Annotated in this window: 101 protein-coding genes and 2 pseudogenes (2 of these 103 only partly in view); 56 read left to right on the top strand and 47 right to left on the bottom strand. The window is 72.3% G+C overall.

The annotated features are described in order from the left end of the window. Positions 1 to 436 carry the 5' end (the start) of a DJ-1/PfpI family protein gene (locus ABZ386_RS11220; RefSeq protein ID WP_351333806.1) on the bottom strand. The gene continues 524 nt to the left of window position 1, outside the view, so only the first 436 of its 960 coding nucleotides appear in the window; the start codon lies at positions 434 to 436; the stop codon falls past the left edge of the window. 114 nt (positions 437 to 550) lie between these two features. Here ABZ386_RS11220 and ABZ386_RS11215 point away from each other — a divergent pair, with 114 nt between their 5' ends. The 4 genes from ABZ386_RS11215 (at position 551) to ABZ386_RS11200 (ending at position 4,876) form a co-directional block, all read left to right on the top strand. After that, a complete protein-coding gene (locus ABZ386_RS11215) occupies positions 551 to 1,420 on the top strand; it encodes a hypothetical protein (RefSeq protein WP_358964627.1) in 870 nt (289 codons plus the stop codon). Positions 1,421 to 1,567: 147 nt separating this feature from the next. Continuing rightward, complete coding sequence (locus ABZ386_RS11210; RefSeq protein WP_252100478.1) at positions 1,568 to 1,699, top strand: LPFR motif small protein; 132 nt, start codon at positions 1,568 to 1,570, stop codon at positions 1,697 to 1,699. A 99-nt stretch (positions 1,700 to 1,798) separates the two neighbouring features. After that, positions 1,799 to 4,189: a Tex family protein gene (locus tag ABZ386_RS11205; protein WP_356501733.1), complete on the top strand. Its 2,391-nt coding sequence runs from the start codon at positions 1,799 to 1,801 to the stop codon at positions 4,187 to 4,189. 129 nt (positions 4,190 to 4,318) lie between these two features. Next, complete coding sequence (locus tag ABZ386_RS11200; RefSeq protein WP_351333815.1) at positions 4,319 to 4,876, top strand: putative glycolipid-binding domain-containing protein; 558 nt, start codon at positions 4,319 to 4,321, stop codon at positions 4,874 to 4,876. Here the strand turns inward: ABZ386_RS11200 and ABZ386_RS11195 are convergent. Together ABZ386_RS11195 and ABZ386_RS11190 are read right to left on the bottom strand one after the other, a co-directional pair. Next, a complete protein-coding gene (locus ABZ386_RS11195) occupies positions 4,873 to 6,513 on the bottom strand; it encodes an ABC-F family ATP-binding cassette domain-containing protein (RefSeq protein ID WP_358964626.1) in 1,641 nt (546 codons plus the stop codon). The two genes, ABZ386_RS11200 and ABZ386_RS11195, sit on opposite strands and share 4 nt — an antisense overlap. 13 nt (positions 6,514 to 6,526) lie before the next feature. Next, positions 6,527 to 7,561, bottom strand: a complete 1,035-nt coding sequence (locus tag ABZ386_RS11190; protein WP_356616694.1) for an oxidoreductase — start codon at positions 7,559 to 7,561, stop codon at positions 6,527 to 6,529. Positions 7,562 to 7,628: 67 nt separating this feature from the next. Here ABZ386_RS11190 and ABZ386_RS11185 point away from each other — a divergent pair, with 67 nt between their 5' ends. After that, positions 7,629 to 8,579, top strand: a complete 951-nt coding sequence (locus ABZ386_RS11185; protein WP_358964625.1) for an FAD-dependent oxidoreductase — start codon at positions 7,629 to 7,631, stop codon at positions 8,577 to 8,579. 239 nt (positions 8,580 to 8,818) lie between these two features. Here ABZ386_RS11185 and ABZ386_RS11180 read toward each other — a convergent pair whose 3' ends face one another. The 3 genes from ABZ386_RS11180 to ABZ386_RS11170 all read right to left on the bottom strand — a co-directional run bounded on the left by ABZ386_RS11180 (position 8,819) and on the right by ABZ386_RS11170 (position 13,855). After that, a complete protein-coding gene (locus ABZ386_RS11180; RefSeq protein WP_355727555.1) occupies positions 8,819 to 10,543 on the bottom strand; it encodes a BCCT family transporter in 1,725 nt (574 codons plus the stop codon). 82 nt (positions 10,544 to 10,625) lie between these two features. Further along, positions 10,626 to 11,903, bottom strand: coding sequence for a M14 family metallocarboxypeptidase (locus ABZ386_RS11175; RefSeq protein ID WP_356616692.1), 1,278 nt, complete (start codon positions 11,901 to 11,903; stop codon positions 10,626 to 10,628). Next, entirely contained in the window at positions 11,900 to 13,855 is a 1,956-nt protein-coding gene (locus tag ABZ386_RS11170) for a Xaa-Pro dipeptidyl-peptidase (protein WP_358964624.1), read from the bottom strand. The genes ABZ386_RS11175 and ABZ386_RS11170 overlap by 4 nt, the downstream gene beginning before the upstream one ends. A 200-nt stretch (positions 13,856 to 14,055) precedes the next feature. On the opposite strand from ABZ386_RS11170, the gene ABZ386_RS11165 reads away from it, so the two are divergent. Beyond that, positions 14,056 to 15,615, top strand: a complete 1,560-nt coding sequence (locus tag ABZ386_RS11165) for a M1 family metallopeptidase (protein WP_351333837.1) — start codon at positions 14,056 to 14,058, stop codon at positions 15,613 to 15,615. Positions 15,616 to 15,790: 175 nt separating this feature from the next. Next, entirely contained in the window at positions 15,791 to 16,678 is an 888-nt protein-coding gene (locus ABZ386_RS11160; RefSeq protein WP_358964623.1) for an arginase family protein, read from the top strand. 36 nt (positions 16,679 to 16,714) lie between these two features. Here ABZ386_RS11160 and ABZ386_RS11155 read toward each other — a convergent pair whose 3' ends face one another. Continuing rightward, positions 16,715 to 18,181, bottom strand: a complete 1,467-nt coding sequence (locus ABZ386_RS11155) for an amino acid permease (protein WP_358964622.1) — start codon at positions 18,179 to 18,181, stop codon at positions 16,715 to 16,717. Between the two features lie 269 nt (positions 18,182 to 18,450). On the opposite strand from ABZ386_RS11155, the gene ABZ386_RS11150 reads away from it, so the two are divergent. Next, complete coding sequence (locus ABZ386_RS11150; RefSeq protein ID WP_358964621.1) at positions 18,451 to 19,167, top strand: MerR family transcriptional regulator; 717 nt, start codon at positions 18,451 to 18,453, stop codon at positions 19,165 to 19,167. On the opposite strand, the gene ABZ386_RS11145 is transcribed toward ABZ386_RS11150, so the two are convergent. The 4 genes from ABZ386_RS11145 to ABZ386_RS11130 form a co-directional block, all read right to left on the bottom strand. After that, positions 19,153 to 21,339 carry a 3-hydroxyacyl-CoA dehydrogenase NAD-binding domain-containing protein gene (locus ABZ386_RS11145; protein ID WP_358964620.1) on the bottom strand — a complete coding sequence of 729 codons (2,187 nt, stop codon included), beginning with the start codon at positions 21,337 to 21,339 and terminating at the stop codon, positions 19,153 to 19,155. The two genes, ABZ386_RS11150 and ABZ386_RS11145, sit on opposite strands and share 15 nt — an antisense overlap. 34 nt (positions 21,340 to 21,373) lie before the next feature. Then, positions 21,374 to 22,588 (bottom strand): acetyl-CoA C-acetyltransferase, encoded by a 1,215-nt coding sequence (locus ABZ386_RS11140; protein ID WP_351333849.1) that lies wholly within the window; start codon positions 22,586 to 22,588, stop codon positions 21,374 to 21,376. Further along, positions 22,585 to 23,763 (bottom strand): CaiB/BaiF CoA-transferase family protein, encoded by a 1,179-nt coding sequence (locus tag ABZ386_RS11135; RefSeq protein WP_358964619.1) that lies wholly within the window; start codon positions 23,761 to 23,763, stop codon positions 22,585 to 22,587. Before ABZ386_RS11135 ends, ABZ386_RS11140 begins: the two co-directional genes overlap by 4 nt. A 110-nt stretch (positions 23,764 to 23,873) precedes the next feature. After that, entirely contained in the window at positions 23,874 to 24,254 is a 381-nt protein-coding gene (locus tag ABZ386_RS11130; RefSeq protein WP_355721822.1) for an MmcQ/YjbR family DNA-binding protein, read from the bottom strand. A gap of 91 nt (positions 24,255 to 24,345) precedes the next feature. On the opposite strand from ABZ386_RS11130, the gene ABZ386_RS11125 reads away from it, so the two are divergent. After that, positions 24,346 to 25,524, top strand: coding sequence for a saccharopine dehydrogenase NADP-binding domain-containing protein (locus ABZ386_RS11125; RefSeq protein WP_358964618.1), 1,179 nt, complete (start codon positions 24,346 to 24,348; stop codon positions 25,522 to 25,524). A 15-nt stretch (positions 25,525 to 25,539) separates the two neighbouring features. Here ABZ386_RS11125 and ABZ386_RS11120 read toward each other — a convergent pair whose 3' ends face one another. Further along, the gene (locus ABZ386_RS11120; protein WP_198678349.1) at positions 25,540 to 25,686 is read right to left on the bottom strand and encodes a hypothetical protein; all 147 of its coding nucleotides are present in this window, start codon (positions 25,684 to 25,686) and stop codon (positions 25,540 to 25,542) included. A gap of 178 nt (positions 25,687 to 25,864) precedes the next feature. Here ABZ386_RS11120 and ABZ386_RS11115 point away from each other — a divergent pair, with 178 nt between their 5' ends. After that, positions 25,865 to 26,059: a hypothetical protein gene (locus ABZ386_RS11115; protein ID WP_351333861.1), complete on the top strand. Its 195-nt coding sequence runs from the start codon at positions 25,865 to 25,867 to the stop codon at positions 26,057 to 26,059. Here ABZ386_RS11115 and ABZ386_RS11110 read toward each other — a convergent pair. From ABZ386_RS11110 to ABZ386_RS11100, 3 genes are all read right to left on the bottom strand, one after another. After that, positions 26,047 to 26,739: an endonuclease V gene (locus tag ABZ386_RS11110; RefSeq protein ID WP_351333864.1), complete on the bottom strand. Its 693-nt coding sequence runs from the start codon at positions 26,737 to 26,739 to the stop codon at positions 26,047 to 26,049. The two genes, ABZ386_RS11115 and ABZ386_RS11110, sit on opposite strands and share 13 nt — an antisense overlap. 75 nt (positions 26,740 to 26,814) lie before the next feature. Next, positions 26,815 to 27,138 (bottom strand): plasmid stabilization protein, encoded by a 324-nt coding sequence (locus tag ABZ386_RS11105; protein ID WP_114256531.1) that lies wholly within the window; start codon positions 27,136 to 27,138, stop codon positions 26,815 to 26,817. A 70-nt stretch (positions 27,139 to 27,208) separates the two neighbouring features. Next, on the bottom strand, positions 27,209 to 28,321 hold the full coding sequence (locus ABZ386_RS11100; protein WP_356501716.1) for an oxidoreductase: 1,113 nt from the start codon (positions 28,319 to 28,321) through the stop codon (positions 27,209 to 27,211). 236 nt (positions 28,322 to 28,557) lie between these two features. On the opposite strand from ABZ386_RS11100, the gene ABZ386_RS11095 reads away from it, so the two are divergent. Next, entirely contained in the window at positions 28,558 to 28,974 is a 417-nt protein-coding gene (locus ABZ386_RS11095) for an SsgA family sporulation/cell division regulator (RefSeq protein WP_114256529.1), read from the top strand. A gap of 28 nt (positions 28,975 to 29,002) precedes the next feature. Here ABZ386_RS11095 and ABZ386_RS11090 read toward each other — a convergent pair whose 3' ends face one another. Beyond that, positions 29,003 to 29,665 carry a GPP34 family phosphoprotein gene (locus ABZ386_RS11090; protein ID WP_356501714.1) on the bottom strand — a complete coding sequence of 221 codons (663 nt, stop codon included), beginning with the start codon at positions 29,663 to 29,665 and terminating at the stop codon, positions 29,003 to 29,005. 298 nt (positions 29,666 to 29,963) lie between these two features. Here ABZ386_RS11090 and ABZ386_RS11085 point away from each other — a divergent pair, with 298 nt between their 5' ends. Then, on the top strand, positions 29,964 to 31,589 hold the full coding sequence (locus ABZ386_RS11085; RefSeq protein WP_356616679.1) for an ABC-F family ATP-binding cassette domain-containing protein: 1,626 nt from the start codon (positions 29,964 to 29,966) through the stop codon (positions 31,587 to 31,589). Between the two features lie 10 nt (positions 31,590 to 31,599). Next, complete coding sequence (locus tag ABZ386_RS11080) at positions 31,600 to 33,876, top strand: excinuclease ABC subunit UvrA (RefSeq protein WP_356501712.1); 2,277 nt, start codon at positions 31,600 to 31,602, stop codon at positions 33,874 to 33,876. Here ABZ386_RS11080 and ABZ386_RS11075 read toward each other — a convergent pair. Then, on the bottom strand, positions 33,860 to 35,056 hold the full coding sequence (locus ABZ386_RS11075) for an ABC transporter substrate-binding protein (RefSeq protein WP_356501711.1): 1,197 nt from the start codon (positions 35,054 to 35,056) through the stop codon (positions 33,860 to 33,862). The genes ABZ386_RS11080 and ABZ386_RS11075 overlap by 17 nt on opposite strands. Positions 35,057 to 35,088: 32 nt before the next feature. Then, positions 35,089 to 35,466: a hypothetical protein gene (locus ABZ386_RS11070; protein ID WP_355723931.1), complete on the bottom strand. Its 378-nt coding sequence runs from the start codon at positions 35,464 to 35,466 to the stop codon at positions 35,089 to 35,091. A gap of 331 nt (positions 35,467 to 35,797) precedes the next feature. Here ABZ386_RS11070 and ddaH point away from each other — a divergent pair, with 331 nt between their 5' ends. Together ddaH and ABZ386_RS11060 are read left to right on the top strand one after the other, a co-directional pair. Then, complete coding sequence (ddaH, locus tag ABZ386_RS11065) at positions 35,798 to 36,574, top strand: dimethylargininase (RefSeq protein ID WP_355723928.1); 777 nt, start codon at positions 35,798 to 35,800, stop codon at positions 36,572 to 36,574. Positions 36,575 to 36,764: 190 nt separating this feature from the next. After that, positions 36,765 to 37,742 (top strand): acyl-ACP desaturase, encoded by a 978-nt coding sequence (locus ABZ386_RS11060; protein ID WP_351333885.1) that lies wholly within the window; start codon positions 36,765 to 36,767, stop codon positions 37,740 to 37,742. Between the two features lie 120 nt (positions 37,743 to 37,862). Here the strand turns inward: ABZ386_RS11060 and ABZ386_RS11055 are convergent, their stop codons facing one another. Then, on the bottom strand, positions 37,863 to 38,108 hold the full coding sequence (locus ABZ386_RS11055) for a WhiB family transcriptional regulator (RefSeq protein ID WP_351333888.1): 246 nt from the start codon (positions 38,106 to 38,108) through the stop codon (positions 37,863 to 37,865). A gap of 227 nt (positions 38,109 to 38,335) precedes the next feature. On the opposite strand from ABZ386_RS11055, the gene ABZ386_RS11050 reads away from it, so the two are divergent. After that, positions 38,336 to 39,121: a VOC family protein gene (locus tag ABZ386_RS11050; RefSeq protein ID WP_358964617.1), complete on the top strand. Its 786-nt coding sequence runs from the start codon at positions 38,336 to 38,338 to the stop codon at positions 39,119 to 39,121. A gap of 33 nt (positions 39,122 to 39,154) precedes the next feature. On the opposite strand, the gene ABZ386_RS11045 is transcribed toward ABZ386_RS11050, so the two are convergent. After that, on the bottom strand, positions 39,155 to 40,192 hold the full coding sequence (locus ABZ386_RS11045; RefSeq protein WP_351333894.1) for a LacI family DNA-binding transcriptional regulator: 1,038 nt from the start codon (positions 40,190 to 40,192) through the stop codon (positions 39,155 to 39,157). A 105-nt stretch (positions 40,193 to 40,297) separates the two neighbouring features. Beyond that, entirely contained in the window at positions 40,298 to 41,296 is a 999-nt protein-coding gene (locus tag ABZ386_RS11040) for a multicopper oxidase domain-containing protein (protein ID WP_351333896.1), read from the bottom strand. Between the two features lie 189 nt (positions 41,297 to 41,485). On the opposite strand from ABZ386_RS11040, the gene ABZ386_RS11035 reads away from it, so the two are divergent. Together ABZ386_RS11035 and ABZ386_RS11030 are read left to right on the top strand one after the other, a co-directional pair. After that, positions 41,486 to 43,975 (top strand): ThuA domain-containing protein, encoded by a 2,490-nt coding sequence (locus tag ABZ386_RS11035; protein WP_358964616.1) that lies wholly within the window; start codon positions 41,486 to 41,488, stop codon positions 43,973 to 43,975. Between the two features lie 53 nt (positions 43,976 to 44,028). Beyond that, positions 44,029 to 46,173, top strand: a complete 2,145-nt coding sequence (locus ABZ386_RS11030) for a family 16 glycoside hydrolase (RefSeq protein ID WP_358964721.1) — start codon at positions 44,029 to 44,031, stop codon at positions 46,171 to 46,173. Here the strand turns inward: ABZ386_RS11030 and ligD are convergent. Beyond that, the gene (gene ligD / locus ABZ386_RS11025) at positions 46,160 to 47,188 is read right to left on the bottom strand and encodes a non-homologous end-joining DNA ligase (protein ID WP_351333901.1); all 1,029 of its coding nucleotides are present in this window, start codon (positions 47,186 to 47,188) and stop codon (positions 46,160 to 46,162) included. The genes ABZ386_RS11030 and ligD overlap by 14 nt on opposite strands. A gap of 74 nt (positions 47,189 to 47,262) precedes the next feature. Here ligD and ABZ386_RS11020 point away from each other — a divergent pair, with 74 nt between their 5' ends. Further along, a complete protein-coding gene (locus tag ABZ386_RS11020; RefSeq protein ID WP_358964615.1) occupies positions 47,263 to 48,327 on the top strand; it encodes an ATP-dependent DNA ligase in 1,065 nt (354 codons plus the stop codon). 7 nt (positions 48,328 to 48,334) lie between these two features. Here the strand turns inward: ABZ386_RS11020 and ABZ386_RS11015 are convergent, their stop codons facing one another. Beyond that, positions 48,335 to 49,525 (bottom strand): zinc-dependent alcohol dehydrogenase, encoded by a 1,191-nt coding sequence (locus tag ABZ386_RS11015; RefSeq protein ID WP_351333907.1) that lies wholly within the window; start codon positions 49,523 to 49,525, stop codon positions 48,335 to 48,337. A gap of 203 nt (positions 49,526 to 49,728) precedes the next feature. Here ABZ386_RS11015 and ABZ386_RS11010 point away from each other — a divergent pair, with 203 nt between their 5' ends. Next, a complete protein-coding gene (locus ABZ386_RS11010) occupies positions 49,729 to 50,709 on the top strand; it encodes a DUF3048 domain-containing protein (RefSeq protein ID WP_355718695.1) in 981 nt (326 codons plus the stop codon). 41 nt (positions 50,710 to 50,750) lie between these two features. Here ABZ386_RS11010 and ABZ386_RS11005 read toward each other — a convergent pair whose 3' ends face one another. Then, positions 50,751 to 51,215, bottom strand: coding sequence for a MarR family transcriptional regulator (locus ABZ386_RS11005; RefSeq protein WP_351333913.1), 465 nt, complete (start codon positions 51,213 to 51,215; stop codon positions 50,751 to 50,753). A 219-nt stretch (positions 51,216 to 51,434) separates the two neighbouring features. Between ABZ386_RS11005 and ABZ386_RS11000 the strand changes: the two genes are divergently transcribed. The 8 genes from ABZ386_RS11000 (at position 51,435) to ABZ386_RS10965 (ending at position 58,771) form a co-directional block, all read left to right on the top strand. Then, a complete protein-coding gene (locus tag ABZ386_RS11000; protein ID WP_351333916.1) occupies positions 51,435 to 52,190 on the top strand; it encodes a CoA transferase subunit A in 756 nt (251 codons plus the stop codon). After that, positions 52,190 to 52,834: a CoA transferase subunit B gene (locus ABZ386_RS10995; protein ID WP_114256510.1), complete on the top strand. Its 645-nt coding sequence runs from the start codon at positions 52,190 to 52,192 to the stop codon at positions 52,832 to 52,834. Before ABZ386_RS11000 ends, ABZ386_RS10995 begins: the two co-directional genes overlap by 1 nt. Continuing rightward, entirely contained in the window at positions 52,831 to 54,033 is a 1,203-nt protein-coding gene (locus ABZ386_RS10990; protein ID WP_358964614.1) for a thiolase family protein, read from the top strand. Before ABZ386_RS10995 ends, ABZ386_RS10990 begins: the two co-directional genes overlap by 4 nt. Positions 54,034 to 54,119: 86 nt before the next feature. Continuing rightward, a complete protein-coding gene (gene pcaH / locus ABZ386_RS10985) occupies positions 54,120 to 54,893 on the top strand; it encodes a protocatechuate 3,4-dioxygenase subunit beta (RefSeq protein WP_356523143.1) in 774 nt (257 codons plus the stop codon). Between the two features lie 6 nt (positions 54,894 to 54,899). After that, on the top strand, positions 54,900 to 55,505 hold the full coding sequence (gene pcaG, locus ABZ386_RS10980) for a protocatechuate 3,4-dioxygenase subunit alpha (RefSeq protein WP_351333927.1): 606 nt from the start codon (positions 54,900 to 54,902) through the stop codon (positions 55,503 to 55,505). Then, positions 55,502 to 56,797, top strand: coding sequence for a 3-carboxy-cis,cis-muconate cycloisomerase (gene pcaB / locus ABZ386_RS10975; RefSeq protein WP_358964613.1), 1,296 nt, complete (start codon positions 55,502 to 55,504; stop codon positions 56,795 to 56,797). Before pcaG ends, pcaB begins: the two co-directional genes overlap by 4 nt. Next, complete coding sequence (pcaD, locus tag ABZ386_RS10970) at positions 56,794 to 57,915, top strand: 3-oxoadipate enol-lactonase (protein ID WP_358964611.1); 1,122 nt, start codon at positions 56,794 to 56,796, stop codon at positions 57,913 to 57,915. Before pcaB ends, pcaD begins: the two co-directional genes overlap by 4 nt. A 64-nt stretch (positions 57,916 to 57,979) precedes the next feature. Then, positions 57,980 to 58,771 carry an SDR family NAD(P)-dependent oxidoreductase gene (locus ABZ386_RS10965; protein WP_358964609.1) on the top strand — a complete coding sequence of 264 codons (792 nt, stop codon included), beginning with the start codon at positions 57,980 to 57,982 and terminating at the stop codon, positions 58,769 to 58,771. A 1-nt stretch (position 58,772) separates the two neighbouring features. On the opposite strand, the gene ABZ386_RS10960 is transcribed toward ABZ386_RS10965, so the two are convergent. Beyond that, entirely contained in the window at positions 58,773 to 61,454 is a 2,682-nt protein-coding gene (locus tag ABZ386_RS10960) for an AAA family ATPase (protein WP_351333937.1), read from the bottom strand. Positions 61,455 to 61,994: 540 nt separating this feature from the next. On the opposite strand from ABZ386_RS10960, the pseudogene ABZ386_RS10955 reads away from it, so the two are divergent. Together ABZ386_RS10955 and ABZ386_RS10950 are read left to right on the top strand one after the other, a co-directional pair. Further along, positions 61,995 to 62,114, top strand: a pseudogene (locus tag ABZ386_RS10955) (DUF2510 domain-containing protein); the annotation flags it as partial. A 630-nt stretch (positions 62,115 to 62,744) separates the two neighbouring features. Further along, positions 62,745 to 63,593: pseudogene (locus ABZ386_RS10950) on the top strand (hypothetical protein); the annotation flags it as partial. A 167-nt stretch (positions 63,594 to 63,760) separates the two neighbouring features. On the opposite strand, the gene ABZ386_RS10945 reads toward ABZ386_RS10950, so the two are convergent. Beyond that, positions 63,761 to 64,369 carry a TetR/AcrR family transcriptional regulator gene (locus ABZ386_RS10945; RefSeq protein ID WP_356501694.1) on the bottom strand — a complete coding sequence of 203 codons (609 nt, stop codon included), beginning with the start codon at positions 64,367 to 64,369 and terminating at the stop codon, positions 63,761 to 63,763. 167 nt (positions 64,370 to 64,536) lie between these two features. On the opposite strand from ABZ386_RS10945, the gene ABZ386_RS10940 reads away from it, so the two are divergent. Both ABZ386_RS10940 and ABZ386_RS10935 read left to right on the top strand, forming a co-directional pair. Next, positions 64,537 to 65,340, top strand: coding sequence for a phosphatase PAP2 family protein (locus tag ABZ386_RS10940; RefSeq protein WP_356673173.1), 804 nt, complete (start codon positions 64,537 to 64,539; stop codon positions 65,338 to 65,340). Next, complete coding sequence (locus ABZ386_RS10935; RefSeq protein ID WP_358964607.1) at positions 65,337 to 66,284, top strand: hypothetical protein; 948 nt, start codon at positions 65,337 to 65,339, stop codon at positions 66,282 to 66,284. Before ABZ386_RS10940 ends, ABZ386_RS10935 begins: the two co-directional genes overlap by 4 nt. On the opposite strand, the gene ABZ386_RS10930 is transcribed toward ABZ386_RS10935, so the two are convergent. Next, on the bottom strand, positions 66,274 to 68,325 hold the full coding sequence (locus ABZ386_RS10930) for a phosphocholine-specific phospholipase C (protein ID WP_356616651.1): 2,052 nt from the start codon (positions 68,323 to 68,325) through the stop codon (positions 66,274 to 66,276). The two genes, ABZ386_RS10935 and ABZ386_RS10930, sit on opposite strands and share 11 nt — an antisense overlap. A 163-nt stretch (positions 68,326 to 68,488) precedes the next feature. Between ABZ386_RS10930 and ABZ386_RS10925 the strand changes: the two genes are divergently transcribed. After that, a complete protein-coding gene (locus ABZ386_RS10925; protein WP_351333950.1) occupies positions 68,489 to 69,778 on the top strand; it encodes an MFS transporter in 1,290 nt (429 codons plus the stop codon). Here ABZ386_RS10925 and ABZ386_RS10920 read toward each other — a convergent pair. Further along, on the bottom strand, positions 69,757 to 70,326 hold the full coding sequence (locus ABZ386_RS10920) for a hypothetical protein (RefSeq protein WP_358964605.1): 570 nt from the start codon (positions 70,324 to 70,326) through the stop codon (positions 69,757 to 69,759). The two genes, ABZ386_RS10925 and ABZ386_RS10920, sit on opposite strands and share 22 nt — an antisense overlap. A gap of 4 nt (positions 70,327 to 70,330) precedes the next feature. Beyond that, positions 70,331 to 70,846, bottom strand: a complete 516-nt coding sequence (locus tag ABZ386_RS10915) for a hypothetical protein (protein ID WP_356501686.1) — start codon at positions 70,844 to 70,846, stop codon at positions 70,331 to 70,333. A 125-nt stretch (positions 70,847 to 70,971) separates the two neighbouring features. On the opposite strand from ABZ386_RS10915, the gene ABZ386_RS10910 reads away from it, so the two are divergent. Beyond that, positions 70,972 to 71,676, top strand: a complete 705-nt coding sequence (locus ABZ386_RS10910; RefSeq protein ID WP_351333957.1) for a GNAT family N-acetyltransferase — start codon at positions 70,972 to 70,974, stop codon at positions 71,674 to 71,676. A 98-nt stretch (positions 71,677 to 71,774) separates the two neighbouring features. Here the strand turns inward: ABZ386_RS10910 and ABZ386_RS10905 are convergent, their stop codons facing one another. Further along, positions 71,775 to 71,927, bottom strand: a complete 153-nt coding sequence (locus ABZ386_RS10905) for a hypothetical protein (protein ID WP_351333960.1) — start codon at positions 71,925 to 71,927, stop codon at positions 71,775 to 71,777. Between the two features lie 164 nt (positions 71,928 to 72,091). On the opposite strand from ABZ386_RS10905, the gene ABZ386_RS10900 reads away from it, so the two are divergent. The 7 genes from ABZ386_RS10900 to ABZ386_RS10870 all read left to right on the top strand — a co-directional run bounded on the left by ABZ386_RS10900 (position 72,092) and on the right by ABZ386_RS10870 (position 77,714). Further along, positions 72,092 to 73,162 carry an aromatic ring-hydroxylating dioxygenase subunit alpha gene (locus ABZ386_RS10900; protein ID WP_351333962.1) on the top strand — a complete coding sequence of 357 codons (1,071 nt, stop codon included), beginning with the start codon at positions 72,092 to 72,094 and terminating at the stop codon, positions 73,160 to 73,162. Then, positions 73,159 to 73,338 carry a hypothetical protein gene (locus tag ABZ386_RS10895; protein ID WP_351333964.1) on the top strand — a complete coding sequence of 60 codons (180 nt, stop codon included), beginning with the start codon at positions 73,159 to 73,161 and terminating at the stop codon, positions 73,336 to 73,338. The genes ABZ386_RS10900 and ABZ386_RS10895 overlap by 4 nt, the downstream gene beginning before the upstream one ends. Then, positions 73,335 to 74,270: a PDR/VanB family oxidoreductase gene (locus ABZ386_RS10890; protein WP_358964603.1), complete on the top strand. Its 936-nt coding sequence runs from the start codon at positions 73,335 to 73,337 to the stop codon at positions 74,268 to 74,270. Before ABZ386_RS10895 ends, ABZ386_RS10890 begins: the two co-directional genes overlap by 4 nt. Before the next feature lie 138 nt (positions 74,271 to 74,408). After that, entirely contained in the window at positions 74,409 to 75,377 is a 969-nt protein-coding gene (locus ABZ386_RS10885; protein WP_351333970.1) for an ABC transporter substrate-binding protein, read from the top strand. Then, the gene (locus ABZ386_RS10880) at positions 75,374 to 76,147 is read left to right on the top strand and encodes an ABC transporter permease subunit (RefSeq protein WP_351333973.1); all 774 of its coding nucleotides are present in this window, start codon (positions 75,374 to 75,376) and stop codon (positions 76,145 to 76,147) included. The genes ABZ386_RS10885 and ABZ386_RS10880 overlap by 4 nt, the downstream gene beginning before the upstream one ends. After that, entirely contained in the window at positions 76,144 to 76,923 is a 780-nt protein-coding gene (locus ABZ386_RS10875) for an ABC transporter permease subunit (RefSeq protein WP_355721152.1), read from the top strand. The genes ABZ386_RS10880 and ABZ386_RS10875 overlap by 4 nt, the downstream gene beginning before the upstream one ends. A gap of 20 nt (positions 76,924 to 76,943) precedes the next feature. After that, positions 76,944 to 77,714, top strand: a complete 771-nt coding sequence (locus ABZ386_RS10870) for an ABC transporter ATP-binding protein (protein WP_351333979.1) — start codon at positions 76,944 to 76,946, stop codon at positions 77,712 to 77,714. Positions 77,715 to 77,733: 19 nt separating this feature from the next. Here the strand turns inward: ABZ386_RS10870 and ABZ386_RS10865 are convergent, their stop codons facing one another. From ABZ386_RS10865 to ABZ386_RS10835, 7 genes are all read right to left on the bottom strand, one after another. Continuing rightward, positions 77,734 to 78,405: a GntR family transcriptional regulator gene (locus ABZ386_RS10865; protein ID WP_355721158.1), complete on the bottom strand. Its 672-nt coding sequence runs from the start codon at positions 78,403 to 78,405 to the stop codon at positions 77,734 to 77,736. Positions 78,406 to 78,443: 38 nt separating this feature from the next. Beyond that, positions 78,444 to 79,445: a proline racemase family protein gene (locus tag ABZ386_RS10860; protein WP_358964600.1), complete on the bottom strand. Its 1,002-nt coding sequence runs from the start codon at positions 79,443 to 79,445 to the stop codon at positions 78,444 to 78,446. A 5-nt stretch (positions 79,446 to 79,450) separates the two neighbouring features. Beyond that, positions 79,451 to 80,341, bottom strand: coding sequence for a dihydrodipicolinate synthase family protein (locus ABZ386_RS10855; RefSeq protein ID WP_358964599.1), 891 nt, complete (start codon positions 80,339 to 80,341; stop codon positions 79,451 to 79,453). Beyond that, complete coding sequence (locus tag ABZ386_RS10850; RefSeq protein WP_356501679.1) at positions 80,338 to 81,702, bottom strand: NAD(P)/FAD-dependent oxidoreductase; 1,365 nt, start codon at positions 81,700 to 81,702, stop codon at positions 80,338 to 80,340. The genes ABZ386_RS10855 and ABZ386_RS10850 overlap by 4 nt, the downstream gene beginning before the upstream one ends. Beyond that, positions 81,692 to 82,006: a (2Fe-2S)-binding protein gene (locus ABZ386_RS10845; protein WP_351333994.1), complete on the bottom strand. Its 315-nt coding sequence runs from the start codon at positions 82,004 to 82,006 to the stop codon at positions 81,692 to 81,694. Before ABZ386_RS10845 ends, ABZ386_RS10850 begins: the two co-directional genes overlap by 11 nt. Beyond that, positions 82,003 to 83,157, bottom strand: coding sequence for an FAD-binding oxidoreductase (locus ABZ386_RS10840; RefSeq protein WP_358964598.1), 1,155 nt, complete (start codon positions 83,155 to 83,157; stop codon positions 82,003 to 82,005). Before ABZ386_RS10840 ends, ABZ386_RS10845 begins: the two co-directional genes overlap by 4 nt. A gap of 71 nt (positions 83,158 to 83,228) precedes the next feature. After that, on the bottom strand, positions 83,229 to 83,888 hold the full coding sequence (locus ABZ386_RS10835; protein ID WP_358964597.1) for a hypothetical protein: 660 nt from the start codon (positions 83,886 to 83,888) through the stop codon (positions 83,229 to 83,231). 238 nt (positions 83,889 to 84,126) lie between these two features. Between ABZ386_RS10835 and ABZ386_RS10830 the strand changes: the two genes are divergently transcribed. The 3 genes from ABZ386_RS10830 (at position 84,127) to ABZ386_RS10820 (ending at position 85,752) form a co-directional block, all read left to right on the top strand. Continuing rightward, the gene (locus ABZ386_RS10830; protein ID WP_114256478.1) at positions 84,127 to 84,786 is read left to right on the top strand and encodes a helix-turn-helix transcriptional regulator; all 660 of its coding nucleotides are present in this window, start codon (positions 84,127 to 84,129) and stop codon (positions 84,784 to 84,786) included. Between the two features lie 32 nt (positions 84,787 to 84,818). Beyond that, entirely contained in the window at positions 84,819 to 85,349 is a 531-nt protein-coding gene (locus ABZ386_RS10825) for a toxin-antitoxin system, toxin component (protein WP_351334228.1), read from the top strand. A gap of 178 nt (positions 85,350 to 85,527) precedes the next feature. Further along, positions 85,528 to 85,752 (top strand): hypothetical protein, encoded by a 225-nt coding sequence (locus ABZ386_RS10820; RefSeq protein WP_114256476.1) that lies wholly within the window; start codon positions 85,528 to 85,530, stop codon positions 85,750 to 85,752. Positions 85,753 to 85,783: 31 nt separating this feature from the next. Here ABZ386_RS10820 and ABZ386_RS10815 read toward each other — a convergent pair whose 3' ends face one another. Further along, complete coding sequence (locus tag ABZ386_RS10815; RefSeq protein ID WP_356501673.1) at positions 85,784 to 86,443, bottom strand: 4'-phosphopantetheinyl transferase superfamily protein; 660 nt, start codon at positions 86,441 to 86,443, stop codon at positions 85,784 to 85,786. Beyond that, positions 86,440 to 87,300, bottom strand: coding sequence for a metallophosphoesterase (locus tag ABZ386_RS10810; RefSeq protein WP_356501671.1), 861 nt, complete (start codon positions 87,298 to 87,300; stop codon positions 86,440 to 86,442). The genes ABZ386_RS10815 and ABZ386_RS10810 overlap by 4 nt, the downstream gene beginning before the upstream one ends. A gap of 255 nt (positions 87,301 to 87,555) precedes the next feature. Between ABZ386_RS10810 and ABZ386_RS10805 the strand changes: the two genes are divergently transcribed. After that, positions 87,556 to 88,686: an ATP-grasp domain-containing protein gene (locus tag ABZ386_RS10805; RefSeq protein WP_358964595.1), complete on the top strand. Its 1,131-nt coding sequence runs from the start codon at positions 87,556 to 87,558 to the stop codon at positions 88,684 to 88,686. 61 nt (positions 88,687 to 88,747) lie between these two features. On the opposite strand, the gene ABZ386_RS10800 is transcribed toward ABZ386_RS10805, so the two are convergent. From ABZ386_RS10800 to ABZ386_RS10785, 4 genes are read right to left on the bottom strand one after another with little or no spacing between them, the layout of a single operon-like run. Then, positions 88,748 to 89,998, bottom strand: coding sequence for an alpha-L-fucosidase (locus ABZ386_RS10800; RefSeq protein WP_358964593.1), 1,251 nt, complete (start codon positions 89,996 to 89,998; stop codon positions 88,748 to 88,750). A 6-nt stretch (positions 89,999 to 90,004) separates the two neighbouring features. Then, positions 90,005 to 93,046, bottom strand: coding sequence for a glycoside hydrolase family 38 C-terminal domain-containing protein (locus tag ABZ386_RS10795; protein WP_358964591.1), 3,042 nt, complete (start codon positions 93,044 to 93,046; stop codon positions 90,005 to 90,007). Between the two features lie 31 nt (positions 93,047 to 93,077). Then, positions 93,078 to 94,415, bottom strand: a complete 1,338-nt coding sequence (locus tag ABZ386_RS10790) for a 6-phospho-beta-glucosidase (protein ID WP_351334021.1) — start codon at positions 94,413 to 94,415, stop codon at positions 93,078 to 93,080. Continuing rightward, positions 94,412 to 95,176, bottom strand: a complete 765-nt coding sequence (locus tag ABZ386_RS10785; RefSeq protein ID WP_351334023.1) for a DeoR/GlpR family DNA-binding transcription regulator — start codon at positions 95,174 to 95,176, stop codon at positions 94,412 to 94,414. The genes ABZ386_RS10790 and ABZ386_RS10785 overlap by 4 nt, the downstream gene beginning before the upstream one ends. A 149-nt stretch (positions 95,177 to 95,325) precedes the next feature. On the opposite strand from ABZ386_RS10785, the gene ABZ386_RS10780 reads away from it, so the two are divergent. The 10 genes from ABZ386_RS10780 (at position 95,326) to ABZ386_RS10735 (ending at position 108,811) form a co-directional block, all read left to right on the top strand. Further along, positions 95,326 to 96,378 (top strand): carbohydrate kinase family protein, encoded by a 1,053-nt coding sequence (locus ABZ386_RS10780; protein ID WP_351334025.1) that lies wholly within the window; start codon positions 95,326 to 95,328, stop codon positions 96,376 to 96,378. 46 nt (positions 96,379 to 96,424) lie between these two features. Further along, entirely contained in the window at positions 96,425 to 97,702 is a 1,278-nt protein-coding gene (locus tag ABZ386_RS10775) for an extracellular solute-binding protein (protein WP_351334028.1), read from the top strand. 123 nt (positions 97,703 to 97,825) lie between these two features. After that, positions 97,826 to 98,710, top strand: a complete 885-nt coding sequence (locus ABZ386_RS10770; RefSeq protein WP_351334230.1) for a sugar ABC transporter permease — start codon at positions 97,826 to 97,828, stop codon at positions 98,708 to 98,710. Then, positions 98,707 to 99,555 (top strand): carbohydrate ABC transporter permease, encoded by an 849-nt coding sequence (locus tag ABZ386_RS10765; RefSeq protein ID WP_351334031.1) that lies wholly within the window; start codon positions 98,707 to 98,709, stop codon positions 99,553 to 99,555. Before ABZ386_RS10770 ends, ABZ386_RS10765 begins: the two co-directional genes overlap by 4 nt. Positions 99,556 to 99,718: 163 nt before the next feature. Continuing rightward, complete coding sequence (locus ABZ386_RS10760; protein ID WP_351334033.1) at positions 99,719 to 100,624, top strand: ectonucleotide pyrophosphatase/phosphodiesterase; 906 nt, start codon at positions 99,719 to 99,721, stop codon at positions 100,622 to 100,624. After that, on the top strand, positions 100,621 to 103,554 hold the full coding sequence (locus tag ABZ386_RS10755; RefSeq protein WP_358964589.1) for a glycoside hydrolase family 2 TIM barrel-domain containing protein: 2,934 nt from the start codon (positions 100,621 to 100,623) through the stop codon (positions 103,552 to 103,554). The genes ABZ386_RS10760 and ABZ386_RS10755 overlap by 4 nt, the downstream gene beginning before the upstream one ends. Before the next feature lie 34 nt (positions 103,555 to 103,588). Beyond that, on the top strand, positions 103,589 to 105,415 hold the full coding sequence (locus tag ABZ386_RS10750; RefSeq protein WP_358964588.1) for a LamG-like jellyroll fold domain-containing protein: 1,827 nt from the start codon (positions 103,589 to 103,591) through the stop codon (positions 105,413 to 105,415). Between the two features lie 17 nt (positions 105,416 to 105,432). Then, a complete protein-coding gene (locus ABZ386_RS10745; protein ID WP_355723666.1) occupies positions 105,433 to 107,106 on the top strand; it encodes a PHP domain-containing protein in 1,674 nt (557 codons plus the stop codon). Between the two features lie 4 nt (positions 107,107 to 107,110). After that, positions 107,111 to 107,959: a hypothetical protein gene (locus ABZ386_RS10740; protein ID WP_358964586.1), complete on the top strand. Its 849-nt coding sequence runs from the start codon at positions 107,111 to 107,113 to the stop codon at positions 107,957 to 107,959. Positions 107,960 to 107,983: 24 nt separating this feature from the next. Next, on the top strand, positions 107,984 to 108,811 hold the full coding sequence (locus tag ABZ386_RS10735) for a PaaX family transcriptional regulator C-terminal domain-containing protein (protein ID WP_351334044.1): 828 nt from the start codon (positions 107,984 to 107,986) through the stop codon (positions 108,809 to 108,811). On the opposite strand, the gene ABZ386_RS10730 is transcribed toward ABZ386_RS10735, so the two are convergent. The 4 genes from ABZ386_RS10730 to ABZ386_RS10715 are packed head-to-tail and all read right to left on the bottom strand — an operon-like array spanning position 108,802 to position 112,583. Then, a complete protein-coding gene (locus ABZ386_RS10730; protein ID WP_351334047.1) occupies positions 108,802 to 109,257 on the bottom strand; it encodes a MaoC family dehydratase in 456 nt (151 codons plus the stop codon). The two genes, ABZ386_RS10735 and ABZ386_RS10730, sit on opposite strands and share 10 nt — an antisense overlap. An 8-nt stretch (positions 109,258 to 109,265) precedes the next feature. After that, complete coding sequence (locus tag ABZ386_RS10725) at positions 109,266 to 110,768, bottom strand: long-chain fatty acid--CoA ligase (RefSeq protein WP_358964584.1); 1,503 nt, start codon at positions 110,766 to 110,768, stop codon at positions 109,266 to 109,268. 10 nt (positions 110,769 to 110,778) lie between these two features. Beyond that, positions 110,779 to 111,654: an amidohydrolase family protein gene (locus tag ABZ386_RS10720; RefSeq protein ID WP_351334232.1), complete on the bottom strand. Its 876-nt coding sequence runs from the start codon at positions 111,652 to 111,654 to the stop codon at positions 110,779 to 110,781. Positions 111,655 to 111,665: 11 nt separating this feature from the next. Beyond that, entirely contained in the window at positions 111,666 to 112,583 is a 918-nt protein-coding gene (locus ABZ386_RS10715) for an SDR family oxidoreductase (RefSeq protein ID WP_351334053.1), read from the bottom strand. Positions 112,584 to 112,789: 206 nt separating this feature from the next. Here ABZ386_RS10715 and ABZ386_RS10710 point away from each other — a divergent pair, with 206 nt between their 5' ends. Further along, positions 112,790 to 112,907: the beginning of a MarR family transcriptional regulator gene (locus tag ABZ386_RS10710; RefSeq protein WP_356670404.1), read on the top strand. It continues 308 nt past the right edge of the window; only the first 118 of its 426 coding nucleotides appear in the window; the start codon lies at positions 112,790 to 112,792; the stop codon falls past the right edge of the window.

Genomic DNA, 112,907 nt, shown 5'->3' with positions numbered 1-112,907 from the left:
CGGGGTCGGGGTCGATCTCGACGGCCGGGTGGTCGCGGGCGAGCCGGTCGCAGTAGGCCCAGTGGGTGGTGGCGCGGCGGCCGTCCAGGAGGCCCGCCGCGGCGAGCACGGCCGCGCCGGTGCACACGGAGACCAGGCGCGCGGCGCGCGGCCCGTGCTCGCGCACCCAGTCGACCAGGCGCGGGTCGGGCCGCAGACTGCCCGTCCCGCCGGGGACGAGCAGGATGTCGGGGTCGTGCGCCGTGGCGAGGGACTCGTCGGGGACGAGGGTCAGGCCGCTGGTGGTCCGCACGGGCCTGCCGTCCAGGGCGGCCGTGCGGATCCGGTACGTCCCCGGGGAGTGCAGCTCGGCGCCCGCGAAGACCTCCACGGGCCCGGTGACGTCGAGACTCTGCACGCCGTCGAAGAGCACGGCGAGAACGGTGTGCTGGGCCATGCCGTCGATTCTTCGGGAGGCCGGACGACGGCCGCAATGACGAGTTCCCCACCTTTCCTGCCATGGCCGGCACGACCATAGAGGGCATACCAAGCGGTTGGTAACGTGCCCGTCATGACGACTGCCGCCCTCGAGCCGCGCGCCGGCCGACGCTGCCACAACGTGCTCAACTCCCTGCACTCCACGCACTACTTCTCGCCCGACCTGGGACGCGAACTGGGTGCTGCCGGGGTCACCGACCCCCGGGCCGTGAATTTCGCCGTGCGCGCCGCCGCCCTCGGGCCGGTCGGAGCCGGGGTGGTCGCGGCGGCCTTCTACAACTACAAGTACGAGCTGGTCGCCCGGCACGTGCCGGCGGTCTGGGAGAGCGCCACGCCCGGCCGGGTGCTGGCGGCACGCGCGCGTGCGGTCGACGCGACGCTGCGCCGGCTGCTGGGCGAGGAGGCCGTGGCGTCGGCGGAGATGGCCGAGGCCGCGCGGCTCGCGCTGCGCGCCGCCGAGGCCTGTTCCCGTGAGGCGCGGCCGCTGTACGCCGCCCACGCCGACCTGCCCGTCCCCGAGGAGCCGCACCTCGCGTACTGGCACGCGGCGACCCTGCTGCGCGAGCACCGGGGCGACGGGCACCTGACCGCTCTGGTGTCCGCGGGGCTGGACGGGCTGGAAGCGCTGGTGACCCACACGGCGACGGGCAAGGGCATGACACCGAAGTGGGTGTTCGGCACCCGGGGCTGGACCCAGGAGGAGTGGGACGCGGCGAGGGACCGCCTGCGTGAGCGCGGGCTGCTGGACGCGGCCGGCGAGCTCACCGAGCGCGGCGCCGCCCTGCGCCAGGAGATCGAGCAGGAGACGGACCGCCTGGACCGGGCCCCCTACGAACACCTGGGTGCGGAGGGCGTGGCCCGGCTGACCGAGCTGGGCGGGGCGTTCGCGCGCGCGGCGCTCGGGGCGGGGGCGTTCCCGGCGGATCTCATCGGCAAGGGCTGAGGGCGCTTCCAGGGCCGCCCCGAGGACCACTCCGCTTCCGTTCGGGCATTGCCGGGCACATGTGTTCGGCCGTGACGCATGGTGAGGCGTCGGTGAGGTACCCGGTCTCTCCCGGCCGGTGCGGTCGGGAGAGGAAAGGGGAATTACGTGTTCCGTGCTATCGCAGACGTGCTGCGCCAGATCGGCGGGGCCATCGCCACCGTCGTGACGCTGCCTTTCCGGGCCCTGGCCCGGCTCTTCGGCGGGGCCTCGTCCTCCACCCGCAGCCGCAGGGCCTGACCCGGCCGCCGACCTGCCGCGTGCCGCCCTGATCCCCGAGTGTCGGTGTCACCTGCCACAATTGCCGCGCAACCTCAGTGGAGAAGGCGGTACGGGATCGTGACGACACCCGGGTCCAACGGGTCCATCAGCGTAGGGTCCATCGAAGGCAGGATCGCCGAGGAGCTCGGCGTACGGGAGCGGCAGGTCAGGGCTGCCGTGGAACTGCTCGACGGCGGTTCTACGGTGCCCTTCATCGCCCGCTACCGCAAGGAAGCGACCGAGATGCTCGACGACGCGCAGCTGCGCACGGTCGAGGAGCGGCTGCGCTACCTGCGGGAGCTGGAGGAGCGGCGCGCCGCGATCCTGGAGTCGGTGCGCGAGCAGGGCAAGCTCACCGACGAGCTTCAGGCGCGGATCCGGGGCGCCGAGACGAAGGCGCGTCTGGAGGACATCTACCTCCCGTACAAGCCCAAGCGGCGCACGAAGGCGCAGATCGCGCGCGAGGCGGGTCTGGAGCCGCTGGCGGAGGGGCTGCTCGCCGATCCGGGTGTCGAGCCCCTCGCCGCGGCCGCAGCGTTCGTCGACGCGGACAAGGGCGTGGCCGATCCGCAGGCCGCCCTCGACGGCGCCCGGGCGATTCTCACCGAGCGGTTCGCGGAGGACGCCGACCTGATCGGCGAGCTGCGTGAGCGCATGTGGGTGCGCGGGCGGCTGGCCGCCAAGGTGCGGGAGGGCAAGGAGGAGGCGGGCGCCAAGTTCGCCGACTACTTCGACTTCGCCGAGCCGTTCACGGAGCTGCCCTCGCACCGCGTCCTCGCGATGCTGCGCGGCGAGAAGGAGGAGGTCCTCGACCTCGTCCTGGAGCCCGAGGAGCCGACGGACGGCCCGTCGTCGTACGAGGGGATCGTCGCCAACCGGTTCGGGATCGCCGACCGGGGCCGCCCCGCCGACAAGTGGCTGACCGACACGGTCCGCTGGGCGTGGCGCACCCGCATCCTCGTCCACCTGGGCATCGACCTCAGGCTGCGGCTGCGCACGGCCGCCGAGGACGAGGCGGTGCGGGTCTTCGCGGCGAACCTGCGCGACCTGCTGCTCGCCGCCCCGGCGGGCACGCGCGCGACGCTCGGCCTGGACCCCGGTTTCCGTACGGGCGTGAAGGTCGCCGTGGTGGACGCGACCGGCAAGGTCGTCGCCACGGACGTCATCCACCCGCACGTCCCGGCCAACCGGTGGGACGAGGCCATCGCCAAGCTGGCCCGGCTGGCGAAGGAGCACGCGGTCGAGCTGATCGCCATCGGCAACGGCACGGCCTCGCGCGAGACCGACAAGCTCGCCGGGGAACTGATCGCCAAGCACCCGGAGTTGAACCTCACGAAGGTGATGGTGTCCGAGGCCGGCGCGTCGGTGTACTCGGCGTCCGCGTTCGCCTCGCAGGAGCTGCCCGACATGGACGTGTCGCTGCGCGGCGCCGTGTCGATCGCCCGCCGCCTCCAGGACCCGCTGGCCGAGCTGGTGAAGATCGACCCGAAGTCGATCGGCGTCGGCCAGTACCAGCACGACCTGTCCGAGGTGAAGCTGTCGCGCTCGCTGGACGCCGTGGTGGAGGACTGTGTGAACGGCGTGGGCGTGGACGTCAACACGGCGTCGGCGCCGCTGCTCGCCCGGGTCTCCGGCATCACCTCCGGGCTCGCCGAGAACATCGTGGCGCACCGGGACGCGAACGGGCCGTTCAAGTCCCGCAGCGAGCTGAAGAAGGTGGCGCGCCTCGGCCCGAAGGCTTACGAGCAGTGCGCGGGCTTCCTGCGGATCCGCGGCGGTGACGACCCGCTGGACGCGTCCAGTGTGCACCCGGAGGCGTACCCGGTGGTCCGGCGCATGGTGAAGACCGCCGGGCAGGAGGTCGCCGGCCTCATCGGCAACACGGCGGTGCTGCGTTCGCTGAAGCCGCAGGAGTTCGTGGACGAGACCTTCGGTCTGCCGACCGTCACCGACATCCTCAAGGAGCTGGAGAAGCCCGGTCGCGACCCGCGTCCGGCCTTCAAGACGGCCGCCTTCAAGGAGGGCGTCGAGAAGATCTCCGACCTGTCGTCCGGGATGGTCCTGGAGGGGGTCGTGACGAACGTGGCCGCGTTCGGGGCGTTCGTGGACGTCGGTGTCCACCAGGACGGACTGGTGCACGTGTCCGCGATGTCGAAGACGTTCGTCAAGGACCCGCGGGACGTGGTCAAGCCCGGCGACATCGTCAAGGTGAAGGTCCTCGACGTCGACATCCCGCGCAAGCGGATCTCGCTGACGCTGCGGCTGGACGACGAGGCGGCCCCGCAGGGCGGCGACGGCTCCGGCGAGCGCCGGCAGCGGGGTGGGAGGCCGCCGCAGCAGCGGCAGGGTGGCCGTGCCGGCGGCGCCGGTCGCGGCGGTTCGCGGCAGGCGCCTCCGCCCGCCAACGGTGCGATGGCGGACGCGTTGCGCCGCGCGGGCCTGGTCGATCCCAAGAACGGCAAGCGTTGACGGTTCGGCTGGAGGGAGCTGCGAGTCCGTCGTGGCTGGTCGCGCCCACGCGGCGGTAGCCGCACATCGACCAAGCCCCGCGTCCCTGAAAGGGGAGCTTCGCTCCCCTTCAGAACTAAAGTGGGCGATATGTCTACGTCACGTGTCCTCACCTGGGAAGTGTCCGCCAGCCGGGGATTCGAGACCGCCTGGGCCCAGGTGGGCGACGGTGTGCTGCGGGCGCGCGGGCGGGCCGTCGGGACCGATCCGGAGCCCTACTGGGTCACGTACGACCTCGACACGGGCGACGGGTTGGTCACCCGTCGGCTGCGCGTGACGGTCGAGTCCGGCGCCGGCAGCCGCACGCTGGATCTGCGGCACGACGGCGGAGGCGCATGGACCGTGGACGGCGAGCGGCTGCCGGCCGTCGACGGAGCCCTCGACTGCGATCTCGGGCTGTCTCCGCTGACCAACAGCATGCCGGTGCTGCGGCACGGGCTGCATCGCGGGCCGGGCGAGGTGGAATTGCTGATGGCCTGGGTGTCCGTGCCGGACCTGACGGTGCGGCCGTCGTGGCAGACGTACACGCATCTCCGGCCCGGGCGGGTCCGGTACGCCTCCGGTGACTTCCACAGCGACCTGGAGTTCGACGGGGAGGGGTTCGTCGTCGACTACCCCTCCCTCGCCAGGCGTCTGGCGGCTGTCTAGCGCTCGGTCACCTTGCCGTCCGCCACCTCCAGGCGACGCGTCACGTGCACGGCGTCCAGCATGCGGCGGTCGTGGGTGACCAGCAGGAGGGTGCCCTCGTAGGCGTCGAGGGCCGACTCCAGCTGTTCGATGGCGGGCAGGTCGAGGTGGTTGGTGGGCTCGTCGAGGACCAGGAGGTTGACGCCCCGGCCCTGGAGCAGCGCCAGGGCCGCTCTGGTGCGCTCGCCCGGGGAGAGGGTCGCCGCGGGGCGCAGGACGTGGTCCGTCTTGAGGCCGAACTTGGCCAGGAGGGTGCGCACCTCGACCGGCTCGGTGTCGGGGACGGCCGCGCGGAACGCGTCGAGCAGGGACTCCTCGCCGTGGAACAGCTTGCGGGCCTGGTCGACCTCGCCGAGCAGGACGCCCGAGCCGAGCGCGGCGTGCCCGGCGTCGAGCGGGACGCGGCCGAGCAGGGCGGCGAGCAGCGTGGACTTGCCCGCGCCGTTCGCGCCGGTCACCGCCACCCGGTCCGCCCAGTCGATCTGGAGGGAGACCGGGCCGAGGACGAAGCCGCCGCGGCGCACCTCGGCATCGCGCAGGGTCGCGACGACGGCGCCCGAGCGCGGGGCCGACGCGATCTCCATGCGCAGTTCCCACTCCTTGCGGGGCTCCTCGACGACGTCGAGGCGCTCGATCATGCGCTGGGTCTGGCGGGCCTTCGCGGCCTGCTTCTCGCTGGCCTCGCTGCGGAACTTGCGGCCGATCTTGTCATTGTCGCCGCCCGCCTTGCGGCGCGCGTTCTTCACGCCCTTGTCCATCCAGGAGCGCTGCATCTGCGCGCGGTCCTGGAGGGCCGCCTTCTTGTCGGCGTACTCCTCGTACTCGTCGCGGGCGTGCCGGCGGGCGACGTCCCGCTCCTCCAGGTACGCCTCGTAGCCGCCGCCGTAGAGGGTGATCTGCTGCTGGGCGAGGTCGAGTTCGAGGACCTTGGTGACGGTGCGGGTGAGGAACTCGCGGTCGTGGCTGACGACGACCGTGCCGGCGCGCAGGCCGCTCACGAAGCGTTCGAGGCGCTCCAGGCCGTCCAGGTCGAGGTCGTTGGTCGGCTCGTCCAGGAGGAAGACGTCGTAGCGGGACAGCAGCAGGGAGGCGAGGCCGGCGCGGGCGGCCTGGCCGCCGGACAGGGACGTCATCGGCTGGTCCAGGCCCACCGCGAGGCCGAGGGAGTCGGCGACCTCCTCGGCCCGTTCGTCGAGGTCGGCGCCGCCGAGGCCGAGCCAGCGCTCCAGGCTCGTGGCGTAGGCGTCGTCGGCGCCGGGGGTTCCGTCGACCAGGGCCTGGGTCGCCTCGTCCATGAGCCGCTGGGCCTCGGCGACGCCCGTGCGGCGGGCGAGGAACGCCCGTACGGTCTCTCCCGGCCGGCGCTCCGGCTCCTGCGGGAGGTGGCCGACGGTGGCGGCCGGCGGGGACAGGCGCAGTTCGCCCTGCTCGGGCGCGGTGAGTCCGGCGAGCATTCGCAGCAGGGTGGACTTGCCCGCGCCGTTGGCTCCGACCAGGCCGATCACGTCGCCGGGCGCGACGACGAGGTCGAGCCCGGTGAACAGGGAGCGGTCGCCGTGGCCGGCGGCGAGGTTCTTGGCGACGAGGGTGGCAGTCATCAGAGCGCCGATCCTAGTGGGCCGCTCCCTGGGCGACGGCGGTCACCAGGACACTTCCGGAGGTGCGGGCCACGAGGAAGGACTGCCCCTTGACGGCCTTGGTGTCCAGGGCGATGCGGTGGCGGCCGGGTTCCAGGACGCCGTCGAAGAGTTCGTGGGCGTGGGTGCGGGAGAGCCGGTCGAGGCGGTAGGCGGTGAGGGTGACCCGGCAGGCGGAGGTGACCTCGACGTCGGCTCCGCCGTCGGTGGCGGTCAGGGCGGTGAGGCGGCGTTGTCCGGCCGGGCTGCGGTCCAGGGCGTGTTCGATCTGGGCGACGAGGAGCGGCACGATCGGGGCGAGGCCGTCGACGTAGGCGACCGGGACCCGGGCGCGTTCGAAGGCGCGGCGGACGGCGGCACGTTCCTGCTCGGCGATCCCCCGGCCGAAGGCGACGGCGCCGTAGCCGCGCAGTTCGTCGGCGGGCACTCCGTCGGCGTCGTGGGCGATGTCGGCGCCGACGCCGATGGTGCGTAACGCCGCGGCGAGCTTGGCCAGGACGGCGACGCGGGCGCCGATCAGCAGGACGCGGGGGCGGGTGTCGGGGGCGGAGCCGTTGAGCAGGGCGCTGAGGGCCGCCCGGTACTCGGCGCCGCGGAAGCGGAAGGGGCCGATGCCGTGGTAGCCGTTGCGCTCCAGGTCGGCGTGGTCGTCGGTCTGCCAGGCGAAGTCCCGCCAGACGAAGTCCTCGCCGTCCCGCAGGATGACCGCGGTGACGGCCCCGCAGGCCAGGTCCTCGCACTCGGGGCAGCCGTAGACGACGTACCGGCCGCCGGGCAGCGGCGCCGGGCTCTCCAGGAGCAGGCTGCGGACCTGCGCGGTGAAGATGGCGGGCGGTACGTCGGCGGCGAGCGGGGAGACCGCGTCGAGGTCGGAGAGCCGGAACAGCAGCGGGCGCCCGTCGACGATGAAGTCGACGAAGTCCCGGTGGACCTGGTAGCCACCGTCGGTGAGGACTCCGCCGGCCCGCATCGCGGGTGCCAGGCCGAAGGTCGTGTACGCGGCACACATGCTGTGAGTATCCCCACACTGCGCGTGATGTGAGCACGGCATGACACATTCCGCTACGGTCCGGGCCATGGCACGTGAGCTGAGTGACGAGATCGTGGTGGTCGGTGGCGGGGTCGTGGGGCTGACGACCGGCGTCGTTCTCGCCGAGAGCGGGCGCCGGGTGCGGGTCTGGACGCGGGACGCCGTCGAGGCGACCACCTCCGCCGTTGCCGGTGCGCTGTGGTGGCCGTACCGGATCGAGCCGGTCGCGCTGGCGCGTACCTGGGCGCTGCGGTCGCTGGAGGTGTACGAGGAGCTGGCGGCGGGGAGCGAGCCGGCCGGCGTACGCATGGTCGAAGGGGTAATGGGTGACACCCGGCTCGACGAGGTCGACGGGTGGCTGGCGGGGCGGGTGCCGGGGCTGCGGGCGGCCACGGCCGGCGAGGGCCCGGGGACGGGCATCCGCGCGCGGCTGCCGCTCATCGACATGCCGGCTCATCTGCCGTGGCTGCGGGAGCGGTTCGTCGCGGCGGGCGGGGTCGTCGAGACGCGTACGGTGACCTCCCTGACGGAGGCCGACGCGCCCGTGGTGGTCAACTGCACGGGGCTCGCCGCGCGGGAGCTGGTGCCGGATCCGTCCGTACGGCCCGTGCGCGGGCAGTTGGTCGTGGTGGAGAACCCCGGGATCGACACCTGGCTGGTCGCCGCGGACGAGGCCGGGGAACACACGTACATGTTCCCGCAGCCGGGCGGGCTCGTCCTCGGCGGTACGACCGAGGAGGACGCGTGGTCCCTGGAGCCCGACCCCGCGACGGCCGAGGCGATCGTCCGGCGCTGCGCGGCGCTGCGGCCGGAGGTGGCCGGGGCGCGGGTGCTGGAGCACCGGGTCGGGCTGCGGCCGACCCGGCCGGCGGTCCGCCTGGAACGCGAAGCCCTGCCGGACGGACGGCTGCTGGTCCACAACTACGGCCATGGCGGCGGGGGCGTGACGGTGGCGTGGGGCTGCGCGGAGGAGGCGGCCCGGCTGGTCACCGGCTGAGCACAGACGAAGCGGACCGGCTGGTCACCGGCTGAGCACAGACGAAGCGGACCGGCTGGTCACCGGCTGAGTGCGGGAGGCGTGGCCCGGCCGGTCATCGGCTGTGGTTCCCGTCGGCCGAGGGCGACCGGGGCCGGGCCGCCAGGACCGGGCGACCCGGCTGAAGGCGCCCGGGTCGCTCGATCGTCTCCGGTCGCCTCCAGTCCTCTCCGTCCTCTCCGTCCTCTCCGTCCTCTCCGTCAGTGTTTGCCGATCGGGTCGCCTTCCACGTCCGGGCCGCGGCCCGGGCCCACGCGGAACTGGAACTCGCCGTCGTACTTCTTGTGGCCCTCGATGACGGCCAGTTCGACGGCCTCGGAGCCCATCTGCTCGCGCACGATGACCGGGTCGCGGCGCAGGTCGCGCATGAGGGCGACGCACATGAAGGTCATCACGACGACGAACGGCGCCGCCGCGAGGATCGTGAGGTTCTGCAGGCCCGTCAGGGCGTCGCCCTGCCCGCTGCCCACCATGAGCATGATCGCGGCGACCGCGCCGGTGACCACGCCCCAGAACACCACGACCAGCCGGCCCGGTTCGAGCGCGCCCTTCTGCGACAGCGTGCCCATCACGATCGAGGCCGCGTCCGCGCCCGAGACGAAGAAGATGCCGACCAGGACCATCACGAGCAGGCTGGTCACGGTGGCGATCGGGAACTGCTGGAGCACGCCGAAGAGCTGGCCCTCCGGGGTCGCCTCCTTGCCGAGCCGCCCCTGCTCCTGCATCTTCATCGCCGAGCCGCCGAAGATCGCGAACCAGATCAGGCTGACCGTGCTGGGCACGAGGATGACACCGCCGACGAACTGCCGGATGGTGCGGCCCCGGCTGATCCGGGCGATGAACATGCCGACGAAGGGCGTCCAGGAGATCCACCACGCCCAGTAGAAGACGGTCCAGCTGCCCAGCCAGTCCGCGACACCCTTGCCGCCGCTGGCCTCGGTGCGCCCGGCCAGCTGGGGCAGGTCGCCGAGGTAGGCGAAGACGGACGTGGGCAGCAGGTCGAGCACGATGATGGTCGGGCCCGCGACGAACACGAACAGGGCGAGCACCAGCGCCAGCACCATGTTGGTGTTGGACAGCCACTGGATGCCCTTCTCCACGCCCGACACCGCGGACGCGACGAAGGCCAGGGTCAGCACCGCGATGATCGCGACGAGCAGCCCGGTGCTCACCTTGTCCATCCAGTTCAGCTCCTGCACACCGGAGCCGATCTGCAGCGCGCCGAGCCCCAGAGAGGCGGCGGACCCGAAGACGGTCGCGACGATCGCGAGGATGTCGATGACCCGGCCGGCGGCGCCGTTCGCGTTCTTCTTGCCGATGAGCGGGGTGAACACGGCGCTGATGGTCTGCCGGCGCCGCCTGCGGAAGGTGCTGTAGGCGATGGCGAGGCCCACCACGGCGTAGATCGCCCAGGGGTGGAGCGTCCAGTGGAACAGGGTGGTGGCCATGGCCGTCTCCATGCGATCGCCGGAGTCGGCCGGGTTCGTACCCGGCGGGGGCGCGCCGTAGTGCGACAGCGGCTCGCTCACGCCGTAGAACATCAGGCCGATGCCCATGCCGGCGCTGAACATCATGGCGACCCAGGAGACCGTGCGGAACTCCGGCTCCTCGCCCTCCGCGCCCAGGTGGATACGGCCGTAGCGGCTGATCGCGAGCCACAGAGCGAAGACGACGAAGCCGGAGGCGGCGAGCATGAACGCCCAGCCGCCGTTGTGCATCAGACCGCTGAGCATGCTGGTGGAGACGTCTTCGAGCGAGTCGGTCGCCGCGGCGCCCCAGACCACGAAGGCGAGGGTGAGCACCGCTGTGACGCCGAAGACGATGCGGTCGGTCTGCGGCCGGGTCTGGCCCGGCAGGCCCGCTTCCGACCCCGGCAGCGCGGCTCCCTCGGGGGAGTCCTTGTCGCTTGGTCGTTCTTGCGTCACAGGCGGCACCTTTCATCGGGGACTGCGAGAAGGATCGATTCCTCGTAACGCTGCTACCACGTGTGGCGGATTTTCACCCCCCTCAGCACGTGGTTTCGTGTGCACCTCCTGTGAGGTGGTACTCGGCCCGGTCGTCGAGCAGCAGGGGGACGAGCGCCCGCAGGGACTGGCGCACGGGGACGAGCACGCCCTCGGCGTCCTTGCGTACGCGCACGCCGTGCAGGGCGAGTTCGTCGCCCACCTCGGCGTACTGGGCGGCCGTGAGCCGGTAGCCGCAGGGTGGGTTCGTGATGGTTTCCGCCGGTTCGGGCGGGTCGTTGTCGGCGCCGCCGACGTAGACCGGGCCGGTGGCGGCGTACCCGGTGAGCCGGGCCCGGTCCGTGGCCGCCTCGATCTTGCCGCGGCGCTCATCGGCGTAGCCGAACAAACCCTTCAGAGCGGCCAGTTGGGAACTCACCCGGCGCCGGTTGTTCAGTGCCTCGTCCGCCTTCTCGGCGTCGGTGAGCGGGTCGACGCGGCTCTCGATGAGCAGGCCGACGGAGTGTTTCACACCGGACATATTGCGCAAAATGCGCTCTTGTCCGTCTCCGGCGACCTGTTTGACCGGCTCGCCGGTGACCGGGTCGGTCCAGATGCCGTAGGTGCCGGTCGAGTGGCCGGCCCGGTGCGCGGCCGGCCGGACGTACGCCTCGGACAGCGTCCGCGCCTCCTCGTGGACCGCGTCGTGCGTGTTGAGGTTGCGCGGCCAGAGGTCGAACAGGGCCTTGTCGTAGTACGGGGGTGTGGCGCCGTACTCGTGCAGGTCGTAGACGATGTCGGGCCGGTGGTCGCGAAGGACGGCGGCGAGGGCGCGGCCCTCCGCGGTCCGCAGGGCGAGGTGGTCGCGGTTGATGTCGACGCCGTCGCTGTTGCCGCGCGTGTTCGCCGCCCGGCCGTCGGGGTTGGCGGTGGGCACGACGAGGACCGTGGTGCGGTCCAGGAAACGCCGGGTGCGGCTGTCGCGGGCGTGGGCGAGGTCGCGGATCGTGGTCAGGCATGCCTCGCGGCCGGAGGGCTCGTCGCCGTGCTGGGTGCAGACGAGCAGCACCGTGCCGGTGTTCGGCCGGGTGCCGATCCGGACGAGCTGGAGCTGCCGGCCCTGCTTCGTCGTGCCGATACGGGTCAGGGAGACGCGGCTGCTCGACCGGTCGACGGCCTTGAGGAAGTCCTGTTCCTCGGGCTGGGTGGTCCAGCGGGCGCCGTCGCTCTCCTCGAAGCCGGTGCGGGGCGGCGGGCCGGTGGTCGTGGCCCGCGCCGGGACGGCGACCAGGGATCCGGCGAGCGCGGCGGCGGCCAGGATCAGAGCGCGGACGCGGATCACCGGCTTCCCTCCGGGACGCGGTGAGTCGTGCGCGGTTCCCGTACGCCGTCCAGGATGCCGGCGTCGGGCGTGGCGTACGCGGCGCCCGCGGTGGCGCGCGCGAAGGCGGTGGCGCCGCCGACGAACGGCACCCGCGCCGAGGTGCGGGAGAGGTCGAGCGTGAGCTTCGGGCGGTCGGCGGGAGGGTCGATGAGGTCCTTGTCGGTGCCCGCGACGATCAGTGCCAGGCGGTGGCCCTTGGGCACGACGTGGTCGGTGGCCGCCAGGTCGAGGGTGATCGTGTACCGCTTGCCCGGGGTGAGCGGGGCGCCCTTGAGGTCCGAGGCGTGGTTGCCGAGGTCGGCCCAGCCGCGGCTGACGACCGTGTAGTCGACGTCGGCGGTCTTCGCCTTCGTCTCCTTGAAGCAGGAGCTGTCGCCGGGGGTGCTCGGGCCCCAGCAGGTGCGGTCGGGGAGGGTGGTGATGCCTTCGTCGGCGTCGGCGTAGTCGCGGATGGTGGTGGGGCCGACGTCCACGAGGACGGCGGAGAGGTGGGCCGTCGGGGTGGAGGGCGTGGCGGTGACGGTGACCTCGGAGGAGCCGGACAGGCGCAGGTCGCGGGTGAGCGGCCCGGTGACGAACCCGGCCTTCTCCGCTGTCGACGTGTCGATCTGCGCGGCCCAGTCGGTCTCGCTGCGCGCCGGGTCGTCGGTGAAGGTCTCGGTGCCGTGGCCGCGGTGCAGGCCGAGGGTGCCGACGCCGGCCTGGGTGCCCCGGTCGGGGCGCAGGGTGGCGGCGCGGGTGCCGCTGGGCGGCCAGGTCCGGGAGGTGTCCCACTGGTCGGGCCGGCGTTCGATGTCGGCCATGGGCTCGCGGTCGATGCCGTTGTCGTAGCCCATGAGTTCGTGGTCGAACCAGCGGTGCAGGGTGTCGACCCATTCCGCGCGCCGGAAGTCGAAGGGGTCGACGTGGCCGGTCTGGGAGAGCCAGATCTTGCGTTCGACGCCGTTCTTCGCGAGGGCGTCCCACCACTGGCCGACGTGCTTCATGCGGACGTTGAGGTCCTGCATGCCGTGGATCAGGAAGACGCTGGCCCGGACCTTGCGCGCGGCCTTCACGTAGTCGCGCTCGGTCCACAGCGGGGTCCAGTCGCCGGTGCGCGGGGCGCCGTCGACGAGCTTGTGCTGGACGGGACCGCACTGGGCGCGGGCGTCGGGGCTGTTGACGTAGTTCGAGAGCCAGTCGGGGCCGGAGTCGTAGAGCGGGGCGCCCTGCTGGAAGTAGTAGTCGTACCAGGAGGAGATGGCGCTGATGGGGACGATGGTCTCCAGGCCCTTGACGCCGGTGGCGGCGACGCCGTTGGCGATGGTGCCGTCCCAGCTCTTGCCGATCATGCCGGTGCGGCCGTTGGTCCAGCCGGCCTGGGCGCGGGTGGTGCCGGTGCGGGTGGTGTAGGCCTTGGCGCGGCCGTTCAGCCAGTCGACGACGGCCTTCGCGGACTGGATGTCGGAGCGGCCGCCGACGTCGACGCAGCCGTCCGAGCGATTGGTTCCGGCCAGGTCGACGCCGACGAAGGCGTAGCCGCGCGGCACGAAGTAGTTGTCGTAGAACAGCGGCATCTGGACGACGTCGCCGTTCGCGTCGTACGTCTTCTTCTGGCTCTCGTTGCCGCGCCCGCAGCAGGAGTAGTACGGGCTGGCGTCCATGATGACGGGGATCTTCCGGCCCTGGCGGGCGGGTTCGCGGGGGCGGACGATGTCGACGGCGACCCGGTCGGCCTTTCCGTCGCCGTCACCGTCGAGTCCGGTGTCCACCCAGACGGCCTCGCGGATGGCCTTCTCGTACGAGTAGACGGGTTCGCTCCCGCGTGGTGCGGCCTGTGCGGCCACCGGGGTGAGCAGGGTGGCCATCAGGGCGGCCGTGGCCGCCGTCGCGAGCGGTCTCCAGGTCGTGAAGCGCGTGCGTTTCGGCATGCGCCGGACGCTACATCGGTGAACTCCTGTTCAGAAGAGGGCAACTGACGGACCGGCGTGTCCTGAATCGGCTGAGGGGCCGGGAGTCTCATGTCGGCCGAATGGCGATCGTGTGACAGCAGGGGCCATGGACATGACCAGAGACACAGGGAGTGAATAGGCTCCGGACAGACTTCGGCACCTACGACTTGGAGCCTTGCGTGCACCGCAGAATCATCGCGCCGGGAGCCCTGGCAGCGGCCGTCCTCCTGCTGGCGATCCCGGCATCGGCCGCTCCCCACTCCCCTGGCGCGCCGGGTATCGGCGACCCCTACTACCCGGCCTACGGCAACGGCGGATACGACGTCTCCCACTACGACCTGAGGCTGAAGTATCAGCCGGCGACGGACGAGCTGGAGGGCACGGCGACCCTGGTGGCCCGCACCACGCAGGACCTGTCCAGCTTCAACCTGGACTTCCTGCTGGACGTCAGCGAGGTGCGCGTGAACGGGGCCGAGGCGTCGTTCACGACCTCGGGCGAGCACGAGCTGGAGGTGACGCCGAAGACGCCGCTGGCCAAGGGCACGCCGATCACGGTCGTCGTGCGCTACCGCGGGGTGCCGTCCTCGAAGCAGGCCTACGGCTTCACCAGCTGGCACCGCACCCCGGACGGCGGCGTCGCGGCGAACGAGCCGGAGGCCGCGGCGTGGTGGTTCCCCAGCAACGACCACCCGCTCGACAAGGCCACCTACGACGTGTCCGTGCTGGTCCCGGACGGCACCCAGGCGATCTCCAACGGCACGCTCCAGTCGACGAGTTCACGGCTCGGCTGGACCCGGTGGAACTGGCGCTCCAACAAGCCGCAGACCACCTACCTGGCCACGCTGGCGGTGGGTAAGTTCGACATCACGACCGGCAGGACCGAGAGCGGCATCCCGGTCGTCAACGCCTACAGCAAGGACCTGGGCGACCACGCCGGCGCGGCCCGCGCGAGCATCGAGCGCAGCGGGGAGATCGTGGACTGGCTGAGCGAGTACTTCGGGCCGTACCCCTACAACGCGCTCGGCGGATACGTGCCGAACACAACGACCGGGTACGCGCTGGAGACCCAGACCCGGCCGTTCTACAGCCCGCGGCAGTTCGCGAACGGGTCGAACGTGTCCCTCGTCGTCCACGAGCTGGCCCACCAGTGGTACGGGGACGAGGTGTCCCTGAAGCGCTGGAAGGACATCTGGATCAACGAGGGGTTCGCGCGGTACGCGCAGTGGCTGTGGTCCGAGCACGAGGGCGAGGGCACGGCGCAGGAACTCGCCGACTACGTGTACGCCTCGCACCCCGCCGACGACCCGTTCTGGACGGTGAAGCCCGGCGATCCGGGCCCTGACAACCAGTTCCACATCGCGGTCTACGACCGGGGCGCCTTGGCGGTGCAGGCGCTGCGGAACGAGATCGGCGACGAGGCGTTCTTCGCCGTCCTCAAGGGCTGGCCCCAGAAGTACGCCCACGGCAACGCGTCGGTCGCCGACTTCCAGCGGTACGCCGAGGAGGTCTCCGGCAAGCCCCTGGCCGCCCTGTTCGACACGTGGTTGTTCCAGCCGTCGAAGCCGGGGGCGCCGGCGGCTCGGGCCGCGGCGGTGGCGAAGGCCGGGGAGCAGGGGACGGTGCCGCAGCCGAAGTCATGGAAGAAGATCGCGGCGACCAACGGGGTGCACGGGCACGGGGAGCGTGGACACGAGGGGCATGAGCACGAGGGGCATGACCACGAGGGGCATGAGCACTGAGACGGTCCGTCCCGGTCGGCGCCCGGGGGCGCGTAGGACGGTGTCGCCTCACGCACCCCGCCCGGTCGGGCGGTAGCCCGGCCTGCTGAACGCCGCCGCGCGGCTTACGGTGGGCCCATACGCACCGGCGTATGGGCCCGGCGGCGTGGACAGGCGGCCGACGGAGGAGCCGGACGTGCGGAACGTGGCGATCATCGAGGCACCGTCCATGCTCGGGCTGCGGCCGACCGGCGTGGAGGAGCTACCGGAGGCGCTGCTCGGGGCCGGGCTGGCCGAGGCGCTCGACGCGGAGGTCGCGGGCCGGGTCGAGCCGCCCCCGTACGACCCGGAGCGCGACCCGGACACCGGGGTCCTCAACCCGGGCGGTATCGCCGCCTACTCCGCCGCCCTGGCCGACGCCGTGGGCGGTGTCCTCGACGACGGCCGGTTCCCCGTCGTGCTCGGCGGCGACTGCAGTGTGCTGCTCGGCAACCTGCTCGCGCTGCGCCGCCGGGACCGGCACGGTCTGCTGTTCCTCGACGGGCACACCGACTTCTACCAGCCCTCGGCGGAGCCGGCCGGGGAGGTGGCCTCCATGGAACTCGCCCTGGCCACCGGGCGCGGGCCGCGCGTGCTGGCCGACCTGGAGGGCCGGGGCCCGCTCGTGCGGGACGAGGACGTCGTCGCCCTGGGGTTCCGGGACGCGGAGGAGTCCGCGGCGTACGGCATGCAGCCGCTGCCGGAGGCGCTGCACGCGATGGAACTGCACACCGTCCGGGCCCTGGGCGCGACCGAGGCGGCCCGGCGCGCGGTCGGGCTGCTGACCGGGGACGGCGCGGGCGCCGGGTACTGGATCCACCTCGACGTCGACGTCCTGGACGACGCGCTCATGCCCGCCGTCGACTACCGGCAGCCGGACGGCCTGACCTGGCAGGAGCTGGAGACCGTCCTGCGCACGGCTCTGTCCGACGGCGGGGCCGTCGGCCTCGACGTGGCGATCTTCAACCCCCGCCTGGACCCCGACGGCACGATCACGCGGCGCCTCGCCGACTGCCTGGCCGGGGCCTTCGACCGCGGGGACTGAGCCCGCGGTGGGGCCACCGGCCGTGGCCCCGGGCCGCTACTTCGTCAGCCGTGACAGCTCCTGGTCCGCCGTCTGCGACACCCGGCGGCGGACGCCGAACCAGCCCGCGACCAGCATGACCGCGATCAGCGGGATGAGCAGGAGCGTCTTGCGGCCGACCTCGGGGTCGTTCCACATCATGCCGAGGCAGGCCAGCAGGAAGGCGATCGTGGTGATCTCCGCGACCGGGCTGCCGGGCAGGCGGAAGGAGGGCCGGGCGACCAGGCCCGCCTTGGCGCGGCGGACGAAGACCAGGTGGCAGATCATGATGATCACCCAGGTGCTGATGATGCCGAGGGAGGCCACGTTCAGCACGATCTCGAAGGCCTGGGCCGGCACCAGGTAGTTCAGGCCGACGCCGAGCACGCACACCGCGCAGGTCAGCAGGATGCCGCCGTAGGGGACCTGGCTGCGGTTCATGCGGGCGGTGAACTTCGGGGCCGAGCCCGCCATCGCCATGGAGCGGAGGATCCGGCCCGTGGAGTACAGGCCCGAGTTCAGCGACGACATGGCGGCCGTGAGGACCACCAGGTTCATCACGTCGCCCGCCGCGGGGACGCCGATCTTCGACAGGACCGTGACGAAGGGGCTCTCGTCGGCGGAGTAGACCGAACCGGGGAGCAGGAGGGCCAGCAGGACGACCGAGCCCACGTAGAACAGGCCGACCCGCCACATGATCGAGTTCACCGCGCGCGGCACGACCTTCTCCGGCTCGGCGGTCTCGCCCGCGGCGACACCGACCAGCTCCAGCGCGGCATAGGCGAAGATCACGCCCTGCATGACGAGGACGACGGGCATCATGCCGTGCGGGAAGACGCCGCCGTTGTCCGTGATCACGCTCACGCCGGGCGTCTGGCCGCCCACCTCGTGCTGCGTGGCGAGCAGGAAGATGCCGATGAGCATGAAGCCGACGAGCGTGGCGACCTTGATGATCGCGAACCAGAACTCCATCTCGCCGAAGATCTTCACCGAGATCAGGTTCACGGCCAGCACCACCGCGAGGGCGGCCAGCGCGAGCACCCACTGCGGGATGTCGGTGAACATGCTCCAGTAGTGCGTGTAGAGCGCGATCGCGGTGATGTCGGCGATGCCGGTGGTCGACCAGTTCAGGAAGTACATCCAGCCGGCGACGTAGGCGCCCTTCTCACCGAGGAACTCGCGCGCGTACGACACGAAGGAACCCGACGAGGGGCGGTAGAGCACCAGCTCGCCGAGGGCCCTGACCACGAAGAAGGCGAAGATGCCGCAGACCAGGTAGGCGATCGCCAGGGCCGGGCCCGCGTTGTGGAGGCGGCCTCCGGCGCCCAGGAAGAGTCCGGTGCCGATCGCGCCGCCGATGGCGATCATGTTGACGTGGCGGGCCTTGAGGTCCTTGCTGTAGCCGGCGTCGCCCGCGTCCGCGGGCACCTGGGCCGCATCGGTACGCGGCGTGGCCGCAGCCGTGTTCACGGCGTCCTTGCTCACGGGTGGTTCCACTCTCTGGATCGCCCCGGACGTCGTGGGCCCGGGGTCCGTACAGTGCGTTGGCCCGCACCACCCTTGTGACGCGGCACAGACCAAGGCAGCACCTTCCCACACGGATCCGGTCGCATACGGTGGCCCACGTCACAGAGCGTCACTTCTCACAAGGTCCACTTCGGATGCGCACAGAGGCCGTCCACCGTTCACGGCACGGTCACCCAGGGGTGCCGGTGAGGTTTCACAGCACTGGTGAGACAGCGATACTGCTGCACATGACGACCGAGACCGAGCAGCCGACCCTCACGATCGACGAGCTGGCCGCCCGGGCCGGTGTCACGGTGCGTACGGTCCGCTTCTACGGCACCAAGGGGCTGCTGCCCCCGCCGGTGCTCGGTCCCCGGCGCGTGGGGCACTACGGGCGGGAGCACCTGGCCCGGCTCGCCCTGATCGAGGAGTTGCAGCAGCAGGGCATGACGCTGGCGGGCATCGAGCGTTATCTGCGGCAGTTGCCGCCGGACCTGAGCGCGCACGACCTGGCCATCCACCGGGCCGTGGTGGCGTCCTGGGCACCGGATGCCGTCGGGACGGTCACGCGGGAGGAGCTGGAGCGGCGGGCCGGACGGCCGCTCGGCGAGGAGGACGTCGAGCGGCTCGTCGCGATGGGCGTGGTCCGGCCCGTGGAGGACGGCTACGAGGCCGATCTCGGTCTGCTCCGGCTGGGCGTCGGCCTGCTGGACGTGCCGCTCTCGCAGGAGGCGATCTCCGCGGCGCGCACGGTTCTCGTCGAACACACGCGCGCAGCGGCCCGTGAACTCTCCCAGCTCTTCCGCGGCGAGGTGGCGGAGCGTGACGCCCGGGACGTGCGGTCCCTGTCCGCGCACATGCACCCGCTGGTGGTGCAGGCGCTCCTCACCGCATTCCAGCGGTCGTTGAAGGAAGAGCTGGGCGAGTGGCTGACCGGGCCTTCGGAAGGGTCAGCCGCGGGCTGAGTCGCTGAACCGCTCCCCCTTCTCCGCCTTCTCCACCAGCAGCGCGGGCGGCGTGAACCGGTCGCCGTAGCGCTCGGCGAGTTCCCGCGCGCGGGCCACGAACCCGGGCAGGCCCCCCTCGTAGCCGTTGATGTACTGGAGCACGCCGCCGGTCCAGCCGGGGAAGCCGATGCCGAAGATCGAGCCGATGTTGGCGTCGGCGACGGAGGTCAGCACGCCCTCCTCCAGCAGCCGGACGGTGTCCAGCGCCTCGGAGAACAGCATGCGTTCCTGCATGTCCCGGAACGGGATCCGGTACCCGGGCTTGGTGAAGTGCTCGCGCAGGCCCGGCCAGAGTCCGGCGCGCCTGCCGTCCTCGTCGTAGTCGTAGAAGCCGGCGCCGCCGCTGCGGCCCGTGCGGCCGAACTCGTCGACCATGCGGTCGATGACGGCCTCGGCGGGGTGGGGCGTCCAGGTGCCGCCGGCCTCCTCCACCGCCCGCTTCGTCTCGGCCCGGATCTTGCGGGGCAGGGTCAGCGTCAGCTCGTCCATCAGGGACAGCACCTTGGCCGGGTAGCCGGCCTGCGCGGCGGCCTGTTCGACCGAGGCGGGCTCGACGCCCTCGCCGACCATGGCGACGCCCTCGTTGATGAAGTGGCCGATGACGCGGGAGGTGAAGAAGCCGCGCGAGTCGTTGACGACGATCGGCGTCTTGTTGATCTGCCGCACCAGGTCGAAGGCGCGGGCGAGGGCCTCCTCGCCCGTCCGCTCGCCCTTGATGATCTCGACGAGCGGCATCTTGTCGACCGGCGAGAAGAAGTGCAGCCCGATGAAGTCGGCCTGGCGCTCGACGCCTTCGGCGAGGGCGGTGATGGGCAGGGTGGAGGTGTTGGAGCACAGCAGCGCGTCGGGCGCCACGACGTCCTGGATCTCCTGGAAGACCTTGTGCTTGAGGGACGTGTCCTCGAACACGGCCTCGATGACGGCGTCGCAGCCGGCCAGGTCCTGGACCTCGGCCGTGGGCGTGATGCGGGCGAGCAGCGCGTCCGCCTTCTCCTGCGTCGTCCGGCCCTTGGCGACGGCCTTGGCGCACAGCTTCTCGGAGTAGCCCTTGCCCTTGACGGCCGCCTCCAGGGACACGTCCTTCAGGACGACGTCGATGCCGGCGCGGGCGCAGGAGTAGGCGATGCCCGCGCCCATCATCCCGGCGCCGAGGACGGCGACCTTGCGGACCTGGCGCGACTCGATCCCCTTGGGGCGGTTCGCGCCGGAGTTGACGGCCTGGAGGTCGAAGAAGAAGGCCTGGATCATGTTCTTCGACGTCTGCCCGGCGGCGAGTTCCACGAAGTAGCGCGCCTCGATGACCTGGGCGGTCTCGAAGTCGACCTGGGAGCCCTCGACGGCCGCGGCGAGGATGTTGCGCGGGGCCGGGTAGGGGGCGCCGTTCGTCTGCTTGCGCAGGGTGGCCGGGAAGGCGGGCAGGTTCGCGGCGAACTTGGGGTTGGCCGGCGTGCCGCCCGGGATGCGGTAGCCCGGCTTGTCCCAGGGCTGGTGGGACTCGGGGTGGGCGTCGATGAACGCCCGGGCCTTGGCGAGCATGTCCTCCTGGCTGTCGGCCACCTCGTCGACGAGGCCGTTCTCCAGGGCGCGGCGCGGGCTGTACTGCGTGCCCTGGAGGAGGACCTTCAGCAGGGCGTCGGCGATGCCGAGCAGGCGGACGGTACGCACGACGCCGCCGCCTCCGGGCAGCAGGCCGAGGGTGACCTCGGGGCAGCCGATCTTGGAGCCGGGCGCCTCGAGGGCGACGCGGTGGTGGCAGGCCAGGGCGATCTCGTAACCGCCGCCCAGGGCAGCGCCGTTGAGGGCGGCGACGACGGGCTTGCCGAGGGTCTCGATGCGGCGCAGGTTCCGTTTGATCGCCATGCCGCCGTCGAACAGCTCCTGCGCGGTCTCGGGCGTGACGCGGATCAGGTCGCGCAGGTCACCGCCGGCGAAGAAGGTCTTCTTGGCCGAGGTGATGATGACGCCCCGGATGGTGTCCTTCTCGGCCTCCAGGCGGTCGGTGACGGCGGCGAGGGAGTCGCGGAACGCCTGGTTCATGGTGTTCGCGGACTGGTTCGGGTCGTCGATGACCAGGGTGACGAGGCCGGTGCGGTCCTGTTCCCAGCGGATGGTGGTGGACTCAGTGCTCATGTGGAGGTGCTCCGTGTGATCCGTCGGGAGGGGGTCAGATGCGCTCGACGATCGTGGCGACGCCCATGCCGCCGCCGACGCACAGCGTGGCGAGGCCGTAGCGCTTGTCCTGGCGCTCCAGTTCGTCGACGAGGGTGCCGAGGATCATCGCGCCGGTGGCGCCGAGGGGGTGGCCGAGCGCGATGGCGCCGCCGTTGACGTTGACCTTGTCCAGGGACAGGCCCATGTCCTTCACGAACCGCAGTACGACCGCCGCGAACGCCTCGTTGATCTCGACGAGGTCGATGTCGTCGATGGTGAGTCCGGCTTTGGCGAGGGCCTTGCGGGTGGCGGGGGCGGGGCCGGTGAGCATGATGGTCGGCTCGGAGCCGGAGACGGCGGCGGAGACGATCCGCGCGCGGGGCGTGAGGCCGTAGCGCTCGCCGACCTCCTTGGAGCCGATCGCGACGAGCGAGGCGCCGTCGACGATGCCGGAGGAGTTGCCCGCGTGGTGGACGTGGTCGATCTTCTCCACCCAGTGGTACTGCTGGAGCGCGACCGCGTCGAAGCCGCCGAGTTCGCCGATGTCCGCGAAGGACGGCTTCAGCTTGGCGAGGGAGTCGGCGGTGGTGCCGGGGCGCAGGTGCTCGTCGTGGTCGAGGACGACGAGGCCGCTGCGGTCCTTGACGGGGACGACGGACTTGTCGAAGCGCCCCTCCTTCCAGGCCGTGGCCGCCCGCTCCTGGGAGAGCGCCGCGTACTCGTCGACGTCCCTGCGGGAGAAGCCCTCGATGGTGGCGATGAGGTCGGCGCCGATGCCCTGCGGCACGAAGTTGACCTGGAGGTTGGTCATCGGGTCGTTGAACCAGGCGCCGCCGTCGGAGGCCATCGGCACCCGGGACATCGACTCGACGCCACCGGCGAGGACGAGGTCCTCCCAGCCGGAACGCACCTTGGCGGCGGCCAGGTTGACGGCCTCCAGGCCCGAGGCACAGAAGCGGTTCTCCTGGACGCCGGCGACCGTGTCGGGCAGCCCCGCGGCGATGGCGGCGATCCGGGCGATGTCGGAGCCCTGGTCGCCGACCGGTCCGACGACGCCGAGGACGATGTCGTCGACGGCGGCCGGGTCCAGGCCCGGGAAGCGGGCGCGGATCTCGTGGATGAGCCCGACGACCAGGTCGATGGGCTTGGTGCCGTGCAGGGCGCCATTGGCCTTGCCGCGCCCGCGCGGGGTGCGGATCGCGTCGTAGACGTACGCTTCGGTGCTCACGAGGAGGCCTTTCGCTGAGGGGTGCGGGGCGCGGAGAGGAGCCCGGGGACGTCCCAGTCCCGGGCGATGTCCGCGGTGTCGGCGCCCGGCCGGGCCGGGCCGCTGCGGACGGAGGTCGGGGTCGCGGAGAAGCGGGGGGCGGGGGCGGGCTGGGTGAGGCCGCCGTGGTCGGTGAAGGTGCCGCGGGCGGCCAGGTGCGGGTGGTGCGGGGCCTCGCGCAGCGACAGCACGGGCGCCACGCACGCGTCGGAGCCGTCGAAGACGGCCGTCCACTCGTCCCTCGTGCGGGTCTTGAAGCGGGCGGCGACCTCTTCACGCAGGTGGTCCCAGCGGGTGACGTCCTTGCGGGCCCCGGCCCGGTCCTCGATGCCGAGGAGGGCGAGGAACTCCGCGTAGAACTGCGGTTCGAGGGCGCCCACGGCCATGTACCTGCCGTCGGCCGTCTCGTACGTGCCGTAGTACGGGCAGCCGCCGTCCAGGAGGTTGGCGCCGCGCCGGTCCTGCCAGCCGCCGGCGGCGAGCATGCCGTGGATCATCGCGGCGAGGTGGGCGGTGCCGTCGACGATGGCGGCGTCGACGACCTGGCCGGAGCCGGTCGCCCGCGCGTGGTGGAGGGCGGCGAGGACGCCGACGACCAGGTAGAGGGAGCCGCCCGCGTAGTCGCCGAGCAGGTTGGCGGGGACCGGCGGCGGCTCGTCCGGCCGGCCGATCATGCCGAGGACGCCGGTGGGGGCGAGGTACGCGATGTCGTGCCCGGCGCGGTGGGCCAGCGGGCCGTCCTGGCCCCAGCCGGTCATCCGGCCGTAGACGAGGCGCGGGTTGCGGGCGCGGCAGTCCTCGGGGCCGACGCCGAGGCGCTCGGCGACGCCGGGGCGGTAGCCCTCGATCAGGATGTCGGCGCGGGTGGCGAGGGCGAGCACCCGGTCCGGGCCGTCCGGGGACTTGAGGTCGACGACCACCGAGCGCTTGTTGCGGTTGGTGACGTCGTACGCCGGGTCGATCGCGAGGCCGGGGCCGCCGGGCCGGTCCACGCGGACGACATCGGCGCCGAGGTCGGCGAGGAGCATGGCGGCGAACGGGCCGGGCCCGATGCCGGACAGCTCGACGACGCGCACGCCGGTGAGCGGGCCGTCGGCGCCAGGGCCGTCGTGCCGTGGCGTCCTTGCCGTGGTCATCCAGCCCCCAGTGCTGTGACACAACTGATGTAACACCAGCGATGTTAAGAACACGTTCCAGTCGGCACAAGACCAGAACGAGCAAGCGCTTAGCAATCTGCCGGACGAAGTCAGGGCGCGTCCAGCTCCGCCGTCAGCCGCTTCGGCGCGATCACCCGGTAGCTCTCCTCCACCCAGTCGCAGAGCACCTCCGCGGCCGGGGCGCCCGGCTGCTCCAGGGGGATGCTCACCCAGCCGGCCTTTCCCAGGCCGTATCCGGCGGGCTCGGCGCCGGGGCACGCCAGCGCGTGCGCGTGGGCCGTCTCGTCGGTGAGCTTCACCGTCACCCCCAAGGGGTAACTGCCGTCCTGGACACCGAGGAAGACGAACACCTTCTTGTTGACCTTCGCGACGGACTCGCCCCACGGGAACTCCTCGACCGCGCCCGGCAACCCCAGGGCGAACGCGCGCACTTTCTCCCACTTCTTCAGGGCATTCCTGGGCACGGCCATCGTCGTCCTCCGGGCTCGTCGTCGGGCTCCGCACTCCTCACGCTAGCCTCGGCCACCGACAGCGGCACGGGCTGCACGACCGAGGGGTGTCATGAGCAGGCAAAACGGGACGGACCGTCCGTACGACATCGTGCTCTTCGGAGCCACCAGCTTCGCCGGAGCGCTCACCGCGGAGTACCTCGCAGCCCACGCGCCCGAGGGGCTGCGCTGGGCGATCGCGGGCCGGAGCGAGGAGAAACTGCGGCGGCTGCGGGAGGGTCTGCCCGGTGACGCGGAGGTCGGCGTGCTGCGGGCGGACGTGTCCGACCCGGCCTCGCTGCGCGCCCTGGCCGAGCACGCGCGCGTGGTGGCCACGACGGTCGGCCCGTACGTCACGTACGGCGAGGCGCTGGTCGCCGCCTGCGCGGACGCCGGGACGGACTACCTCGACCTGTGCGGCGAGCCCGAGTTCGTGGACCTGATGTACGTCCGGCACGACGCACGCGCGCGGGAGACCGGGGCGCGGCTGGTGCACGCCGCCGGGTTCGACTCGGTCCCGCACGACCTCGGGGTGTACTTCACCGTGCGGCAGCTGCCGGAGGACGTGCCGCTGAGCGTCGAGGGCTTCGTGACCGCCGACGCGGCGTTCTCGGGCGGCACCTTCGCCTCGGCCCTCAACCAGTTCGCGCGGCAGCGGGAGATGGCGGCGGCCGCACGGGACCGGCGGCGGCACGAGCCGCGGCTGGTGGGCCGGCGGGCGTCGGCGCCGCTCGGCGCTCCGCGGTTCGCCGAGGAGGTCGGCGCGTGGGCGCTGCCGATGCCGACCATCGACCCGCAGATCGTGCGGCGTTCGGCGGCGGCGCTGGAGCGGTACGGGCCCGACTTCCGGTACCGGCAGTACGCGGCCGTGCGGCGGCTGCCCGTCGCGGTGGGCGGGGTCGCGGCCGTCGGCGCGCTGGTCGCGGCGGCGCAGGTGCCGCCCGCGCGGCGGTGGCTGTCCGGCCGTCTCAAGCCCGGCGACGGGCCGAGCCCGGAGAAGCGGGCGAAGAGCTGGTTCTCCGTGCGTTTCGTGGGCGAGGGCGGCGGCCGGCGCGTGTACACGGAGGTCTCGGGCGGCGACCCCGGGTACGGCGAGACGGCGAAGATGCTCGCCGAGTCGGCGCTCTGCCTGGCCTTCGACGACCTGCCGAAGACGGCGGGTCAGGTCACCACGGCGGTGGCGATGGGCGACGCGCTGACCGGCCGGCTGCAGGCGGCGGGGGTCCGCTTCCGCGTCGCGGCGGCCCGCTGAGGGCCGCCCCGTGGCCTACAGCGGCCACTCGGCGATGGTGTAGATCATCCCGGCGATCCAGCCGAGTCCCGCCAGCACGGCGAGGATCAGTCCGATGGTGACGGCCCGCTCGACCGCCTGGGTCGGGCCGGCAACGGGCTTGGGTGCGCGGTGCGTTGTCATGACCCCAGCCTGCCGACGGGGGCGGCGGCCGGGCATCCGTACAGGTACTCAGAGCCGCTACTCAGCTCACGCCGCCCGCTCGCGACACTGGGCCTCCCCGGTTTGAGACTTTTGGCGTCCCAGGCCGGGCGGCTGCGCGGAAAGTCCCAACAAGGACTTCAATGAAACCATTGAAGGCATGAAGTTCCTTCTGGAAGTCACCATGGACGACGCCGCGTTGGCGAAGGACCCGGCGGGCGAGCTGGGCCGGATTCTGAGGTACTGGGGCGGCAATCTGCGTCACTACGCGCTCGAACCCGGGGACGGGTCGGTCGTGTACGACTCGGAGTACCGCGAGGTGGGCCGCTGGCGGGTGGAGGGTCAGACGGAGTAGGTCTCCCGCAGTGCCTTCCGGCAGAGTGCGTCCGCCCTGCGTGTGGTCTCCGGGAGGCGGTACCTGGGGGTCAGGGCGAGGGTGTGGGCGCAGGCGTTCGGCAGGGTCACGCGGTGGCCCACGGAGACGAAGACCGGCTTGACGGCGTCCCGGGTGCGCAGGGCGCGGCCGACCTCCTCGGTGCCGGCGAGCAGCGGGGAGCTGCTGCCGCGCGGGGTGTCCGGGTCGTCGTAGGTGAAGGTGAACGGGTTCTTCGCGACGCCGATCGTGGGCAGGCCGGTCAGCACGCCGAGGTGGCCGGCCAGGCCGAAGCGGCGGGGATGCGCGAGGCCGTAGCCGTCGCAGACGACCAGGCCGGGCGGGCACGGCAGGGCGTCGAGCGCGGCGAGGACGGCGGGGAGTTCGCGGAAGGCGAGCAGTCCGGGCACGTAGGGGAAGGAGACCCGGCCCACCGCCGTGGCCTCGGCGACGACGTCGAGGCTCGACGCGTCCAGCACGACCGCTGCCGCCGCCACGACGTCCCGTTCGTCGTCGTAGGCGACGTCGACCCCGGTCACACGGCCCGTGCCGGGCGGCGGTCCGGGTTCGTCGAGGATCAGGCGGGTGCGCAGTTCGTCCTGGACGGCGCGGGCCTCTTCCTCGGTGGCGGGCCAGTCTTCGGGGATGCGTACGGTCGTCATGGTGGTCCCGAGCCTACGGGCAGCACGAAGGCCGGCGGGTCAGGGAGTCCCGCCGGCCTTCTCGGGCCGTGTGCCTCACTTGCCCAGTGCGCGCTGCAACTGGCTCTTGTTCATGCTGGAACGGCCCTCGACGCCCTTGCGCTTGGCCTCCTGGTAGAGCTGGTCGTAGGTGGGGCCCTGGGAGCCCTGCCCGGACCGCTGCCCGCCGCGCTTGCCGGACGACATGTCCTTCGTGGAGGTGCGGCTCGCCGTCTTCGACTCGCCGGAGCGGGCGCGCTCCTTGTTCACCGTCCGCGAGGCGATCTCCTTGGCGCGGCCGGTGCTCTCGCCCCGGTCCTGCGCACTCTTCTTGATGTGCTCGTACTGGCGCTCCCGCTTGGAGCTCGAACCGCGTGGCATGACCGCTCACTTCCTTTCAGCTTCAGTGAACGAGTACCCACACTGCCAACAATCAGGGCATACCGCGCGCTCACTGCTCCAGGCGGGCAACGCGCCCCTGCTCACCGGCGGCCCAGCAGCCGTGGTCCGGGGTGCAGTCGACGGTGTCGTAGGAGCCCGGGTCGACCGTCCGCCAGGTGCGGCCGCCGTCCGTGGTGAGGTCGGTGCCGGTGGGGCCGACGGCGAGGGCGGCCGTGCGGCTGTGCGGGAGCCAGGCCACGCCGGAGCGGTAGGCGGTCGGGGGCGTGGCGACGGGGCGCCAGGCGCGGCCGCCGTCGGCGGTGCGCGCGGCGGCCCGGGGTGAGGGCTGGTCGGGACGGAAGTCGCCGCCGACGGCGAGACCGTGGGTGCGGTCGCGGAAGGCCAGCGCGAAGACGCCGCGCGCCGGGTCGCCCGCCGGGAGGGGCGTGTCGGCGGCCGTCCAGGTGTGTCCCCGGTCGGCGGAGTGCAGGACACGCGCGCGTGCGGCCCCGCCGGTGGCGAGCCAGACGTCCTTCGGCCCGGACGTCACCAGGCACTGGCCGCTCGCCGCGAATCCGGCCTCGCCCTCCTGCGCGGCCGGCATGCCCTCGCTCGGCAGCACCGTCCAGGTGCGGCCGCCGTCGCCGGTCGACAGGATGCGGAACCTGCCGTCCACCGGGTCGCTCATCGCGAGGCCGTGGCGGTGGTCGAAGAACGCCATGCAGTCGTAGAAGGCCTTCGGGTCGGTGTTGCGGAAGGTCTCCGTCCAGGTCGCTCCGCCGTCGTCGGTGCGGTACACGCGGGACGCCTCACCCTCGCCGATGGCCAGGACGACGGCCCGGCGCGCGTCGAACGCCTCGACGTCCCGGAACTGCACCTCCCCCGCGCCCGGGGGCGAGACGTTCCGCCAGGTCGTGCCGCCGTCCGTGGTGCGCAGGACGGTGCCGCCGGTCCCGGCGGCCCAGGCGGTGTTCCGGCTGACGGCGGCCAGGCCGCGGAACCGTACGTCCGGGGTGCCGGTGTCCGTCAGCTGCCAGTGCGGCACCCGGCGCTCCGGCTCGTGCGCCTGTGCCGGTACGGCGGTCAGGGCCGCGAGCGCGACCAGTGCCGCCGCGCCCGCGGCCACTCCGGTCGCCCTGCTCCGTGTCCGTCCCGTCGGTCGCGTGCTCCCCAAGCGCCTCATGGCCGGGGAAGCTAGCCCACCCCGAGGGTGCCGTCCAGATGGCCTCACCGTGCCCCGGGGGATGCCACAAGTGCCCGGCGAGGCGCAGGAGGAGAGCCATGTCACTCCCGTGCATGAACGCGGTGACAGAGGTCACTCGCTTTTCGTGTGCACGGATTGGCTGATTCCGTCGTCTCTTCCATTGCCCGGCCTCATCCGCCCGGAAGTGTCCGTCGCCGTCACAAGGGAGCAAGGCGTTGTCCATCGTCATCGAGCAGCCCGTGGAGGCCCGCCTCGTCGCCGCCGCGCCGCGTATGCCGAGCATTCCCGCGACGCTGCACTACGACCGGCGTGACCCGTTCGCCGTCCGCATGACCTTCCCCGCCCCGGCCACGCTGGAGGGCGTCGAGGTCTGCTGGACCTTCTCCCGCGAGCTGCTCGTCGCGGGTCTGAAGGCCCCCGACGGTCATGGCGACGTGCGGGTGCGGCCGTACGGGTACGACCGTACGGTGCTGGAGTTCCACGCCCCGGAGGGCACCGCCGTGGTGCACGTCCGCTCCAGCGAGGTGCGCCGGTTCCTGGAGGCCACGAGCGAACTCGTGCCGGTCGGCCTGGAGCACCTCCAGCTGGATCTGGACCACGACCTCGCCGAGCTGATGCGCGACGCGTGCTGAGCTGACCGCTCCCGGGGCGGGGCCGGGGTCAGGGCGACGCGGATGCCGCCATCGCCGCGGACACCGCCGCGCGCACCTCGCGCACGATCTTCGCCAGGCCGGGTGACGCCGCCCCCGCCCGCTCGGTCAGCTCCTCGACGCGCTGCTCGCGGGCGGCGAGGTCCTGGCCGAGGAGGTCCGCCGCGGCGGCGAGGGCGGCCACCGCGGCGTCCCGCTCGGAGACCCCGGCGACCGGTGACGGTCCCAGGAGGACCTGCCGCGTCTCCTCCCGCAGCGCGTCCACGACGGCGACGCGCTCCAGTGCGTACTCCACGGACGGGAACACGCCGAGGACCCGCTTCTTCTCCGCCCGCAGCCACCCCTCGGCCACCAGTTGCTCGCGCACGGCGTCGAGGGTGACCCGCGCCCGCAGCGTCACCCAGGTCCGCCAGGGGTGCGGACACGACTCGCGGACCAGCTCCAGCAGCCCGTCGAGGACCGCGTCACCCGCGACCGCGTCCAGGTCGACCGGCGTGGCGATGCCGTCCTCGTCGGTGAGCAGGCCGCGCTGGGCCAGTTCGGTGAGGGCACCGGCCCGCACCAGATCGGACAGCCGGGCGGTGGCCGTCGGCCGGGCGGTGGCCGTCGGCCGCGCGGCGTCCCAGGCCAGCAGGCAGAGCCGGGCCGGCAGCGAGAGCGGGCCGTGGGGCACGGGGCCTCCTCGGGGCGGGGAGATCGGGCTTCACGTTAATCCGTTGACAGGCTCCAGGCCCGCTCCTACGGTGTACAGCGGTCCTGTTGCCGCCGATTGGAGAAGGACGTTGCTCGTCTGAGGTCCTGAGACACCGCCTCACACCGGTCCGGTGTGTGCGCCGCGTGCGACCTCGGCGATCGAGCCGTCCTCCGGTACAGGGCTTTTCTCATGCCCGTGGAGCCTCTCCGTCCTGGTCGCAGGTGTCTCGAAACGCGTTTGCCCCCGACCGCTTCGAGCAACCGCGAGTGAGGCCCCCATGGCTACATCCATCACTGTCACCTCCCTGTCGTTCACCTGGCCCGACGGCTCCCCCGTCTTCGAGGACCTGGACGTCGCGTTCGGCCCCGGCCGGACCGGCCTGGTCGGCGTCAACGGGTCCGGTAAATCGACCCTGTTGAAGCTGATCGCCGGTGAACTCGCCCCGGCCGACGGCACTGTCCGTGTGGCCGGCGAGGTCGGATACCTCCCGCAGAACGTCACCCTCGACACCACCCTCCGCGTCGACGAGGCGCTCGGCATCGCCGACAAGCGGGCGGCGCTGCACGCCATCGAGGCGGGCGACGTCTCCGAGGCGCGCTTCGAGACCGTCGGCGACGACTGGGACGTCGAGGAACGCGCCCTGGCCACCCTCGGCGAACTCGGCCTCGGGCACATCGAGTTGGACCGCACCATCGGCGAGGTCTCGGGCGGCGAGTCGGTCCTGCTGCGCCTGGCCGCGCTGCTGCTGCGCCGGCCCGACGTACTGCTGCTGGACGAGCCGACCAACAACCTCGACCTGTACGCCCGCAGGCGGCTGTACGCGGCCGTCCAGTCCTGGCCGGGCGTGCTGGTCGTCGTCAGCCACGACCGGGAACTGCTGGACCTCGTCGACCAGATCGCCGACCTGCGCTCCGGCGGGATCACCTGGTACGGCGGCAACTACTCCGCGTACGAGGAGGCCCTGGAGACCGAGCAGGAGGCGGCCGAGCGCATGGTCCGCGTCGCCGAGGCCGACTTCCGCCGGCAGAAGCGCGAACTGACCGACGCACAGGTGAAGTTGGCGCGCCGCAGGCGGTACGCGCAGAAGATGTACGACACCAAGCGCGAACCCCGGGCCGTCATGAAGCTCAGGAGCCGCGCGGCCCAGGTCTCGGCGGGCAAGCACCGGATCATGCACGAGGAGAAGCTCGCCGAGGCCCGGGAGCGGCTCGACGAGGCGGCGGAGGCCGTACGGGACGACGACGAGATCCGCGTCGACCTGCCGTTCACGGCCGTCCCGCCGGGGCGTACCGTCCTCACGCTCCAGGATCTCGGGCTCCGGTACGGCGCCCGGATCAAGGGCGGGCTCGAGCTGCGCGGCCCCGAGCGGGTCGCGCTGATCGGGCGCAACGGCGCGGGCAAGACCACGCTGCTGCGCACGATCGCCGGGGAGCTGCCGCCGGAGTCGGGCGAGGTGACGGCGCACGTCCCGCTGCGGTTCCTGCCGCAGCGGCTCGACGTCCTGGACGGGGAGCGGACGGTCGCCGAGAACGTGGCCCGGTTCGCGCCGGGCGCCACCAACAACCGGATCCGGGCGCGGCTGGCCCGCTTCCTGTTCCGGGGCGGCCGGGCCGACCAGCAGGCGTCGACGCTCTCCGGCGGCGAACGCTTCCGGGCGGCCCTGGCCGCGCTGATGCTGGCCGAGCCCGCGCCGCAGCTGCTCATGCTGGACGAGCCGACCAACAACCTCGACATGGCGAGCGTGCGGCAGCTGACCACGGCCCTGGAGTCCTACGAGGGGTCGCTGATCGTGGCCAGTCACGACCTGCCGTTCCTGGAGTCGGTCGGGATCACGCGCTGGCTGCTGCTGGAGGAGGGAGAACTGAAGGAAATCACGTCAGAAGCTGTCGGGTTTCCCGCCTAGCGTCGGGTGCATGCCCGCATTCATCACTCTGACCGGAGCCCGCGAGAACAACCTCAAGGACGTCACCCTCCGCATCCCGAAAGGCCGGCTGACCGTGTTCACCGGCGTTTCGGGGTCGGGGAAGTCGTCGGTCGTCTTCGACACGATCGCGGTGGAGTCGCAGCGCCAGCTGAACGAGACGTATCCGTGGTTCGTCCGCAACCGGCTGCCCAAGTTCGAGCGGCCGCACGCGGACGCCCTGGAGGACCTCACGCCCGCGATCGTCGTCGACCAGCGGCCGGTCGGCGGCCACTCCCGGTCGACGGTCGGCACCATGACGGACGTCTACTCGGTGATCCGCGTCCTGTTCTCCCGGCACGGCACACCGAGCGCCGGGCCGGCCACGGCGTACTCGTTCAACGACCCGTCGGGCATGTGCCCCGAGTGCGACGGACTGGGCCGGACGGTACGGCCCGACTGGGACCGCATCCTGGACCCGGACCGCTCGCTCGCCGACGGGGCGGTCCGCTTCCCGCCGTTCGCCGCAGGGACCTGGCAGGGCCAGGCGTACACCAACAGCTCCGACCTCGACCCGGACAAGCCGGTGGGGCGGTTCACCGCCGCCGAGCGGGAGTTCCTGATGCGCGGGCGGCCCGGCAGCAAGGTCACCGTCAACGGCAGCGGCGGCACCTGGACCACGGATTACGAGGGTCTCGCCGACCGCTTCGAGCGGCTGTACCTGAAGCGGGACCTGTCGGCCATGAGCCAGAAGACCCGCGACCTGGTCCGGGAGTTCCTGACGGAGGGCGTCTGCCCGGCCTGCCGGGGAGCACGGCTCAACGCGGCGGCGCTCGCCACCCGGATCGACGGCCGGTCGATCGCCGACTGCACGCGCATGCAGGTCACGGACCTGATCGCCGTGCTGAAGGGGATCGACGACCCGGTGGCCGGGCCGATCGCCGGGGCGGCCGTGGCGGCGCTGGAGCGCATCGAGGCGATCGGCCTCGGCTATCTGAGCCTGGACCGGGAGACGGCCACGCTCAGCGGCGGGGAGGGTCAGCGGCTGAAGACCGTGCGGCACCTGGGCTCCAGCCTGACCGGCATGACGTACATCTTCGACGAGCCGAGCGTCGGGCTGCACCCGCGCGACGTGGGCCGGCTCGGCGATCTGCTGCTGCGGCTGCGCGACAAGGGCAACACCGTGCTGGTCGTCGAGCACGACCCGGACGTCATCGCGCTGGCCGACCACGTCGTCGACATGGGGCCGGGCGCCGGAACCGGGGGCGGCACGGTGGTGTTCGAGGGGACGCCGGAGGAACTGGCCGCGTCGGACACGCTCACCGGTCGCTGTCTGCGCCGGCGTACGGCGGTCAAGGAGGAGGTGCGGCGGGCCACCGGCGAGCTGTGGGTGAAGGGCGCCGACCGGCACAACCTGCGCAACGTGACCGTGCGGTTCCCGACCGGTGTGCTCACGGCGGTCACCGGGGTCGCCGGGTCGGGGAAGAGCACCCTGGTCGGGGAGTTCACCGCTGCCCATGAGGAGGCCGTGGTCGTGGACCAGTCGTCGATCGGGATCTCGGGCCGGTCCACCCCGGCGACCTACCTGGGGATCATGGACACGGTACGGAAGGTCTTCGCCCGCGAGACCGGCGCCGAGGCGGGCCTGTTCAGCTTCAACTCCGGCGGCGCCTGCGGCACGTGCGAGGGCCGGGGCATCATCTACACCGACCTCGCCTTCATGGACCCGGTGACGACCACCTGCCACGACTGCGAGGGGCGGCGCTTCAAGGAGGAGGTGCTGCGGCTCACCGTCCGGGGCCGGTCCATCGCCGACGTCCTGGAGATGACGGCCGACCAGGCGCTCGGCTTCTTCGACGACTCGGGCGTAGGGCGCCGGCTGCGCGCCCTGCGGGACGTCGGGCTGACCTATCTGACGCTCGGTCAGCCTCTGTCCACGCTCTCCGGCGGTGAGCGGCAGCGCATCAAGCTGGCCACCCGACTGCACCGCACGGGCGCGGTCTACGTCCTCGACGAACCGACGACGGGCCTGCACATGGCGGACGTGGCGGGACTCGTCGACCTGCTGGACCGGCTGGTGGACGCGGGCAACACGGTCCTCGTCGTCGAACACAACCTGGACGTCGTCGCCCGGGCCGACTGGGTGATCGACCTCGGCCCGGACGGCGGCAGGGACGGCGGCGAGGTCGTCTTCGAAGGCACGCCGCGACAACTCCTCCAAACGCGGGGGTCGTTCACCGGGGAGCACCTGCGGCGGGCGGTCCGGGCGGACGTCAGCGTGCCGGGGTGAGTTCCCCGGTGAGCCGTACGCCCGGGTGAGCGCTGTTGCTGACGACGGCGAGGCGGGGACCGTGCGGATCAGGGTGCCACTGCCCGCCGACCAGAGGGAGGAGGGCGATGTTGGGGGTCGGCCCCCGTGTCCAGTCGAGGCGGCCGGCGATGGTGTCGAGGGCGGCGCCGGAGAGGGCCTGCGCGACGGAGGCCCGGTCGGTGGGGTCGTCCGCCACCGTGAGGGCGTGGTGGGCGGTCTCCAGCAGGGCGTGGGCGAGGCCGAGGGGCTGGAGCCAGGCGGCTCCGGTGTCCTGCTGGTAGGCGTGGGCGAGTTCGGCGCACGTGGTGCCGTCCAGGCCGGAGCGGTACGGGTGGTCGGGGCTCCAGTAGACGAGGGTGGCCACGCGGGCGTCGGCGAGCTCGCCGTGGACATCGGCGGCGGGAGTGGTGTGGGTGTGCGGGTAGGTCAGCCAGCGCGAGCAGGTGATCAGCCGCGGCCGCACCCCCGCCGCGCGGGCCTGGCGGTGGAAGAGGGCGAGGTCGGTGGCGGTGGCGGCGCTGGTGACGCGGTCGGCGCCGTGCTCGCGCAGCCGGTCGACCTGCGCGGTGAAGCCGTCGGCCGGTTCCCGGTAGGCGCCGAGGTCGGCCAGGGTGTGCCCGCGTGGGGACGTCACCGGGGCGAAGCCGTACCGGTCGTGGCGCAGCAGTTCCCCCTGCAGGTCGTCGTTCCACAGGCATCCGACGGTGCCTGCGCCGCCGACGCGTTCCCACAGGTCGGCGAAGACGGCGGCGATGTCGTCCAGCCCCCACGCGAAGTGGTACGTCCAGCGGAAACGGTGCCCGGGCCGGGCTCCGCGGGTGTGGACGTACGCCTGCCAGGGGAACGTGGTCGACACGCAGGGGACCCCGGCCTCCTCGCAGGCGTCCGCGACGGCGGGCAGGACCCGGGTTCCCGCCATGGTGAGCACCAGGTGCGCGCCGTCCGTCCCGGCCAGGTCCCGTACGGCCCGCCGGGCCGCGTCCGGGTCCGAGCGGCTGTCGCGCACGGCGACGGTGACGTCGTAGCGGCGGCCGCCGTTGCGGACGTGCGCCAGCCGGGGTGCGAGCCTGCGCAGGACGTACGACAACGGTGACCCGAGGGGGGCCAGCCGGCCCGTCAACGGCGCGACCACGCCCACACACAAGGAAGTCGACGGCACCGGGGCCCCTCTCTCTCCGCCGCTGCGGCTGCTCAGTGGCCGGAACGGTCCGCGGTGACGCAGGTGGTCTTGCTGAACACCGCCACCGTCTCGTTGCCGCAGTTGTTGCTGTGGCCCGAGGCGTTCCGGGCGAAGAGCAGGTTGGACAGGACACCGCCGCTGGGGCCCGCCTGGTCGCCGCCGCCCTTGCCGTCGTCCTCGGTCACACAGGTGCGCTCCTTGAAGAGCGCCACCTTGCCGGTTCCGCAGAGGTTGGCGTGTCCGGAGGAGTTCCTGCCGGAGAGGTTGGAGAGCACTCCGCCCGCTCCCGCGTCGCCGTCACCGGCATGGGCCGTGGCCATGCCGGCGGGGACGGCCATCAGCATCCCCACGATCGAGGCCACTACCGCCATGCGCCGCGTGCCGTACATCTGTGTCGGTTTCCTTCCGCTGGATCGTTTTCCGGCCGTGACGGCCGGAGCACTACGACTAACGACCCGTCGGAAGATCGACACGGCTCCGGCGAGGTGAATGATCCGCATGACTGTTGATCGGGTACTCCGACGGGATGCCGGGGGCGGGGGCGTTGACCCGTCGAGGCGCCGTCCGGTGCGGTGCCGGGCGCCCCGGCCCCTCCCCCGGGGGTGTCCTCTCCCCCGTTCGCCCTGCATGATGGTCGGCCGACGCCCGATGCGCTCCGGTCGATCCCGGAAGCTCCGTCGGTGCCGTCCAGACACGTCCCATCCGATACGGAGTCAGCTCGTGCCCAGCAAGAAGGCCCTCGTCCGCCGCCCCAGCCCGCGACTCGCCGAAGGGCTGGTGACCCACATCGAGCGGGAGAGGGTCGACGCCGACCTCGCGGTCGAGCAGTGGGAGGCGTACGTGCAGGCGCTGCGCACGCACGGCTGGGAGACCACCGAGGTGGACCCGGCCGACGACTGCCCGGACTCGGTGTTCGTCGAGGACACGGTCGTGATGTACAGGAACGTGGCGCTGATCGCCCGCCCGGGCGCCGAGTCGCGGCGCGCGGAGACCGCCGGGGTCGAGGAGGCCGTGGCCGGCCTGGGCTGCTCGGTGAACTGGATATGGGAGCCGGGCACGCTGGACGGCGGCGATGTCCTGAAGGTCGGCGACACCGTGTACGTGGGCCGCGGCGGCCGTACCAACGCCGCCGGCGTGCAGCAGCTGCGGGCCGCGTTCGAGCCCCTGGGCGCGCGGGTCGTCGCCGTGCCCGTGAGCAAGGTGCTGCACCTGAAGACGGCGGTCACGGCCCTGCCCGACGGGACGGTCATCGGGCACATCCCGAAGATGGACGCGCCGTCGCTGTTCGCGCGTTTCCTGCCGGTGCCCGAGGAGTCGGGGGCGCACGTGGTGCTGCTGGGCGGCGACAAGCTGCTGATGGCGGCGAGCGCGCCGAAGACCGCGGAACTCTTCTCCGACCTCGGGTACGAACCGGTCGTCGTGGACATCAGCGAGTTCGAGAAGCTCGAAGGGTGTGTGACATGTCTCTCGGTGCGGCTGCGGGAGCTGTACGTCTGAGCGGCTGAGCGGGCCGCGCGTCCGGCCGCCGACCTGCACATCCGGAGGACATGGCTCACGTGCGGACGACACCGCTGATCAGGGACCTTTACAGCGTCCTTAACCTACGGCCTCGTAACCTACGGAAACGTAGCCTACGATGCCGTAGGTTTCCGCATACCGCTCGTACGCATGTCCCCCTGGAGAGTCCATGACGATCACCACTCCCCACCTCGGCAGCCCCGCCGGCGCCTGGACCGACGCTCAGCTGCTGTACGCACTGGAGGAAGTGGTCGAGAAGGAGCTCAACCGGCATCTGAAGGTCGCCAAGGACTGGATGCCGCACGAGTACGTGCCGTGGAGCGACGGGCGCAACTTCCCCGGCCTCTTCGAGGACGGCGAGGCCTGGGAGAAGGAGCAGTCCAAGGTCACCGAGATCGGCCGCATCGCGCTCGTCGTCAACCTGCTGACCGAGGACAACCTGCCCAGCTACCACCACGAGATCGCCTCCCTGTTCGGCCGGGACGGCGCCTGGGGCACCTGGGTGCACCGCTGGACCGCGGAGGAGGGCCGGCATGGCATCGTGATGCGCGACTACCTGCTCACCTCGCGCGCGGTGGACCCGGACAAGCTGGAGGAGTTCCGGATGTCCCACATGAGCGAGGGCTTCGAGTCGGACAACCGCCACTCGATGCTGCACTCGATCGCCTACGTGGCGTTCCAGGAGCTGGCCACCCGCATCTCGCACCGCAACACCGGCCACCAGTCCGGCGACCCGGTCTGCGACCGCATGCTGGCCCGGATCGCCACCGACGAGAACCTGCACATGGTCTTCTACCGGAACCTGCTCAAGGCCGCGTTCGACCTCGCCCCCGACCTGACCATGCAGGCCGTGCGGGACGTGGTCGTGAACTTCCGGATGCCCGGCCACGGCATCCCCGGCTTCGAGCGGGCCGCCGCGCAGATGGCGATCGGCGAGGTCTACAACCTGCGCATCCACCACGACGACGTGCTCCAGCCCGTGCTGCGCTTCCTGAAGATCATGGAGATCGACGGCCTGGGCCCCGAGGGCCGCAAGGCGCAGGAGGAGCTCGGCCTGTACATGGACGGCCTGGACTCCGAGGCGTCGAAGTTCGACGAGAAGCTGGCCGCCCGCAAGGCCCGCATGGCGGCCCGCGCCGGCGCCTGACGGCGACCCGCCACGTACGGCCCCGAGGCCCCGACCGGCACGAGCGGTCGGGGCCTCACGGCGTCCCGGGGCGCCCCTCCGGTCAGAACCCCTGCCGCCGGGCGGCAGGCGTCCGTGCGGCTAGTGCGACGTGCGCCGCAGTTCCAGACGCTCCTTCTCCGACAGGCCGCCCCAGACGCCGAAGCGCTCGTCGTTGCTCAGCGCGTACTCGAGGCAGGCCGGCCGGATGGGGCACAGACCGCAGATCCGCTTCGCCTCCCGCACCGAGCTGCCGGGCTCGGGGAAGAAGAACTCCGCCCCGGTCTGCGCGCACAGCGCCTCCTGCTGCCAGGCGAGTTCGGGGGAGGTGATGGTGTCGATGGGCATGTCCGGAAGCGTTCCGGACGGCGCGAAACGTTCGATCAACGCGGGATCAACACGCGTTCACGGGCCGCGGGCCGGCCTCGATGGTGGCCTGCCGGACGGGCCGGCGCACGGCGGCGCGCGGGAACGAGTGAAACGCGTCCGGCGGCCCGGCGCTCCGGCGGCGGTTGTCAGTGGGCGGTGCGAGACTCGCAGCACAGACGACGGGACCCTGTGCGAGGAGGGCGACGATGCTCACCACCCGTTTTGTCACCGGTGCTCCGAACTGGATCGATCTCGGCGCACCCGACATCGACGGCGCCGCCGCCTTCTACGGCGGCCTGTTCGGCTGGCGGTTCCAGCCGGGCGGGCCCGAGGTCGGGGGGTACGGCCTCTTTCAGCTCGGCGGCCGGACCGCCGCCGGGGGCATGCAGACCACACCGGAGCAGGGCCCGCCGTCCTGGACGGTGTACTTCCAGGCCCCGGACGCGGACGCCACGGCGCGGGCGGCCGAGCAGGCCCGCGGCGCGGTGCTGCTGCAGCCCATGGACGTCCAGGACCTGGGCCGCATGGCGCTCCTCGCCGACCAGGCCGGGGTGCCCTTCGGCCTGTGGCAGCCGGGCCGGAACAGGGGCCTGGAGGTCGTCCAGGAACCCGGCTCGCTGTGCTGGGTCGAGCTGTACACGGCGGACGTCCCGGCCGCGGCCGCCTTCTACCACTCCGTGCTCGGTCTGGAGACGGCCGGCGTCGACTTCCCCGGGGGTACGTACACGACGTTCAACCCGGCCGGGGAGGGCGAGGACGCCATGTTCGGTGGTGTGGTGCCGCTGGCCGACGACCCGGGCGAGCAGGAGGCTTACTGGCTGCCGTACTTCGAGGTCGGCGACACGGACGCCACCGTCGCCCGGGCGCAGGAGCTGGGCGGCACGGTCCGCATGCCCGCGAGTGACGTCCCCGGAGTCGGCCGCGTCGCCAAGCTCGCCGACCCGTACGGGGCGCGCTTCGCGGTGATCCGCAGCGAGCCGCAACCCGGCTAGAGCCGCCGTCCTGGTTTCCGCGAATCCGGCGCTCTACGCGGACGCCCGCCGCACCAGTGTCGTCGGCAGGACCACGCTGGACGGGGTGCCGGCGACGCCCTCGCGGGGGGTGGCGCGGTCGAGGCCGCGCAGGAGGAGGCGGGCCATCAGGCGGCCCATCTCCTCGATGTCCTGGCGGACCGTGGTGAGCGGCGGGTCGGTCTGTTCCGCGACGGGCCGCATGTCGTCGAAGCCGATCACGGCCACGTCGTCGGGCACCCGCCGCCCGGCTTCCCGCAGGACGCGCAGGGCTCCCGAGGCCGTGAGGTCGTTGGCGGCGAACACCGCGTCCACGTCCGGGCAGCGGTCGAGGAGTTCACGCATCGCGCGCTCCCCTCCGGCCGGGGTGAAGTCGGCCTCGACGATCAGCCGCGGGTCGGCGTCCACCATGACGTCCCGGTAGCCGTCGAGCCGGTCCACCGCCGAGGTCTGGTCGAGCGCGCCGGTGATGTGCGCGATGCGGGTGCGGCCGAGGCCGGCCAGGTGGCGGACGGCGTCGCGGGCACCGCCCCGGTTGTCGCTGTCGACGTACACCACACCGCGCCGGTCGCCGTTCCAGCCGGGCCGCCCGCCGAACACGGTCGGGACACCGGCCCGCTGGATCAGCTCCGGCAGCGGGTCGTCGAGGTGCAGGGAGAACACGAGGGCCCCGTCGACGTGTCCGCCGGCGAGGTACCGGCCGACCCGGGCGTGATCGTCCCGGCCTTCCGTGAGCAGCAGGACGAGCTGGTTGTCGTAGGCCGTCAGCTCCTTGCTGATGCCGCGCAGCTGGAGCGCGAAGAACGGGTCGGCGAACACGCGCGTCTCCGGCTCGGCGACGACCACCGCGACCGCGTCGTGCCGCCGGGTCACCAGGGAGCGGGCGGCCTGGTTGGGCACGTACCCGAGTTCGTCGACGGCCTTGCGGACCCGCTCCACGAGGATGTCCCGCACACCGTCCCCGCCGTTGACCACACGGGACACCGTGGCCCGCGAGACACCGGCCCGGGCGGCCACGGCCTCCAGGGTGGGACGCGGCGCTGTGTCGGTCACTTCGGGGCTCCTCACCTGCGGCTGCGGATCAGGATAGCCCCGGGTCCGGGCACACGTGAGAGCGCTCTCCGCACGCCTCGGAGAGCGGCCCGGCTCAGGTGTCCGTCAGTGCTCGTGCCCCTCCCGATGCTCCGTGTGCTGCCCGTGCTCTCCGTGCTCTCCGTGCTCGTGCGGGTCGTAGCCGGGGATCGTGCCGTCCGGCTTCTTCACCAGGAACAGCCCCACCATCCCCATGTCGGAGTGGCTCTGCACATGGCAGTGGTACATCCAGGCGCCGGCCCCGACCCCCTCCCCCGCGATCACCTGGAAGCCGAAGGAGTCGGCCGGGCCGGTGATCTTGTTGTCGATGATCTGGCTGGGGTCGTCGGGGCCGGTCAGCATGCCGGTGCGGTTGTCCGCCCAGCGATGACCGTGCATGTGGAACGTGTGGTAGAACTCGCCGTGCGTGATCACGATGAATTCGACCCGGTCGCCCACCGTGGCCTCGAAGTTCGGCCCGGAGTGCGGCGGCCTGTTGTTGATGAGCATGTCGTTGAAGACGACCGTGTGCGTGCGGTCGGGCAGGACGTCTCCCTTGCGGCGGACGATGACCGGCCCGAAGAGGCCCTTCTGCAGCCCCTGGGTGCCGTGGTCGGTGCCGACGACGTGGTCGTGGTAGTGCCAGTAACCGGCGCTGCCCGCCCGCCAGGTGCCGTCCTTGCGGCGGCCGGGGGCATGGGTGCGCCAGGTGTAGGTGCGGATGGCGCCCGGCTCGACGTGACTGCGGTTCAGTTTCGTGCCGTCGCTGGTGATCTCGTAGTCCAGGCCGTGCACGTGCAGACTCACCGGCACGTCCATGGTGTTCTCGAACTCGATGTGCAGGGTGTCGCCCTCGTTGAGCTCGATCAGCGGGCCGGGGACGGTGGCCTTGCCCTTCTCCAGGCCGTAGCCCATCTGACCGTCCGCCAGCTTCTCGGCGTACAGCTTGATGCGTTTCACCTCGCCTCCGGCGGGTGCCGTCTTCGCCGGTCCGTCGGCGCTGATGGCCTCCGGTGCCACGGACAACGATGTCGCGACGGCCGCGCCGCCCAGCAGCACGCGCCGGTTGAAGCTGCGTCTGTCCATGCGGAACTCCCCACCCTGGTAAGGCTTTTACGGAGGCGTACCTGTGATGAACCTGTGAGACGGTACCGGCCGCACTCCCGTTTATCCACACTCAAGACAAAGTTGGTGCCATCCCGGTCATAGGTATTGGCGGGATGAGCAAAGGGGTTTAGCTTCCTTGGCGGTGTTGCCGTGACCGAGGAGGTGCCCATGCACTTACGAGGGCTGAGCAGAGGGCTGAGCAGGAGAAGACGCGTCTGGGCGGCCTCGGTGGCCGCCGGTGTCGTGACCGCGGGGCTGCTGACGGGGCCCGCCGCGAGTGCTCGTCCGTATCCGGAACCACCCCTGACAACGATGTCGATCAAGTCGCCGCCGGGCGGCGCGAACGTACGGGTGCTGGTCTTCCACGGTTCCGCGGCCGGGGAGGAGTCCCCGGTCGTGAACGCCGCGATCGAGGCCATCGAGGACATCGGGCTGACCGGCCCCGCGAACCGCCGCTTCAAGGTCCAGGCGACCGGCGACGCCTCGGTGTTCACCGACGACACGAGGCTCGGCCGCTTCAACGCGATCGTGTTCCTGACCGGCGGGGGCGACGTCCTGGACCCGGAGCAGGAGGCGGGCCTGGAGGCGTACATGGAGGCCGGCGGCGGGTTCCTCGGCATCCATGACGCGGCGCGCGCGGAGCCGTACTCGGACTGGTTCACCGGTCTGGTCGGCGCCCGCCCCGCCGCGTCGAGCCCGGCGGCGGTGCAGCGGGCGACCGTGGAGGTCGGTGACCGCCGGCACCCGGCGACCAAGGACCTGCCGGTGCAGTGGAAACGCCCGGACAAGTGGCTGAACTGGGTGAAGAACCCGTCGGGCGACGTCCACACGGTGGCCCGGGTGCGGGAGTCGACGTACCAGCCGGGCACGGGCGCGGGCGGCTGGGACCACCCGGTCAGCTGGTGCCGGGACTACGACGGCGGCCGCTCCTTCTACACCGGCATGGGCGGCACGGTGTCGTCGTACGACGAGACCGACTTCCGGGCCCATCTGCGCGGCGCTCTGATGTGGACGACCCGGCTGGAGCAGGCCGACTGCAAGGCGACCATCAACGCCAACTACGCGGCGGAGCGGCTGACCAAGCCCAACCAGCCGGGGCGGAACGACCAGATCGGCGAGCCGCACGGACTGGTCACCGCACCCGACGGCCGCGTCTTCTACATCGGCCGGGGCGGTGCCGACTCCTCGCAGCCGGTGATCACCGACTGGAACAACCCCGACATCGGCAAGGGCAAGGGCGAGATCCACGTCTACGACCCGAGGACCAAGCAGGTCACCCTCGCCGGCGCGCTGACCGTCTTCGGCAACAAGGGCGGCGGCGACGAGCTGGTCAAGGTCGAGGAGGGGCTGCTCGGCATCGAGCTGGACCCGCAGTTCACGCGGAACGGCTGGGTGTACCTGCACTACACGCCGCACGAGCGGATCAACCGCGAGACGCGCATGGCGGAGCGGCGGGTCTCCCGGTTCACGCTCGACCAGGCCACCAACAAGCTGGATCTGTCGAGTGAGAAGGTGCTGCTCAAGTGGCCGGTGCAGATCCACAGTTGCTGCCACTCCGGCGGCGGGATGGCCTGGGACTCCAAGGGCAACCTGTACATCGCCACGGGTGACAACAACTCCAGCGGCTTCAGCGGCGGCTACTCGGGCAACAACCCCGAGCCGAACTACAAGGGCGTCTCGTTCGCGGACGCGCGCCGCACCGCCGGCAACACCAACAACCTCAACGGCAAGATCCTGCGCATCCACCCGGAGCCGGACGGCACCTACACGCTGCCCGAGGGCAACCTGTTCACCGGGAAGGAGACCGACGAGGGCGGCGGCAAGACGCGCGGCGAGATCTATGTGATGGGCGTGCGCAACCCGGCGCGCATCTTCGTCGACAAGTCGACCGACGTGCTGTACGCGGGCTGGGTCGGACCGGACGCGAGCGCGCCCTCGACGACTTGGGGTCCGGCCAAGTACGACACGTTCGCCGCCATCACCAAGGCCGGCAACCGCGGCTGGCCGTACTGCATGGGCAACAAGCAGCCCTACCGCGACCGCAATCTGCCGGACCCGTCCAAGCCGCTGGGCTGGTACGACTGCGACCACCCGAAGAACGAGTCGCCGAACAACGACGGACTGGTCAACCTGCCGCCGGTGACCGGCAACAACATCTGGTACTCGCCGCAGGGCGGCGCGCCGGACTACCCGCGGGACACGAACGGCGTCCCCTCCTACAAGCCGGAGGAGGCCACCTACAAGCTGCCGTGGCTCAAGGGCGGCGGGCAGGCGGCCATGAACGGGCCGGTGTACCGGTCCGACGCGGTCGCGGCCGACAGCACCGTCAAGTGGCCGGCCTACTGGGACGGCAAGTGGTTCGTCGGTGACTTCTACGACGCCGACCAGCCGCGCCACGCGGTGCTCATGGACCCGAAGACGCTAGGAGACGGCGGTCTGCCGGTGCACGCGGAGTCGCTGAAGAAGATCGTGCCGATCGGCAACGACGGCATCAAGAACCTGATGGACTGGAAGTTCGGTCCGGACGGCGCGCTGTACGTCCTCGACTACGGGCGTGGCTTCTTCACCTCGGACTCCAAGTCGGCCCTGTGGCGGGTCGTCTACAAGGGCGGCGGGCCGACCCCGGCCGCCGGTCAGCTGGCGAGGGGGACCGAGTGACACGGCATCTACAGCACCGAAGAGTCTGGGCCGCTCTGCTGGCCGCCCTGCTGATGCTGCTCGGCGTGCAGGCGCTGCCCGCCTCCGGGCAGCCCGGCCAGAAGGCCGCCGAACAGGTGCTCACCTGGACGGCCGGCAACGACATCGACAAGTACCTGTCGGCGCCGAAGACGGCGGTCGCCGGTCAGGCCACGATCGTCTTCGAGAACAGCACGGCCACCGGCAACACCACGGGCATGCCGCACACGCTGACGTTCGTGACGAGCGATCCCGAGTTCAACAGCGATGTGCAGCTCAACATCCTGGCCAACCCGAACGACGCCCAGGGCGGCAAGCACACCGCCCAGGTCACGCTCACGCCCGGCCGGTACTTCTACCACTGCACCATCCCGGGCCACGGCCAGATGCAGGGCATCCTCACGGTGACCGAGGGCACGGGCGAGGACACCACGGCGCCCGAGGCGTCGGCGCACGTCAGCGGCACGCAGAACACGCAGGGCCAGTACGTCGGCTCCGCGAGCGTGGCGCTGCACGCCACCGACGAGGGCGGCTCCGGTGTCGACCGGATCGAGTACGCGCTCGGTACCACGGGCGCCTGGCAGCCGTACACCACGCCGGTCGTGGTCGACCAGGTCGGTGATCACACGGTCCGCTACCGGGCGTTCGACAAGGCGGGCAACGTCTCCGCCGAGAAGAGCGCCGCGTTCACGGTCGTGGCACCGCAGTCGGACGACATCACCGCGCCGGAGACCTCGGCGACGGTGAGCGGTGAACGCGACGCGAGCGGGGCGTACGTCGACATGGCGACGGTCACCGTCTCCGCGTCCGACACGGGCTCCGGGGTCAACACGATCGAGTACGCGATCGGCTCCGGCGCCTGGCAGCCGTACACGGCGCCCGTGATGGTGCACCAGGTGGGCGAGCACACGGTCCGCTACCGCGCCACCGACAAGGCGGGCAACGTGGCGGCCGAGAAGAGCGTGCGGTTCACGGTCGTCGCCGCGCCGCCGCAGGACACCACCCCGCCGGTGACGGGCGTGACCGTGGAGGGCACGAAGAACTCCGACGGGGCGTACGTCAACAGCGCCCGGGTGACCGTCACGGCGACCGACCCGCACGGTTCGGGCGTCGAGCGGATCGAGTACTCGCTCGACGGCGGGCCGTACCTGGCGTACTCGGCGCCGGTGGTGGTGGACCGGGCCGGTGCGCACACCGTGGCGTACCGGGCGACCGACAAGGCCGGCAACACCTCGGCGGCGCGCACCGTGACCTTCACGGTCGTCTCCGGCGGGGTCCCGGCGCCCGACTGCCCGGAGTACGACGAGCGGCTGACGGTGTTCGTCGGCACGGTCGACTCGGGGGTGCGCAACCGGGTCACCGACAACCGGTGCCGGATCGGCGAGCTGATCGAGGACGAGAAGGAGTGGACGTCCCACGCCCTGTTCCTCAAGCACGTCACGTCCGTCCTGGACGCGCTGCTGAAGGAAGGCGTGATCGACCAGCGCGAGTACAACGCCGTCCGCAAGGCCGCCCGCCAGTCGGGCATCGGCAAGCCGGGGCAGACCGAGGGCTACCGGGCGCTCTTCGACGGCAGCGCGGAGTCCCTGGGCAAGTGGCAGCACGTGGGCGGCGGTTCGTTCGGGCTGAACCCGGACGGGACGATCACCTCCAGCACCACCACACCGGGCATGGGCATGCTGTGGTTCCCGCAGCGCAAGTACGGCGACTTCTCGCTGAAGCTCCAGTGGCGTGACGACGCGCCCGGCACCGGCAACGCCAACTCGGGCGTCTTCGTGCGCTTCCCGTGGGTCCACGACCACCCGGAGGAGTCCCGGCCCGAGTGGGTCGCCATCAAGTACGGGCACGAGGTGCAGGTGCTCGACCGGCCCGACGGCGACATGTACAAGACGGGGTCGGTCTACGGATTCGACCGGGTCGGTCTGGCCGGTGCCGGCGTGACGCAGAAGGGCACCTGGAACGACTACGAGATCCGGGTGGAGGGCCAGCACTACTCGGTCTTCCGCAACGGCGTGCTGATCAACGAGTTCGACAACACCGGCGGCCAGGAGTTCACTCCCCCGCGCTCGGACGACCCGGGCACGGACGGGCGGCGCTTCGCCTCCGGCTACATCGGGCTCCAGGTGCACGGCACCACGGACGTGGTCTCGTTCCGCGACATCCGGATCAAGGAGTTGTAGGAGGCGCCTGCTTGCGGGCCCTGCTCGGCTGTACCCGTCTGGGTTCTCCCGGCATCTTCGGATACTCGGGCGGGTACGGCAGGTCGCCGAGACCGTGGTCGTGTTCGTCACGGCGGGCGAGGTCGAGCAGGGCCTCCAGCGAATAGCGGTGGTCGTCCATGTCCGCGTGCACGTCGCCGAGTTCGGCGAAGCGCGCGGGCATGGTGCCGAGGTCGAAGTCCCGGGGGTGCGCGACCCCGACCTCGTCCCAGCGCAGGGGCGCGGAGACGGGGGCGTGCGGGCGGGGGCGTACGGAGTAGGCGGAGGCGATCGTGCGGTCGCGGGCCGTCTGGTTGTAGTCGAGGAAGATGCGCTCGCCGCGCTCCTCCTTCCACCACTTGATGGTGACCTGCTCCGGCATCCGGCGTTCCATCTCCCGGCCGACGGCGATGGCGGCGCGCCTGACCTGGGTGAAGGTCCAGCGGGGTTCGATGGGCACGAAGACGTGCAGGCCCCGGCCTCCGGAGGTCTTGGGGAAGCCGCGCAGTCCGCCGAACTCGTCGAGCACGGCCCGCAGTTCGTGGGCGGCGCGGACGGCGTCCTCGTAGTCGGTGCCGGGCTGCGGGTCGAGGTCGATGCGCAGCTCGTCTGGGCGGTCGACGTCGTCGCGGCGGACCGGCCAGGGATGGAAGGTGAGCGTGCCGAACTGGGCCGCCCACACCACCGCGCCGACCTCGGTCGGGCACATCTCGTCGGCGCTGCGGCCGCTGGGGAAGGTGATGTGGGCGGTCGGAATCCAGTCGGGCATGTTCTTCGGCGCCCGCTTCTGGAAGAAGTTCTCGCCGCTCACGCCCTCGGGGTAGCGCTCCAGGGTGGTCGGCCGGTCGCGCAGGGCACGCAGGATGCCGGGGCCGACGGCGATGTAGTAGCGGGCGAGGTCCAGCTTGGTGAAACCGCGCTCGGGGAAGAACACCTTGTCCGGGCTGGACAGCCGTACGGTCCGGCCGCCCGCCTCCAGTTCCACCGCGTCACCCATGCTCGCCACGCTAGGCGTACGCCGCATACCTCGCACATCGGGCGATGTGTGTCGTACGGGCGCAGAATCGGACCATGGAACTGCCCGTGATGCCCCCCGTGCTGCCGATGCTCGCCAAGTCCGTGGCGGCGATCCCGGCGGGCATGCAGTACGAGGCGAAGTGGGACGGTTTCCGGGCGATCGTGTTCCGGGACGGGGACGAGGTCGAGCTGGGCAGTCGTACCGGGAAGCCGTTGACCAGGTACTTTCCGGAGCTGGTGACGGCCGTGCGGGAGCGGTTGCCCGAGCGGTGCGTGGTGGACGGGGAGATCGTGATCGCGCGGGAGGGGCGGCTGGACTTCGACGCGCTGACGGAGCGGATCCACCCGGCGGACTCGCGGGTGCGGATGCTGGCCGAGCGGACACCGGCCTCGCTGGTCGTCTTCGACCTGCTGGCGCTCGGGGACGAGTCGCTGATGGACGCACCGCTGACCGACCGGCGGGAGCGGCTGTCCGGGGAGCTGTCCGGGGTGCGGGCGCCGGTGCACCTGGCGCCGGCGACCACGGACATCGAGGTGGCGCGGCAGTGGTTCGAGGAGTACGAGGGCGCGGGTCTGGACGGGGTCGTCGCCAAGCCGCTGACCGTGCGCTACCGCCCGGACGAGCGGGCCATGTTCAAGATCAAGCACGAGCGGACGGCGGACGTCGTCGTCGCCGGGTACCGGCTGCACAAGAGCGGCCCGGTGGTGGGCTCGCTGCTGCTCGGGCTGTACGACGCGCGGGGCACGCTGCAGCACGTGGGCGTCTCCGCCGCGTTCACGATGAAGCGGCGGGCCGAGCTGGTGACGGAGCTGGAGCCGCTGCGCATGGACGACGTGGCGGGACATCCGTGGGCGGCCTGGTCCGAGGAGACCGCGCACGAGACGGCCCGGCTGCCGGGGGCGCCGAGCCGCTGGTCGGGCCGGAAGGACCTGTCGTGGGTGCCGCTCCGGCCGGAGCGGGTGGCCGAGGTGGCGTACGACCACATGGAGAACGGGCAGCGCTTCCGGCACACCGCCCGCTTCCGCCGCTGGCGCCCGGACCGGACCCCCGAGAGCTGCACGTACGCGCAGCTCCAGGAGCCGGTCCGCTACGACCTGGCGGAGATCCTCGGGGCCTGAGCGGGGATCAGGGCTGCATCAGCACCTTGACCGCGCCGTCCTGCTTGCGCTGGAACATCTCGTACGCGTGCGGCGCCTCGGAGAGCGGCACCCGGTGGGTGGCGAAGTCGTCCACGCCGAACGGGTCCTCGTCGGTCAGGTACGGGATGATGTCGTCGCTCCAGCGGCGGACGTTGGCCTGGCCCATGCGCATCTGGATCTGCTTGTCGAACAGGGTGAGCATCGGCATCGGGTCGGCCATGCCGCCGTAGACACCGGAGAGCGAGATGGTGCCGCCGCGGCGCACCAGGTCGATGGCGGTGTAGAGGGCGGCGAGGCGGTCGACGCTGAAGCGTTCGGCGAACGGGCCGCTCAGCTTGCGGGGCATGATCGCCGTGGCCTGCTGGGCGAGCTTGGCGGCCGCGCTGCCGTGGGCCTCGGTGCCGACGGCGTCGATCACGGCGTCGGGGCCGCGGCCGTCGGTCTCGTCGCGGATCGCGGCGACGAGTTCCTTCTCGTCGTCGAAGGACCTGAGGTCGTACGTCTCCACTCCCCGGGCGCGGGCCCGGCTCAGCCGCTCGGGGACCAGGTCAACGCCGAACACCCGTCCGGCGCCGCGCACCTGGGCGATGCGGCAGGCCATGTCGCCGATGGGTCCGAGGCCGAGCACGGCGATACTGCCGCCCTGCGGGATGTCGGCGTAGGCGACCGCCTGCCAGGCGGTGGGCAGTACGTCGGAGAGGTAGACGAAGCGGTCGTCGGGCGGCCCCTCGGGGACCTTGATCGGGCCGTACTGGGCCTGCGGGACGCGCAGGTACTCGGCCTGGGCGCCGGGCACCGAGCCGTACAGGCGGGTGTAGCCGAACAGGGCGGCGCCCATGCCCTCGCCGTGGACCTGCGTGGTCTCGCACTGCGTGGGGAGGCCGGTCAGGCACATCCAGCAGTTGCCGCAGGCGATCTGGAACGGCACCACCACCCGGTCCCCCGCCTGGAGGTCCGGGACGCCGGCGCCGACCTCCTCGACGATGCCCATGGGTTCATGGCCCAGGATGTCGCCCGGGGTCATGAACGGCGTGAGCACCTCGTACAGGTGCAGGTCGGAGCCGCACAGCCCGCTGGAGGTGATGCGGATGATCGCGTCCGTCGGTTCCTGGAGCTGCGGATCGGGCACGTCCTCCACGCGCACATCCCGTTTGCCCTGCCAGGTCACTGCCCTCATCGCTTCGCGCTCCCTCCGTCGGCGTGCGCGTCGGTCGGTCGGCGAGGCCCGGGTACCCGGGCGTCCCGCGCTGAACCTTGGGCCGATCGGCGGACACCGCACGGACACCACCACGCCAAGAGCGATCGGGTATGGCCATCAATGGTCAGATAAGCGCACAATCAAGACACATCGATGACAAGGGCGCGGTGGCGACGGTGGGCATGGGACGAGGGGCGCGCGGACGGCGCGCCGCGACGACAGCGGCACTGCTGGCCGCCACGGTGACGGCCACCCTGGCGGCGGGCTGCACGAACGGGGGCGGCACCACCGACGACGGACGGGGATCGGCCCGGGAGTCGCGGCAGGAGACCTCCCCCTCGGCGACCGGCCGCTCCGTCCTCGCCGTGAAGATCGACAACGCTCGCGCGGCCCGGCCCCACACGGGCGTCGACGCCGCGGACGTGGTGTACGTGGAGCAGGTCGAGGGCGGGCTGAGCCGGCTGATGGCGGTGTACGCGACCCAGGTGCCGAAGACCGTCGGCCCGGTGCGCAGCGCACGCGAGTCGGACCTGGAGCTGCTGCGCCAGTTCGACCGGCCCACGCTCGCCTTCTCCGGTGCGCAGAGGAAGCTCCTGCCGCTGATCGACCGGGCGCCGCTGCGGGCGGAGACCCCGGGCAGCGCCCCCGACGCCTTCTTCCGCGGCTCCGGCCGGCCCGCCCCGTACAACCTCTTCCTGCGGCCCGAGCGGCTCGTGCCCGAGACCCCCGGCCAGGCCGCCCTGACCACCGGTTTCCGCTACGGCTCCGCCCCTGCGGGCGGCACGGCGACGGCCTCGCAGACGGTGCGCTACCCGGCGGCCCGCTTCACCTTCACCTGGTCGGACGCCCGCGACCGGTGGCTGGTCGGCATGGACGGCGCGCCCGCCACGACCGCCGACGGCAAGCGGATGGCGGCCGCGACCGTCGTCGTGCAGTACGTCACGGTTCGCGAGTCCGCCTTCCGCGACTTCCTCGGCAACAACACGCCGTACACCGAGACGGTCGGCTCGGGGAAGGCGAAGGTGCTGCGCGACGGGCGGGCCTACGACGTGCAGTGGAAGCGCTCGGAGGCCGCCGACGGCACGGCGTTCACCACCGGCGACGGCACGCCGGTGAACTTCGCGAAGGGCCAGGTGTGGGTGGTGTACGCCAAGGCGTCCTGACCCTCCCCCGCGGACCGCACGGGCCCCGCCCGCCGCGTAGGTCAGCCGGGCGCCACCAGGGGCTCCTCGGGGTTGCGGAGTCCCTCGGCCGCGTCCGCCACCCGCCGGATGAGGTCGAAGAACACCGTCCGCTCCTCGGCGGTGAGCGGGGCGAGGAAGACCTGGTTCATCCGGGCGGTGCGCACGGTCAGCTTGCGGTGCGTGCGCACACCCTCGTCCGTGAGGCGCAGCAGGAAGCGGCGGCCGTCCTGCGGGTCGCGCACCTTGTCGAGCAGTCCGCGCCGGCCGAGCCGGCTGATCACCTCGGCGATCGTGGACCGGTCGAGCCCCACCCGCTCCCCCACCGTGCGCTGGTCCAGTCCCGGCTCGGCGACGAGGGTGTTGAGGACCGCGAACTGCGGCGAGGTGATCTCCTCGGAGACCATCGTGTTCCACAGCAGGTAGTGCGCCTGCTGGAGTCGCCGGGCCAGGTGCCCGGGGTGGGTGGTGAGGTCCGCCGCCGCCATGTGCACCCCTCGCTCGTATTCGCCGCTCGTATTCGTTGGTGCACTGAACGATACCCTGCCAGGACAGGACTGTCTGCCGTCCGCGATGACGGTGAGTGCCGAAGAATGCAAGGTCTTGACGCCCGGCTGCCCGGGTGGCAGCGTGAGGGAAGCTTCGCGGAAATAATCAGTGCCCTGATTAATTCGGTCGGGTCGCTCGGAAGAGATGGGGCTTCTCGGATGGACAAGGTGGTCGCCACAGCCCTGGAGGCGGTGGCCGACGTGCCGGACGGCGCGTCGCTCGCGGTGGGCGGTTTCGGGCTGAGCGGTGTGCCGAACGTACTGATCCAGGCGCTCCACGAGCGCGGGGTCGCCGGGCTGTCGGTGGTGTCCAACAACTGCGGGGCGATGGAATCCGGCCTCGCGGTCCTCCTCGCCGCCGGCCGGATCGCCCGGGTCACGGGCTCCTACATCGGCGCCAACAAGGAGTTCGCCCGGCAGTACCTGGCCGGTGAGCTGGAGGTCGAGCTGATCCCGCAGGGCACGCTCGCCGAGCGGCTGCGGGCCGGCGGCGCCGGGATCCCCGCCTTCTACACCCCGGCCGGGGTGGGCACCCAGGTCGCCGACGGCGGCCTGCCGTGGCGCTACGACGGTGAGGGCGGGGTCGCGCTGGCCTCGCCGCCGAAGGAGGTCCGGGAGTTCGACGGCACCCAGTACGTGCTGGAGCGGGGCATCCGTACCGACTTCGCCCTGGTCCGGGCAGCGAAGGGCGACCGGCACGGGAACCTGGTGTTCAACAAGTCCGCCCGCAACTTCAACCCGCTGGCCGCGATGGCCGGGCGGGTCGCGATCGCCGAGGTCGAGGAGCTGGTGGAGCCCGGCGAGATCGACCCGGACGCCGTGCACCTGCCGGGCATCTTCGTGCAGCGGGTGCTCGCGCTGACCCCGGAGCAGGCGGCGGACAAGCAGATCGAGCAGCGGACGGTGAGGTCCTGATGGCCTGGACGCGCGAGGAGATGGCCGCGCGGGCGGCGCGGGAGCTGAGGGACGGGCAGTACGTCAACCTCGGCATCGGCCTGCCCACGCTCATCCCGAACTACCTCCCCGAGGGCGTCGAGGTCGTCCTCGAATCCGAGAACGGCATCCTCGGCACCGGCCCCTACCCCACCGAGGACACCGTCGACCCGGACCTGATCAACGCCGGGAAGGAGACCGTGACGGTCCTGCCGGGCGCGTCCTTCTTCGACTCGGCCCTGTCCTTCTCGATGATCCGGGGCGGGCACATCGACGTCGCCGTGCTGGGTGCCATGCAGGTGTCGGAGAAGGGCGACCTCGCCAACTGGGCCGTGCCCGGCAAGCTGATCACCGGCATCGGCGGGGCCATGGACCTGGTGCACGGCGCCCGTACGGTCGTGGTCGTCATGACCCACACCGCCAAGGACGGCTCGCCGAAGATCCTCACCGAGTGCGCCCTGCCGCTGACCGGCAAGGGCTGCGTGAACCGGATCATCACCGACCTGGGCGTCCTCGACGTCACCGGTGACGGGCTCGTGCTGGTGGAGACCGCGCCGGGCGTGACCGCCGACGAGATCGTGGCGAGGACCGACGCCCCGCTGACCGTGCCGGAGGGCGTGAAGTGAAGGACGTCTACATCGTCGACGCGGTCCGCACGCCGATCGGCCGCTACAACGGCGCACTGGCCGGGGTGCGTCCGGACGACCTGGCCGCGCACGCCATCCGCGAACTCCTCGCCCGGACGCCGGAGCTGGACCCGGCGCGGATCGAGGACGTGTACTTCGGCAACGCCAACGGCGCCGGCGAGGAGAACCGCAACGTCGGCCGCATGGCCGCCCTGCTCGCGGGGCTGCCCACGTCCGTGCCGGGCGTGACCGTCAACCGGCTGTGCGCGTCCGGCCTGGAGGCCGTGATCCAGGCGGCCCGGGCCATCGCGCTCGGCGACGCCTCGATCGCCCTGGCGGGCGGGGTCGAGTCGATGACGCGGGCGCCGTACGTCCTGCCGAAGAGCGACAAGCCCTTCCCGGCCGGGCACACCGAGCTGTACTCCACGACCCTCGGCTGGCGCATGGTCAACCCGCGCATGGAACCGCAGTGGACGATCCCGCTGGGCGAGAGCGCGGAACTCATCGCCGACAAGCACAAGATCAGCCGGGAGCAGCAGGACGAGTTCGCGCTGCGCAGCCATGAGAAGGCCGCGGCGGCACAGCGACAGGGGTGGTTCGAGGGCGAGTTGGCGCCCGTGACGATTCCGCGGCGCAAGGGCGACCCGGTCGTCCTCGCCGCCGACGAAAGCGTCCGCCCGGACGCCTCCCTGGCGGCGATGGCCAGGCTCAAGCCGTCCTTCCGTCAGGAGGGCGGGACGGTGACGGCGGGCAACGCCTCGCCGCTCAACGACGGCGCGGCGGCGCTGCTGCTCGTCGACGAGGAGGGGCTGCGGGCCACGGGGCGCGAGCCGCTCGCCCGCGTCCGGGCGACGGGCGTCTCGGCGACCGACCCGCACTACTTCGGGCTGGCTCCCGTCGAGGCCGTGAACCGGGCCCTGGCGAAGGCGGGCAAGGGGTTCGGCGACCTGTCCGTGCTGGAGCTGAACGAGGCGTTCGCGGCGCAGGTGCTGGGGTGTGTGGCCGAGTGGCCCGAGTTCGATCCGGCGATTCTCAATCCGCAAGGTGGTGCGATCGCGCTCGGGCATCCGCTCGGCGCGTCCGGGGCGCGGCTCGCCGGCACGGTTGCCCATCAGCTGGCCCGGCGTGGCGGCGGTGTCGGTGTTGCCACTCTCTGCATCGGGGTCGGACAGGGCCTTGCGCTCGTTCTGGAACGGTAGACGTTCGGCTGCGGGCCGGATGTGGCTGGTCGCGCAGTTCCCCGCGCCCCTTTTGGGCGAGACCCTTAAGAACCTCTAGGACCCCCATGACTCTCACACAGCACGACATCGATCAGGAGATCGCGGCCGAGCACGCCGCGTACGAGAAGCGGCTCGCCGGCGGCGGGCCCGTCGAGCACCACCCGCGCCGCGACTACGCGCCGTACCGCTCCTCGGTGCTCCGCCACCCGAAGCAGCCACCGGTCACCATCGACGTCAGCAAGGACCCGGAGCTGGTGGAGCTGTCCTCCCCGGCCTTCGGGGAGCGGGACATCACCGAGATCGACAACGACCTCACCCGGCAGCACCCCGGCGAGCCGATCGGCGAGCGCATCACCGTCTCCGGGCGGCTGCTGGACCGCGACGGCCGCCCGGTGCGCGGCCAGCTCGTGGAGATCTGGCAGGCCAACTCGGCGGGCCGCTACGCCCACCAGCGCGAGCAGCACGACGCCCCGCTGGACCCGAACTTCACGGGTGTGGGCCGCACCCTGACCGACGACGAGGGCCGCTACCACTTCACCACCATCCAGCCGGGTCCGTACCCGTGGCGCCAGCACCTCAACGCCTGGCGGCCGGCGCACATCCACTTCTCGCTCTTCGGCACGGCGTTCACCCAGCGTCTGGTCACGCAGATGTACTTCCCGAGCGACCCGCTGTTCCCCTACGACCCGATCATCCAGTCGGTGACCGACGACGCGGCCCGGCAGCGCCTGGTCGCGACGTACGACCACAGCCTGTCGGTGCCGGAGTTCTCCATGGGCTACCACTGGGACATCGTGCTGGACGGCCCGCAGGGCACCTGGATGGAAGAGGGGCGCTGACCTGCCATGACGAGGATCGACACCAACCACCCCGAGAGCGTGCTGCCCACCCCCTCGCACACCGTCGGCCCGTTCTACGGCCACGCCCTGCCGTTCCGCGGCGGCGAGGACATCGCGCCCGCCGGGCACCCGGACACGATCACCGTGCACGGCTACGTCACCGACGGCGAGGGCGAGCCGCTGCCCGACGCCCTGATCGAGCTGTGGGGCCCGGACCCGGCAGGCAACCTGCCGACCGCCGACGGCTCGATGCGGCGCGACCCGGCCTCGGGCGGCTTCCTGGGGCGCAACGGCGTGGAGTTCACCGGCTGGGGCCGCATCCAGACCGACACGAACGGGCACTGGTACGCGCGCACCCTGCGACCCGGAGCACGCGGGCGGAACGCTCCCTACCTCAGCGTGTGCGTCTTCGCCCGGGGGCTGCTCGTGCACCTGTACACCCGGATCTACCTGCCGGGCGACGCTGGGGTGCTCGCCGCCGACCCGCTGCTGTCCCGGCTGGAGGACGGGCGCCGCGACACGCTGATCGCCACGGAGGAGGCGAGCGGCACGTACCGTTTCGACATCCGCCTTCAGGGCGAAGGCGAGACGGTCTTCCTGGAGTTCCAGTGACACCTGACCCTGGCGACACCGGACTGCTCGGCCCCGGCTGGACCGGCTCGCCGGCCGCGTCCGCCACGAGCGACGAGGCGTATCTGCGGGCGCTGCTCGACGCGGAGGCCGCCCTGACCCGGGCCCAGGCGGCGCTGGGGCTCGCCCCGGCCGAGGCGGCCACGGCGGTCACCGGGGCGGCCGGCTCCGGCGGCTTCGACGTACAGTCCCTGGCCGGGCGGGCCCGCGCGGGCGGCAACCCCGTCATCCCCCTGGTCGCGGACCTCACGAAGGCCGTCGGCGACACGTACGGCCCCTACGTGCACCGGGGTGCGACCAGCCAGGACATCATGGACACCGCGACGATGCTGGTCGCCGCGCGGACGCTGGACCTGCTCCTCGCCGACCTCGACCGCACCGCACAGGCCCTGTCCCGCCTCGCCGCCGAGCACCGCGACACCGCGATGCCGGGGCGGACGATCACCCAGCACGCCGTACCGACCACGTTCGGGCTGAAGGCGGCCGGATGGCGGTCACTGGTCCTCGACGCGCGGGACCGGGTCCAGGCCGTACGCGCCTCCCTGCCCGCCCAACTCGGCGGCGCGGCGGGCACGTTGGCCGCCTTCGGGGCGTACGGCGCCGACGATCCGACCGCGCTGCCGGTGGCGTACGCCCGCGAACTCGGCCTGCGGGCACCCGACCTGCCCTGGCACACCCTGCGGACGCCCGTCGCGGATCTCGCCGGGTGCCTGGCGTTCACGGCGGGCGCGCTGGGCAAGGTCGCCGTGGACGTCCTCACCCTGTCGCGCACCGAGATCGCCGAGGTCGCGGAGGGCAGCGGCGGGGGCTCGTCCGCCATGCCGCACAAGTCCAACCCCGTACGGTCCACGCTCCTCGTCTCCGCCGCGCGGCGGGCGCCGCAGCTCGCGGCCACGCTGTACGGGTCGCTGGCGGCGGAGGACGAGCGGCCGGCCGGGGCCTGGCACGCGGAGTGGGAACCGCTGCGGGACCTGCTGCGGCTGGCCGGCGGGGCCGCCCGGGACGCCGCCGAACTGGCCGAGGGACTGCGGGTCAGGCCCGAGGCCATGCGCGAACACCTCGATCTCACCGGCGGGTCGATCGTCTCCGAGCGGCTGTCCGCCGAGCTGGCCCCCGTGCTGGGCCGGGCCGGGGCCAAGGAGCTGCTCACCCGGCTGGCCGCCGAGGGGCGCCCGCTCGCCGAGGCGCCCGAGCTGGCGGACACCGACCTCGACCCGACCCACTACACGGGCTCCGCGGGGGCCCTCACCGACCGTGCCCTGGAGCGACGTTGACCCTGCTGAACCACCGTGCCGAAGGACCCGCCGCCACGCCGCCCCTGCTGCTAGGCCCCTCCCTCGGCACGTCGTACGCCCTGTGGGACAAGGTGGCGCCCGAGCTGTCGATCACGCACCGGGTGGTGCGCTGGGACCTGCCGGGGCACGGCGGTTCGGCGGCTGACCTCATCAAGGCGGGTGCCACGGTCGGTGACCTCGCCGGGCTGGTGCTCGCGCTGGCCGACTCGCTCGGGATCGAGCGGTTCGCGTACGCGGGCGTGTCACTGGGCGGGGCCGTGGGGCTGCATCTCGCGGTGCACCACCCTCAGCGGCTGTCGTCGCTGGCCGTGATCTGCTCGTCGGCCCACTTCAACGGAGCCGGGCCGTGGGAGGAGCGGGCCGCGCTGGTACGGCGGGAAGGGCTGGCCGGGCTGGCGCAGAGCGCGGACTCCCGCTGGTTCACCGCCGGGTTCACCGTGCCGCGGCTGGTGGAGGACCACCGCCGGGCCGACCCGGAGGCGTACGCCGCCTGCTGCGACGCGCTCGCCGCGTTCGATCTGCGGGACCGGCTGGGCTCGATCGCCGTGCCGACGCTGCTGGTCGCCGGCCGCGACGATCCCGCGACACCGCCCGCGCACCTGCGGGAGATCGCCGACGCGGTGCCGGGCACGGCGCTCGTCGAGATCCCCGGCGCCTCGCACCTGGCGCCCGCGCAGTGCCCGGAGGCGGTGCTGACCGCGCTCCGCGCCCACCTGGGCGAGCCGGCCGGACGCGGGATGGAGGTGCGGCGCGAGGTCCTCGGCGACGCGCACGTCGACCGGGCCCAGGCCCGGCAGACGCCCTTCACGGCCCGCTTCCAGGACTTCATCTCGCGTTACGCCTGGGGCGAGATCTGGACCGACCCGACGCTGTCGCGCCGCGAGCGCAGCATGATCACCCTCACCGCGCTGGTCGCGCACGGCCACTACGACGAACTGGCCATGCACGTCCGGGCGGCCCGCCGCAACGGCCTCACCCCGGAGGAGATCGGCGCGGTGCTGCTGCAGACGGCGGTGTACTGCGGGGTGCCGGCGGCGAACTCGGCGTTCGCGACGGCCCAGCGGGTGCTGGCGGAGGAGGACGGCGCGGGAGGGTGACCCTGCCGGTCGTACGCTCGGCAGCAGCTCGCCCGGACCCGCCCGGCGTGCCTACGGTGGGGGCATGTCCACCATCCTGATCACCGGCGCCACCTCGGGTCTCGGCCGGTACGTCGCCTTCGAACTGGTCCGCTCGGGGCATGTCGTCCTCGTCCACGGCCGGGACGCGGACCGCACCGAGCGGCTGGCCGAGGAGCTGCGGACCGAGGGGGACGCCGAGGCGTTCGTCGCCGACCTGGCCTCGCTGGCGCGGGTGCGCGAGCTGGCCGGGCATGTCGCCGACGCGCATCCCGAGCTGGACGTGCTGGTCAACAACGCGGGCCTGGGCTTCGGGACGCCCGGGGCGGGCCGTGAGCTGAGCGCCGACGGGCACGAGCTGCGGCTCGCGGTCAACTACCTCGCGCCGGTCGTGCTGACCCGGGCCCTGCTGCCGGTGCTGCGGGCGAACGCGCCGGCCCGGATCGTCAACGTCGGCTCGGCCGGTCAGGAACCCCTCGTCTTCGAGGACCCCGAGTTCAGCCGCGGCTACGACGGTGTCTCGGCGTACTGCCGCAGCAAGTTCGCGCTCGCCGCGCACACCTTCGCCCTCGCCGAGGAGCTGGACGGCACCGGTGTCTCGGTGAACGTGCTGCACCCGGCGACCTACATGGACACGGCGATGGTCCGCGAGGCGGATGTCACGCCGTGGAACACGGTCGCCGACGGGGCGGCGGGTGTGCTGGCCCTGGCCACGCGGGAGACGGGCACCGGCCGGTACTTCGACGGGACGCGTCCGGCACGGGCCCATGAGGCGGCGTACGATCCCCGGGTTCGCGAGCGACTCGCCGCGGTGACCGCGCAGTTGCTCGGCGTCTGAGCTAGCCCCGTCCGGCGCCTGTCTCCAGTTCCGCGCGGGCCCGGGCCGCCAGTCCGTCCGCGCCGCAGGAGAGCGCCAGGTCCAGGCCGCGCCGGAGGTCGGTCACCGAGCGGGCGGCGATGCCGTACTCGACGCGGGCCGCCGCGTGCTCGTACTGGCAGGGCGAGGCCTCCAGGTAGGTGACGGCCTGGCCGGCGAGCCGTACCGCGCGCTGGCCGGTCTCCAGGGCGGCGGCGCAGCGCAGGGCCTCTCCTATGGCGGTGTCCGTGCCGAAGCGCTCGGCCTGGCGGCGGACGTCGACGGCGAGCCGGGCGGCGCGGGCCGGGTCCTCGGTGGCGAGGGCGCGTGCGAGGTCGGCCGCCCAGGGGACGAGCACCGGGTTGTGGTGGCCGCGCGCTGCCGCCGCCTTCTCGGCGGCCTCCAGTTCGTTGACGCCGTCCTTGGTGCGGCCCACGGCCAGCAGCAGCCGGCCGCGCACCGAACGCGGGTCCGGCAGCACGATGGTGGACGGGTAGGGCGGGGCGAAGCCGTAGTGCTCGGCGACGTCCCAGGCCTCCTGGACGTGGCCCCGGGCCAGGAGCGTGTCGACGAGGTTGCAGGTCGCGGACCAGTACAGGGGCAGACCGCGGCCGACGCGCTCGGCGAGGCGCAGCGACTCCCGCAGGGACGCCTCCGCCTCCGTCAGCCGGCCCCGCCTGCGGTGCCCGAGCCCGACGTAGGCGTGGGCCAGGGCGAGGTGGCCGCCGCTCCAGCCGGCCGTCTCGTAGGCGCGCAGGGCTTCGTTGTAGAGGGTCTCGGCGCGGTCGAGGCGGTCGGTGAAGGCGTACGCGTTGGCGAGCATCAGCAGCAGTTCGATGCCCCACTCGGTGTCGGTCCAGCCGAGGCCGGGGGCCAGGCGGCCGTTGACCAGGGCGCGGTCGCACAGTTCGGCGACCACCTCGGCGTTCTCGCCGTGCATCAGGGCGTCGAAGCCGCGCAGGATGAGCAGGGCGCGTTCGGAGTTGTCCCGGCCGGTGCAGGTGCTCGCGAGGTCGGCGAGGCGCCGGGAGCGGTCGGGTGAGGTGGCCTCGCCGGCGTGGATGCCCTCCCACATGAAGTGCACGGCCTGGAGCCGCATCCGGGCGGGGCCGGGTGCGAGCCGGGCGGCCTCCGCCTCGACCGTGCGGACGGCCTCCTCCAGCTGGTCGTTGTGGAGCAGCGCCTGGGAGAGGCGGAAGACGGCGTCCACCCGTTTCTCGCCGTCGAGGCCGGGCATGGAGAGCGCGGTCCGCAGTTGGCTGATGGTGCGGGCGGGGGCGGTGAGGAAGGTGGCCTCGGCCAGTTCGTACAGCACGTGCGGGTGGATCTCGGGCCGGGGCGGTTCCTTCAGGGCGCGCTCCAGGCAGCGGCGCGCGGCATCGGGGGCGCCGACGGCGAGGTGCTCGCGGGCGGCCTCGCGCAGCTGCCCGACGAGTTCCTCGTCGTCGTCCGGGTGGACCTCCAGGAGGTGCCGGGCGGCGGCCGCGGCGCCGTGTCCCTCGTCGGTGACGATGCGGGCGGCGATGCCGTGCATGGCGGTGCGCAGGGCGTCCGGGATGGAGTTGTAGACGGCGGTGGCGATGAGCGGGTGGACGAACTCCAGGTCGCCGTCGGCGGTGCGGCCGGTCGCGGGGTCCGGGGCGGTGAGGATGCGGGCGGCGCGCAGGAGTTCGGCGCAGCGGCGGGCTTCCTCGGGCTTGAGGGTGGCGAGCTTGGCGACGAGGTCGATGGAGATGCCGGTGCCGAGGATGGCGGCGGCCCACGCGAACCGCGTGGCGTCGATGCCGAGTTCCTCCAGGCGGGCGACGAGGCCGCCGCCGCGGGCCGAGCGGTTCAGCTCGCGCAGCTCCCCGGCCCGGGCCTCGACCGGTTCTAGTTCGCTGTCCTGCACCTTGGCGAGGAGTTCGACGGTGTCGTAGGGGTTGCCGGCGGTGACGGCCCAGACCTCGCGGCAGAACGCGGCGTCGGCGTGCTGGCCCAGGGTGGCGCGGGTGAGTCCGGCCGTGGCGTCCGGGGTGAGGGCGCTGAGGGTCGTGACGGGGCCGGCCGCGGCGGCGACCCGGTCGAGGTGGCGGGCGCTCGTGCCGGAGACCTCGCCCGGGCGGCGGGTGACGACGACCAGGACGGGCATCTCGTCGATGCGCTCGGCGAAGGAGGCGAGCCAGTGCAGCGTCTCCTGGTCGGCCCAGTGGGCGTCGTCGATCAGCAGCACCAGCGGCCAGTCCCGGCGGGCGAGCCGGCGCACGGCGGCGACCAGGCCGTCGCACACGCCCTGCGGGTCGGCCTGCCGGTCGCCGGGGTCCGCTATGCCGAGGGCGGGGCCGGCGATGTCGTACCAGTCGCCGAGGTACTCGCGGGCCTCCTCCGGCAGCATCGACAGCAGTGCCGGTTGCAGTAACTGCCGTACCACGTTGAAGGGGACGGACCTGAGGGTCTCGCCGCCGCGGGCCGACCAGACCGTGCAGCCGCGTGCCTCGGCGATGCGGCGGGTTTCGGCCAGCAGCGCGGTCTTGCCGAGTCCGGCCTCGCCGCGGAAGACCAGCAGTCCGCCGGACGAGGAGCGGTCCGCGCACAGGCTGTCGACCGCCCGCGTGACGGCGGCGACCTCCTCGTCGCGCTCCCACAGGGAAGCCGAGGCGGCGGCCGTGGGCCGTACCTCCGTCATCCCGCTACCTCCCCAAGTCGCCCGAACGACGTACAGACGTCGAGCGTAGCCGTCCGATTGCCCGAGTGGAGGATGCTCGGGGCACCTGTTGCCGTGACGGGTGACACGGGGTGCGGCGGGGCGACGCATCCGGGCCGTCACCAGCCGGTCTGCGGGTCAACGGCGTGCAATTGCACGGGAGGTGACGGTCCCTCACCGGATCCGGAGGGGTACGGGCCGACGGGGCGCTGCTCGCCACGTCGGTGGGCCGTCTCCTCGAGTGGGACGAGTACGGCGTCCCCGACCGCTTCACGACGATCACCGCGGCGCGGTTCCTCACGCCGGAGGGCGGCGGTGAGACCGAGGGACGGGTGAGGGCGTGCGCGCCGTTCACGCCCGGGTTCTCCTTCCGCCCCGTCGAGGCGGCACTTTTCGGCCGACTGCCGGGGACCGGCTGCGGCTTGCGCCGTCGGCCTGCCGCAGGGCCGCGCGGCTGCTTGTGGAACGACCGAGTCCGACTCCTCTCATGCCTCTTTCACCGACGCCTCATACGGTGGGGGCATGACGCAGGAGACGCCTCCCGGGTGGTACCCCGACCCCGGACAGACAACTGACGGGCCCGCCACGGAACGCTGGTGGGACGGCAAGGCCTGGACGGACCGCATCCGCCCGGCACAGCCGCCCGCGCCCTGGGGTCCCCCGGCAACGGGCGCTCCGCCCGCGGCCCCGGCCCCTGACGCAACGCCGCCGAACACCGCGACGCCCGCGGGGCAGCCGGCCGCCGCGGGACAGCCGACCAGCTCCGCACAGCGGGAAGACGGACAGCCGACCGGCACCGAGGCGGCATCGGAGGCTGCCGGGCAGCCGGGAGTCGCCGGGGAACCGGGCGCCACGGGACGGCCGACCGGCGCGGTGCTGCCGGACGGTGGACAACCGCCGGGCGCCGGGGCAGCCTCCGGGCATCCGGGCGGGGCCGGCCATCCGGAGGTCGCCCAGGAACCGGGCGCCACGGGACAGCCGACCGGGCCGGGCACCCCCGGAACCTCCGGGTATCCAGGCGCTGCCGGACAGCCGACCGGGCCGGACACCCCCCGAGCCCCCGGGTATCCAGGCGCTGCCGGGCAGCCGGGAGTCGCCGGGCATCCCGGGAACCCCGGGCACGCGGCAGCCGCCGGGCAAGCAGCAGGCGTCGGGGCTCCGGCAGCCCCCGGGTATCCGGCAGCCGTCGGGAATGCGGCCGGCGCCGGGTATCCGCCCGGGCCCGGGTATCCAGGAGCCGGGTATCCGGGAGCCGGGTATCCGGGAGCCGGGTATCCCTCCTACCCCGCCGCGCCGCCGGCCGGCAAGGGGCGGGGGTTGCGGACGGGGATAGCCGTGGGGGTGGCTGTCGTCGTGCTCGCCAGCATCGGTGTCGGCGTGTACGCGCTGACCGACAACGGCGGCTCGGGCGGCGGTACGGCCACCTCCCAGGGCCCGGGCGGCCAGGGCGGGCCCTTCGGCGGGCCGGGCGGAACCGGGGGCTCGGGTGGATCCGGGGGGTCCGGCGAGTCCGGGGGTTCCGGCGGCTCCGGGGGGTCGGGGGGTCGGAGTCCGGAGCCCGGGCAGCCTCGGCAGTCCGAGCCTCCGAAGGTCAGGAGCGGGTCCGTGACCGACGCCGTCAGCGGGATCAGCCTGCCGATCCCGAAGGGCTGGTACGGCCAGGAGCTCAACGTCGGCGCGCAGGTGACGTCCGACGACTCCTACAAGTGCCCCGGCGACACCTCCTCGACCTGCACCAAGGGCGGCGCGTACTCCGCCCCGGCGTTCGCCCTCGGCACGAGGGGCGGCACCGCCGAGGAGATAGCGAAGGCGGACATCGCGGCGAACGCCGAGGAGTCCTACGGCGGCAAGTCCTACGGCGGGATCACCTCCCACGACGTGCTGGCCTCCGAGGCGGTGACCGTCGCAGGGCAGAAGGGCTACCTGGTCCGCTGGAAGGCCGTCACCCGCAAGGGCGCCGACGGCATCGTGGAGTCGCTCGCGTTCCCCTCCCCCGCGAACGGGAGCCAGATGGTCGTCGTGCGCTTCGGTGTCGACGCCGACCAGAAGGAAGCCGTCCTGGACGAGATCACCAAGGGCATCAAGGTGTCGACGGGCGGTGGCAACGGCCAGGACGTCTGATCCGTCTGATCCGATGAGGGCGCTCCCCCGGCACGGTCGGCCGGGTGGGGCGCCCCCGCCGCTCACAGGGGAACCCCACCCGGCCGGCGGGTGCGCGCCGCCCCCGTCCCCACGGGTCGGCGCGATCGGGTCGCCGTCCGGTCATCCGGCGGACGGCGGCCCGGGTCTCAGGTCAGGCCCAGCGCGGGCAGGACGGCGGCCTCCACGAAACGCACCAGGTAGTCCGGGTCGGCCGATTCGCCGTCCAGCAAGGGCCGCAGGCGCAGCACGCCGAGCAGCTGCGCCGGGATGTACTCCAGCGCCGGATGATCAGCCGGCACCTCACCCCGTTCGACCCCGCGCCGGATGATCTCCCGCAGCGCGGCGATCTCCGGCTCGAGCACGGCCTCGCGCAGCGCGCGCTGCAACTCCGGGTCCTGCGTGGCGGCGTGGGCGAGCGCCTGGAGGAGTTTGGTGTCCCGGCCCGACAGGTCGCCCATCGCCCGGGCCGCCGCGCGCAGGTCGTCGGCGAGCGAGCCGGTGTCGACGCAGCGCGTCCGCCGGTGCGAGCGCAGCGCCGCCGCGACGAACTGGGGCTTGGTCTTCCACTGACGGTAGAGCGTGGACTTGCTGCACCGGGTACTGGCGGCGATCCCCTCCATGGTCAGGGAGTCGTAGCCGCACTCGCGGAGCTGCTCCAGCACGGCGTCGAAGAACTCCTGCTCACGCTCCGGCGTGATCTTGGAGCGGCGCGAGGAACCGACCTGCTCGGGCCGGTCCGCAGCCTGCGACGTCATCGGCGGTGCTCCTGGCTGTCGTCGGGCGGCCGGAAAATTCCCGGCCGGCGGTGTGTCGTACGTCTATCGATACGCCAGTGTACCGGTACGCCGCCGTATCGGTACACTGCCGTATCGGTACGCACTCGTACCGATAACAGCACCACCGTCACCGAAGGGGCCGGGGGATGAATGCCCGCACCGAGCCTGCGCCGGCGGGGTCCGACGCGATAGCGCGACCGCCGCTCGTCCGGGAGCTCCTGCTCGTCGCAGGGCTCTTCCTCGTCTACAAGTTCGGCCGGCAGTTGGCCACGGGCCACACGGGCGAGGCCTTCCGCCACGCGCACCGCGTGTGGGACTTCGAGCGCGCGGCCCATCTGCCCGGCGAGGGGGCGGTGCAGTCCCTGCTGCTGCACGGCGACGGCCTCGTGCACCTCGCGAACACCTACTACGCGACCGTCCACTTCCCGGCCACCGTCGCCTTCCTGGTCTGGCTGTACCTGCGCCGCCCCGCCCACTACGTCTGGGCCCGCAGGGTGCTGGCCGCGGTCACCGCCGCCGCCCTGGTGGGCCATCTGCTGTTCCCGCTCGCCCCGCCGCGCATGCTGGCCGCGACCGGCCTGGTGGACACCGCGCGGCTCTACGGGCCGTCGGTGTACGGCAATCCGGCGACCGACACGCTGTCGAACCAGTTCGCGGCGATGCCGTCGCTGCACTTCGGCTGGGCGCTGATGGTGGCGATCGGCCTGATCGTGGCGACCCGCTCGCGCCTGCGGTGGCTGTGGCTGCTGCATCCGCTGCTGACCCTGCTGGTGATCGTCGGCACCGCGAACCACTACTGGCTGGACGCGATCGTGGCGACGGCCCTGCTCGGCCTCGCCCTCGCCGTGATCCACCCGCCGCACCGCACGGCGACCACGGCCGGCCGCGCGCAGGGCACGCTCGTACCGGCGCAGCGGGACGAGCAGGCACTCGTGGGGGCGGGCCGGTGAACGCCGTCCTCGTCGCCGTCGCCCTGTCCCTCGTCTCCGCCGTCGCCTACGCGACGGCCGCGGTCGCCCAGGAGCGGCTCGCCGCCCGCTCCCCCGGCTCGGGCGCCCTGCGGCTGCTGGGCAGCGGCGCCTGGTGGTGGTCGGTGGGGCTGAACGCGGCGGCCGCGCTGCTGCACGTGGTGGCGCTGCGGTACGGCCCGCTGACCGTGGTCCAGCCGCTCGGCGCGCTCACCCTGGTCGCGGCGGTGCCCATGGGGGCGCGGATGGCGGGGCGGCGGGTGCGCGCGGTCGAGTGGAAGGGCACCGCGCTGACGCTGCTCGGCCTGGCCGCGATCCTGGTCACGGCGTCCGGCCCGGCCCCCGAGGACGTGCTGAGCGTGCCCGAGGCCGTGGCGGTCGCGGGCGCCACCACGGCCCTCATCGGGATGCTGTCCCGGCGGGGCGCCCGCCCCGGGCTGCGGCACGCGACCGCGTCCGGGGTCGCCTCCGGGGTCGCCTCGGCCCTCACACAGACCGTGACGGTGGCCGCGACGGACCGGACCGGTCCGCTGCTGAGCGTCCAGGTGGTCGGGGTGGCACTGCTCGTGGCGGCCTTCGCGGCCGGCGGACTGCTGCTGTCGCAGACGGCGTACCAGGGCGGTCTGGGCGGCCCGCTGGCGATGGTGACCCTGGCCAACCCGCTGGCCGCCGCGGTGATCGGCCTGTCGCTGCTGGGCGAGCGCCTCCAGGGCGGCCCGGCGGGTGTGCTGCTCGCGCTCGCCGGGGCGGGGCTGGCGTCCTGGGGCGTGGTGCTGCTCAGCAGGGCGGCACCCCGGGAGGAGGCCGCGGACGACGACCATCCGGTGGCCGCCGTCCTGGCCCTGGAGCCCGGCTCGGCGACGGCCGAACCGGCGCTGGTGCCCCGGCCGCACGATCCGGGGCACCTCACCACGGCTACGCGGTGATGATCGCCGGGTCGCTCACACCCGGCCTGCCGTTCTCGACGTGCCCCGCGAACCGCCGCAGGAAGGACGCGTCGCCCTCGGCGGTGACGGTCAGGTCGTACCAGCGGCGGCTGGCGGCGAGTTCCACGGTCCGGCACACCTTCGCGCCCGGGCGGACGGTGACGGTCGAGGGCTTGCCGCCGTAGCCGTTCGAGAGCTTCAGCCGTGCCGTGCCGGAGCCCTTGTTGGTGAAGGTCAGCTCGAGGTCGTCCCCGGCGTGGCGTGCGGTGACCTCGCAGCCGGCCGTCCTGTTCGAGCCCTTGAAGACGCGCACGAAGCCGTTCGGGCCGTGCACGGTCAGGTCGTAGGAGCCCTGGGAGTACGCCGAGTTCCAGGTGTCCTGGATCGTCTTGCCGGCCTCGGTGGTGTACATCCAGGGGCCGTCGGCGCGGTTGCCGGAGGTGACGTGGAAGGCGCCGCCCGCCTTCGGTCCGGAGGCGAAGGTGAGGGTGAGCTTCCCGGCCGCCGCGTCGACGGCGGCGTCCACGTGCGGGGCGTATTTCAGCGGCCGGGAGCGGCGCAGGCCGGGTTCCTGCCGGGGCATGCGCGGGTCGGCGGGCGGGGTCGGCTTGTAGTCGGGGTGGCGTTCGCGGTCCTGCGGCTCGTACGCGTCGGTACCGGGCAGCGGGGCGGGGCGGGCGTCCTTGCGGGAGAAGTCGAACGCGGCCGTCAGGTCACCGCAGATCGCCCGGCGCCACGGCGAGATGTTCGTCTCGCGCACGCCGAAGCGGCGTTCCATGAACCGCAGGATCGAGGTGTGGTCCAGGGTCTCGGAGCAGACGTAGCCGCCCTTGCTCCAGGGCGAGACGACCAGCATCGGCACCCGGGGGCCGAGGCCGTAGGGGCCGGCCGTCTTCTTGCCGTCGCCGGGGAAGAGGTCGAGGGAGACGTCGACGGTGGACCGGCCGCGGGAGGCGTCCTTCGGCGGCAGCGGCGGCACCACGTGGTCGAAGAAGCCGTCGTTCTCGTCGTACGTGATGAACAGGGCCGTCTTCGACCAGACCTCCGGGTTGGAGGTGAGGGCGTCCAGGACCTGGGCGATGTACCAGGCGCCGTAGTTCGAGGGCCAGTTGGAGTGCTCGGAGAAGGCCTCGGGGGCGGCGATCCAGGAGATCTGGGGCAGCTTGCCGGCCTTGACGTCGGCGCGCAGCAGGTCGAAGTAGCCGTCGCCGGCCTTGGCGTTCGTGCCCGTGCGGGCCTTGTCGTACCACGGGTCGCCGGGCTGGGCGTTGCGGTACTTGTTGAAGTAGAGCAGGGAGTTGTCGCCGTAGTTGCCGCGGTAGGCGTCCTCGATCCAGCCCCAGGATCCCTTGGCGTCGAGGCCGTCGCCGATGTCCTGGTAGATCTTCCAGGAGATGCCGGCCCGCTCCAGGCGCTCGGGGTAGGTCGTCCAGCCGTAGCCGAGTTCGGCGTTGTCCAGGACGGGGCCGCCGCCGGTGCCGTCGTTGCCCGTGTACCCGGACCACATGTAGTAGCGGTTCGGGTCGGTGGAGCCGATGAACGAGCAGTGGTAGGCGTCGCAGACGGTGAAGGCGTCGGCGAGGGCGTAGTGGAAGGGAATGTCCTCGCGGGTCAGGTACGCCATGGTCGTGGTGCCCTTGGCGGGCACCCACTTGTCGTACTTGCCGCCGTTGTAGGCCTGCTGGCCGTCGGGCCAGGAGTGCGGCAGGCCCTCCAGGAACTGCATGCCGAGGTCGTCGGCGTCCGGGTGGAACGGCAGGATCTCCTTGCCGTCCTTCTCCTGGTGCCAGACCGGTTTGCCGTTGTCGAGGGTGACCGGGCGGGGGTCGCCGAAGCCGCGGACGCCTCTCAGGGTGCCGAAGTAGTGGTCGAAGGAACGGTTCTCCTGCATGAGGACGACGATGTGCTCGACGTCCTCGATCGACCCGGTGCGGTGGTTGGCCGGGAGCGCGGCGGCGCGCTGGATGCTGGCGGACAGCGCGCTGAACGCCGTGGTGGCACCCGCGAGTTGGAGAAAGCGGCGCCGGTTGACTTCGGACATGAAGGACAGACCTCTCATCCTGAGGTGCGGGATGGCCGGAACATGACGGAATCTGCGCGGAAGGAGTGTTTCAGGGACACCAAACGTCAAGGAAGGGGCTGGTGACACTCGTGTGAAAGTCGCCGGTACGCCAGGTGTGCCGGGGCCTCGCCAGGGGAGGGTCATGGACGTGACAGAGACGAAGACGGCTTCCCCGCCCACCGAACGGCCCGTCCGCCAGCTCCTCGCCGCCTCCGTGGGCAACGCGGTGGAGTGGTACGACTGGTACGCCTACACGTTTCTGGCCACCTACATCGCTGCCCAGGTCTTCCCCAAGAGCGCGGACAACTCGCTGGTGCCGCTGCTGTCCACGTTCGCGGTCTTCGCGGTGGGCTTCTTCATGCGGCCGGTCGGCGGGCTGCTGATGGGCGCGGTCGCGGACCGGCACGGGCGGCGGGCCGCGCTGACGGTCACCATCCTGCTGATGGGCGGCAGCAGCCTGCTGGTCGGGCTGACGCCGACGTACGCGTCGGTGGGCGTGCTGGCGCCGGTGCTCCTGGTGCTGGCGCGGCTGCTGCAAGGCCTGTCCGTGGGCGGCGAGTTCGCGGCCTCGACGACCTTCCTCGTGGAGTCCGCGGGTCCGGGCCGGCGCGGGTTGTTCTCCAGTTTCCAGTACGTGTCGACGACCGTGGGGCAACTGGTCGCCTCGGGCATTGCCACGCTGCTCGTGGACACGCTGAACGAGGGGCAGATGAACGGCTGGGGCTGGCGGGTGCCGTTCGTGCTCGGGGCGGTGCTGAGCCTGGTCGGCTTCTGGATCCGGCAGGGCGCGCAGGAGACCCGCAGCGCGGAGCAGCAGAAGGCGCCGCGCCCCGGGCTGTTCGAGGCGCTGCGCCGGCATCCGCGCGAGTCGCTCCTCATCGGCGGCATCACGGCGGGCGGCACCATCGCCTACTACACGTGGACGTCGTACCTGCCGACGTACGCCGAACTCAACGCGGGCGTCGAGAAGTCGGACGCGCTGCTCGCGGGCACCATCTCACTGGCCTTCTTCGCCCTGCTCCAGCCGCTCGGCGGGCTGCTCTCGGACCGCTTCGGCCGCCGCCCCCTGCTGCTCTTCTTCGGCCTGGGCTTCGCGCTGCTCGCGGTGCCGCTGCTGCACACGTTGCGCGACTCCTTCGCCGTGCTGCTGCTCGTGCAGTGCGCCGGCATGGTGCTGCTGACCGGTTTCACCTCGATCAGCGCGGCCGTGAACGCGGAGATCTTCCCGCCCAGGGTCCGCGCGGCCGGCATCGGCTTCCCGTACTCCCTGACGGTGGCCCTCTTCGGCGGCACGGCCCCCTACGTCGGCACGCTGTTCAAGGAGCAGGGGCACGCCGGGCTGTTCCCCTGGTACGTCGCGGTGATCTGCCTGGTGTCGTCGGTGGTGTACCTGCGGTTGCCGGAGACGGCTCACGCGCCGCTGCGGCGGTGAGGGAGCGGCAGCCCGTCGGGGCCCGGCCCGCCGTCCCCGTCGTCGGCGGAAGCTGCCTCGTGCGGCTCCTCGTCCTTGCCCGCGCCGTCCGGGAAGGCGGTCGGCGCGGGTGTCACGGGCTCCCCCGCCGCGCCGCCCTCCTTGACGGCGGCCCGCTCGGGGTCGGTCACCGCCTCGGTGGTCCTGCCCAACCCCGACAGCGGCATCTGGGCCCGGTCGTCGACCAGACGGGTCACCAGGTGCTGCGCGGCGCCGAAGGCCGCGGCCCAGCCGAGGACCTGCGCCCTGCTGTCGAGGTCGCTGAGCCCGGGGACGAAGGCGCCCCGGATCAGCGACAGCCCGATGAAGGCGGACAGGGCGCCGGTGGGGAACTTCAGCACCGCCGACGCCAGGGGCAGCATGTAGGGGGAGTCGGTGCCCCGGATGCGGCGCAGTGAGGCGATGACGGTGAGGGCGGCGCCGGCGAGCCCGGCGATCTCGACGGTGAGGATGTCCCTCGGCCGTCGATCCCGCTCGCGTCGCCGGGACTGACCTTGGGCGCGAAGCACATGCTCAGCGACTGGGGATAGAACCAGCCGTAGACGGCAAGGCCCGCCGTGGGTCGTCGATGTCCAGGTGGTCCTTGACCAGCGCCATGATCTCGCTGGCACGGCCGGAGGCCTCCTCGTCGGACCCCAGTTGAAGCAGCAGCACCTCGGCGCTGCGCACATGCCGAAATTCGCGGGGCGTCCGGGTGTGGTGCCGATCACTCGTAGACGGCGGGCACGTGCAGCCTCTCCCAGGACTTCGGTCCGGGCGTGCCGTCAGCTGGGAGTCGGGGCCTTCGGCGTACGCCGAGCCGTCCTCCTCGATGAGGCGGTAGCCCATGGCCTCGATGACCGGGCTGCCCACGGACGACTGGAAGAAGTCGGCACCGGGAAACGGCTCGAACTCGTCGTCATGGTGCGCGTGCGGCGGGCGGTAAATCAACACCCCGAAGCGAAGAAGTGCGCCCGGTAAAAGCGGCGGCAAAAGCATGGGCCGAAAAGGTGCGGAATTCCGTTTCGATTTCACTTCTTGATCCGGCAACGGGTCGCCGGTTCCTTGGAGCGGTGAGCGGCGGCTGTCGCCGGTCCGCGGCGTCAGCGGAATCCGTGTCGGGGATAGGGTGTTGCCGAAATCGTGCGGGGCGGTCCGAGAAAGGCACGACAGGGATGCGGAGCGGGGACATAGCGGTACTCGAGGACCCGGTGGGCGAGTCACTGCGCGGCCGGCACACGGGGTTCGCCCGCCGACTCGGCCGCGCCGCCACGTACGTGCCGGAGGTCGGGACCTTCTCGGCGGTGTGCCCCGCCGCGGATGCGGCGGACTGGGCCGACCTCGCCGAACTGCTCGGCCGCGGCGGTCTCGCCGACCTGTTCAGCTCCCGGGCGACCCCGCCGCCCGACTGGGAGCCGGTGTTCGTCATGGAGGGCCGGCAGATGATCTGGCCCGGCGGCGGCCGGCCCGGTCTGACCCGTGCCGAGACCGACACCGGCGTGGTCGAACTCGGCGCGGCCGATGTGCCCGAGATGCTCGACCTCACCGCGCGGGCCCAGCCCGGGCCGTTCTGGCCGCGCACCCACGAACTCGGCACCTACTTCGGCATCCGCGCCCAGGGCCGGCTGGTGGCCATGGCGGGCGAACGGCTCCGGCCGCCCGGCTGGACCGAGATCAGCGCCGTCTGCACGGCACCCGAGGCACGCGGGAAGGGCCACGCCGCCCGCCTGGTGAACGCGCTCGCCGCACGCGTGCTGTCCCGGGGCGAACGGCCGTTCCTGCATGTGGTGGAGACGAACACCGCCGCGATCGCCCTGTACGAGCGGCTCGGCTTCGAAAGCCGGAAGCAGGTGACCTTCCGGGGGTTCCGGACGCCGTGAGCGGTGAAGGACCCGTCCTGGCCTGCCGCGACGCCCTGCGCCGCGCGGTCGGCTCCCGCTCCGGCCGGGCGTAGGACGACGCCCCCCGGCTGCCGTACTCAGGCGATGGAGATGGCCCCGGCCAGGAAGGCGAAGGCGACGTAGGCGAAGGAGACGGGGATGCCCCAGCGCAGGGCGTGCTTCTGGAAGTCGCCTAGGTCGGCCTTGACCAGGCCGGGGAGGATCCACAGGGGTGCGCCGGCGGGGCCCATGCTGTGCAGGATCCGGCCGATCGGGACATGCCTCTGACCAGCTCCTTTCCGAAACCGCTTCCGTCTGGCAGAAGCCGCCTTGCGCGGCGGCCGTGGGCGTCAGGAACCTGAGTCCAACCACGGCCGCGGGGCCGAGCCGCCCCGCTCTCAGGGATGGGAACGCCATGCCGCACATGACCGCCTTCGCCAGGAACCAGTGGTACGTCGCCGCCTACAGTCACGAGGTCGGGCGGGAGTTGCTCGGACGGACGATCCTCGGTGAGACGCTGGTGCTGTACCGGACCGAGGAGGACGGCACTCCGGTCGTGCTGCACGACCGGTGCGTGCACCGCCGCTACCCGCTGTCCGAGGCCCCGACCCGCCTCGACGGGGACCGGATCGTGTGCGGGTACCACGGCTTCACGTACGACACGACCGGCACGTGCGTGTACGTGCCGGGGCAGAAACGGGTGCCGCGCACGGCCCGGGTCGCCTCCTACCCCGTCGTCGAGCAGGACTCGCTGATCTGGGTGTGGATCGGCGACCCGGCACTCGCCGACCCGCAGGCCATCCCGCGGGCCAGGCACCTCGACTCCCCCGGCTGGGTGACCGTGCGCGGCATGGAGCCCATCGACTGCGACTACGGCCTGCTCGTCGACAACCTCCTCGACCTCTCCCACGAGACGTATCTGCACGGCGGGTACATCGGCACCCCCGAGGTCGCCGAGACACCCATCACCACGGAGGTCGACGAGGGCGCCGGCATCGTCCGGGTCAGCCGGCACATGGACGACGCCGAATGCCCGCCCTTCTACGCCAAGTCGACCGGCATCGAGGGCCGGATCACCCGCTGGCAGGACATCGAGTACCACGCGCCCTGCCTGTACCTGCTGCACAGCCGTATCGCCCCGGTCGGCGTGCTCCCCGAGGCGGACGGCAGCGACCCGAACGGCTTCCACACGGAGATCACGTACTGCATCACACCGTCCGGCGACGGCAAGGTGTACGACTTCTGGGCCGTCTCCCGGGACTGGGCGACGGACGACGCCGAGGTCACCGAGTTCCTGCGCGGCAACAACCACACGGTCGTGATGCAGGACGTCACCGCGCTCAACCTGCTGCAGAAGACGCTCGGCACCGAGCGCACCGGCTACCAGGAGCTGAGCATCAACATCGACACCGGCGGCCTGGCCGCGCGCCGCATCCTCGCCCGGCTCGTGGAGCAGGGCGAGAAGCCCGTGGAGAAGGTCCAGTGACGAGTCCCACGGGCGAGATCTACCGCATCGACTGGCTGCCCGGCACCGACATCCTGCACGGCACGTGCCACTGCGGCCGGGAGCACACCGCGCAGGACCCGGTCGAGATGTGGGAGTGGATGCTCGCCCACCCCCAGGGACATGCGATCGACGAGCCGCGAGGGAACAGTTCATGAGCGTGTACGAAGCCGAACTCGTCGTCGGCCGCCGCGAGCCGGCGGCCGACGGGGTGCTGGCCCTCACCCTGCGCCACCCGCTGGGCGAGCCGCTCCCGGCCTGGGAGCCGGGCGCCCACGTCGACGTCCTGCTCGGCCCCGGCCTGGAGCGGCAGTACTCGCTCTGCGGCGACCCGGCGGACCGGACGGCCTGGCGGATCGCGGTGCTGCGCGAGCCGGACGGGCGGGGCGGCTCGGCCCATGTGCACGAGCGGGTGGCCGAGGGCGACAAGATCCGCGTGCGCGGACCCCGCAACAACTTCCGCCTGGAGCCCGCCCCCCGCTACCGCTTCGTCGCGGGCGGCATCGGCATCACCCCGATCCTGCCCATGCTGGCGGCGGCCGAGGCCGCGGGCGCCGAGTGGACGCTGCTGTACGGCGGACGCACCCGCGACTCGATGGCGTTCGGCGAGGAACTGGCGCGCTACGGGGACCGGGTGACGATCGCGCCGGAGGACGAGACGGGACTGCTGGACCTGCCCTCGGTGCTGGACGACGTGCCCGAGGACACCCTCGTCTACTGCTGCGGCCCCGGACCGCTGCTGGACGCGGTCGAGGCCCGGTGCCCGTCCGGGGTGCTGCGCGTCGAGCGGTTCCGGCCGAAGGAGCAGGAGACCGGCGACGCCACCGAGTTCGAGGTGGAGCTGGCGCGCACCGGCCGGACGCTCACCGTCTCACCGGACGTGTCCGTGCTGGACGCCGTGCGCGCCGCGGGCGTCGAGGTGCTGTACTCCTGCACCGAGGGCACCTGCGGCACCTGCGAGACCGACGTCCTCGACGGCGAACCCGACCACCGGGACTCGGTGCTCACCGACGAGGAGCGCGCGGCGGGCGAGACCATGCTCATCTGTGTGTCCCGCTGCCGGGGGAAGCGGCTCGTGCTGGACCTGTGACGGAAGGCGGCGGTCAACTACCCGTCATGGTCGTGGTATTGACCATGGCTCGGAACGGGCTCTAGGTTCCCGCTGAGCACATCCGTACTGCCTGCGCACAGCCTGTCGGAGCACCTGGACCGGTCCCACGGGGGAGCCATGCGTCGTCTGCTCGTCGGCCTCACGGCCTTGTCCGTCCTGGCCGCCGTCACCGCCTGCGGCTCGTCCGACCCCGACGGGGCGGACCGGGCGGGCGAGTCCGGCGGAACCACCAAGGTCAAGGTGGGCATCGTGCCCATCCTGGACGTCGCGCCCGTCTACCTGGGCCAGAAGCGGGGCTTCTACGCGAAACGCGGCATCGAACTGGAGCTGACCCCGGCCCAGGGCGGTGCCGCCATCGTGCCCGGAGTCGTCTCCGGCCAGTTCCAGTTCGGCTTCAGCAACACGACGTCGCTGCTGGTCGCCCGGTCCAGGAACATGCCCGTGAAGGCCGTGGCCAACGGGGTCGCGTCCACCGGCAAGGACGGCGCCGACTTCGCGGCCGTCACCGTCAAGAAGGGCTCTCCCCTCACCTCCGCCAAGCAGTTGGAGGGCCGGAAGACGGCGGTCAACACCCTCAACAACATCTGTGACACCTCGGTCCGGGAGTCGGTCCGCAAGGCCGGGGGTGACCCCTCGAAGGTCGAGTTCGTCGAGATGCCCTTCGACCAGATGCCCGCCGCGCTGGACGGCGGTCAGGTCGACGCGGCCTGTACCCCGGAGCCCGCGCTCGCCACCGTCAAGGCCGCGGGCGGCAGGGAGATCGCCTCGAACTTCCACGACGTGTCACCGGACCTCACCGTGGCCATGTACTTCACCTCCCAGCAGTACGCCGCCGAGAACCCGGACCTCGTGAAGAAGTTCCAGGAGGCCACCGCGGAGTCGCTGAAGTACGCCGACAGCCACCCGGAGGAGGTCCGGCAGATCCTCACCACGTACACGAAGATCCCCGGCACCCTGCTGGAGAAGCTGACCCTGCCCCGCTGGCCCGCCCAGCCGGACCGTGCCTCCATCGAGCGGCTGGCCGAACTGGGCGAGCGGGACGGGTTGTTCGAGCGGACGCCGGACCTGGACAAGCTGCTGCCGTGAAGGGCGCCGACGCGGCACTCGGCGCGGCCGGGCTCGCGGCGTTCCTCGTGCTGTGCGAGGCGGTGCCGCGGCTCGGCCTGGTCGACGACGCCTACTTCCCGCCGGCCGGCCGGGTCGCGGACGCGCTCGGCCGGGAACTGGCCGACCCCGCCTTCTGGTCGGCGCTCGGCGACACCCTCACCGGCTGGGCCCTGGGGCTGGCGATCGCGGTGGGCGCGGGGGTGGTCATGGGCGTGGTGATCTCGGTGGTGCCGTATCTGCGCGAGGTGACCGCCTCGACGATCGAGTTCCTGCGGCCCATCCCGTCGGTCGCGCTGATCCCCCTGGCGGTGCTGCTGTACGGCACGGAGCTGCGCTCGGTGCTGCTGCTGGTCGTGTACGCCGCGTTCTGGCAGGTGCTGATCCAGGTCCTGTACGGCGTCCGGGACGTCGACCCGGTGGCGGAGGAGACGGCACGCTCGTACGGCCTGGGCCCCTGGGCGCGGGTGCGGCACGTGCTGTGGCCGACGGCGCTGCCGTACGTCATGACCGGGGTGCGGCTGGCGGCGGCCGTGGCGCTGATCCTCGCCGTCACCGCCGAACTGGTCATCGGGGCACCGGGGCTGGGCGCCCGGATCGCGGTCGCGCAGACCTCGCAGGCGGTGCCGGAGATGTACGCGCTGATCGTGGTGACCGGGGCGCTCGGGCTGCTGATCAACGTCGGGGCCCGGTCGGTGGAGCGGCGGGCGCTGGCCTGGCACCAGTCGGTGCGCGGGGAGGTGGCGGTGTGAGGCGGGCCTTGCTGCGGCTGGTGTTCGCATTCGCCCTGCCCGCGGTGCTGGTGGCCGTCTGGTGGGTGGCCTCGGCCGGCAGCACGAACGTCTACTGGCCTCCGCTGCGCACGATCCTCGGCACCTTCCCGGACGTCTGGACGGCCGAGCGGCTGCGCGCGGACGTGGGGCCCAGTGTGCTGCGGCTGGCGGCGGGCTACGCCACGGCGGCCGTCGCCGGGGTCGCGCTGGGCACGGTCGTCGGCTCCTACCGTCGGGTCCGGGCGGTGTGCGAGCCGGTGCTGGAGTTCCTGCGGGCGGTGCCGCCGCCGGTGCTGGTGCCGGTGATCATGCTGTTCGCGGGCATCGGCGACACGATGAAGATCGCGGTGATCGCGAGCGGCTGCGTGTGGCCGATCCTGCTGAACACGGTCGAGGGCGTCCGCGCGGTCGACCCGGTCATGGCCGAGACGGCCCGCTCCTACGGCATCACGGGCGCCGCCCGGCTGCGGGAGGTGGTGCTGCGCTCGGCGAGCCCGCAGATCTTCGCGGGCCTGCGCCAGGCGCTGTCGGTCGGGATCATCCTCATGGTGATCAGCGAGATGTTCGCGGCGAGCAACGGCCTCGGCTTCACCATCGTGCAGTTCCAGCGCGGTTTCGCGATCCCCGACATGTGGACCGGGATCCTGCTGCTCGGCCTGCTCGGCTTTCTCCTCTCGGTCCTGTTCCGGCTGGTCGAGCGGCGGGTGCTCGGCTGGTACCACGGCCTGCGCGAGGCCGGCCGGCGGTCCCCGTGAACCTCGCGAAAGGGCGGTCCATGCTCGACGTACACGGCCTGCGGAAGGTCTACGAGGGTTCCGGCCGGCGGACCGAGGCGGTGCGCGACCTGACCTTCACCGTGGAGGCGGGCGAACTGGTCTGTCTCGTGGGCCCGTCGGGCTGCGGCAAGACGACGCTGCTGAAGTGCGTCGGCGGCCTGCTCGCCCCCACGTCCGGTGAGGTGAGGATCGCGGGCCGCAGGGTCGACGGGCCGCCGCCCGGGACGGCGTTCGTGTTCCAGGAGTACGGCCGCAGCCTCTTCCCGTGGATGCGGGTCGGGCAGAACGTCGAACTGCCCCTGAAGCAGAAGAAGCTGAGCAAGGAACGGCGCCGCGCGCTGGTCGCTGACGCGCTGGAGTCGGTGGGGCTCGCGGACGCCGCCGGAGCGTATCCGTGGCAGCTGTCGGGCGGGATGCAGCAGCGGGTCGCCATCGCCCGGGCCCTGGCGTACGAGCCCGAGGTGCTGCTGATGGACGAGCCGTTCGCGGCGGTCGACGCGCAGACCCGGGCCGATCTGGAGGACCTCGTACGGCGGCTGTGGCGGGAGCGCGGCATCACGATCCTGTTCGTCACCCACGACATCGACGAGGCGGTGTACCTGGGCGAGCGGGTGCTCGTGCTGTCCGCCTCGCCCACCGTCGTCCAGGAGCAGCTGAAGGTCGATCTGCCGGCCGAGCGGGACCAGGTGCACACACGCGTGTCCCCGCGCTTCGCCGAGCTGCGGACCCGGGTGTACGAGCAGATCCAGGCGGCGAAGCGCGGCCGTTGAAACGCATGCGTCCGGCTGTTCAGGGTGCGGCCCACAGGCCCCGGACATGCCCCAGGTGCCGGGTCATCACCGCGCGTACGGCCGCCTCGTCCCGGGCGAGCAGCGCGTCCAGGATCTCCAGGTGCTCCTCGGCGGACGCCTCCAGCCGCCCCTGTTCCACCAGCGCGGTGAGCCCGTAGAGCCGGGAGCGGCGTCTGAGGTCCCGTACGACGTCGACGAGGTGGTCGTTTCCGGCGAGGGCGAGCAGGCCGAGGTGGAAGCGCAGGTCGGCCTCGACGTAGGCGATGAGGTCGCCGGCCGCGGCGGAGGTGACGATCTCCCGGGCGACCGGGCGGAGCGCCTCCAGGGCCACCGGGTCGGCCGTGACCGCGAGGCCGGCCGTGGTGGGGATCTCGATCAGCGCCCGGATGTGGGTGTACTCGTCGAGCTGCTTCTCGGAGACGGCGGTGACCCGGAAGCCCTTGTTGGGCACGGTGTCGACCAGGCCCTCCTTGGCGAGGTCGAGCATGGCCTCGCGCACGGGCGTGGCGGAGACTCCGAAGCGGGCGGCGAGGCCGGGCGCCGAGTAGATCTCGCCGGGGCGCAGTTCACCGGCGATCAGGGCGGCCCGCAGCGCGTCCGCGACCCGCTCCCGGTGGCTGGGTTTCCTGCTGCCGAGCACGGGCAGGGCGGGGGTGTGCCGCGGGGCCATGACGGTCGGGGTTCCTCTCTGGCTGACTGGTGTCCGGCTTACAGGACGAATCCCGCCGGGAACGGGTCCTCCGGGTCCAGCAGGTACTGGGCGGTGCCGGTGATCCAGGCGCGTCCGGTGAAGCTGGGCAGCACGGCCGGGCGGCCGGCCACCTCGGTCGTGCCGAGCAGTCTGCCGGTGAACCGGGTGCCGATGAAGGACTCGTTCACGAACTCGGTGTGCAGGGGGAGTTCGCCGCGCGCGTGGAGCTGTGCCATGCGGGCGCTGGTGCCGGTGCCGCAGGGCGAGCGGTCGAACCAGCCGGGGTGGATGGCCATGGCGTGCCGGGAGTGGTGGGCGGTCGAGCCGGGGGCGGCCAGGTACACGTGGTGGAGGCCGCGGATGGACGGGTCCTCCGGGTGGACGGGCGGGTCCTCGGCGTTGACGGCGGCCATCAGGGACAGGCCCGCGGCGAGGATCTCGTCCTTGCGGGACCGGTCGAAGGGCAGGCCGAACCGCTCCAGCGGCAGGATGGCGTAGAAGTTGCCGCCGAAGGCCAGGTCGTAGGTCACCGTCCGCCCGTCGGGGAGGGTGGCCTTGCGGTCGAGGCCGACGGCGAAGGAGGGGACGTTGCGGAGGGTGACGGCCCGGGCGGCGCCGTCCGCCACGGCCACCTCGGCGACGACCGGTCCCGCCGGGGTGTCGAGCCGGATGGTGGTGACCGGCTCGACGACCTCGACCATGCCGGTCTCGACCAGCACGGTCGCCACGCCGATGGTGCCGTGCCCGCACATCGGCAGATAGCCGGAGACCTCGATGTAGACGACGCCCCAGTCGCAGTCGGGCCGGGTGGGCGGCTGGAGGATCGCGCCGCTCATGGCGGAGTGGCCGCGCGGTTCGTTCATCAGCAACTGCTTGATGCCGTCGCGGTGTTCGCGGAACCACAGCCGCCGCTCGTTCATGGTGGCGCCGGGGATGGTGCCGATGCCGCCGGTGATCACCCGGGTCGGCATGCCCTCGGTGTGCGAGTCGACGGCGTGCAGGACGAGTTCGCTGCGCATGGTCGCTACGCCAATCCGGCCGCTACGGCCTTCTCCGTGGCGGCTCGTACCGCCGCTTCCTGCTCGGGCAGCAGCGGCACCCGGGGCGGGCGGCAGGGGCCGCCGTGGCGGCCGACGAGGTCCATGGACAGCTTGATGGCCTGCACGAACTCCACCCGCGAGTCCCACCGCAGCAGCGGGTGCAGCTGCCGGTACAGGGGAAGCGCGGTGTCCAGTTCGCCGTCGACGGCCGCGCGGTACAGCTCGACCGAGGCCCGGGGCAGGGCGTTCGGGTAGCCCGCCACCCAGCCCTTCGCGCCCGCGACGGCCAGCTCCAGCAGGACGTCGTCCGCCCCGATCAGCAGGTCCAGCTCCGGGGCGAGTTCGGCGATCCGGTAGGCCCGGCGGACGTCGCCGGAGAACTCCTTGACACCCCGGATGTACCCCTCGCCGTGCAGCCGGGCGAGCAGCTCCGGCACGAGGTCGACCTTGGTGTCGATGGGGTTGTTGTACGCGACGACCGGCAGGCCCGCCTTCGCGACCTCGGCGTAGTGGGCGAGGACGGAACGCTCGTCGGCGCGGTAGGCGTTCGGCGGCAGCAGCAACACCGCCCGGCAGCCCGCCTCGCCCGCCTGCTCGGCCCAGCGCCGGGACTCGGCGGACCCGTAGGCGGCGACGCCGGGCATGACGCGCTCTGCGCCGATCGCGGCGACGGCCGTCTCGACGACCCGGGCGCGCTCCTCGCGGGTGAGCACCTGGTATTCGCCGAGGGAGCCGTTCGGCACGACGCCGTCGCAGCCGTTCTCGACCAGCCAGGAGCAGTGCTCGGCGTACTTGTCGTAGTCGACGGAGAGGTCGTCGTCCAGCGGGAGCGCGGTGGCGACGAGGACGCCGCGCCAGGGGCGGTGGTCGGTCATGACAGTCCCTCCTGGGGGTGGTGCCGGGCGAGGACGCCGAGCGGCACGGGACGGGCGAACGGCCGTCTGGCAGGGGTGGGCGGGCACCCGGCGAGACCGGCGACCGCGGTGGAGCACATCCGGCCCTGGCACCAGCCCATCCCGGCCCGGGTCAGCAGCTTCACGGTGCGCTCGTCGCCCGCTCCGAGGTCCAGGGCGTCGCGCACGGCACCGGCGGTGACCTCCTCGCAGCGGCAGACCACGGTGTCGTCGGTGACCTGCTCGGGCCAGTGGGCGGGCGGCGCGCAGGCGGAGTCGAGGGCGGCGGCTGATCTCCTGAGCTTCGTCCGGGCCCTGACGGCGGCGGGGGCCGGGTCGGGGGCGGTGCCGCGCAGGCGGGCGGCGGCGGAGCAGCCGGCGATGTGGCCCTCGGCGAGGGCGAGGGCGGCGCCGCCGATGCCGGTGGCCTCCCCGGCCGCCCAGACACCGGGCACGTCGGTGCGCTGCTCGTCGTCGACGGCCACGGCGAGCCCGTCGAGGCGGCAGCCGAGGCCGTCGGCGAGGTCGGTGTGCGGGAGCATGCCGTGGCCGACGGCGAGGGTGTCACAGGGCAACTGCCGCCCGGTCCCGGGCCGGACCCGGCCGTCGGCGTCGAGGGCGGCGACGGTGACGCCGGTCAGCCGGTCGTCGCCGTGGGCGCGGACGACGGTGTGGCGGGTGAGGACCGGCACGCGGTGGCGCAGCAGCCGGGCGGCATATCCGGTGCCCTCGGGGAGCTTGTCGGCCAGGGCGGTGAGCCGGGCCGCGAGGCGTTCGGGATCGGTGGACTCCACCAGCGCGGCGACCTCGACCCCGGCGGCCGCGAGCCCGGTCGCCACGGGCAGCAGCAGCGGCCCCGACCCGGCCACGACGGCCCGGCGCCCCGGCACCACGAGCCCGCCCTTGAGCATGGCCTGGGCACCCCCGGCGGTGACCACGCCCGGAAGGGTCCAGCCGGGGAAGGGCAGCACCTGCTCGTAGCCGCCGGTGGCCAGGAGCACGGCACGGGCGTGCACCTCGGCCGGCTCCTCCTGCTCCGGCCCCAGCAGCGCGTGCACGGTGAAGCCGCCGGAGACGCGCTCCACGCACCACACATGGTGATCCGTCAGCACGCGGACGGCACTGGCGGCGAGCCCGTCCCGCAGCCGCTCCCAGGTCCGCCACCGGTGGTGCAGCGCCTCCGGCCGCCCGGCCCCGAGCCCGGCGGCGGGCTGCCGGTAGAACTGCCCGCCCGCCTCGGCCGCGGCATCGACCAGAGTGACCCGTACGCCCCGCGCGGAGGCCGCCAAGGCCGCGGCGAGGCCTGCCGGTCCGGCGCCGATCACGGCGAGGTCAGTCCGCACGGCGAACCTCCTCGCGGCCCGTCCCGACCTGCGTGCCGATCACGTCGCCCGGCCGCACCGGCACCAGGCAGGCCCGCTGGTTGGGCCGCCCGTTGACGGTCACCAGGCAGTCGAAGCAGACGCCGATCCCGCAGAACACGCCGCGGGGCCGGCCCTCGCCCCGGGTGGAGCGCCAGGAGGTGACGCCCGCCGCCCACAGCACGGCGGCGACCGTCTGCCCCGGCAGCGCCTCGACCGGCCGCCCGTCGAAGGTGACCGTGAAGGCGGGGCCGGGCCTGGCGCCCGCGAGTTCCAGCGGATTCACTCGGCCTCCTCGGTGAAGCGGTCGGGGCGGAACGGGCCGAGGTCCAGGTCGGGTGCCTGCCCGGTCAGCGCCTGGGCGATCAGGTGCCCGGTGCCGGTGGCCAGGCCGATGCCGGCGCCCTCGTGTCCGCAGGCGTGGTGGAGCCCGGGCGAGCGGGGGTCGGGGCCGATGGCGGGCAGGTGGTCCGGCAGATACGGCCGGAAACCCGCGTAGGTCCGCATGGCCCGCACGCCGGCGAGGAACGGGAAGAGCCGGGTCGCGCCCGCCGCCAGCGCCCGCAGCGCCGGGAGCGACAACGACCGGTCGAAGCCGACCCGTTCCCGGCTGGCGCCGATGAGGACGGGCCCGGCGGGCGTGCCCTCCACCACCGGGGAGGTCTGCAGCGCCGCCGAGTCGCTCGCGACGTCGGCCACGTAGTCGGCGGCGTACACCTTGTGCCGGACGCGGGGCGGCAGCGGCTCCGTGACCAGGACGAAGCCGCGTCGGGGCAGCACCGGCAGGTGGACTCCGGCGCGGGCCGCCACCTCGCCGCCCCAGGTGCCGGCCGCGTTGACGACCGCCGGGGCGTGGAGGTCGCCCTGGTCGGTCCGCACCCCGCGCACCGCGCCGCCGCTGCCCCGCAGCACCCCGGTCACCTCCCGGCCGGTGAGCAGCCGGGCGCCCGAGGCGCGCAGCAGGTGCGCCGCCGCCAGCGCGGGCATCACCTGGGCGTCCTGCGGGTAGTGCACACCGCCCGCGAGGCCGGGGGCCAGGTACGGCTCCAGGTCGGTGAGGCGGTCGGCGGGCACGGGGACGGCCTCCACCCCGGCCGCGCGCTGCCCGTCGGCGAGTTCCTCCAGCCCGGCCCGGGCCGCTTCACCGCCGGCGACGACGACACCGCCCTTGGCCTCGTACTCGACGGCCTTCCCCAGCCCCTCGCGGGCCAGTTCGGCCCACAGCCGGGCGGACAGCAGGGCCAGGTCGAGTTCGGGTCCGGGCTCCTTGTCCGAGACGAGGAGGTTCCCCTCCCCCGCGCCGGTCGTCCCACCGGCCACCGGGCCCCGGTCCACCACGACCGTGTCGAGGCCGGCTCGGGTCGCGTACAGGGCGCAGGCGGCACCGACGACTCCCGCTCCGATCACGATGACATCGCAGGTCAGCGGCGTGCTCACGCCAGTACTATGTCACACACCACATGGTCTGGGAATGGTGCGAGCACGGGCGGCGCGAGGGCCGGACAGGTTCAGTCGGCCGCCGGGACGACCCTGAGATGGGCGGCGCCGCGCCGCGTCCGGCGGTCGCGGGAGGGGGCGCGACGGGCCTCGCGCAGGACGAACGTGAGCCTGGTGCAGCCCAGTTCCTCCAGGGTCCTGGACGTCTCGGCGACGACCCGGCAGTCGGTGGCGCCCCAGCGCGGGTCCGGGTGCAGGAGAGGCCGTACGGCGCCGTCGAGTTCGACGGCCTCCTCGCCGACCGCGCGGATCCAGTGCGGCAGGCCGTGCCGGTAGGCGGCCTCCATGATCGGGTCCTGGGCGATGTCGCGGCGGATGGCCTGGAGCCCGTGGTCGGGGCCGTGGTCCTCCACGTCCCGGGCGAAGTGCGCGAGCATCGGCAGGCACCAGCTCGCCTCGTGCTCGCCGAGCACCGTGGGCGCGTCGGGGTGGAACAGCACGAACCTGAGGAAGTTGTCGCCCGGCATGGCCGTCGGGTGCGGGCCGACGCCGCCGAAAAGTGACCGGAACGCGCTGTTGGTGAGCACGACGTCCCAGCAGTGGTCGACGACGAGCGAGGGGAAGGAGACGGCCTCCAGAAGTCCGGCGCAGTCCTCCAGGTAGGCCTGGGCCCCGGGAGTCTCGGGGACGGGCCGCGGTGCCGGCCGCTGCCCTCCTGCCTGATATGCCATCGGGAGGTCACCCCTCTTGCCTGTGCGGCCTTGACGCGGCGCCCCGATCCTGCTGCCCGGAGCTGAGGCGTGTCAACTATCGTGGCATTTCATGCCTGTTGACGGCTGAAATTGGCCACAGTTGTGGCGAGACCTGGATGTGAGTTCGAGGCACCGGCTACGCTCCGGGAAGTTCACGCCGGGGTAAGTCACGGCATCCGCTTGTGAGAGGCCTGTGAGAGACGTAGGAGATCTGTCGGTGACGGGTGGCTTCGTCGAAGGTCCTGGCGCCACGCGGACGACCGTGCTGGCGGCCGTCGTCTCCCGCGTCACCGCGCTCGCCGACCGGCTCGGCGTGCCGCACGCCGAGGTCTTCGACACCGGCCGGCTGTCCGTCGCCTCCGGCGTCCCGGAGCCGGTGGTGAAGGCCCTGCTCGGGGGCCGGCCCGCGGGCGAGCCCGATGTGCAGGCCCGGTTCCTGCAGCGGCTCGACCTGCTGCGCCGGACCCGGCTCAAGCCCAACGGCCGCAAGTACACCCAGCAGGAGATCGCCGACGGCGCGGGCATGTCCCGGCAGCAGGCCGGGGCCCTCATCAACGGCGACCGGCGGCCGACCATGGAGCACTGCGACGCCCTCCAGCGGTTCTTCCGGGTGCACGCCGGGTTCCTCACGGCCGAGGATCCCGAGGCGCTCGTCACCGCCCTCCAGCACACCGAGCAGGAGCTGCTGCAGCAGCTCGCCGACCGCGAACGGGAGGCGTCCGCCGCGGCGGACGACCCGCTGGAGCGGCTGCTCCAGGACCACGGCGTGCGCGGCATCGCCTGGCGGGCCGCGCAGCTGCCCACCGACCAGCACCGCGACAAGGTGGCGGAGTGGCTGGACATGCTCCTGGAGAGCGTCAAGCGGCCCGAGTCGTGACCGTGGGGAGAACTGTGGGCATAGGTAAGGAAATGCGCCGCCTGTGCGGCGAACTGGTCGCGGAGCTGACCCTCCCCGCGCCGGCCCGGCCCGAGGAGCTGTACCGCGCGCTGTGCGACGCCATGAGCAGACGCCGCGGGCGCCCCGTCCTGTTCCGTACGGCCGCCTTCCCGCCCGGGACCGCCAGCGGGCTCTGGCTCGACATGGCCGAGCAGGACCTCGTCGTCATCGAGGAACGCACGGCCCCCGACCACCAGTTGGTGATCCTGGGCCACGAGCTGTGGCACATGAAGGCCGGACACTGCTCCCACCACGTGGAGGGCGCGTCGGTCGCGGCACGGCTGCTCGACGACGGCGCCGATCTCCAGGCGACCGTGCTGAAGGTGGCCGCGCGCAGCCGCTTCGACCTGGACGACGAGAAGGAGGCCGAGAGCTTCGGTCTGCTGCTCGCCAGCAAGTGCCGTGCGTGGCTGACGGGTTCGTCGTCGCGCGGCCCGGCGCGGCGGGACCATCTGGCGGGGCGGATCGAGGCGTCGCTGGGGTACCGGGGGCCGCAGAGCTGACGGGCCGCCGACCCCGCGTCACCGGGAGCGGTCCCGTCTGCGCCGAGCGGGCGAACCGAGGGCCGGCGGGGCCGGATTGTCAGTGGTGGGCGGCAAGCTGGAGGTGCGCCCCGGCTGTGCGGGGCGTGCGCGCCGCGAGGGCGCGGGACCGACGACGCGACACGGGGAGAGCCGACCGATGCCCACCGCCGTACTGACCGACCGCGAACGCACCGCCGTCCAGGCGTATCTGCGGCTGCTGCACACCGTCCGGGCCGCCTTCGACGTGGAGGGCGGCCCGCCGGTCGTCCCGCCCGCCGTGCTCGCCGACGCGGAACAGGCCCTCGACCGGGCCGGTCTGGCGGGCAACGAGGAGGCGTTCTTCCGGCTGTTGCAGACGTGGTGCCCGGAGCCCCGTCCCTGACCGGCGGCAAGGGCCTGCTGGGGGGACGGCCCTAGCCGTGCGGTACGGCGACCGCCGTCGCGACCAGGCCGCGGGCGGCGGTCCAGCGGCCGTCGAAGTGGCCGAGGCGGCGGTCGCCGACCAGCGGCCCGGGGACGAGGAGTTCGGCGCGGAAGCGGCCGTCCGGGGTGATCTCGATGTCGGCCTCCATGAAGTCCAGCCACTTCCCGGTGAGGGGGAACCACGCCTTGTAGACGGACTCCTTCGCGCTGAACAGCAGCCGGTCCCAGTGGACTCCGGGGTGTTCGGCCGCGAGCCGCCGCAGCCGCTCCGCCTCGGCCGGCAGGGACACGGACGGCAGGACACCCTCGGGCAGCGGCCCGTGGATCTCGGCGTCGATGCCGACGGAGGCCAGGTCGGCGGCGCGGACCAGGGCGGCGGCGCCGTAGCCGTCGCAGTGGGTCATGCTGCCGGCCAGCCCGGCCGGCCAGCCCGGGGCGCCGCGCTCACCGGGCAGGATCGGCTGTGGCGGCACGCCGAGCTTCTCCATGGCGCGGCGGGCGCAGGAGCGGACGACGGCGAACTCCCGGCGGCGCTTGGCGACCGCCCGCGCCATGAGCGCCTCCTCCTCGGGGTACAGCGGGGTGTCGGCACTCTCGTGGCCGTACGCCTCGACGGTGACCACGGTCTCCGGCAGCAGTTCCTCGATCACCGCTCCTCGCCCTCCCTCGGCAGGATGCGCCGCAGCCGCCCCGGCGGCCCGGGCCGCTTACGCCACTCACGGGGATAGCCCACCGAGACCTCCTCGAAGCGCACGCCCTCGTGGAAGGTGGTCCGGGGGATGTGCAGATGGCCGTAGACCATGGTGTGGACCGGGAACCTGCGGTGCCAGTCGGCGGTCAGGCCGGTGCCGCACCACATGGCGAACTCGGGGTGCCACAGGACGTCCATCGGGTGCCGGTCCAGCGGGTAGTGGTTGACGGGAATCACCGGCAGGTCCCCGGGCAGTTCGGCGAGCCTGCGTTCGGTCGCGGCGACGCGGGCGCGGCACCAGGCCTCCCGGCTCGGGTACGGGTCGGGGTGCAGCAGGTACTCGTCGCTGCACACGATCCCGGTGCCGTGGGCGTACTCGAGGCCCTGCTCCTTGGTGGTGCACCCGGCGGGCAGGAACGAGTAGTCGTACAGCAGGAACAGCGGGGCGACGGCGACGGGGCCGCCGGGGCCCTCCCAGACGGGGTAGGGGTCCTCCGGTGTCGTCACGCCGAGGTCCCGGCACAGCTCGACCAGGTACTCGTATCGGGCGACGCCGCGCAGGGTGACGGTGTCGCTCGGATGGGTCCACAGCTCGTGGTTCCCGGGCACCCAGACGACCTTGCGGAAACGCGCCGCGAGGGTCTTCAGGGCCCAGCGGATGTCGGCCACGGTCTCCGCGACGTCACCGGCGACGAGCAGCCAGTCCTCGTCCGTCCCGGGCCGCATCTCCTCGACCAGGGCGCGGTTCTCCGGGTAACCGATGTGCAGATCGCTGATGGCCAGCAGTTGTCCGGCACCACCGGCCGTCGACGTCACCTCTCGCCCCCTTCGCGCACACGAACTCCACTACGAGATCACATCCGCCGGGCGGGAACAAGGGCGTCCCCCGGGGACCGGGTGCGGAATCCGTAACCCGCGTGTTGCACGTGAAGCCCCGCCGAAGCCGTATGATCTGCCCCAACACCACCGCTGAGAACTTCCCTTCCACAGGGGCGGTTTGGTGTCCCTCCATACGTCCTGCCCGGGCACGGGCTGCTCAGCCCTGCCCGCGAACCGTGAAAGGCGGCCTGCATGGTCTCTCGCGTACGCGTCTGGCTCAACCGCACGTACGCGGAGAACGTGTTCTTCATGGATCAGCTGCGGAGAAATCCCAGCGACCGGGCCGTCGAGATCCATGCGACCCACGGTGACCCGGACTCGCCCGTGCTGGCCGCCGCCGACACCGCCGAGCTGGAACCCGAGAACCTCTCCCCCGCCGGGTACGTCGAGTACGCGCTGGACCAGTGCGCGCGGCGCGGCATCGACGTGTTCGTGCCCCGGCTGCACCAGTCGGCGATCGTCGCGCACCGCGCCGAGTTCGAGGCGGTCGGCACGGCGGTGCTGGCGCCGCCGCCCGAGGCGGTGGCCGTCTTCCAGGACAAGGTGATCGCCTACGAGGCGGTCCAGGCGATCGGCGTTCCGGTGCCGCCGTGGTGGCGGGTCCGATCGGGTGACGAACTGGTGGCCGCCGTCGAGGAGTTGGAGGCCGGCGGGTACAAGGCGTGCTTCAAGCCGGCGTCCGGGGCGGGCGGGGTGGGTTTCCGCGTGATCACCCGCACGCCGTTCTCGCTGATGCACCTGGGCGGTTTCCCGAGCCCGTACGTGCAGCTCGACCTGGTCGTGGAGGCGCTGCGGCGGGCCGAGGAGCCGGTCGACTGGCTGGTGATGCCGCGCCTGGAGCAGCCCGAGGTGTCGGTGGACTGCCTGACCGGTCCGGACAGCCGGGTCCGGCTGGCGGTGGGCCGCACCAAGAACGGCCGCCGCCGGGGCTTCACGCTGCACGAGCAGTGGCTGGACCCGGCGCGGCGGATCGCGGAGGGCTTCGGGCTGCACTACCTGTCCAACATCCAGTTCCGGATGTTCGGCGAGCAGCCGGTCCTGATGGACGTCAACACCCGCCCGGCCGGCGGGCTGCACCAGCTGTCGCTGTGCGGTGTCAACGCGCCCTGGGCGGCGGTGCAGCTGGCGCTCGGCGAGGACCCGGGCGAGATGGTCCCGCCGTTCCTGGGCCAGGACTACACGGTCGTGTCGGGGCCGCGTCCGCTGCGGCCGGTGTCGCTGCCCCAGCAGCGGCCGGAGGCGACGGAGCCGCTGCCGACGGTACCGGTCGACTCCGTCGAGGCCCCCGCACAGGCCACCACCGTCGAGGCCCTGCGGCTCTAGGTCGTGACGGGGCGGCGTCTCGTGGTGCAGCGGGTAGACCTACCCGTTTCTCGCACTTTCGTCAGAGGCGGCCGGCGCCGCGGTACAGCTCCAGTTCCCCTTCCAGTTCGACGGCCAGCACCGTGGCGTGCGGGTCGAGGTCGGTCGCGGCGGGAGGCTGGATCCAGAGGATGCCGGGGGTCTCGTGGAGGCCGCCGGTGACCTCGTGGGCGAGTTCCGTGCCGCTGCCCAGGACCGTGACGCGGCGGACCTCGCTGAGCAGGCCGCGGACGTTGATCTCGGCGCGCGGGGCGTCGAAGAGGATCAGGTAGAGGGTGCGGCGGTCCTGGGACAGGGTGCTCGGGCCGTAGTGGTGGCCCGGCGGGAGTCCCCGTCCGGTGCCGTACACGGCCTGCGCGTGCCGGGCGATCCAGGCGCCGAGGCCTTCCAGCCGTTCCCGCTGCTCCTCCGTGATCGTGCCGTCCTCGCGCGGGCCGACGCCGAGGAGCAGGTTGCCTCCGCCGCCGATGGTCTCGGTGAAGTAGCGGATGAGCTGGTCGACCGACTTGTGGTGGTGGTCGTGGTGCTGGTGGCCCCAGGAGTCGTTGATCGTGAGGCACAGCTCCCAGGGGCCCTCGGGCGGGACGACGGGGGCGCCTTGTTCCGGCGTCGCGTAGTCGCCCTCGCTCAGCATGCGGGCGTTGAAGACGACGTCCGGTACCTCGGAGCGGATGAGAGCGGCGAGTTCCCGGATGCGCCACTGCTCCTCGCTGCGGTCCCACTCGCCGTCGAACCACATCAGGTCCGGCTGGTAGCGCTGGGTCAGCTCGCGGATCTGGCCGTCGCGGTAGGCCAGGAAGCGTTCCCAGGCCTCGAGGTCCTCGTGCTCGGCCGCGACCTCCGAGTAGCGGTTGTCCTCCAGCTCCGGCGGGCGGCCCGGCTTGCGCGTGGAGGCGTAGTCGGGGTGGCTCCAGTCCGAGTGCGAGTAGTACAGGCCGACCTTGAGGCCCTGCTCGCGCAGGGCGTCCGCGTACCCGGCGATCAGGTCCCGGCCCACGTTCAGGTCGCCGTACGCGCTGTCCCACAGGGCGACGCCGTCGTGGTGGCGGCTGGTCAGCACGGCGTACTTCGCTCCGGCCCGCGCGAAGAGCTTCGCCCAGTCGCGCGGGTCGTAGCGGGCGGCCGTGAACCGCTGGAGCTGGGACATGTACCGGTCGTAGGGGACGATGTCGTCGTAGAACGACCAGGACTCCTGGACGCCGTCGACGGCGTAGACGCCCCAGTGGACGAAGATGCCGAGTTTGGCGTCCGTGAACCACGGTTGCACGGCCATGGAGGGTCAGCCCCTGCGCAGGCGGAGCGTCAGGATCTGGAAGGGCCGCAGCGTGACGGGGACACCTCCGTCGGCGATCTCCGCGTCCTCCAGCGGGCGCTCCAGCAGGTCGGTGATCTGGGCGCCGGCGAGCGGGAAGCCGGTGCGCAGGACGCCGGTGGCGCGGCCGCCGCGGGACTCGTAGAGCCGTACGACGACATCGCCGGAGGTGTCGTCGGCGAGCTTGACCGCCTCCACGGTCACGCCCTCGCCCTCGACGGAGACGACGGGTTCCGGGGCGCCTGCCGCGTCGGCCACCCGGAGCGGGAGGTTGAGGGCGTAGCCCTCGGCGACGGCGTCCTCGATGCTCGCGCCGGGCAGCAGCGCGTAGGTGAAGCGGTGGCGGCCCTGGTCGGCCTCGGGGTCCGGGATGCGCGGGGCGCGGACCAGGCTGAGGCGGACGGTGGTGGTGGTGCCGCCGTCCTCGCGGACCGTGCGGGAGACGTCGTGCCCGTAGGTGGAGTCGTTGATGACCGCGACGCCGTAGCCGGGTTCGCCGATGTGCACCCAGCGGTGGCCGGAGACCTCGAAGCGGGCCGCCTCCCAGCTGGTGTTGGTGTGGGTGGGGCGCTGGATGTGGCCGAACTGGATCTCGGCGGAGGAGTGCGGGGCGCGGATGTCGACCGGGAAGGCCGCCTTGAGGATCTTCTCGGTCTCGTGCCAGTCGATGTCGGTCTCGATGTCGATGCGGGGGCTGCCGGCGCGGACGGTGATCGTCTGGGTGATCTTCGAGCCCTTGCCGAAGTCCCGCTCGACGCGGATCGCGCCGAGAAGCGGGTCCTGCTCGACGACCGTGACGGACGAGGCGTCGAGGAGGTCGGTGTAGCGGTTCTTGTAGTGCTTGTCGATGTCCCAGGCGTCCCAGTAGTTGGGCAGGTCGGTGTGCAGGCGGAGCAGGTTGCCCGGCTCGGCGAGGACCTCGCGGCCGGCGCGCAGGTCGTACACCGAGGCCAGCGTGCCGTCCTCGGCGACCTCGACGCGGACCAGTCCGTTGTCGAGGGTCCGGCCGTTCACCGTCACCGGCTGCGGGGGCTCGGCGTCGGTGAGGGGCGCGGAGCCGCTCGCGGGCACCTGGACGTACACCGGTGCGCCGTCGGCGGTCTGGATCACTTCGGCGCGGTCGCAGGGGCTGGTGTTGAAGACGCGGGGCCCGCCGGTGCCGAGCGCGGCCATCGCCTCGGCCGTCAGGGCTTGGAGCTCGCGGGCGACGCGGGCGTACTCCGCCTCGGCCTCGCGGTGCACCCAGGCGATGGAGGAGCCGGGCAGGATGTCGTGGAACTGGTGCAGCAGCACCGTCTTCCAGAGCCGGTCCAGCTTCTCGTACGGGTAGGTATAGCCCGGCGCGTGCAGCGCGGCCGTGGTCGCCCACAGCTCCGCCTCGCGCAGGAGGTGCTCGGAGCGGCGGTTGCCCTGCTTGGTGCGGGCCTGGGAGGTGTAGGTGGCGCGGTGCAGCTCCAGGTACAGCTCACCGACCCACACGGGCGCGTCGGGGTACTCCTCGCGGGCCTTGGCGAAGAACTCGTCGGGGTGTTCGACGACGACCTTCGCGGAGCCCTCCAGGTCCGCCAGCCGGCGGGCGCGCTCCATGATCTCTCGGGTGGGGCCGCCACCGCCGTCGCCCCAGCCGAAGGGGGCCAGGGAGCGGGAGGCGCCGCCCTTCTCCTGGTAGTTGCGGACCGCGCGGGACATCTCCTCGCCGCTGAAACGGGCGTTGTAGGTGTCGACCGGCGGGAAGTGCGTGAAGATGCGGGTGCCGTCGATGCCCTCCCACCAGAAGGTGTGGTGGGGGAACTTGTTGGTCTGGTTCCAGGAGATCTTCTGGGTGAGGAACCACTCGTTGCCGGCGAGCTTGGCGATCTGCGGGTAGGCCGCGTTGTAGCCGAAGGAGTCCGGCAGCCAGACGCCCTTGGTCTCGATGCCGAAGTGGTCCATGAAGAACCGCTTGCCGTGGACGAACTGGCGGGCGACGGCCTCGCCGCCGGGCAGGTTGCCGTCGGACTCGACCCACATGCCGCCGACCGGCGCCCACTGGCCGTTCTTGACCGACTCCTGGATGCGAGCCCAGACCTTCGGGTAGTTGTCGCGGACCCATTCGTACTGCTGGGCCTGGGAGCAGGCGAAGATGAAGTCGTCGTACTCGTCGGCGAGGGACGTGACGTTGGAGAACGTGCGGGACGTCTTGCGCTTGGTCTCGCGGATCGGCCACAGCCAGGCCGAGTCGATGTGGGCGTGGCCGACGCCGGAGATCGTGTGCGCGCTGGCGTGCGCGGGCTTGGACAGCACCGGCTTCAGCGCCTCGCGCACGGCGGCGGCCGAGCCGGAGACGTCGTCCAGGTCGAGCAGGTCCATGGCCCGGTCGAGGGCGTGCGCGATCTCGTGGCGGCGCGGGTCGTGCTCGCCGAGTTCCAGCATCAGCTCGCGCAGCACCTGCACGTCGAGGTCGAGGTGCCAGACCTCCTCGTCGAGGACGGCGAGGTCGGCGCTGCGGAAGGTGTAGAGGGGCTTGTCGCCCGCGGTCAGCTTGTCGCCGAGGGGCGTGACCTTGGAGAAGTTGTCGGCGAGGATGTCCGGGTTGGAGGCGGCCTCGACCAGGTAGTCGACCGTCTCGCCGCCGGTCGCCGGGTTGGCGATGGGGACGTACTGGTTGAGCGGGTTCACCGCCTTGAGCGGGGTGCCGTCCGTGAGGTGGACGAGGGCCTCGGCCTGGTTGCCGGGCCAGTCGCCGACGAAGCCGAGGTCGATGACGGCCTCGACGCGCTTGCCGGCCCAGTCCGCGGGGACCTGTCCGCGCATGCGGAACCAGGTGGTGCCCCAGGGCGGGCCCCACGGGGTGCCCATCGCGAACGGCTCGTAGGAGGCGGCGGCCGCCTCCTCGAAGGGAACCGGCTCCCCGGGAGCCTGCCACGCCTCCACCTCGAAGGGGACGGTGGCCGCGTAGACCGCGGTCTTGATGCGCTGGTCGTGGAGGCGCTGCACGCGCTCTTCGATCCGGCGGCTTTCGTCATGCATGGGACAGGTCTCCTGAGGACTTCCTGGGGCTCTACTTGAGGTAGGCGAGGCCGGGGTGGACGGCGGTGTACCCGTCGACGAGGCGCCGGGCCACGTTGACGGAGTCGACGAGCGGGTGCAGGGCAAAGGCTTTCACAGCACTCGCGCGGGAGCCGGAGTCGGCTGCGGCCAGCACCTCGCGCTCGACCGCCTTGACCGCGCAGACCAGGCCGGTGGCGTGGTCGGGCAGCGGGTCGACGGTGACGGGGTGGGCGCCGTTGGCGTCGACGAGGCAGGGGACCTCGATGACGGCGTCCGTGTCCAGCACCGACAGCGTGTGCTGGTTGCGGACGTTGAGGATCAGGGTGGTGCGCTCGTCCCGGGCGATGGCCCGCATCAGGGCGAGGGCGACCTTCTCGTAGCCGCCGGACAGGTCGTCCTCGTCGCGTTCGCCGGCGCCCGCGGTCTCCCGGTTCTCGGCCATGTAGGTGGCCTCGCGCTCGGCGCGGGTGTCGTCCCAGACCTTCCACGCGGGGGCTTCGGGGTTGCGCATCTCGGCGTAGAAGCGGGCCTGCTGCTCGTGCAGGAAGGCACCGCGGGTCTTCTCGGCCTGCTGGTAGGCGCGGACGGCCTCGCGGTTGAAGTAGTAGTAGTGCAGGTATTCGTTCGGGATCGCCCCGAGGGACCGCAGCCAGTCGGTGCCGAAGAGCTTGCCCTCCTCGAAGGAGCCGAGCAGGTCGGGGTCGGCGAGCAGGCGCGGGAGCTCGTCGCGGCCGGCGACGCGCAGGCCGCGCACCCAGCCGAGGTGGTTGAGGCCGACGTAGTCGATCCACGCCTCCTTGGGGTTCGCGCCGAGCACGCGGGCGATGCGGCGGCCGAGGCCGACCGGGGAGTCGCAGATGCCGATGACGCGGTCGCCGAGGTGGCGGGACATGGCCTCGGTGACCAGCCCGGCCGGGTTGGTGAAGTTGATGACCCACGCCTCGGGCGCGAGCCGGGCCACCCGCCGGGCGATGTCGACGGCGACCGGGACCGTGCGCAGGCCGTAGGCGATGCCGCCGGCGCCGACCGTCTCCTGGCCGAGGACGCCCTCCGCCAGGGCCACCCGCTCGTCGTTCGCACGGCCCTCCAGGCCGCCGACGCGGATCGCGGAGAACACGAAGTCGGCGCCGCGCAGCGCCTCGTCGAGGTCGGTGGTGGCTCTCACCTCGGGCGCGTCGGGGACACCGGCCGCCTGCTCGGCGAGGACCCGCGTCACCGCCGAGAGCCGGCCGGCGTCCAGGTCGTGCAGGACGACGTGGGTCACCCGGCCCTCGGCGTGGTCCGCCAGGAGCGCCCCGTACACCAGTGGCACGCGGAATCCTCCGCCGCCCAGAATCGTCAGCCTCACGCTTGCACCTTTCCCGCCACGACGACCTCGACGCCCGCCTCCTGCAAGGAGGCCCGCGTCACCGTGTCGACCGGCTCGTTCGTCACCACCACGTCCAGGTCCTCGGGACCGCAGACCTTCGCCATGCCGTGCCCCGGGAACTTCGCCGCGTCGGCGAGCAGCACGACCTTCTCACCGGCCTTGATCATGGCGCGCTTGACCGGCACCTCCACGACCGTGGTGTCCATGACCTGCCCGCCGGGCCGCACACCGCTGGTGCCGAGGAAGAGCCAGTCGGCGTGCAGCTGGCGCAGGTTGTCCTCGGTGAGGAAACCGACCAGGGAGCGGTACTCGCGGCGGACCATGCCGCCGAGCAGGACCAGCTCGATGCCCTCGTCGTCGGCGAGCTCCTCGTAGACCACCAGGTTGCTGGTGATCACGGTGAGGCGGCGGCCGTGCAGCTGCCGGGCCAGCCGGAAGGCGGTCGTGCCGATGTCCAGCAGCACCGACTGACCATCCGTGATCATCTCGGCGGCGCGCGCGGCTATCGCGTCCTTCTCGGCCACGCGCACCTCGGCGACCTCGGCGAAGGGCTGGTCGCCCTCCTCGACCACGGCCCCGCCGTGGACCCGCGTCAGCAGGCCGTCCTCCTCGAGTTTCACCAGGTCACGCCTGATGGTGGCCGGGCTCACACCCAGCTGCTCGGAGAGGTCGGTCACAGCTGCGGGGCCGCCGGAGCGCAGGGCCCGCAGGATGAGTTGGTGTCGTCGTTCTGCCAGCACGCGGTGCACACTACTCGTCATCTTCAATCAATGCCATGCTCATTTCTGCTCGGGTATTGACCAATCTCTCCGATCGGCGCACGATTCCGCTCACCGAAATGAAGAGTTTTGACGATCTCCGTCGAGGCCCCGAGCGAGAGGACGCATCCGTGGACGACGACCGGCCCGATGTGCTGCTGACCGGGCTGCTCTTCTACGACCTCGTCCTCACGGGGCTCGGAAAGCCGCCCACGCCGGGCGAGGAGATCTGGACCAGGGGCATGGGCTGCGGCCCGGGCGGCATCGCGAACCTCGCGGTGGCCGCCTCCCGGTTCGGCCTGCAGACCTCCCTCGCCACGGTGTTCGGCGACGACTTCTACGGCGAGCACTGCCGCGACGTCCTGTGCGACCAGGAAGGCGTCGACCTCTCGCTCTCCCGCACGGCGGACGACTGGCCGACCCCGGTCACCGTCTCCGTCGCCTACGGCCAGGACCGGGCCCTGCTCACCCACGGGCAGGAGCCGCCGTACTCGCAGGACGTGCTGGTGGGCGACCCGCCCGAGGCGCGGACCGCCCTGGTGCACCTGGAGGCCGAGCCCCGCGAGTGGCTCGCCAAGTCCGCCGCGAACGGCACCCTGATCTACGCCGACGTCGGCTGGGACCCCACCCAGGAGTGGTCGACGGCCCTCCTGGAGCAGCTGGCCCTGTGCCACGCCTTCCTCCCGAACGAGGCCGAGGCGATGGCCTACACCCGCACCGACAGCGCGGTGGCCGCGCTCGGCACCCTCTCCGAGCTGGTGCCCGTCGCCGTGGTGACGCGGGGCGGGGACGGCGCCGTCGCCGTCGACCAGATCACCGGCGAGTACGCGGAGGTCCCGGCCCTGGACACCGACGTCCTGGACGCGACGGGCGCCGGGGACGTCTTCGGCGCGAGTTTCGTCGCGGCCTCGCTCGGCGGCTGGCCGCTGGCGGAGCGGCTGCGGTTCGCGGTGCTCGCCGCCGGGCTGTCCGTCCGGCACCACGGCGGGGCCCTCGCGGCCCCCGGCTGGTACGGCGTCGACCGCTGGTGGCGCTCGCTGACGGACCCCGGCCTCCGGCAGGCGTACGGCTTCCTGGCCGACCGCATCCCGGCCAACGTCGGCCCTCCGGTGCGCCACGCGCCCGTCACCCCGCCGGCCCCCCTCATGCCCGTAGGTCCGGGCGCCTCCGAACGGCGGCACTGACCCCCGATTCCCTCAGCACGTCGAACAGCAACAACAGGAGTGACCCGTGGACCTTTCCCGTAGAGGCTTCCTCCAGGCCGCCGCGCTCACGGCGGCAGCCTCCGGCCTGACCGTCGCATGCGGCAACGGATCGGGCTCGGCCGGCAGCAAGAACGGCAAGAACCTCACCATGTGGTACTGGGGCGGCGCGCTCAGCGACAAGGTGGTCGCCGAGGCGAAGACGCACTTCAGCAAGGACGTGAAGCTGACCGTCGCCTCCATCGGCGGCGACTTCAAGTCGAAGCTCACCACCACCCTCGCGGCCGGCACCTCCGTGCCCGACATCACCGGCATCAAGGGCGAGGACATGGCGGCCTTCCTGCCCAACGCGAACCGCTTCCTCGACCTGAACGACCTGGGCTTCAAGGAGGTCTCGTCCAAGTACCTGGACTGGAAGACCAAGCTCGCCCGGACCGAGGACGGCAAGCAGATCGGCTTCCCGATCGACATCGGCCCCACCGCGCTCTTCTACCGCGCGGACCTGTTCGACAAGGCCGGGCTGCCCACCGACCCCGACAAGGTCGCCGCCCGGGCCGGGACCTGGGAGGAGTACTTCGCGCTCGGCACCGAGCTGAGGAAGAAGCTGCCCGGCACCTACCTGGTCAACAACATCAGCTCGGTGTTCACCATGGCGGTCGGGCAGGGTACCGAGCGGTTCATCGACCGGGACAACCGCTTCATCGGCGACCAGGACCACATCCGCGCCGCGTGGAACACGGCGATCCGCCCCTACACCCTCGGCCTCGACGCCAAGATCAACGACAACAGCTGGAACGCCGCCATCGGCAAGAGCCTGACCACCGAACTCGGCGCGGCCTGGCACGCGCTGGACATCGAGCAGGCCGCCCCGAACACCAAGGGCAAGTGGCGGGTCTGCGCGATGCCCGGCGGACCGGCCAACCAGGGCGGCTCCTACCTGGCCCTGCCCAAGCAGTGCCGGAACCCCGAAGAGGCATTCAAGATCATCAGCTGGATCCTCAGCCCGGAGAACGACGCCCGCGGCTTCGCCGACGCCGCGATCTTCCCCGCCGCGCCGGCCGCGTACTCCATGCCGGCCATGACGGGCGGCGACCCCTTCTTCGGCGGTCAGAAGGTCATCGAGGTCTTCGGCCCGGCCGCCAAGGCCATCCCGGCCGCCTACGAGGCACCCGCCGACGCCGCCGTCATGGCCCCCTTCATGACCGCGCTGACCAGTATCGAGGCCAAGGGCGTGAAGCCCGACGACGCCTGGAAGGACGCGGTCGCCCAGGCCAAGCAGATCGCCCGGCGACAGGGGGTGAAGTAGGTGTCGTCCCCTCCGGTCACCGGCCCCGCCGCGGTGCCACGGCACCTGGGCGGGCCGGGCCCGGCCCGCTTCCGCCCGCGGCGCACACCACCCGCGGGCGCCGTGCGGCCGACGCGTCGCCGGGTGCTGTCCTACTGGCGGCAGTACCTGGCGATCTCGCCCTTCTTCCTGATCTTCCTCACCTTCTCGTTCTTCCCGGTCTTCTACTCGCTGTACCTGGCCTTCCAGCGCTGGGACGGCATGGGCACCATGCAGTTCGTGGGGCTGGACCAGTTCCGGTTCCTGTGGGACGACCCGGTCTTCTGGATGTCGATCCGCAACACCCTGGTGATCTGGGTGCTGTCCACCGTTCCCACGCTGTTCGGCGCCCTGGTGCTGGCGACGCTGCTGCATTCGGTGCGGCGCTTCAAGGGCTTCTACCGCATCGCCCTGTACGTCCCGAACGTCACCTCGATCGTCGCCGTGTCGATCTTCTTCGGCGCGGTGTTCAGCAACAACTTCGGCCTGGTCAACGCGATCCTGGGCATGGTCGGCATCTCGCCGGTCCCATGGCTGAGCAATCCGTGGCTGATCAAGCTGGTCATCGCGCTGCTGATGACCTGGATGTGGACCGGCTACAACATGATCATCTACCTGGCCGGTCTCCAGGCCATCCCGACCCAGATCTACGAGGCGGCCAAGCTGGACGGCGCCGGGCCGATCCGCACGTTCTTCCAGATCACCATGCCGATCATGCGGCCCATCATCCTGTTCACGGTCGTCATCTCGACCATCAACGGCCTGCAGAGCTTCAGCGAACCCCAGGTCCTGTTCGGCAGCAACGCCGCCAACCCCAACCTCGGCGGCCCCGGCCAGGCAGGTCTGACCACGCTGCTGTACTTCTACCAGTCCGCTTTCGTCAACAACGACTACGGCTACGGCGCGGCCATCGTGTGGGCCTTCTTCGTCCTGATCCTGGTCATGGTCGTCATCAACTGGCGCGTAGTGCAGCGCGGGAGGAAGTCATGACCGCGGCGGTCACCAGGCGGTCCCGGCGCCCCAAGGGCCTGACCGCGCACATCGTCCTCGCCCTGGCCGTCCTGATCTCGGTCTTCCCGTTCGTGTGGACGATCGTCATGGCGACGAACACCACCGAGGACATCTACAAGAGCCCGCCGAAGCTGACCTTCGGATCCCACCTGCTGGAGAACGTCCGGCACGTGCTCGACACCATCGACTTCTTCGGGTCGATGCTGAACACGATCGTCGTCGCGTCGGTCACCACCGTGCTGGTGCTGTTCATCGACTCGCTGGCGGCCTTCGCCTTCGCCAAGTTCGACTTCCCCGGGCGCCGGGTGCTGTTCGCGACGCTGCTGGGCTTCATGATGCTGCCGCTCCAGCTGGCCGTCCTGCCGCAGTTCATCCTCATGTCCGACATCGGCTGGGTCGGCACCCTCAAGGCACTCGTCCCGCCCGCCCTCGCCAACGCGTTCGGCATCTTCTGGCTGCGCCAGTACATCGAGAACGGTGTGCCGGACGAACTCCTCGACGCCGCGCGCATCGACGGCGCCGGGTTCTTCCGCCAGTACTGGAACATCGTGCTGCCGATGATCAAGCCGGCGCTGTCCTTCCTGGCCATCTACGCCTTCGTCGGCGCCTGGAACGACTACATCTGGCCGCTGGTCGTGCTCACCGACCCGAGCCACCTCACCCTCCAGGTGGCGCTCGCCCAGCTCCACGTCGGCCACACCACCGACTACAGCATGGTCATGGCCGGCGTCCTCATGGCATCCGTCCCCCTGGTCGTGGTCTTCACGATCTTCGCCCGGGGCTTCATCGCGGGCGCGACGGAGGGAGCGGTGCAAGGCAGCTGAACCGGTGGACTTTTCACACGCCCAGAAGGACGGCGCCCCGAAAGGGGCGCGGGGAACTGCGCGACGAGCCACGACGGACGCGCGGCCGACAACCGGCACGCGGCCCCGAGCTCGTGGTCGACCGGGCCGGCGCAGCGGACACGAGCGACGAGGGAGGCGAGCGGTGAGGGACGGCAGCACACGCGCCAAGGTCCTCGTCGTCGGCATGGACGGCCTCCGCCACGACCGCCTGACCCGCCGGCAGGCCAACGCCCCTGTTCTCCACGCCCTGATGGCCGCGGGAGCGCACGGCACCAGCCTGCTGCCCTACGGCCGGCCCGACGACGGACCGTCGGCCGGCCCGGCCTACACCGACTCCGGGCCCGGCTGGTCGAGCGTGCTCACCGGCGTGTGGCCCGACCGCCACGGCGTGACCGGCAACGACTTCCTCGGCGCCGACTACACCCGCTACCCCGACTTCCTCAGCCGCGCCGCCACCGCCCGGCCCGGTCTGCGCACGGCGGCGGTGGTGTCCTGGCCGGAGCTGGTCGACCGGGGCGTCCTCGGCGCCGCCATCGGCAGGCGCGTAAGCCACGACGGCGAGTCCGACGGCTACGAGAGCGCGGACCACCGCGTGGCCGACACGGCCGTCCGCTGGCTCACCGAGGAAGACCCGGACGTCGTGTTCGTGTACTTCGGCGCCACCGACGAGGCCGGCCACGCCACCGGCCCCCTCTCCGCCGCCTACGACGACGCCCTCCTCGCCCAGGACGCCCACCTCGGGCGGCTGCTGGCGGCGATCGCCGCACGGCCCGCCCACGAGCACTGGACCGTGCTGGTCACCACGGACCACGGCCACCTCGACACCGGCGGCCACGGCGGCGACACGCGTGCCGAGCGGGAGGTCTTCGTCATCCTCGCCGAGCCGCGCGGCACAGGCGTGCCCGGAGGCATCCGGCTCGACACCCCCCGCCTCATCGACATCGCCCCGACCGTCCTGGACCGCCTCGGCATCCCCGCCGACCCCGCCTGGGAGTTGCAGGGGCGCGTTCTGGCCCGGCCCACCGCCCCGACTTCGGAATGGTCATGACCGACGCACTCCCCGATCCCCTGATCGCCCTGCGCCCCTGGGCGGCACCCGAGCTGACCTCCTGGGGGCGGCTGCCGATGAACGCCGTGGACCGGCGCTCCGGAGCCGTCTGCCTCGACGGCGACTGGCGCTTCCAGTTGCTCCCCGCCCCGGACGCCCCGCCCGGGGAGGTCTGGTCGTCGTCGTACGTACCCGGCGTCTGGACCATGCAGGGCACGGACGATCTGCCGCGGTACCTCAACGTCCGCATGCCGTTCGCCGCGTTCCCGCCGGACGTGCCGGCCGCGAACCCGACGGGGGTGTACGAGCGCGCGGTGGACGTGCCGGCCGAGTGGACCGGGCGGCGGATCGTGCTCCAGGTCGGCGCCGCGGAGAGCGTGCTGCTGGTGCACGTGGACGGGCGGCCCGTCGGCCTCTCCAAGGACTCGCACCTGGCCGCCGAGTTCGACCTGACGGGCGTGGTGCGCCCCGGCGAGCGGGCCGTCCTGCGCCTGACCGTCGTCAAGTGGTCGGACGCCTCGCACATCGAGGACCAGGACCAGTGGTGGCACGGCGGGATCACCCGCTCGGTGCTGCTGTACGCCACCGACCCGCTGCACCTCGCGGACGTGAGCGTGCGCGCCCGGCGGGACGGGGACCTGCGGGTGGACTGCCGGGTGCGGGACGCGGGCGGGGCGCTGCCCGAGGGCTGGTACGTCAGCGGGGAGCTGGACGGGCAGCTCCTCACGCAGGACGCGGAGTTCGACCGGGCCAACGCCGAGGACGAGCGCGTCTCCGCTTTCCTGGGCGAGGCCCGGCTGCGGGCCGCCGTCCCCGGTGTGCGCGCCTGGAGCGCCGAGACGCCCGAGCTGTACGGCCTGACCGTGCGCCTCCACCGCGCCGACGGCACCGTCGCCGACACCTCGCGCCACCGGATCGGCTTCCGGGACGTCGAGATCGACGGCCGGGACCTGCTCGTCAACGGCGAGCGCGTGTTCATCCGGGGCGTCAACCGGCACGACTTCCATCCGCTGACCGGCCGGACGGTGTCGTACGACGACATGCGCGCCGACCTCGTCCTGCTCAAGCGGTTCGGCTTCAACGCGATCCGCACCGCGCACTACCCGAACGACCCGGCCCTGTACGACCTGGCCGACGAGCTCGGCTTCTACGTCGTCGACGAGGCCGACATCGAGTCCCACGACCACGCGCACGAGATCGCCGACGACCCGCGCTATCTGAACGCCTTCGTCGACCGTGTCGCGCGGATGGTGCTGCGCGACAAGAACCACCCGTCCGTGATCATCTGGTCGCTGGGCAACGAGTCCGACTACGGCGCGAACCACGACGCGGCCGCCGGCTGGGTCCGCCGGCACGACCCGACCCGGCCGCTCCAGTACGAGGGCGCGGCCAAGCGCGGCTGGGCCGACCCCGACCTGGCCTCCGACATCGCCTGCCCGATGTACGCCCCGCTGGAGGAGTGCATCGCGCACGCCATGTCGGGGACGCAGACCAAGCCGCTCATCCAGTGCGAGTACGCGCACGCCATGGGCAACAGCAACGGCACGCTGGCGGACCATTGGGCGGCCATCGAGGCCACCCCGGGTCTTCAGGGCGGGTTCATCTGGGAGTTCTGGGACCACGGCATCCTCCAGCGTGTGAACGACGGCAGACCGGCCGGGCGTGGGGGCGCCGGGCTCTACGACAACGGTGTCGCCGCGCCCGGGCACCGCTGGGCGTACGGCGGCGACTTCGGGGAGACGGACCACGACGGCGCCTTCATCGCCGACGGGGTCGTCTTCCCCGACCGCACCCCCAAGCCGGTGATGTTCGAGCACCGGGAGATCGCCGCGCCCGTGCGGATCGAGGCCTTCCGGCACGAGGGCATCGTCCTGGGCAACCACCAGCACTTCCGCGGCCTGGACTGGCTGTCCGGCGAGTGGCAGCTGGCCCTCGCCGACGGCGGCACCCTGACGGCACCCGCCGAGCTGCCCGATCTGCGCCCGGGTGAGACGGCCGCGGTGCCGCTGCCGTTCGCGCTGCCGGAGGACGGCGGCGAGGCGTGGCTGACGCTGCGGGTCACCACGGCCGGTGACGAGCCGTGGGCGCCGCGCGGCACGGTCGTGTGCCTGCCCCAGGTGCGGCTGCGGGCAGCGCCCCCGGTGGCGCACACCCCGGTCGGGAACCGGCCGGTCGAGGTCGACGAGGACGGGCTGCTGGTCCATCCGCTGCTGACGGCCGCGCCCACGCTGTCCCTGTGGCGCGCCCCGACCGACAACGACGAACTGGGCGGCATGGCGGCCCGCTGGCGGGACTGGGGGCTGGACGCGCCCACCCGCGAGGTCGTCGCCGTGCGGCGCGATCCGGGCCGGGTGACGGTGGTCGCCGACCACCGCTGCGCGGGCGGGACCGTCCGGCACGAGCAGGTGTTCACGGCCGTCGAGGGCGGGCTGCTCGTCGAGGAGTGCGCCGAGCTGCCCGAGGCGCTGTACGACGTGGCCCGGGTCGGGTCGGTGTTCGAGACGGTCGCCGGGCTGAACCTGCTGGAGTGGTTCGGGCAGGGCCCCTGGGAGTCGTACCCGGACCGGGCCGCGGGCGCGCCCGTCGGGCATCACGCGCTGCCGGTGGACGAGCTGTTCACGCCTTATCTGCGGCCCCAGGAGAGCGGCGGTCGGCACGGCGTTCGGCGGTTCACGCTGTCCGCGCCGGACGCCACCGGCCTGGCGGTGCGGCTGGACCGGCCCCGTCAGGTCTCCGTGACCCGGCATCGTGCGGCCGACCTCGCCGCCGTCGCGCATCACGACGAACTGGTGCCGCGGGCCGGGTGCGTGGTGCACATCGACGCGGCGCACCGCGGGCTGGGCACGGCCTCGTGCGGGCCCGACACCTTCGCCACCTATCTCGTCGCGGCCGGTGTCCATCGCTGGAGCTGGACGCTGCGCGTTCTCTGAGTTCCTCCCCTCCCCGTCACCTCATGGAGCACCCGTGTGTACTTCGCATGATCACGACCTGGGCGAGGCGCCCCAGGCCGGTGCCGGCAGACGCAGTTTCCTGCGGGCGACCGCGCTGCTCGGCGCGACGGCCGCCGCGGTGAGCGCGCTGCCGGCCGTCACCGCCGAGGCGGCGACGTCGAGTTGGCGCCCCGACCCGGACAGCCGCCGCTTCACGCTCGCCGTGATGCCGGACACCCAGTACCTCTTCGACGGGCCGAGCATCGACAGGGCGCCGGTCGAGGCCTCACTGCGCTATCTGCTGGAGCACGGCCGGGAGGAGAACATCGTCTTCCTGTCGCACCTGGGTGACCTCACGCAGAACGGCGCGAAGGAGGAGTTCACTGCGATCGGCGAGGCGTTCCGGCTGCTGGACCGGCGGGGCGTCGGCTACAGCGTCCTGGCCGGCAACCACGACGTGAAGTCGTCGACGACCGACCAGCGCGGCGCGACCCCGTACCTGGACGCCTTCGGGCCGCGGCGGTTCGAGAAGCAGCGGACGTTCGGCGGGGCCTCCCCGGACGGCTACAACACCTTCCACCTGTTCACGGCGGGCGGCCGGCAGTGGCTCGTCCTCGCGCTGGACTGGCGGCTGTCGCCGCAGGGTTACGCGTGGGCGAAGGAGGTCATGGCGAAGCATCCGAAGACGCCGGTGATCCTCACGACACATGAACTGGTCGTCGAGGACGACACGTTGTCCGACTACGGGCAGCAGCTGTGGGACCAGCTGATCGAGGACCACGACCAGATCTTCCTCACCCTCAACGGGCACTACTGGCCGGCCGCCCGCGCGGTACGCGAGAACGCGGCCGGGCACGACGTCCACCTGCACCTGACGAACTACCAGAACCGCTACTTCGGCGGCGCGGCGATGATCCGCCTCTACCGCTTCGACCTGGACCGGAACGTCATCGACGTGGAGACGGTCTCCCCGTGGATCCTGGGCCGGGCGAAGAAGGGGCTCAACGAGCTGGAGCGGCAGGAGATGGAGCTGAGCGGCGACGCCGACCGGTTCTCCGTCGAGATCGACTTCCAGGAGCGGTTCTCCGGGTTCGCGCCCGTGCCCGTGCGACCGGCGCGGCCCGTGTCCAAGATGCTGGTGCCGGGCACGATGGCGTACTGGCGCTTCGAGAAGCCCGTGGACGGCACGGTCCGCGACCTGTCCGGGCGGGGCAACGACCTCACCCTGGTCACGGTGGGCGGCGGCGCCCTGGGCTGGTCGCCGGACCACCACCCGGACCAGCCGGGCCACGGCAGCCTGGAGTTCCAGGGTTTCAAGTCACCGCTGAAGGGCGCCTACCTGCGCACGGTCGACGGCGCCCCGCTCAACCGGGCCACCTTCGAGGACGGCTACACCATCGAGGCCTTCTACCGCCTGCCCGCCGACTGGGACCCGGACCACAACGCCTGGTCGGGCCTGGTGAGCCGGACGGGCACGGGCGGCGCCGCCGGCAAGACCGCCGACGACCCGGACGAGCCGCTGGCCACCCTGTCGCTGTCGAACGACCGGGAACCGCAGTGGGCGATGCGCCCGCTCAACCAGCAGGGCATCGCCACCAACTGGGGCCAGGAGACCCCGCTGGAGACCTGGTGGCATCTGGCCGTCGTCAACGACGGCAGGCACACCACGCTGTACGTCGAGGGCTGCCCGGTCGTCCGCAACCCCAAGGCGCCCGCCGTCGGCATCACCTCCGTCGGCCTGCCCTGGCTGCTCGGCGGCTACGAGTACGGCGGGAAGATCGACCAGATCCTCCACGGACGGCTCGGCGACGTCCGGATCGTCGCCCGGGCGCTGCCCGTCACCTCCTTCATGAACCACTGACCTTGCCGAGGTACGTCATGACCGAGCAGCGACTGCCCGCCTGGGCCGACCCGTCCGTCTCCCCCACCGCCCTCGACCCGCAGGGCGTCTCCCGCCGCGGCCTCCTGCGCCGCGCGGGCCTGTTCGGCGCCGCGTTCGCTCTGGGCTCGGCGGCCACCCCGGCCCTGGCGGCCGGCGACGGCAGGCACCTGGGCGGCGAGGACCCGCGCCTCGCCTATCTCGTCGGCGACCACCACATCCACACCGTCTACAGCCACGACGCCAAGTACACGTTCTCCCAACTGGCCGCCGCGGGCGCGAAGTACGGCCTGGACTGGATGGTGTTCACCGAGCACTCCAACGTCGGGCACGCCGACTTCGGCGCGGCGCTGGAGCACCAGGAGATCCTGAAGGCGCGGGCGGAGAACCCGCGGCAGCTGATCTTCCAGGGCCTGGAGTGGTACATCCCGGCCGCCGAGCACTGCACGGTGTTCACCGCGCCCGGCCCGCACGAGGTGGACCTGCTCACCCGCTTCGAGCGCGCCTACGACGGCAAGCTCCTCGCCTACGACAAGGGCGGCCCCGCCGACGCGGACACCGCCCGCAACGAGGCGCACGCCGTGAAGGCGCTCAAGTGGCTGGCCGAGCAGCGCCGTTGCGGCTACGTCGACGACGTCCTGGTCCTCGCCAACCACCCCATGCGCCTGGGCATCGACTCCCCGCACGAGATGCGCAACTGGCGGGACGCGGCCCCCGGCATCATGATCGGCATGGAGGGCGCGCCCGGCGCCCAGGGCGCCGCGATCCCCGGCTGGCGCGGGGCGACCTCGATCCGCGGCGAGTACGAGAACAAGCCGTCCGCGCAGTCCTGGCCCGGCTACCCGGCGGACGCCTACCTGACCTACGGCGGCTTCGACTGGGCGACCGCGACCGTCGGCGGCCTGTGGGACTCGATGCTCGCCGAGGGCCGGCTGTTCTCCATCACCACCAACTCCGACGCCCACCGGATCGTCTTCGACACCTGGAAGAATGGCGACTGGCAGCCCGGCCAGACCTTCGACACCACGGGGAAGCTGCCCGACCCGGTGAACACGGACACCCCGCAGCCCGGCAGCGACTTCTGGCCCGGCCAGTTCAGCCGCACGCACGTGGGCGTGACCCGCTACGGCTACCGGGCGGTCATGGCGGGGTTGCGCGCGGGCCGCGTCTGGCTCGACCACGGGCATCTGCTCGACGGGCTCGACGTGCGGCTGAAGCGGGAGCGCGACCGGGGCCGGGGCGTGACGCTCGGCGGCCGGCTGCGGGTGCGCAAGGGCGAGCGGCTGACGCTGAACGTCACGGTGACGACCGCCTCCCGCCCCAACCCCCAGGGCATCCTGCCCCAGTTGGCGCATGTGGACGTCATCCGCGGCGCGGTGCGCGGTCCCGTGACCGACCGCGACATGTGGAAGGCCCCGGACACCCGGGTCGTCCGGTCGGCGGACGTCTCCGGCCGCACCGGCACCTACACCCTGCGCATCCCGCTCACCGCGGGCGAGGAGCCCTTCTACGTCCGGCTGCGCGGCAGCGACGGCAACCGGCACGGCACCGGCTACCTCGGCGCCTCGGTCGACCCGCACGGGCCGATCCCGCACGCACCCGGGGACGGTGACCCGTGGGCCGACACGTGGTTCTATTCGAACCCCGTGTTCGTCGACGTGGAAGGGGCCTGACCTGATGAGACGTCACCTGCTGGCAGCGACAGCGTTATTGGGTGCCTTCGCGCTGGGCGCCGGCCCGGCCTCGGCCGCCGGCGCCCCGCACTGGGCGGAGACCGGAACGACGTACACCGGCACGCTCGGCGGCGGGCAGGGCCTCGCCGGCCGCGCGGACAGCTCGCTGCTGTACCGCGGACTGGCCTCCATCCCGCTGGACCTGCGGACCAAGGGCTGGAACCACATAGGCGACCCCGACATCGCCCGCGGCCATGTCTTCGACGCCTACCAGGGCCCGGACAACGCCACCTCCAAGATGTTCGCGGTCACCACCCCGGCCGGACAGCGCTACGAGTACGTCCACCCGCTCGACCCGGGCGAGAAGCCGAACAACTCCTTCGCCGCCGTCTCGCCCGACGGCCAGTGGCTGGTCTCGGGCGAGTGGGGCCTGCAGCACAGGCTCCAGGTCTTCCCCGCTCCCCTGCTCAACCCGTCCGCACCGGCCACCGGCGGCACGCTGGCGCAGGCCGGGCAGATCTCCCTGGACAAGCCGGTCCGCGACCTCCAGGGCTGCGACTTCGTCACCGGCACCCGGCTGCTGTGCACGTCGAACGACGCCACGGGCGCCCTCTTCCCCGAGATCCGGCCGCTCCTCCAGGTCGACCTGCCCCATGAGGTCGACGGGCGGCCGGTCACCGGCACGGTGACGAGCCTGTTCGCGCTGCCGCAGCGCAGCGTGTGCACGGGCGCCTTCGAGACCGAGGGCGTCGACTACCACCCGGACAGCGGCACCCTGCGGGCGCAGATGATCCCGCCGGGCGTGTGCGCGGTGGCGACGGCCGTCCACGCGTACCAGCAGGTCACGGACTGATCGGGCGGAGGTACGGTGGGCCGCGTGACCGGTGAAGAGTCGCTGCGGCCCCAGTCCCTCATGCTGACGTTCCTGGGCGACCAGGTGCTCGGCCGTGACGTGTGCGTGTACTCGGGCAGCGTCATCGACGTGTTCGCCCGCGCCGGGATCGGCGAGCAGGCCACCCGTTCCACGCTGACCCGCATGGTGGGCCGCGGCCTGCTGCGCCGCCAGCGCGAGGGCCGCCGCATGTACTTCGGGCTGACCGAACGCTCGGAGGCCGTGCTGCGCGACGGCGAGCGGCGCATCTGGCAGACCGGTGCCGTCAACCGGCACTGGGACGGCACCTGGACCCTGCTCGGCTTCTCCCTGCCCGAGTCCTGGCAGCGCCAGCGCCACGATCTGCGCTCCCAGCTGACCTGGAGCGGCTTCGGCCCGCTGTTCAACGGCCTGTGGATCGCCCCGGGCGAGGTCGACGTGTCGGCCCTGGTGGCCGAGCTGGGCCTGTCCGCCCACGTGAAGGTGTTCCGGGCGCACGCCGACGCCGGGATGGACATCGGGCAGATGATCGAGGAGACCTGGGAGCTGACCGACCTGGCCGCCGGCTACGAGGGGTTCGTGCGGCGCTGGCAGTCCTGGCAGGAGGGTCTCCCGGAGGCCGACGAGGCGCTGGCGTTGCGGCTGCGGCTCCAGACGGAGTGGCTGCGGATCGTCCGGCGGGATCCGCGGCTGCCCGTCAAGCACCTGCCGGACGACTGGCCGGCGGAACGGGCCGAGAAGACGTTCCGGGCCGTGCACGAGCGGCTCTCACCGCTCGCCCGGGACGCCTCGGAACGCCTTCTGGACCTGGTGCCCGCGCGGCCTCAGGCGTAGAACCGCGACAGGCTCTGCAGCACCGCGGCCGGCTTGCCGCCGCCCTCGATCTCGATGGCGCCCTCGACGGTGATCTGCACCCCGCCCGGCACGTCCTCGACCTCGGCGAGCTTCGCCGTGAGCCGGATGCGGGAGCCGGCCTTCACCGGAGCGGGGAAGCGCACCTTGTTCAGGCCGTAGTTGACCTTCGTCGTCACGCCCTGGACGTCCAGCAGCTCGGTGAAGAGCGGGATGAAGAGGGAGAGGGTGAGGTAGCCGTGCGCGATGGGGGCGCCGAAGGGGCCCTCCTTGGCGCGCTCGGGGTCGACGTGGATCCACTGGTGGTCGCCGGTCGCGTCGGCGAAGGTGTTGATCCGCTCCTGGGTGACCTCGATCCACTCGCTGGTGCCGAGGTCGCTGCCGGCGAGCTTCTTCAGTTCGTCGAGACCGTTCACGGTGATGCTCATGCGGTTCCTTACTGGTTGCCGTAGCGCTTGCGCACACGGGACTTGAGGAGCTTTCCGGAGGCGGTGCGGGGCAGTTCGTCCGCCAGCACCACCGATTTCGGGATCTTGTACTTGGCGAGGTGTCCCGCGAGCCCGGCGAGCACCTCGTCGGGGTCGAGCGCGGCGCCCTCGCGGGGCACGACGACCGCGCGCGGCACCTCGCCCCACTTGTCGTCCGGCACCCCGATCACCGCGCACTCGACGATGTCGGGGTGGGCGAGGAGCCGGTCCTCGATCTCGGCGGGGTAGATGTTCTCGCCGCCCGAGATGATCATGTCCTTGATGCGGTCGACGATGTGGACGTAGCCGTCCTCGTCGACCTGGGCGGCGTCGCCGCTGCGGAACCAGCCGTCCGCGAAGGACGCGGCCGTCTCCTCGGGCAGCCCCCAGTAGCCGGGCATGACGTGCGGGCCGCGCACCACGACCTCGCCGACCTCGCCGACGTCGACCGGCGTCAGGTCGGGCCGTACGACGCGTACGTCGCTGAAGAAGTGCGGCACGCCCGCCGACCCCGCCTTGCTCACGGCGTGCTCGGCGTCCAGGAAGAGCGTGCCGGGGGCGGCCTCGGTCATGCCGTAGCCCTGGAGGAAGGTCAGACCGCGCTCCTGGTAGGCGGCGATCAGCGGGGTGGGGACCGGGGAGCCGCCGCAGGTGAGGATCCGCAGCGACGACAGGTCGGCGTCCGGCCAGCGCGGGTGCCGGGCCACCTGGTCGAACATGGTCGGCACGCCGAACATGAAGGTGATCCGGTGCCGTTCGATCAGGTCGAAGGTGGCGTCCGGGTCGAAGGCCTCGACCAGGACGCAGGCGCCGCCCTTCAGCAGGACCGGCAGGGTCAGCATGTTCAGGCCGGCGGTGTGGAACAGCGGGGCCGAGACCAGGGCGCGCTCGTCGGCGATCAGGTCGGTGTCGACGAGGACGTTGACCGCGTTCCAGGTGAGGTTGCCGTGGGTGAGCATGGCGCCCTTGGGGCGGCCGGTCGTGCCCGAGGTGTACATGATGATGCAGGTGTCGTCGGCGCCGACAGGTTCGTCGATCGGCTCCTGCGGCGCCTCGGCGAGGGCCGCCTCGTACTCGGGCCCCACCTCGACGTAGGTGCGCACGTCCGTGCTGCCCGGCAGGCCCGCGACCAGGCCCGCGTGGGACGGCCCGTAGACCAGGGCCTTCGCGCCGGAGTCGGCGAGCTGGTAGGCGATCTCCGGCCCGGCGAGGCGGATGTTGAGCGGGACGAAGACCGCGCCGAGGGTGCCGGCCGCGAACAGGGTCTCCAGATAGGAGGGGTGGTTCGGGCCGAGGTAGGCGATCCGGTCGCCGCGGCGTACGCCCCGGGCGCGCAGGGCGTGGGCCAGGCGCGTGGTGCGGGCGTGGAGCGTGCGGTAGTCGGTGGCGTTCCCGCCGTGGATCAGGGCGGTGCGGTGCGGGGTCTTGCGGGCCCGGCGTGCGGGCCACGACCCCAGTCCCTCGTTGCGCATGTCACGCCCCTTACGTCTTGGTCAGCCCGAGCAGGCGGGCGGCGTTCTCCTTGAGGATCTTCGGCCGCACCTCGTCCTTGATCGACAGCTTCTCGAAGTCGGCGAGCCAGCGGTCGGGGGTGAGGACGGGGAAGTCGGAGCCGAAGAGGACCTTGTCCTTCAGCAGCGTGTTCGCGTACTGCACGAGCTGCGGCGGGAAGTACTTCGGCGACCAGCCGGACAGGTCGATGTGCACGCCCGGCTTGTGCGTGGCGACGGCGAGGGCCTCGTCCTGCCAGGGGAAGGACGGGTGCGCCAGGATGATCTTCAGGTGCGGGAAGTCGGCCGCCACGTCGTCCACGTGGAGCGGGTTGGAGTACTTCAGCCTGATCCCGCCCCCGCCGGGGACGCCGGCGCCGATGCCCGTCTGGCCGGTGTGGAAGAGGGCGATCGTGCCGGTCTCCTCGATCACCTCGTACAGGTCGTACGCCACCGCCCGGTCGTTGGGGAAGAACCCCTGGATGCTGGGGTGGAACTTGAAGCCCCGCACCCCGTACTCCTCGACCAGGCGGCGGGCCTGCTTGACGCCCGCCTTTCCCCGGAAGGGGTCGATGGAGGCGAAGGGGATGAGGACGTCGGCGTTGGCGGCGGCCGCCTCGGCGACCTCCTCGTTCGGGACGGGCGGGGTGCCGGTGGCGGACTCGGCGTCGACCGTGAAGATCACGGCGGCCATGTTCCGCTCGCGGTAGTAGGCGGCCGTCTCCTCGATCGTGGGCTTCCGCTTGCCCTCGACCTTGAAGTAGGCGGAGGAGGCGTCGTGCAGGTCGTCGTCCAGGGAGGAGTGGCCCTTGGAGGAGACCTCCGCGTGGGTGTGGACGTCGATCGCGACCAGTGACTCCGGGTCCATCACGGGGTCCATCACGCCTCCGGGAACTTCGGCGCCGGGATGCCGACCGACTGGAGCTCGGCGCCGACCGAGGTGGGCCAGGCGTCCGCGAGGGCCTCGGGGGTCCAGCCGCCGTCGGCGTAGGCCGCCCTGATCTCCTGCGGATGCGACCAGAGTGCCACCTTGTCGCCGCCGATGCCGATGCACTGGCCGGTCACACCGCGCGCGGCCTCGGAGGCGAGGAACGGGACGAGGGCGGCGCAGTCCTCGGGGGTGCCGAAGCCCTCGCCCTTGCGCAGGAAGTCCGGCAGCGGCTCGCCGCCGCGCATGGCCTCGACGTACGGGGCGAAGGCCGGGATGGTCTCGGTCATCGCGGTGGCGGCGACCGGCACGATCGCGTTGACGGTGATGTCGGCGCGGCCCAGCTCCATGGACCAGGTGCGGGCCATCGCCGCGATACCGGCCTTGGCGGCGGCGTAGTTCGTCTGGCCGAAGTTGCCGCGCTGTCCGGCCGGGGAGCCGACCAGGATCAGCGATCCGCCCTCGCCCTGCTCGCGCATCCGGACGGCGGCGGCCCGGGCGCAGGTGAAGGTGCCCTTCAGATGCGTGGTGATCACCGCGTCGAAGTCGTCGTCGGACATCTTCCACAGCACCTTGTCGCGCAGGATGCCGGCGTTGGTGACCAGGACGTCCAGGCGCCCGAACTCCGCCACCGCCCGGTTCACGAGCCGCTCGGCGGCCTCGGTGGTGCCGACCGGGACGACCTCGGCGACGGCGGTGCCGCCCGCCTCGGTGAGGGACTTCACGGCCGCCTCGGCCACCGCCTCGTCGACGTCGTTGACGACCACGGACGCGCCGTGGGCGGCCAGGGCATGGGCGTAGGCGAGGCCGAGGCCCCGGCCGCTGCCGGTGACGACGGCGGCCTTGCCGGAGAGATCGATGCTGGGCACGGGGGATCCCTTCACACGGGGTTCGGTACGAGCGCACGGATCGGGGTGCGAGATCGAAGCTAAGAGCAATAATTGTTGACGTCAATAGTTGTTGATGCCCGCACGGGTGCGAGATGCTGATCCCATCGAGACGCACCGAGCACAGGGAGCCCGCCATCACACGCCAGAACGCCACCCCGAAGTCCATCGACGCGGACGAGCCGTGGATGCGAGGGCTGCACGCCGACACGGGCTACCTGCTGTACCGCCTGGGCCTGCGCTCGGGGCAGCTGTTCAACGCCTGCCTCCAGGAGTCGGGCCTGCGCCTGCGCCACTACGCGGTGC

The sequence above is a fragment of the Streptomyces sp. NPDC006140 genome, assembly GCF_040628815.1.
Classification (GTDB): Bacteria; Actinomycetota; Actinomycetes; order Streptomycetales; family Streptomycetaceae; genus Streptomyces.
This window is presented reverse-complemented; position numbering and strand designations above follow the sequence as displayed.

What these genes read in the sequence shown, in the direction of transcription:
- ABZ386_RS10890 (WP_358964603.1), top strand. Translation starts at nt 73,335, where the DNA reads ATGAGCGTGTACGAAGCCGAACTCGTCGTCGGCCGCCGCGAGCCGGCG.
- ABZ386_RS11215 (WP_358964627.1), top strand. Translation starts at nt 551, where the DNA reads ATGACGACTGCCGCCCTCGAGCCGCGCGCCGGCCGACGCTGCCACAAC.
- ligD (WP_351333901.1), bottom strand. Translation starts at nt 47,188, where the DNA reads ATGGGTGACGCGGTGGAACTGGAGGCGGGCGGCCGGACCGTACGGCTG.
- ABZ386_RS10745 (WP_355723666.1), top strand. Translation starts at nt 105,433, where the DNA reads ATGACCGAGCAGCGACTGCCCGCCTGGGCCGACCCGTCCGTCTCCCCC.
- ABZ386_RS10805 (WP_358964595.1), top strand. Translation starts at nt 87,556, where the DNA reads ATGGTCTCTCGCGTACGCGTCTGGCTCAACCGCACGTACGCGGAGAAC.
- ABZ386_RS10945 (WP_356501694.1), bottom strand. Translation starts at nt 64,369, where the DNA reads ATGACGTCGCAGGCTGCGGACCGGCCCGAGCAGGTCGGTTCCTCGCGC.
- ABZ386_RS10860 (WP_358964600.1), bottom strand. Translation starts at nt 79,445, where the DNA reads ATGCGCAGCGAACTCGTCCTGCACGCCGTCGACTCGCACACCGAGGGC.
- ABZ386_RS11195 (WP_358964626.1), bottom strand. Translation starts at nt 6,513, where the DNA reads ATGACTGCCACCCTCGTCGCCAAGAACCTCGCCGCCGGCCACGGCGAC.
- ABZ386_RS11070 (WP_355723931.1), bottom strand. Translation starts at nt 35,466, where the DNA reads ATGTACGGCACGCGGCGCATGGCGGTAGTGGCCTCGATCGTGGGGATG.
- ABZ386_RS11120 (WP_198678349.1), bottom strand. Translation starts at nt 25,686, where the DNA reads ATGACAACGCACCGCGCACCCAAGCCCGTTGCCGGCCCGACCCAGGCG.
- ABZ386_RS10835 (WP_358964597.1), bottom strand. Translation starts at nt 83,888, where the DNA reads ATGGCATATCAGGCAGGAGGGCAGCGGCCGGCACCGCGGCCCGTCCCC.
- ABZ386_RS11015 (WP_351333907.1), bottom strand. Translation starts at nt 49,525, where the DNA reads ATGAGGGCAGTGACCTGGCAGGGCAAACGGGATGTGCGCGTGGAGGAC.
- ABZ386_RS11080 (WP_356501712.1), top strand. Translation starts at nt 31,600, where the DNA reads ATGCCCGCATTCATCACTCTGACCGGAGCCCGCGAGAACAACCTCAAG.
- ABZ386_RS10900 (WP_351333962.1), top strand. Translation starts at nt 72,092, where the DNA reads ATGCCGCACATGACCGCCTTCGCCAGGAACCAGTGGTACGTCGCCGCC.
- ABZ386_RS10925 (WP_351333950.1), top strand. Translation starts at nt 68,489, where the DNA reads ATGGACGTGACAGAGACGAAGACGGCTTCCCCGCCCACCGAACGGCCC.
- ABZ386_RS11020 (WP_358964615.1), top strand. Translation starts at nt 47,263, where the DNA reads ATGGAACTGCCCGTGATGCCCCCCGTGCTGCCGATGCTCGCCAAGTCC.
- ABZ386_RS11060 (WP_351333885.1), top strand. Translation starts at nt 36,765, where the DNA reads ATGACGATCACCACTCCCCACCTCGGCAGCCCCGCCGGCGCCTGGACC.
- ABZ386_RS11105 (WP_114256531.1), bottom strand. Translation starts at nt 27,138, where the DNA reads ATGCCACGCGGTTCGAGCTCCAAGCGGGAGCGCCAGTACGAGCACATC.
- ABZ386_RS10765 (WP_351334031.1), top strand. Translation starts at nt 98,707, where the DNA reads ATGACCGCGGCGGTCACCAGGCGGTCCCGGCGCCCCAAGGGCCTGACC.
- ABZ386_RS11115 (WP_351333861.1), top strand. Translation starts at nt 25,865, where the DNA reads ATGAAGTTCCTTCTGGAAGTCACCATGGACGACGCCGCGTTGGCGAAG.
- ABZ386_RS11035 (WP_358964616.1), top strand. Translation starts at nt 41,486, where the DNA reads ATGCACTTACGAGGGCTGAGCAGAGGGCTGAGCAGGAGAAGACGCGTC.
- ABZ386_RS10800 (WP_358964593.1), bottom strand. Translation starts at nt 89,998, where the DNA reads ATGGCCGTGCAACCGTGGTTCACGGACGCCAAACTCGGCATCTTCGTC.
- ABZ386_RS10995 (WP_114256510.1), top strand. Translation starts at nt 52,190, where the DNA reads ATGGCCTGGACGCGCGAGGAGATGGCCGCGCGGGCGGCGCGGGAGCTG.
- ABZ386_RS11085 (WP_356616679.1), top strand. Translation starts at nt 29,964, where the DNA reads ATGGCTACATCCATCACTGTCACCTCCCTGTCGTTCACCTGGCCCGAC.
- ABZ386_RS11170 (WP_358964624.1), bottom strand. Translation starts at nt 13,855, where the DNA reads ATGCCGAAACGCACGCGCTTCACGACCTGGAGACCGCTCGCGACGGCG.
- ABZ386_RS11125 (WP_358964618.1), top strand. Translation starts at nt 24,346, where the DNA reads ATGAGCAGGCAAAACGGGACGGACCGTCCGTACGACATCGTGCTCTTC.
- ABZ386_RS11145 (WP_358964620.1), bottom strand. Translation starts at nt 21,339, where the DNA reads ATGAGCACTGAGTCCACCACCATCCGCTGGGAACAGGACCGCACCGGC.
- ABZ386_RS10930 (WP_356616651.1), bottom strand. Translation starts at nt 68,325, where the DNA reads ATGTCCGAAGTCAACCGGCGCCGCTTTCTCCAACTCGCGGGTGCCACC.
- ABZ386_RS10730 (WP_351334047.1), bottom strand. Translation starts at nt 109,257, where the DNA reads ATGAGCATCACCGTGAACGGTCTCGACGAACTGAAGAAGCTCGCCGGC.
- ABZ386_RS10720 (WP_351334232.1), bottom strand. Translation starts at nt 111,654, where the DNA reads ATGGACCCGGAGTCACTGGTCGCGATCGACGTCCACACCCACGCGGAG.
- ABZ386_RS10795 (WP_358964591.1), bottom strand. Translation starts at nt 93,046, where the DNA reads ATGCATGACGAAAGCCGCCGGATCGAAGAGCGCGTGCAGCGCCTCCAC.
- ABZ386_RS11040 (WP_351333896.1), bottom strand. Translation starts at nt 41,296, where the DNA reads ATGGACAGACGCAGCTTCAACCGGCGCGTGCTGCTGGGCGGCGCGGCC.
- ABZ386_RS10855 (WP_358964599.1), bottom strand. Translation starts at nt 80,341, where the DNA reads ATGACCGACCACCGCCCCTGGCGCGGCGTCCTCGTCGCCACCGCGCTC.
- pcaH (WP_356523143.1), top strand. Translation starts at nt 54,120, where the DNA reads ATGACTCTCACACAGCACGACATCGATCAGGAGATCGCGGCCGAGCAC.
- ABZ386_RS10905 (WP_351333960.1), bottom strand. Translation starts at nt 71,927, where the DNA reads ATGGGCCCCGCCGGCGCACCCCTGTGGATCCTCCCCGGCCTGGTCAAG.
- ABZ386_RS11050 (WP_358964617.1), top strand. Translation starts at nt 38,336, where the DNA reads ATGCTCACCACCCGTTTTGTCACCGGTGCTCCGAACTGGATCGATCTC.
- ABZ386_RS11005 (WP_351333913.1), bottom strand. Translation starts at nt 51,215, where the DNA reads ATGGCGGCGGCGGACCTCACCACCCACCCCGGGCACCTGGCCCGGCGA.
- ABZ386_RS11010 (WP_355718695.1), top strand. Translation starts at nt 49,729, where the DNA reads ATGGGACGAGGGGCGCGCGGACGGCGCGCCGCGACGACAGCGGCACTG.
- ABZ386_RS11100 (WP_356501716.1), bottom strand. Translation starts at nt 28,321, where the DNA reads ATGAGGCGCTTGGGGAGCACGCGACCGACGGGACGGACACGGAGCAGG.
- pcaG (WP_351333927.1), top strand. Translation starts at nt 54,900, where the DNA reads ATGACGAGGATCGACACCAACCACCCCGAGAGCGTGCTGCCCACCCCC.
- ABZ386_RS11185 (WP_358964625.1), top strand. Translation starts at nt 7,629, where the DNA reads ATGGCACGTGAGCTGAGTGACGAGATCGTGGTGGTCGGTGGCGGGGTC.
- ABZ386_RS10965 (WP_358964609.1), top strand. Translation starts at nt 57,980, where the DNA reads ATGTCCACCATCCTGATCACCGGCGCCACCTCGGGTCTCGGCCGGTAC.
- ABZ386_RS10910 (WP_351333957.1), top strand. Translation starts at nt 70,972, where the DNA reads ATGCGGAGCGGGGACATAGCGGTACTCGAGGACCCGGTGGGCGAGTCA.
- ABZ386_RS10865 (WP_355721158.1), bottom strand. Translation starts at nt 78,405, where the DNA reads ATGGCCCCGCGGCACACCCCCGCCCTGCCCGTGCTCGGCAGCAGGAAA.
- ABZ386_RS10960 (WP_351333937.1), bottom strand. Translation starts at nt 61,454, where the DNA reads ATGACGGAGGTACGGCCCACGGCCGCCGCCTCGGCTTCCCTGTGGGAG.
- ABZ386_RS11150 (WP_358964621.1), top strand. Translation starts at nt 18,451, where the DNA reads ATGACGACCGAGACCGAGCAGCCGACCCTCACGATCGACGAGCTGGCC.
- ABZ386_RS11130 (WP_355721822.1), bottom strand. Translation starts at nt 24,254, where the DNA reads ATGGCCGTGCCCAGGAATGCCCTGAAGAAGTGGGAGAAAGTGCGCGCG.
- ABZ386_RS11200 (WP_351333815.1), top strand. Translation starts at nt 4,319, where the DNA reads ATGTCTACGTCACGTGTCCTCACCTGGGAAGTGTCCGCCAGCCGGGGA.
- ABZ386_RS11030 (WP_358964721.1), top strand. Translation starts at nt 44,029, where the DNA reads ATGCTGCTCGGCGTGCAGGCGCTGCCCGCCTCCGGGCAGCCCGGCCAG.
- ABZ386_RS10825 (WP_351334228.1), top strand. Translation starts at nt 84,819, where the DNA reads ATGCGCCGCCTGTGCGGCGAACTGGTCGCGGAGCTGACCCTCCCCGCG.
- ABZ386_RS10820 (WP_114256476.1), top strand. Translation starts at nt 85,528, where the DNA reads ATGCCCACCGCCGTACTGACCGACCGCGAACGCACCGCCGTCCAGGCG.
- ABZ386_RS10755 (WP_358964589.1), top strand. Translation starts at nt 100,621, where the DNA reads ATGACCGACGCACTCCCCGATCCCCTGATCGCCCTGCGCCCCTGGGCG.
- ABZ386_RS10740 (WP_358964586.1), top strand. Translation starts at nt 107,111, where the DNA reads ATGAGACGTCACCTGCTGGCAGCGACAGCGTTATTGGGTGCCTTCGCG.
- ABZ386_RS11055 (WP_351333888.1), bottom strand. Translation starts at nt 38,108, where the DNA reads ATGCCCATCGACACCATCACCTCCCCCGAACTCGCCTGGCAGCAGGAG.
- ABZ386_RS11135 (WP_358964619.1), bottom strand. Translation starts at nt 23,763, where the DNA reads ATGACCACGGCAAGGACGCCACGGCACGACGGCCCTGGCGCCGACGGC.
- ABZ386_RS10725 (WP_358964584.1), bottom strand. Translation starts at nt 110,768, where the DNA reads ATGCGCAACGAGGGACTGGGGTCGTGGCCCGCACGCCGGGCCCGCAAG.
- ABZ386_RS10940 (WP_356673173.1), top strand. Translation starts at nt 64,537, where the DNA reads ATGAATGCCCGCACCGAGCCTGCGCCGGCGGGGTCCGACGCGATAGCG.
- ABZ386_RS11110 (WP_351333864.1), bottom strand. Translation starts at nt 26,739, where the DNA reads ATGACGACCGTACGCATCCCCGAAGACTGGCCCGCCACCGAGGAAGAG.
- ABZ386_RS10870 (WP_351333979.1), top strand. Translation starts at nt 76,944, where the DNA reads ATGCTCGACGTACACGGCCTGCGGAAGGTCTACGAGGGTTCCGGCCGG.
- ABZ386_RS11000 (WP_351333916.1), top strand. Translation starts at nt 51,435, where the DNA reads ATGGACAAGGTGGTCGCCACAGCCCTGGAGGCGGTGGCCGACGTGCCG.
- ABZ386_RS10885 (WP_351333970.1), top strand. Translation starts at nt 74,409, where the DNA reads ATGCGTCGTCTGCTCGTCGGCCTCACGGCCTTGTCCGTCCTGGCCGCC.
- ABZ386_RS11190 (WP_356616694.1), bottom strand. Translation starts at nt 7,561, where the DNA reads ATGTGTGCCGCGTACACGACCTTCGGCCTGGCACCCGCGATGCGGGCC.